This window comes from Acinetobacter sp. NIPH 542 (genome assembly GCF_000369825.1).
Lineage (GTDB): Bacteria > Pseudomonadota > Gammaproteobacteria > Pseudomonadales > Moraxellaceae > Acinetobacter > Acinetobacter oleivorans.
Map to the genome: position 1 here is coordinate 1,317,632 of NZ_KB850206.1, position 110,923 is coordinate 1,428,554.

The 110,923-nt window shown below is 38.5% G+C and carries 92 protein-coding genes and 1 pseudogene (1 of these 93 only partly in view); 38 read left to right on the forward strand and 55 right to left on the reverse strand.

Annotated elements, in window-relative coordinates:
- From F886_RS11685 to mgrA, 6 genes are all read left to right on the forward strand, one after another.
- Positions 1-436, forward strand: partial view of a Crp/Fnr family transcriptional regulator gene (locus F886_RS11685; RefSeq protein WP_005305338.1) — the 3' portion only. Its footprint begins 362 nt before the window's first position; only the last 436 of its 798 coding nucleotides appear in the window; its start codon lies off the left edge, out of view; the stop codon is at positions 434-436.
- 119 nt (positions 437-555) lie between these two features.
- Positions 556-1,464, forward strand: coding sequence for a TauD/TfdA dioxygenase family protein (locus tag F886_RS11690; RefSeq protein ID WP_005305341.1), 909 nt, complete (start codon positions 556-558; stop codon positions 1,462-1,464).
- A gap of 50 nt (positions 1,465-1,514) precedes the next feature.
- Complete coding sequence (locus tag F886_RS11695) at positions 1,515-2,582, forward strand: ABC transporter substrate-binding protein (protein WP_005305343.1); 1,068 nt, start codon at positions 1,515-1,517, stop codon at positions 2,580-2,582.
- Positions 2,583-2,710: 128 nt separating this feature from the next.
- The gene (locus tag F886_RS11700; RefSeq protein ID WP_081402255.1) at positions 2,711-4,906 is read left to right on the forward strand and encodes a TonB-dependent receptor; all 2,196 of its coding nucleotides are present in this window, start codon (positions 2,711-2,713) and stop codon (positions 4,904-4,906) included.
- Between the two features lie 61 nt (positions 4,907-4,967).
- Positions 4,968-6,296 carry an LLM class flavin-dependent oxidoreductase gene (locus F886_RS11705; RefSeq protein WP_005305348.1) on the forward strand — a complete coding sequence of 443 codons (1,329 nt, stop codon included), beginning with the start codon at positions 4,968-4,970 and terminating at the stop codon, positions 6,294-6,296.
- A gap of 11 nt (positions 6,297-6,307) precedes the next feature.
- Positions 6,308-7,306: an L-glyceraldehyde 3-phosphate reductase gene (gene mgrA, locus F886_RS11710; RefSeq protein ID WP_005305351.1), complete on the forward strand. Its 999-nt coding sequence runs from the start codon at positions 6,308-6,310 to the stop codon at positions 7,304-7,306.
- 66 nt (positions 7,307-7,372) lie between these two features.
- On the opposite strand, the gene F886_RS11715 is transcribed toward mgrA, so the two are convergent.
- From F886_RS11715 to F886_RS11725, 3 genes are all read right to left on the reverse strand, one after another.
- On the reverse strand, positions 7,373-9,853 hold the full coding sequence (locus F886_RS11715) for a TonB-dependent receptor (protein ID WP_081402168.1): 2,481 nt from the start codon (positions 9,851-9,853) through the stop codon (positions 7,373-7,375).
- A 212-nt stretch (positions 9,854-10,065) separates the two neighbouring features.
- Positions 10,066-11,730 (reverse strand): arylsulfatase, encoded by a 1,665-nt coding sequence (locus tag F886_RS11720; RefSeq protein WP_005305356.1) that lies wholly within the window; start codon positions 11,728-11,730, stop codon positions 10,066-10,068.
- Positions 11,731-11,847: 117 nt separating this feature from the next.
- A complete protein-coding gene (locus F886_RS11725) occupies positions 11,848-12,669 on the reverse strand; it encodes a Crp/Fnr family transcriptional regulator (protein WP_004701544.1) in 822 nt (273 codons plus the stop codon).
- A gap of 221 nt (positions 12,670-12,890) precedes the next feature.
- Here F886_RS11725 and F886_RS11730 point away from each other — a divergent pair, with 221 nt between their 5' ends.
- The 4 genes from F886_RS11730 to F886_RS11745 all read left to right on the forward strand — a co-directional run bounded on the left by F886_RS11730 (position 12,891) and on the right by F886_RS11745 (position 18,574).
- Positions 12,891-13,844: a TauD/TfdA dioxygenase family protein gene (locus F886_RS11730; protein ID WP_005305359.1), complete on the forward strand. Its 954-nt coding sequence runs from the start codon at positions 12,891-12,893 to the stop codon at positions 13,842-13,844.
- Positions 13,845-13,916: 72 nt separating this feature from the next.
- The gene (locus F886_RS11735) at positions 13,917-15,017 is read left to right on the forward strand and encodes an ABC transporter substrate-binding protein (RefSeq protein ID WP_005305362.1); all 1,101 of its coding nucleotides are present in this window, start codon (positions 13,917-13,919) and stop codon (positions 15,015-15,017) included.
- Between the two features lie 856 nt (positions 15,018-15,873).
- Positions 15,874-16,110, forward strand: coding sequence for a VF530 family protein (locus F886_RS11740; protein ID WP_004961824.1), 237 nt, complete (start codon positions 15,874-15,876; stop codon positions 16,108-16,110).
- Positions 16,111-16,312: 202 nt separating this feature from the next.
- The gene (locus F886_RS11745; RefSeq protein ID WP_005305368.1) at positions 16,313-18,574 is read left to right on the forward strand and encodes an ATP-binding cassette domain-containing protein; all 2,262 of its coding nucleotides are present in this window, start codon (positions 16,313-16,315) and stop codon (positions 18,572-18,574) included.
- A 109-nt stretch (positions 18,575-18,683) separates the two neighbouring features.
- On the opposite strand, the gene F886_RS11750 is transcribed toward F886_RS11745, so the two are convergent.
- The 4 genes from F886_RS11750 to F886_RS11765 form a co-directional block, all read right to left on the reverse strand.
- The gene (locus F886_RS11750; RefSeq protein WP_005305371.1) at positions 18,684-19,943 is read right to left on the reverse strand and encodes an OmpP1/FadL family transporter; all 1,260 of its coding nucleotides are present in this window, start codon (positions 19,941-19,943) and stop codon (positions 18,684-18,686) included.
- 97 nt (positions 19,944-20,040) lie between these two features.
- The gene (locus tag F886_RS11755; RefSeq protein WP_005305374.1) at positions 20,041-20,730 is read right to left on the reverse strand and encodes a hypothetical protein; all 690 of its coding nucleotides are present in this window, start codon (positions 20,728-20,730) and stop codon (positions 20,041-20,043) included.
- Positions 20,717-22,090: an NAD(P)/FAD-dependent oxidoreductase gene (locus F886_RS11760; RefSeq protein WP_005305377.1), complete on the reverse strand. Its 1,374-nt coding sequence runs from the start codon at positions 22,088-22,090 to the stop codon at positions 20,717-20,719. The genes F886_RS11755 and F886_RS11760 overlap by 14 nt, the downstream gene beginning before the upstream one ends.
- Before the next feature lie 380 nt (positions 22,091-22,470).
- Positions 22,471-23,076 carry a TetR/AcrR family transcriptional regulator gene (locus F886_RS11765; RefSeq protein ID WP_005040635.1) on the reverse strand — a complete coding sequence of 202 codons (606 nt, stop codon included), beginning with the start codon at positions 23,074-23,076 and terminating at the stop codon, positions 22,471-22,473.
- A gap of 429 nt (positions 23,077-23,505) precedes the next feature.
- Between F886_RS11765 and F886_RS11770 the strand changes: the two genes are divergently transcribed.
- Both F886_RS11770 and F886_RS11775 read left to right on the forward strand, forming a co-directional pair.
- Positions 23,506-25,038 (forward strand): flavin-containing monooxygenase, encoded by a 1,533-nt coding sequence (locus F886_RS11770; RefSeq protein ID WP_005305381.1) that lies wholly within the window; start codon positions 23,506-23,508, stop codon positions 25,036-25,038.
- 73 nt (positions 25,039-25,111) lie between these two features.
- On the forward strand, positions 25,112-26,026 hold the full coding sequence (locus F886_RS11775; RefSeq protein ID WP_005305384.1) for an alpha/beta hydrolase: 915 nt from the start codon (positions 25,112-25,114) through the stop codon (positions 26,024-26,026).
- A gap of 106 nt (positions 26,027-26,132) precedes the next feature.
- Here F886_RS11775 and F886_RS11780 read toward each other — a convergent pair whose 3' ends face one another.
- The 5 genes from F886_RS11780 to F886_RS11800 form a co-directional block, all read right to left on the reverse strand.
- The gene (locus F886_RS11780) at positions 26,133-27,437 is read right to left on the reverse strand and encodes an MFS transporter (RefSeq protein WP_005305386.1); all 1,305 of its coding nucleotides are present in this window, start codon (positions 27,435-27,437) and stop codon (positions 26,133-26,135) included.
- Positions 27,438-27,628: 191 nt separating this feature from the next.
- A complete protein-coding gene (locus F886_RS11785) occupies positions 27,629-28,183 on the reverse strand; it encodes a TetR/AcrR family transcriptional regulator (protein WP_005305390.1) in 555 nt (184 codons plus the stop codon).
- Positions 28,184-28,879: 696 nt separating this feature from the next.
- On the reverse strand, positions 28,880-30,280 hold the full coding sequence (gene adeC / locus F886_RS11790; RefSeq protein ID WP_005305392.1) for a multidrug efflux RND transporter AdeABC outer membrane channel subunit AdeC: 1,401 nt from the start codon (positions 30,278-30,280) through the stop codon (positions 28,880-28,882).
- Positions 30,281-30,358: 78 nt separating this feature from the next.
- Positions 30,359-33,469, reverse strand: a complete 3,111-nt coding sequence (gene adeB / locus F886_RS11795) for a multidrug efflux RND transporter permease subunit AdeB (protein WP_005305395.1) — start codon at positions 33,467-33,469, stop codon at positions 30,359-30,361.
- A complete protein-coding gene (locus F886_RS11800) occupies positions 33,466-34,656 on the reverse strand; it encodes an efflux RND transporter periplasmic adaptor subunit (RefSeq protein WP_005305397.1) in 1,191 nt (396 codons plus the stop codon). The genes adeB and F886_RS11800 overlap by 4 nt, the downstream gene beginning before the upstream one ends.
- Before the next feature lie 144 nt (positions 34,657-34,800).
- Here F886_RS11800 and adeR point away from each other — a divergent pair, with 144 nt between their 5' ends.
- On the forward strand, positions 34,801-35,544 hold the full coding sequence (gene adeR, locus F886_RS11805; RefSeq protein ID WP_005305401.1) for an efflux system response regulator transcription factor AdeR: 744 nt from the start codon (positions 34,801-34,803) through the stop codon (positions 35,542-35,544).
- Positions 35,545-35,575: 31 nt separating this feature from the next.
- A complete protein-coding gene (adeS, locus tag F886_RS11810; protein WP_005305404.1) occupies positions 35,576-36,646 on the forward strand; it encodes a two-component sensor histidine kinase AdeS in 1,071 nt (356 codons plus the stop codon).
- Positions 36,647-36,664: 18 nt separating this feature from the next.
- Here the strand turns inward: adeS and F886_RS11815 are convergent, their stop codons facing one another.
- Positions 36,665-37,072: a hypothetical protein gene (locus F886_RS11815; RefSeq protein ID WP_005305407.1), complete on the reverse strand. Its 408-nt coding sequence runs from the start codon at positions 37,070-37,072 to the stop codon at positions 36,665-36,667.
- Positions 37,073-37,289: 217 nt separating this feature from the next.
- Here F886_RS11815 and F886_RS11820 point away from each other — a divergent pair, with 217 nt between their 5' ends.
- The 4 genes from F886_RS11820 to F886_RS11835 all read left to right on the forward strand — a co-directional run bounded on the left by F886_RS11820 (position 37,290) and on the right by F886_RS11835 (position 40,223).
- Complete coding sequence (locus F886_RS11820) at positions 37,290-38,183, forward strand: LysR family transcriptional regulator (protein ID WP_005305411.1); 894 nt, start codon at positions 37,290-37,292, stop codon at positions 38,181-38,183.
- Positions 38,184-38,286: 103 nt separating this feature from the next.
- Positions 38,287-38,691, forward strand: coding sequence for a DoxX family protein (locus tag F886_RS11825; RefSeq protein ID WP_005305413.1), 405 nt, complete (start codon positions 38,287-38,289; stop codon positions 38,689-38,691).
- Between the two features lie 75 nt (positions 38,692-38,766).
- A complete protein-coding gene (locus F886_RS11830) occupies positions 38,767-39,366 on the forward strand; it encodes an alpha/beta hydrolase (protein WP_005305415.1) in 600 nt (199 codons plus the stop codon).
- Between the two features lie 92 nt (positions 39,367-39,458).
- A complete protein-coding gene (locus tag F886_RS11835; RefSeq protein ID WP_005305417.1) occupies positions 39,459-40,223 on the forward strand; it encodes an isochorismatase family protein in 765 nt (254 codons plus the stop codon).
- 64 nt (positions 40,224-40,287) lie between these two features.
- Here F886_RS11835 and F886_RS11840 read toward each other — a convergent pair whose 3' ends face one another.
- A complete protein-coding gene (locus F886_RS11840; RefSeq protein ID WP_005305419.1) occupies positions 40,288-42,060 on the reverse strand; it encodes an amidohydrolase in 1,773 nt (590 codons plus the stop codon).
- Between the two features lie 495 nt (positions 42,061-42,555).
- Between F886_RS11840 and adeT1 the strand changes: the two genes are divergently transcribed.
- Positions 42,556-43,551, forward strand: a complete 996-nt coding sequence (gene adeT1, locus F886_RS11845) for a putative multidrug efflux protein AdeT1 (RefSeq protein ID WP_005305422.1) — start codon at positions 42,556-42,558, stop codon at positions 43,549-43,551.
- Positions 43,552-43,594: 43 nt separating this feature from the next.
- On the opposite strand, the pseudogene F886_RS20245 reads toward adeT1, so the two are convergent.
- A pseudogene (locus F886_RS20245) lies at positions 43,595-43,690 on the reverse strand (hypothetical protein); the annotation flags it as partial.
- 130 nt (positions 43,691-43,820) lie between these two features.
- Between F886_RS20245 and F886_RS11850 the strand changes: the two are divergent.
- From F886_RS11850 to F886_RS11870, 5 genes are all read left to right on the forward strand, one after another.
- A complete protein-coding gene (locus tag F886_RS11850; RefSeq protein WP_005047075.1) occupies positions 43,821-44,456 on the forward strand; it encodes a 3'-5' exonuclease in 636 nt (211 codons plus the stop codon).
- Between the two features lie 78 nt (positions 44,457-44,534).
- Positions 44,535-45,227: a hypothetical protein gene (locus F886_RS11855; protein WP_005305425.1), complete on the forward strand. Its 693-nt coding sequence runs from the start codon at positions 44,535-44,537 to the stop codon at positions 45,225-45,227.
- A gap of 176 nt (positions 45,228-45,403) precedes the next feature.
- A complete protein-coding gene (locus F886_RS11860) occupies positions 45,404-46,246 on the forward strand; it encodes a PAAR domain-containing protein (RefSeq protein WP_034591132.1) in 843 nt (280 codons plus the stop codon).
- Positions 46,243-46,887 carry a tetratricopeptide repeat protein gene (locus tag F886_RS11865; protein ID WP_005305431.1) on the forward strand — a complete coding sequence of 215 codons (645 nt, stop codon included), beginning with the start codon at positions 46,243-46,245 and terminating at the stop codon, positions 46,885-46,887. The genes F886_RS11860 and F886_RS11865 overlap by 4 nt, the downstream gene beginning before the upstream one ends.
- A 153-nt stretch (positions 46,888-47,040) precedes the next feature.
- Positions 47,041-47,715 (forward strand): hypothetical protein, encoded by a 675-nt coding sequence (locus tag F886_RS11870; protein WP_005305433.1) that lies wholly within the window; start codon positions 47,041-47,043, stop codon positions 47,713-47,715.
- A 111-nt stretch (positions 47,716-47,826) separates the two neighbouring features.
- Here F886_RS11870 and F886_RS11875 read toward each other — a convergent pair whose 3' ends face one another.
- On the reverse strand, positions 47,827-48,345 hold the full coding sequence (locus F886_RS11875; RefSeq protein ID WP_005305436.1) for a GNAT family N-acetyltransferase: 519 nt from the start codon (positions 48,343-48,345) through the stop codon (positions 47,827-47,829).
- Between the two features lie 87 nt (positions 48,346-48,432).
- A complete protein-coding gene (locus F886_RS11880) occupies positions 48,433-48,993 on the reverse strand; it encodes a TetR/AcrR family transcriptional regulator (RefSeq protein WP_005305439.1) in 561 nt (186 codons plus the stop codon).
- A 98-nt stretch (positions 48,994-49,091) separates the two neighbouring features.
- Between F886_RS11880 and F886_RS11885 the strand changes: the two genes are divergently transcribed.
- Positions 49,092-49,622 carry a dihydrofolate reductase family protein gene (locus F886_RS11885; protein WP_005305442.1) on the forward strand — a complete coding sequence of 177 codons (531 nt, stop codon included), beginning with the start codon at positions 49,092-49,094 and terminating at the stop codon, positions 49,620-49,622.
- A gap of 111 nt (positions 49,623-49,733) precedes the next feature.
- On the opposite strand, the gene F886_RS11890 is transcribed toward F886_RS11885, so the two are convergent.
- The gene (locus tag F886_RS11890) at positions 49,734-50,282 is read right to left on the reverse strand and encodes a TetR/AcrR family transcriptional regulator (protein ID WP_005305444.1); all 549 of its coding nucleotides are present in this window, start codon (positions 50,280-50,282) and stop codon (positions 49,734-49,736) included.
- A gap of 1,347 nt (positions 50,283-51,629) precedes the next feature.
- On the opposite strand from F886_RS11890, the gene F886_RS11895 reads away from it, so the two are divergent.
- Entirely contained in the window at positions 51,630-52,106 is a 477-nt protein-coding gene (locus F886_RS11895) for a hypothetical protein (RefSeq protein WP_005305446.1), read from the forward strand.
- A 150-nt stretch (positions 52,107-52,256) separates the two neighbouring features.
- Positions 52,257-52,697, forward strand: a complete 441-nt coding sequence (locus F886_RS11900; RefSeq protein ID WP_005305449.1) for an HD domain-containing protein — start codon at positions 52,257-52,259, stop codon at positions 52,695-52,697.
- Between the two features lie 34 nt (positions 52,698-52,731).
- On the opposite strand, the gene F886_RS11905 is transcribed toward F886_RS11900, so the two are convergent.
- From F886_RS11905 to F886_RS11990, 17 genes are all read right to left on the reverse strand, one after another.
- Positions 52,732-53,376, reverse strand: a complete 645-nt coding sequence (locus F886_RS11905) for a hypothetical protein (RefSeq protein WP_005305451.1) — start codon at positions 53,374-53,376, stop codon at positions 52,732-52,734.
- An 11-nt stretch (positions 53,377-53,387) separates the two neighbouring features.
- Positions 53,388-54,359, reverse strand: coding sequence for a 5'/3'-nucleotidase SurE (surE, locus tag F886_RS11910; RefSeq protein ID WP_081402171.1), 972 nt, complete (start codon positions 54,357-54,359; stop codon positions 53,388-53,390).
- A 232-nt stretch (positions 54,360-54,591) separates the two neighbouring features.
- Complete coding sequence (locus tag F886_RS11915) at positions 54,592-55,755, reverse strand: hypothetical protein (protein WP_005305457.1); 1,164 nt, start codon at positions 55,753-55,755, stop codon at positions 54,592-54,594.
- The gene (locus F886_RS11920) at positions 55,748-57,076 is read right to left on the reverse strand and encodes a TolC family protein (protein WP_005305460.1); all 1,329 of its coding nucleotides are present in this window, start codon (positions 57,074-57,076) and stop codon (positions 55,748-55,750) included. The genes F886_RS11915 and F886_RS11920 overlap by 8 nt, the downstream gene beginning before the upstream one ends.
- Complete coding sequence (locus F886_RS11925; RefSeq protein WP_005305463.1) at positions 57,073-58,659, reverse strand: GH3 family acyl-acid amido synthetase; 1,587 nt, start codon at positions 58,657-58,659, stop codon at positions 57,073-57,075. Before F886_RS11925 ends, F886_RS11920 begins: the two co-directional genes overlap by 4 nt.
- Complete coding sequence (locus tag F886_RS11930; protein WP_171067778.1) at positions 58,656-59,444, reverse strand: hypothetical protein; 789 nt, start codon at positions 59,442-59,444, stop codon at positions 58,656-58,658. The genes F886_RS11925 and F886_RS11930 overlap by 4 nt, the downstream gene beginning before the upstream one ends.
- A gap of 188 nt (positions 59,445-59,632) precedes the next feature.
- Complete coding sequence (locus tag F886_RS11935) at positions 59,633-61,180, reverse strand: DHA2 family efflux MFS transporter permease subunit (protein ID WP_005305469.1); 1,548 nt, start codon at positions 61,178-61,180, stop codon at positions 59,633-59,635.
- A gap of 24 nt (positions 61,181-61,204) precedes the next feature.
- Positions 61,205-62,266: an HlyD family secretion protein gene (locus F886_RS11940; RefSeq protein ID WP_005305472.1), complete on the reverse strand. Its 1,062-nt coding sequence runs from the start codon at positions 62,264-62,266 to the stop codon at positions 61,205-61,207.
- A gap of 698 nt (positions 62,267-62,964) precedes the next feature.
- Positions 62,965-64,425 (reverse strand): indoleacetamide hydrolase, encoded by a 1,461-nt coding sequence (iaaH, locus tag F886_RS11945; protein ID WP_005305475.1) that lies wholly within the window; start codon positions 64,423-64,425, stop codon positions 62,965-62,967.
- A 91-nt stretch (positions 64,426-64,516) separates the two neighbouring features.
- Positions 64,517-65,236 carry a response regulator transcription factor gene (locus tag F886_RS11950; protein WP_005305480.1) on the reverse strand — a complete coding sequence of 240 codons (720 nt, stop codon included), beginning with the start codon at positions 65,234-65,236 and terminating at the stop codon, positions 64,517-64,519.
- A gap of 78 nt (positions 65,237-65,314) precedes the next feature.
- Positions 65,315-65,650 carry a hypothetical protein gene (locus F886_RS11955; protein ID WP_034591135.1) on the reverse strand — a complete coding sequence of 112 codons (336 nt, stop codon included), beginning with the start codon at positions 65,648-65,650 and terminating at the stop codon, positions 65,315-65,317.
- 122 nt (positions 65,651-65,772) lie between these two features.
- Entirely contained in the window at positions 65,773-66,234 is a 462-nt protein-coding gene (locus F886_RS11960; protein ID WP_005305486.1) for a hypothetical protein, read from the reverse strand.
- 663 nt (positions 66,235-66,897) lie between these two features.
- Entirely contained in the window at positions 66,898-68,292 is a 1,395-nt protein-coding gene (locus tag F886_RS11970; RefSeq protein WP_005305489.1) for a methylenetetrahydrofolate reductase C-terminal domain-containing protein, read from the reverse strand.
- Between the two features lie 72 nt (positions 68,293-68,364).
- Positions 68,365-69,132: an ADPR responsive transcriptional repressor NtrR gene (locus F886_RS11975; protein ID WP_005305492.1), complete on the reverse strand. Its 768-nt coding sequence runs from the start codon at positions 69,130-69,132 to the stop codon at positions 68,365-68,367.
- A gap of 60 nt (positions 69,133-69,192) precedes the next feature.
- Positions 69,193-70,686, reverse strand: a complete 1,494-nt coding sequence (locus F886_RS11980; RefSeq protein WP_005305497.1) for a nicotinate phosphoribosyltransferase — start codon at positions 70,684-70,686, stop codon at positions 69,193-69,195.
- 11 nt (positions 70,687-70,697) lie between these two features.
- Positions 70,698-71,582: a phosphoribosyltransferase family protein gene (locus F886_RS11985; protein WP_005305500.1), complete on the reverse strand. Its 885-nt coding sequence runs from the start codon at positions 71,580-71,582 to the stop codon at positions 70,698-70,700.
- 181 nt (positions 71,583-71,763) lie between these two features.
- Positions 71,764-72,573: a sulfite exporter TauE/SafE family protein gene (locus F886_RS11990; RefSeq protein ID WP_034591139.1), complete on the reverse strand. Its 810-nt coding sequence runs from the start codon at positions 72,571-72,573 to the stop codon at positions 71,764-71,766.
- A 98-nt stretch (positions 72,574-72,671) separates the two neighbouring features.
- On the opposite strand from F886_RS11990, the gene F886_RS11995 reads away from it, so the two are divergent.
- A complete protein-coding gene (locus F886_RS11995; RefSeq protein WP_005305506.1) occupies positions 72,672-73,460 on the forward strand; it encodes an AraC family transcriptional regulator in 789 nt (262 codons plus the stop codon).
- Here the strand turns inward: F886_RS11995 and F886_RS12000 are convergent.
- Genes F886_RS12000 through F886_RS12015 form a run of 4 tightly spaced genes read right to left on the reverse strand, consistent with a single transcriptional unit; the run spans position 73,455 to position 76,739 of the window.
- Positions 73,455-73,943, reverse strand: a complete 489-nt coding sequence (locus F886_RS12000; protein WP_005305509.1) for a GNAT family N-acetyltransferase — start codon at positions 73,941-73,943, stop codon at positions 73,455-73,457. The genes F886_RS11995 and F886_RS12000 overlap by 6 nt on opposite strands.
- Positions 73,944-73,945: 2 nt before the next feature.
- A complete protein-coding gene (locus tag F886_RS12005; RefSeq protein WP_000614440.1) occupies positions 73,946-74,710 on the reverse strand; it encodes an ABC transporter ATP-binding protein in 765 nt (254 codons plus the stop codon).
- Positions 74,707-75,717 carry a FecCD family ABC transporter permease gene (locus F886_RS12010; RefSeq protein WP_081402260.1) on the reverse strand — a complete coding sequence of 337 codons (1,011 nt, stop codon included), beginning with the start codon at positions 75,715-75,717 and terminating at the stop codon, positions 74,707-74,709. Before F886_RS12010 ends, F886_RS12005 begins: the two co-directional genes overlap by 4 nt.
- 2 nt (positions 75,718-75,719) lie before the next feature.
- Entirely contained in the window at positions 75,720-76,739 is a 1,020-nt protein-coding gene (locus tag F886_RS12015; protein WP_005305517.1) for an ABC transporter substrate-binding protein, read from the reverse strand.
- A gap of 644 nt (positions 76,740-77,383) precedes the next feature.
- On the opposite strand from F886_RS12015, the gene F886_RS12020 reads away from it, so the two are divergent.
- Both F886_RS12020 and F886_RS12025 read left to right on the forward strand, forming a co-directional pair.
- On the forward strand, positions 77,384-78,931 hold the full coding sequence (locus tag F886_RS12020; RefSeq protein WP_005305520.1) for a tyrosinase family protein: 1,548 nt from the start codon (positions 77,384-77,386) through the stop codon (positions 78,929-78,931).
- Between the two features lie 158 nt (positions 78,932-79,089).
- The gene (locus F886_RS12025; RefSeq protein WP_005305525.1) at positions 79,090-80,433 is read left to right on the forward strand and encodes a PepSY-associated TM helix domain-containing protein; all 1,344 of its coding nucleotides are present in this window, start codon (positions 79,090-79,092) and stop codon (positions 80,431-80,433) included.
- A 72-nt stretch (positions 80,434-80,505) separates the two neighbouring features.
- Here the strand turns inward: F886_RS12025 and F886_RS12030 are convergent, their stop codons facing one another.
- Positions 80,506-81,558, reverse strand: a complete 1,053-nt coding sequence (locus F886_RS12030; RefSeq protein WP_005305529.1) for an NAD(P)-dependent alcohol dehydrogenase — start codon at positions 81,556-81,558, stop codon at positions 80,506-80,508.
- A gap of 288 nt (positions 81,559-81,846) precedes the next feature.
- Between F886_RS12030 and F886_RS12035 the strand changes: the two genes are divergently transcribed.
- Entirely contained in the window at positions 81,847-82,737 is an 891-nt protein-coding gene (locus F886_RS12035) for an AraC family transcriptional regulator (protein ID WP_005305532.1), read from the forward strand.
- A gap of 137 nt (positions 82,738-82,874) precedes the next feature.
- On the opposite strand, the gene F886_RS12040 is transcribed toward F886_RS12035, so the two are convergent.
- The 4 genes from F886_RS12040 to F886_RS20250 all read right to left on the reverse strand — a co-directional run bounded on the left by F886_RS12040 (position 82,875) and on the right by F886_RS20250 (position 87,278).
- Positions 82,875-83,747, reverse strand: coding sequence for an NAD(P)-dependent oxidoreductase (locus F886_RS12040; RefSeq protein WP_005305535.1), 873 nt, complete (start codon positions 83,745-83,747; stop codon positions 82,875-82,877).
- Positions 83,747-85,123, reverse strand: a complete 1,377-nt coding sequence (locus tag F886_RS12045; protein ID WP_005305538.1) for an MFS transporter — start codon at positions 85,121-85,123, stop codon at positions 83,747-83,749. The genes F886_RS12040 and F886_RS12045 overlap by 1 nt, the downstream gene beginning before the upstream one ends.
- 33 nt (positions 85,124-85,156) lie before the next feature.
- A complete protein-coding gene (gene denD / locus F886_RS12050; protein WP_005305541.1) occupies positions 85,157-86,128 on the reverse strand; it encodes a D-erythronate dehydrogenase in 972 nt (323 codons plus the stop codon).
- 214 nt (positions 86,129-86,342) lie between these two features.
- Positions 86,343-87,278 carry a LysR family transcriptional regulator gene (locus F886_RS20250; protein ID WP_005305546.1) on the reverse strand — a complete coding sequence of 312 codons (936 nt, stop codon included), beginning with the start codon at positions 87,276-87,278 and terminating at the stop codon, positions 86,343-86,345.
- 111 nt (positions 87,279-87,389) lie between these two features.
- On the opposite strand from F886_RS20250, the gene F886_RS12060 reads away from it, so the two are divergent.
- From F886_RS12060 to F886_RS12070, 3 genes are all read left to right on the forward strand, one after another.
- Positions 87,390-88,565 (forward strand): fumarylacetoacetate hydrolase family protein, encoded by a 1,176-nt coding sequence (locus F886_RS12060; protein WP_005305549.1) that lies wholly within the window; start codon positions 87,390-87,392, stop codon positions 88,563-88,565.
- Positions 88,566-88,652: 87 nt separating this feature from the next.
- Positions 88,653-90,440: an IlvD/Edd family dehydratase gene (locus F886_RS12065; protein WP_005305552.1), complete on the forward strand. Its 1,788-nt coding sequence runs from the start codon at positions 88,653-88,655 to the stop codon at positions 90,438-90,440.
- Between the two features lie 15 nt (positions 90,441-90,455).
- The gene (locus F886_RS12070) at positions 90,456-92,033 is read left to right on the forward strand and encodes an aldehyde dehydrogenase (NADP(+)) (protein ID WP_005305555.1); all 1,578 of its coding nucleotides are present in this window, start codon (positions 90,456-90,458) and stop codon (positions 92,031-92,033) included.
- Positions 92,034-92,114: 81 nt separating this feature from the next.
- On the opposite strand, the gene F886_RS12075 is transcribed toward F886_RS12070, so the two are convergent.
- Entirely contained in the window at positions 92,115-92,735 is a 621-nt protein-coding gene (locus tag F886_RS12075) for a TetR/AcrR family transcriptional regulator (RefSeq protein ID WP_005305557.1), read from the reverse strand.
- A 166-nt stretch (positions 92,736-92,901) separates the two neighbouring features.
- On the opposite strand from F886_RS12075, the gene F886_RS12080 reads away from it, so the two are divergent.
- Together F886_RS12080 and F886_RS12085 are read left to right on the forward strand one after the other, a co-directional pair.
- The gene (locus F886_RS12080) at positions 92,902-94,479 is read left to right on the forward strand and encodes an MFS transporter (RefSeq protein ID WP_005305560.1); all 1,578 of its coding nucleotides are present in this window, start codon (positions 92,902-92,904) and stop codon (positions 94,477-94,479) included.
- On the forward strand, positions 94,476-95,561 hold the full coding sequence (locus tag F886_RS12085) for an HlyD family secretion protein (protein WP_005305563.1): 1,086 nt from the start codon (positions 94,476-94,478) through the stop codon (positions 95,559-95,561). The genes F886_RS12080 and F886_RS12085 overlap by 4 nt, the downstream gene beginning before the upstream one ends.
- 78 nt (positions 95,562-95,639) lie before the next feature.
- On the opposite strand, the gene F886_RS12090 is transcribed toward F886_RS12085, so the two are convergent.
- From F886_RS12090 to F886_RS12115, 6 genes are all read right to left on the reverse strand, one after another.
- A complete protein-coding gene (locus tag F886_RS12090; protein WP_005305566.1) occupies positions 95,640-96,896 on the reverse strand; it encodes an OprD family outer membrane porin in 1,257 nt (418 codons plus the stop codon).
- Between the two features lie 78 nt (positions 96,897-96,974).
- The gene (locus tag F886_RS12095; RefSeq protein ID WP_005305569.1) at positions 96,975-98,318 is read right to left on the reverse strand and encodes an MFS transporter; all 1,344 of its coding nucleotides are present in this window, start codon (positions 98,316-98,318) and stop codon (positions 96,975-96,977) included.
- Positions 98,319-98,429: 111 nt separating this feature from the next.
- Positions 98,430-99,131, reverse strand: coding sequence for a fumarylacetoacetate hydrolase family protein (locus tag F886_RS12100; RefSeq protein ID WP_005305571.1), 702 nt, complete (start codon positions 99,129-99,131; stop codon positions 98,430-98,432).
- 31 nt (positions 99,132-99,162) lie between these two features.
- Positions 99,163-99,801: a maleylacetoacetate isomerase gene (gene maiA, locus F886_RS12105; RefSeq protein WP_005305574.1), complete on the reverse strand. Its 639-nt coding sequence runs from the start codon at positions 99,799-99,801 to the stop codon at positions 99,163-99,165.
- Complete coding sequence (locus F886_RS12110; protein ID WP_005305577.1) at positions 99,798-101,018, reverse strand: 3-hydroxybenzoate 6-monooxygenase; 1,221 nt, start codon at positions 101,016-101,018, stop codon at positions 99,798-99,800. Before F886_RS12110 ends, maiA begins: the two co-directional genes overlap by 4 nt.
- A 27-nt stretch (positions 101,019-101,045) precedes the next feature.
- Positions 101,046-102,083, reverse strand: coding sequence for a cupin domain-containing protein (locus tag F886_RS12115; RefSeq protein ID WP_005305579.1), 1,038 nt, complete (start codon positions 102,081-102,083; stop codon positions 101,046-101,048).
- A gap of 154 nt (positions 102,084-102,237) precedes the next feature.
- On the opposite strand from F886_RS12115, the gene F886_RS12120 reads away from it, so the two are divergent.
- Positions 102,238-103,131, forward strand: a complete 894-nt coding sequence (locus F886_RS12120) for a LysR family transcriptional regulator (protein ID WP_005305581.1) — start codon at positions 102,238-102,240, stop codon at positions 103,129-103,131.
- 102 nt (positions 103,132-103,233) lie between these two features.
- On the opposite strand, the gene F886_RS12125 is transcribed toward F886_RS12120, so the two are convergent.
- From F886_RS12125 to F886_RS12135, 3 genes are all read right to left on the reverse strand, one after another.
- Positions 103,234-104,625: an amino acid permease gene (locus F886_RS12125; protein ID WP_005305585.1), complete on the reverse strand. Its 1,392-nt coding sequence runs from the start codon at positions 104,623-104,625 to the stop codon at positions 103,234-103,236.
- A gap of 108 nt (positions 104,626-104,733) precedes the next feature.
- Positions 104,734-106,287, reverse strand: coding sequence for a CoA-acylating methylmalonate-semialdehyde dehydrogenase (locus tag F886_RS12130; protein ID WP_005305588.1), 1,554 nt, complete (start codon positions 106,285-106,287; stop codon positions 104,734-104,736).
- 54 nt (positions 106,288-106,341) lie between these two features.
- A complete protein-coding gene (locus F886_RS12135; protein ID WP_085942783.1) occupies positions 106,342-107,724 on the reverse strand; it encodes an omega-aminotransferase AptA in 1,383 nt (460 codons plus the stop codon).
- Positions 107,725-107,820: 96 nt separating this feature from the next.
- Here F886_RS12135 and F886_RS12140 point away from each other — a divergent pair, with 96 nt between their 5' ends.
- Positions 107,821-108,738 carry a LysR family transcriptional regulator gene (locus F886_RS12140; protein WP_005305593.1) on the forward strand — a complete coding sequence of 306 codons (918 nt, stop codon included), beginning with the start codon at positions 107,821-107,823 and terminating at the stop codon, positions 108,736-108,738.
- A 49-nt stretch (positions 108,739-108,787) separates the two neighbouring features.
- Here the strand turns inward: F886_RS12140 and F886_RS20370 are convergent.
- Positions 108,788-110,923 (reverse strand): Ig-like domain-containing protein (locus tag F886_RS20370; protein WP_005305596.1); only part of this gene is annotated, 2,136 nt, incomplete at its 5' end.

Consider the following 110,923-nt stretch of genomic DNA (forward strand, 5'->3'; position numbering starts at 1 on the left):
TGTCTATCTTATTTCTGAATCTGCGCTAGAGCATGAATATGTTGCACACGAAGCAACTGTGATAGCGACCATTCCAGAACATATCTTTAAGCACACCATACAGCACAATTCACGCATGTTATATCAGGTTTTAAAACTGGTATGTCAGAGAACACGTCTTTTAGACAATGATATCTATCACACCTCTACACAACCTATAAAGGTACAAATTGCGCGACAGCTCATCTATTTAATCGAATTTTTTTCGACTCAAACTCAAAAAGGCATTGAGGTTTTATTGAAACTCTCACAAGAAAATTTAGCTGAACTTTTAAAAATATCGAGACAAAGTATCAGAAAGGAAATTCAGTGGTTTGTTGAAGAAGGCATTATAGAAACAAAATACAATCATATCTCTGTTAAAGACATCGACAAATTAAAAGCCTTACTGCACTAAAGAGGTTATGACGAATTATGAATAATTTTTCATAAATGCAGAAATGCTATGTAATTTTTGTTGCAGAATTTAAAGGGGGTAATTTCTAAACTCATATCATCAATGACGAGAACGATGATATGGCAGATTTATTAATAAAAAAACCACTGAGTGAGTTAATCGATGTAATTCCTTTAGCAGGTCGTATCGGTGCACAAATTAACGGTGTTGAATTATCTTCAAACCTTAACCCTGAGGTTTTGAATCAAATTAGGCAGTCTTTGCTTGAACATAAAGTTATTTTTTTCCGTAATCAGGAACATTTAACCGATCAAGAGCAAGAAAAGTTTGCCGAATTGCTTGGGCAGCCTATTTCACATCCTACTGTTCCAGTGGCAGAGGGTTCGACTTATATATTTGAGCTTGATTCCCGTCATGACGGTCGTGCAGACGTTTGGCATACCGATGTCACCTTTGTATCAAATTATCCAAAAATCAGCATTCTAAGAGCGGTAACTACGCCCAATCGAGGGGGCGATACCACATGGGCAAATACAGAAGCAGCCTATGATGAATTGCCAGAGCCGCTAAAGCTCCTTGCCAATCAGCTCCGTGCGATTCACACCAATGATTTTGATTATGGTGGTTTTCGCCCTTCTGCAAGTGATGAAGTCGTAAAACGCCATCAAAAAATCTTTGCTTCAACGGTCTATGAGGCGGAACACCCATTGGTCAGAGTACATCCTGAAACAGGTAAACGAACCTTAATTTTAGGCCAATTTTTTAAACGATTTGTGGGTCTGACTGCTAAAGAGTCCAACAAGCTATTTGAAATTTTTCAAGATCGTATTACCAAACCAGAAAACACGATTCGCTGGACGTGGAAGGACGGTGATGTCGCTATTTGGGACAACCGTGCCACTCAGCATTTAGCCGTCAATGATTATGGTAATTCCTTGCGTATCATGCGACGCGTTACGTTGGCAGGCGATGTTCCTGTTGATATCGATGGCAAAGCGAGTAAGCAAATTAAGCCATCTACGTCTTAAGCATCTAAGCAATAAAACGCTGATTTATCAATAAAAATGTGGAAGATATAATGAAACCATCAATTTTTAAAAAATTGATCTTGCTGAGCTTATTGGCTTTTGGACATGCCAGTTACGCTGAAAGCCTTAAAACAATCCGAATTGGTTCTCCCGATTTGACTGCTGGTCAGAAACACGCGGGTGGTGGAGTTGTTGATGTGCTTTACAACAAAAAATGGCTTGAGCAAGAACTTGCAAAAAACAATGTCAAAGTGGAATGGCATTTCTTTAAAGGTGCTGGGCCAGCCATTAATGAAGCATTGGCCAACAATCAACTGGATTTCGCCTTTTTAGGTGATTTACCTCCAATCATTGGTAAAGCCAATGGATTAGATACCCAATTACTTGTTCCAACGGCGCGCGGGATCACCAATTATTTGGCGGTAAGATCTGATCTTTCGATCAAAAATTTTGCTGATTTAAAAGGAAAACGCGTTGGTTTGTTAAGAGGGACAGCAGATGAATTGTCATTTGTGAGTGCATTGAGCAGCCAAGGTTTAAAGCTTAGCGATGTGCGAGTGGTCAATTTAGACTTTAACGCCGTCAACGCCGCTTTGGCTGCAAAAAAAATTGATGCGTCATGGGGACCTTCTCGATTTTTTGCGTTACGTGACAAACACATCGTTAACTTGCCTATCAGTAGTCGTCAGTTAAATGGGGCAGGATCTACTCAAGGTGTGTTTTTAGGTCGTCAATCTTTTATTCAACAACATCCAAATGAAACACAACAGGTTGTGACTCAGGTTGTAAAAGGACTGAACTGGCTCTCAAATGAGCAAAATCGAGTACCACAAGTCGCACTCTTTTTCACCCAATCTGGCTATCCGGCATCTATATATGCTCAGGAACTCAATGGTGTAAATCTGAAGTTTTTATATTCACCTTTATTTGATGGTTATTACACCCAACAATTGCAGCAAAAAATTACTTTGGCTACGCAACAAGGGTTGATACGCAAAAATATTGACGTCAAAAGCTGGATTAATCCGTCATTTGTAAATCAAGCACTTGAACAATCAAATTTAAAGACTTACTGGAAGCCAACTCAGCAGTACGAATATTTGAAATCAGTGAAATAAGCATCGTCTTTTAAAACTTAATTATGGGGTAAATAATGTCGATACATTCGAGAAATGTAGGGCGTGATCCGTTCACGTCAGCAACTAAACAAAAAATTTTAAATTTAAGTCTGCTTTCGCTGAGTATCATGTCAGTTTGGGGACAAGCTCATGCAGAAACAGTCTCAAATACCGCACGTTCTTCAGAGGATGTGGCTCAGTTAGAGACCGTAGTTGTGACAGCAACACGCCGTGAAGAATCACTCCAAAAAGTACCTGTTGCCGTTTCAGTCATTAGTGGAAAGGAACTCGATAAGCAACAGCGAAACTCACTTGAAACATTGGTAACACAAGTACCGAGTGTTAACTTTCGGGCAGGAGCTTCCAATAAAGATACTTCTTTATTTGTTCGCGGTATTGGAACTGTTACCACTTCACCGGGTGTCGAACCTTCAGTCTCAACTGTGATAGATGGCGTTGTTTACAGCCGACCGGGACAAGCAACTCTTGATTTGTTAGATGTAGATCGCATTGAAGTCCTACGTGGTCCCCAAGGAACACTTTTTGGTAAAAATGCATCGGCAGGTGTAGTCAATATTGTGACCAAAAAGCCGACCAGTGAAACCTCGGGTTATATTGATGCCTATGCCACTAATGATGGTGAACAACGAATTAAACTAGGAGCATCTGGTACATTAATTCCTGAAAAATTAACTGCCAATGTCTCGGCGCTATTAGGTAATTTTGATGGCAATGTAGACAACCTTACAACCAATCAAGATGTTAATGGCTATAAAAATTATGGTTTTAGAACCAAATTTGAATATACGCCTACCGATAGTTTAGTTTTAGGCTTTACTGCCGATTATCTACATAAAAAAGGGAGTGCCCCGACAGGTATTGTGGTTAAAAATACCGATGCCAACTATGCAGCAGCATTATCGCCTGTTGTGGCATCTCCAACCAATCGAAGTACAGTTGAAAATACTCAAGCCTCGACTGATGATACCAATCAGGGTATAGCGCTTACCGCAGACTGGACATTAACCAATCATCAATTATCATCTATTACGGCCTTTCGCCAATGGAAAAACACACAGATTGGTGACAGTGATCAGCTTGCTGCTCCGACACCAAATTTTGCCGGAATTGCCGATTTAGGTCATGTTAACAGTAAGCAATTTTCTCAAGAAATTAGAATTAAACCGCTCGATCATGGTTTTTTTGATTATGTCGCGGGTCTATATTTTTCAAAAAACAAAAACGATGAGACTTATCAACGTGAGTCAACTTGGTACAACAATGCCTCTAATGCCTACGTCGTAGATTTTGGTAAGGCAATCTATAACACAGACAGCACTAACTATGCTGCATTTGGCGAAGGTACCTTTCATTTCACAAATCGGTTGAGATGGATTGCTGGTTTACGTGTTACTCGAGATGAATTGTCTTATGATCACAGCCGAGTTTCAACTGTTCCAAGCAGTGTCGGTGTCCGAAATGCTATTCGTTCTTCATTTAGCAGTGATGGATCGACCAGTGAAACTGGAGTTTCAGGCCGTATTGGACCTCAATATGACTTTACACCGAATATATTGGGCTATTTTACCTATTCGAGAGGTTATAAAGGTCCTGCATATAACGTTTATTTTAATATGCAGCAAAATGATACGCCTGTCATTGATCCTGAAACGGCTAACTCTTACGAAGTTGGTCTCAAATCTCAATGGTTAAATAATCGTCTGCGTGTCAACGTGGCGTTATTTAATACTGATTATGATAACTATCAGGCAAATTTTAGAACCCTCGACCCAAATGGTTTCCCAATAACCCGCTTGGTGAATGCAGGAAGTGTCTCTACCTATGGGGCTGAAATTGATTCGGTATATAAGATCAATCCAAATTGGGCATTAAACTTTTCAGGTGCCTATACACATGCACGAATTGATGACTTCAAATGTCCGGCTGCCGATACTTCTTGCCCAAATGTAAATGGTAAACCATTGCCATTTTCTCCGGATTGGAAATTTAATACCCAGCTTGATCGCTATTTTACTCTGGCAAATAACAAACAAATTGAACTTTCAACCCAATATGCATGGCAAAGTAAAGTACAGTTCAGCCTCGACCAGAACCAAAACACCATTCAGGGTGCATATGGACTTTTGAACGCGAGCATTGCTTTAGCTGATACTGCTTCTGACTGGCGATTGGCATTGAATGTAAGAAATATAACGGATAAATCATATGCGACCTTACTGAGCACAAATGGTAGCCGTATTACTCGTCAAGTCCCTAGAGATGATGAACGCTATTTTGGCATTTCATTCCGTAAAAATTTCTAAAAAGTATGTCTAGTACGCCTCGTTTTTTTCGAGGTGTACACCCATTCATGGACTGATTAAAATGAGTAATCCTTCGTCTACAAGAAAGCTTCACCTTAATTTATTTTTAGACGGTTATGGCCATCATTTGGCCAGTTGGAGACATCCAGCGAGCCAATTAAACCAAAGCCCCTATGAGCGTTACTTAAGTGCAGCAAAAATAGCTGAAGAGGGGAAATTTGATGCCATTTTTTTTGCCGATAGTTTAGCTGTTGATCCAGCAACTGCGACATCAGGCAAAATTCGCGGTAGCGAGGTTGAACCCCTCACATTACTTTCGGCAATTGCGACACAAACCCGTCATATTGGACTCATTGGGACAGCCACGACAACCTATAATGAGCCATATCATCTCGCAAGAAAATTTGCCTCTTTAGACCAGATTTCTGCTGGACGTGCAGGCTGGAACCTCGTCACCACTGATTTTGCACTTGAAGCGAAAAATTTCAGTACAAAGGAACATGTCAAACATCAAGACCGCTATGCACGTGCTGAAGAATTTCACGATGTGGTAAAAGGACTTTGGAATAGTTGGGATGAAGATGCAGCTATTCATGATAAAGCCAGAGGTATTTTCTTTAATCCAGATAAGGTACACACGCTCAATCATTGCGGTGATATTTTTCAGGTAAAAGGTCCACTCAATATTAGCCCAAGCCCACAGTCTCACCCTGTGGTGGTTCAGGCAGGCAGTTCAGAACGAGGCAAAAATCTGGCAGCTCGTACGGCAGATGTCATTTTTACTGCGCAATCTAACTTAGCCGCTGCACAGCAATTTTATAGTGACGTAAAGCAACGTCTTGAAGACTTTGATCGTCAAGAGCATGAGTTGGTAGTGATGCCCGGTGTATATGTGCTTGTTGCACATTCGCATGAAGATGCTAAGAAGCAGCAACAGCTTTTAGATGAACTCGTTGATGATGACATTGGCCTTGGGCTTTTAGGCAGAATGTTGGGTAATTTTGATTTAAGCGGTGTTGATGTGAATCAGCCTTTAGCTTCGTTAGATTTATCCGAGACGCAAACGGGGCAGCAAAGTCGCCAGCAATTGATTCAGGCACTGGGGCAAGAGCAAGGTCTAACCATTAAACAGCTCTATCAACGTATTGCATCAGGACGTGGGCATTTTTGTTTGGTTGGAACGCCAGAATATATCGCCGACCAGCTTGAAGAATGGTTCGTTAGTGGTGCAGCAGATGGATTTAACATTATGCCTGCCGTTATATCAAACGGAATTAGAGACTTTGTCGATCTGGTGATTCCCATCCTTCAACAGCGCAATTTATTCCGCAAAGAATACGAAGGTCAAACATTAAGACAAAACCTCGGCCTCTTGGCTGCTGCCGATTAAAAGGACAAAGTATGTATCTCGCAAATTCAGAACGATACCAATCATTCCAATATCGAAAAATTAAAAATAGTGGTTTGGTATTACCACCATTGTCACTTGGTTGCTGGCATAACTTTGGCGATGACACTCCAATTCAGCAACAAAAATCGGTACTTTACACGGCGTTTGATCATGGAATTAATCATTTCGATCTTGCCAATAATTATGGAACACCTTTTGGAAGTGCAGAGAAAAATATTGGGCACTTTTTAAAAACTGACTTCAAGCCATATCGAGACGAACTCATTATTTCGACAAAGGCGGGTTGGGACATGTGGCCTGGACCTTATGGACAAGGTGGTAGCAGCCGAAAATACCTGATGGCTAGCCTTGATCAAAGCTTACAGCGACTAGGGCTTGATTATGTCGATATTTTTTATTCACACCGTTATGACTCAGAAACACCGCTTGAAGAAACAGCTAAGACACTTGCTGATATTGTGCAGCAAGGTAAAGCACTCTATGTTGGGATTTCTTCGGGATATACGCCTGAATTGACTTTACAGTTGATAGAATTGCTTCAGGCTTATCACGTTCCACTTACTTTGCATCAACCGATTTACAATTTTTTTGAACGTCAGATTGAGCAAGGTTTAACGGAGACTGCTAAACAAGAGGGTTTTGGTGTAATTACGTTCTCACCACTGGCCCAAGGTCTATTGGCTGGAAGATATCTGAATGGAGTACCTGAAGACTCACGTATCGGACGCGGTAGCCGCTATTTACAGTCAGAACATCTCGTTGCATTGAAGCTACAGCAAATACAGCAGTTAAATGAAATAGCAAAGCGTCGAGACCAAACATTAGCTCAATTGTCATTATCATGGGTTTTACGAGATGAACGGATTACATCAACAATCATTGGTGCTAGTCGACCAGAGCAGATCATCGAAAACTTAAAAGCATTGCAAAACACGGTGTTTAGTGCAGATGAGCTGACTCAGATTGACGCTATTCTAAATACGCCATAACTCTATACAAAATTTGCAGCATGGCTTTTAAGGAACCAATGCTGCAAATTTTTTGCATTTTATTTGTTAAAAGCTAAGTTTCACTGTTGCACCAATGGTACGAGGCTGACCTAAACTAGCGAGAACAATACCATTAGAAGAATTCCATGTATTGGTTACATAGGTTTCATTGGTGAGGTTTTTTACCCATAGCGCAACATCTAGTTCATTTTCACCAATGCGGTGTCGTGCACCTAGACTCGCATTCGTTAATCCATAGGCTTTAATAACACTGTATGGGTTATTATCTAAAGAGCCATATGACCAATCTCGCCAAGCATAACTTCCTGAAACATACGGTTGCCAGTTATTATGCTCAGCTAAGTCATAACGGAAATTGAAATTTGCAATCCACTTCGGTACGCCATATACACGCTCTCCAGACAAATCTTGTGTATTTACGCCTGTTGGAATGCTGATATTGGATGGAGCAGGGGCATTTTTATATTCTGTATAGGTGGTATCGTTAAGAGAACCATTAAAATTGAGTGTAAGACGACGAATAGGTTGATAGGTTGCATCGAGTTCAACCCCTCGGCTGCGCACTTTACCAGCATTTGCCAATACACTCACGACAGAATTACCCACTTGTTCATAGCTTGTGGTTTGATAGTCAGAGACATCAATCCAGAATATATTGCTATTGAGCTGTAAAGTATTATTAAGAAAATTCTGTTTTAACCCAATTTCATAGTTATCTGCTTTTTCAGGATCAACCTTTAACGAGTTAGCACCTGCTGCTGGTGCAGAACCAATGCTCAGGTTAAAGCCACCAGATTTCTCGCCGTGTGAATACGTTGCATAGGCCAGTGTGCTCGGATTTAAACGATAGCTGCCAGTCAGTAAGCCAGAGTAACTTAAACCATGTTGCTTCAGTTCACCCGAGTCATATGCGCCAAGCTGGGCATTTAGTAAATTACGCTCTGCCACACTTAAACCTGAAACTGGGGTACCGCCAATAGGGTCGGTTCTATAGATACTGGCAGATTTATCTTCATAGGTGACTCGTGCACCTGTGGTGATGTCTAACTTTGGTGTCGCATGCCATGTACTTTGACCAAACACGGCTGAGCTTTTTGTCTCAGTTGTTCCATATGAATACGAATCTCGATTATTCAAAATATTTGATTGACCATTTGCTATTAAGGTTCTTACGCTCGGTACGTTGTAAAGATAGAATGCGTCCGCCGTATCTCCATATAAAGAGAAAGTCGTATTGTCTAAATGCTGCTGAAAGTAATATAAGCCTGTCACCCAATCCACTTTTTGATTTCCAGCAGATGTTAGGCGTAGCTCTTGAGAATACTGTTTATCTCGAACCGAAACACCACCATTAATCAAGGCATTTGAACTAATAAAATCACTGTTGGTAGGGGTGAAGTTCCAAAAGCGGTATGCACTAATCGACGTAATTTTTTTACCGCTATCTAGCGACCAATTGGCTTCTGCCGATCCACCACCTTGCTCAACAGACATGTGTTGTGGGGCATCTGAATGAATCTGTTTGTCTTTCCAGTTGGTGTAAAGATTTTTGGCACCTGACTGTGTGGCATTTTCTAAGTAACGATTGTAGTTATTTCCATATACGGTACTGTTGAACGTTGGCCCAGCGTAGTACACCACCATCGCGCCTTGATCATCATCTTGTTTGTTGTAATCTGCAATTAAACGTAAATTAAAATTCTCTTGCGGCTTCCAGAGGATTTGACCGCGCACGCCTTCGCGGTCTGTATTGTTATAATCTTTATCATTATAGGTGTTATGAATAAAACCATCCTGAGTCGTTTTATAAAATGAGAGTCGGCCTGCTACATTTTCAGATAGAGCATCTGAAAACGTTCCTTTAGCCTGCAAATAATTGCGTGAGCCAAAAGAAATTTCAGCAGAATGGTCTGGGTCGAAGGTAGGCTGTTTTGAGCTAATGTTTAATAAGCCCGCCGTGGTATTTTTACCAAATAATGTCCCTTGTGGCCCGCGTAATAATTCGAGTTGAGCAATATCTAATAAATCAAATACAGCCATGCCGGGGCGACCTAAGTAAACATTGTCCAGATAGACCCCAACACTAGCTTCCAAACCATCACTGGCTGGGTTATTACCTAAACCCCGAACCGCTACACTCGATTGACGTGGGTTCAAGAAAGCAACATTAAGGCTGGGTAGGGCTTGTTGTAGATCTTCAAGTTTACTGAGTTTCTGTGTTTCCAGTGTTTTGGCACTTAAAATACTAATTGGTGTTGGAACATTTTGTGCTTTTTCTTCACGTCTTCGTGTAGTCACAATAACATCTGCAAGCTGAATAACATCATCTGCTTTACTGTTTGACTGTGAATTTGATGTACTGGCTTCCGTTACCGCTGTAGCGGAAGTGTCCTCGGCATAGACAATAGATGAATATCCTGCACACCCTATAAGTGAAATAAACAGACTTTGCGTGATTTTATTTAAAACTAATCTTTTTCTCTTGAAGTGAAAGGTGTGCTTTTGAACTGACATTAATGACTCCATTTGTGTTTTCTTTGTGATGATTTTAATTTTTATGTAATTGAACACTGTCATTATCAGTACAAACTTAAGTTTATATTTTGATGATCTTATCTTTATATTTAATAGTAATTTTTTAAACATAGGCCTTTTAGAATATTGTTCAGGCGGCAAATGTAAAAGCCAGCATTAAGTGCTGGCTTAGTTCAATCTAAATACTAATCTCTTCGTTATTTTTATGCTTCAAACGGTTCTAGCTGATCATTCTGTAATAATCTTCGTTGTTGCACATTTTCAATCACACCATTTTCTTTGACATAAGTTGCCCATTCTTTGAGTAATTCATCGAGCTTTTCTGGATATTGTTTTGCTAAATCCTGAGTTTCGCCTTTATCATCTTTAAGGTTATATAGCTGCCAGCGATTTGGACCATTTGGCGCAGGGATGAAGAGCGCTTTCCATTCTCCTTTGCGCAGAGCCTTTTGACCAAATAACTCCCAACCTGTGACATGATCTTCACTGTGAATGTGATCTTGTTGTACTTGCAAATATGGCAAGATAGAACGTCCACGGAGTGGTACCAATTGACGGCCTTTATACACCTGACCAGGATGCTGAATATTTAAATAATCCAGTAGGGTTGGTAGTAAATCCATGACCGTCAAAAACTCGTGACTAATCTGATTTTGGCGTTTAAACCCTGCGTAGTGAATGAAAGAAACTGTTCTAATTCCACCTTCGCTAGTATGTGCTTTATATAGGCGAGCAGGAGCGGTGGCTGCTTGTGCCCAATGTTCTCCGTACCAAACATATGAGTTTGCTCGTCCAATATTATCAATACTGTTGTCGTAATATTGCTCGATAATTTCATTAAGTTGACCGCCAAAGACGGGCAGAGCTTCAAGTTGAGCACCTTCTGCACCATTGTCTGATAGAAAAATAACAATGGTATTGTCTAATTCCCCTCGATCTTTGAGGTATTCCACCACACGTCCAATGTTTTGATCCATACGATCTACCATAGCCGCATAGACTTCCATAATTCTTGAAGACTTATCACGTTGCTCTTGAGTAAGATTTTCCCAGAATGGAGTTCTAGCGAGGACAGGGTGAATCGTTGTTTCCGCATCTACCAATTGAAGTTGCTTGAGTTTCTCAAGGCGCTGTTCACGCAATTTAACGGGGCCATCCACATATCGTCCTTTATATCGATCGATATCTTCCTGAGGTGCCTGAAGTGGCCAGTGAGGTGCAGAGAAAGGTAAGTATGCAAAAAAAGGACGTCCTTGGCGTGCTTCATCATCTTGTAAGAAGTCTAGAAGGCGAGTGGTAAAATAATCTGATGAATAAAACCCTTGAGGTAGTTCTTCCGAAAATTCATCATCTTCTGCATAGAGTCCTTTTGTTGACTTAAGTAAGCGTGGAATTTGGTCTTCTGGAATATCCGCTTCAAATAGATAATGATTGGCTGCACCCGGTAATAGTGCAAAAGAACGTTCAAACCCTTTTTTAATTGGAAAATATTCTGGTTTTAGACCTAAGTGCCATTTCCCAGACATAATGGTGTAGTAACCCGCATCTTTTAATAATTCTGGTAATGCGGCAACCTTGTTATTTAACACACCTTCGTAGCCTTCTTTACCTTCAAGTTCTGGGGTGAGGGCCTCTGCCATGGTTCCTAAACCAGCTAAATGATGGTCAGTACCTGAAAGTAACATCGCACGAGTAGGGGAGCAGGTTGATGCCGTATGAAAATTAGTAAGTCTTAATCCGTTTAATGCTAATTCATTCAAATGAGGTGTATTGATTTCTCCGCCAAAAGCACCTAAATCTGAAAAGCCTAAATCATCTGCCACAATCAATAAAATATTAGGTTGATTATTGATATTTACATCTGTCATGTTTTATCCAACAAAGCGACTAAAATGCTTAGTGTAAATATGACAAATTTTTATTCTGTTTCTATTCTGACAGTTATCTCCTAATAAAATCATATCATTATGACAAAAGCAGATATATCAAAGAAACTTAGTGGTACTGTTGAACTGATGAGTCTGTGCAATATCGCTTAGCTTTTCAAAGTCCAAAATAAAGATTTGGTTATATTTAACCTCAATGATGTTTTGGTTTGAAAGTGCTGCTAGTTCTTTATTAATACTTTGTCTTGAAGTCTGCAAAAGTTCTGCTAGATTTTCCTGACTCAATTTGAGATTCAGTAAAATTTTATCTTTGTCCTGATAGGAATGATAATCCACTAGAAAAACTAGTTTTTTAGCGAGACGAGTTTGCAATGTTTCAGTTGAATAAATGAAGTTTTGTTCACGATTTAGTTGTGTTCTTACACAGATTAATTTCAACACCATAAACAAAGCATCTGCGTTATTTCTGATGACATCCATAAACAATTGCCCAGGAAGATTGGCAATTACCGTTCTACCTTGTGCAATATGGTCGTGAAGTAGAGGTTGACCCGTTACAATCGGAACAATATTGATCAATGTACCTGAGGGCACAAAAATATCGGTGTGATATTTACCTTGCGATGTGCTCCAGCCAAGTTTAAGTGCACCTTCAAGCAAAATATTGATATCAGTGCACGGATCATTTTGATTGTATATCGTTTGATTATGATAATACTTTCTTATTTTTAAATGCTGAATAAGCGTAGATTTCTCTGTATTAGATAAAGATTGAATAACCTGATAGTTTTCTAAAATACGAATACTTTTATGAATAAATTCATTGGTTATAATTTGATGATCAGAAGATTGTCCGCCGTCAAAATCATTCTGATATTTTGAGATAGGATTCCTAAACTCGATAATTGATGATGCTTTCATGATAAATCAGAGATATAAACTAAGATTTTAAACAGCTTATCAGAGTTAAAATTTATTCAAATTTCAAAAAAATATAATTTCATATTTAATTTTCATATGTGCGTGTTATTAATTATTTAAATATCAAAATAATTTTTTACGTGATGGATTGTCTCTGAAATAACAGAATAAGCCGCCGTTTCTGATAAAAATTCAGTCATATATTATGACAGGAAATTAACATGACTACATTTATTCAGAAACCAGCACAACAACTACAAGTTAAAAAATTAACTGGTCGAATTGGAGCTGAAATATCAGGCATTCATTTAAGCTCTGAGCTTGATTTATCTACAGTTCAGTTTATACACGATGCGCTACTAGAGCATAAAGTACTCTTCTTTCGTGGCCAGCAACATTTGGGGGACACAGAACAAGAGAAATTTGCAGAATTGTTTGGTTCACCCGTTAAACACCCAACAGTACCTGCGGTGGATGGTACAGACTTTATTTTTGAACTTGACTCACAAAAAGGTGCACGAGCCAATTCTTGGCATACTGATGTAACTTTTGTGGATGCCTATCCTAAAATTAGTATCTTGAGAAGTTTAATCATCCCTGAAACAGGTGGCGATACAACTTGGGCAAATACGGAAACTGCTTATGAAGATCTTCCTGAGCTTTTACAGCAATTTGCTGAGCAGTTGGTAGCTGTACACTCTAATGAATATGATTATGGTGGACCAAAACAAAATGTCGAGCCAGAACAACTCGAAAGACTGAAGAAAATTTTTGTATCTACCAAGTATGAGACAGAGCATCCAGTAGTCGTATTACATCCAGAAACGGGCAAGAAAAGTCTCTTACTTGGGCATTTTTTCAAAAGACTTGTGGGATTCAGTCAAAGTGATTCACAGCTTTTATTTAATATTTTACAAGAAAAAGTAACACGACCAGAAAATACAGTGCGTTGGCAATGGCAGGAAGGAGATGTGGTGATTTGGGATAATCGCTCTACACAGCACTATGCAGTTAACGATTATGGCGATCAACATCGCGTTGTACGCCGAATTACGCTTGCAGGTGAAGTAACGACTGGTGTGCATGGCTTAAAAGGTAAAACCACATTGCCCAAAGATTTATTAGCAGAACAACTCGAAAAAGCCAAGCTTCACGCCGTTTTAAATGCCAACTAAAGACTATTTTAAACATGCAAAACGTCACTGTTGTTAAGCAGTGACGTTATATATGTTGTTGAGAAAAACGATATGGCCACACTATCAAAACGTAATCGATTTATCTGGATTATTCCTGCACTTATTTTTATTGCTTTGCTATTATTTATTTTTAAACCATCTTCATCAGCACCATCAAAAACAACAAATCAGACTGAAAACATTGTAAAAATTCGAATTGCTGTACCTGATCTAAGCAGTAGTGAAAGACACAGTAGCGGCACACCATTGGTTGATTATATATATTTAAATCAGTTACTTGAAAAAGAATTAGCAAAGAAAAACATTCAGGTTGAATGGCAATTTTTTAAAGGTGCAGGGCCTGTAATTAATGAAGCCTTAGCCAATAAGCAATTAGATTTTGCTTTTTTAGGTGACTTAGCAGCCATTATTGGCAAATCGAATCAAATCGATACCACGTTACTGGTAGCAACTGGACGGCACATAGATGCTTATTTGGGTGTTTTGCCAAATAAAGGATATACCAGTCTCGAACAGCTAAGAGGTAAACGAATAGCAATTTTTCAAGGAACTGCTATGCAATTATCGTTTGATCAATATATCGAGCGATATGGCTTTACTGAAAAAGATTTCCGCATTATTAATTTGGATCCTGCTGCGGCCAATGCAGCACTTGCAGCTAAGCAAATTGATGCCAGCTGGGGTTTAATGCCAATTCTAGCGCTTAAACAGCAGAAAATTGTAGAGGTTCCACTGAATACTGGGCAGAGACAAGATGGTGCTGGAACAATTCAATCAGGTTTGGTGGGTCGTAGTGAGTTTATTAAGCAACATCCTGAAATTGTCCAAACATTGGTCAATACAGTTTTACAATCAGCACATTGGGTTTCACAGCCTGAAAATCGCGATAATGCCATTCAACTTGTCACTAAAAATGCAGGCTTACCAACAGAACTCTATGCATTAAGTCTACAAGACAAAGCCTTAAAAACAGTTTTTTCACCACTTTTGGATGAATATTATCTAGGGCATCTACAAGAAGGTGTACAGACTGCATTAAAGGCCAAACTGATAAAACGCGATGTTGATGTAAAACAATGGCAAAATGCTGAGTTTGTAGAACGAGGGATTCAACAGTTGAATTACGTCAATTATTGGAATTCTTCAAAATAAAATTATGAAATTAATTTAGCTGTGCAAAAAGACCTTAACAAAGGTCTTTTTTATAAATTGCATAATACGCATCTAAAATAATTAATGATTCTTTGTAGAGGCAACAAGTATAGCTAAACGTACAGCAACAGAATCAAGGACTTAATAATGAATTATGCAATTGTTCGTATAATGTATATTATGTTAAATAGAAGATTTGGAAACCTACCATATATAAGGCTCTGGCTACTCTACGTTGATGCCACGCCGTTTATACTTCACTACACTGAATTATTAAAAGCTTCTTTAATTACATCTGTTGCCCAAGCAACTTACTAAGCCGTGGCACTCTTAACAACTTAAATTGGTTGAACCCTATTTCTAATCTTAGCCAGAATAATTCTCTAGGCAGCTTTGTATAAAATGTCATTACACTTTTTATTTACCCTAGTGAACTGCACACCACCTTTACGAGCTTTATTTTGTGGCTACTACTGGCTGCTATATAGATTTCTTTTTCGAAATCGCCTTTTAAACATTTATATCTCGAAAATGGCATTTGGAACTAAAACTAGAAAAATTCTTGGCCTGCCCAAGCTCTTGTTTAACATTTCAACAACAGCATATCCTATTGAAATTTAATTAAAAAATATCTAAAAAAGCTATACATGCTTTTAAAAAACTTATATAATTTATGTGTACAGCTATTCTTTAGATTTCTATCACCACAATACATACAGTATTTCAAATACTCACATCAATGCATCAAAAAATACTCAAGCAATCTCTCCCGCTCATTACGTTTAAATTCCAACCCTCTCATTTTCCAACTAGCTCAGGTTATAATAATGGACTCCCAAAATATTGTTGATCTATTATGAACGCCTCCAATGACCCTTTACACGGCAAAAAACTTGCTGACATTTTGGATGAATTATTGGATTACTACGGTGGATTTGAAGGCTTAAGTCGTAAAATTGAAATTAGATGTTTTTGTATAGATCCAAGTGTTAAATCATCATTACGATTCTTACGTACCACACCATGGGCACGTGAAAAAGTAGAAAACTTATATTTGTATGTCTTACGCCAAAAAGCCAAACAGAAATCGTAGCGATCAAAACTCTAGCTTCAGTATTTTAATTAGTGGTGGACTGCCACCACTCTTCTTTAGTAGGAAAATATGTATTCATAGCTTCCTAACAATTAAGCCCTATAAGTTGAATATTTAAACAATTCATTTAAGAAACATCTACACGCTTTTCATAAATTTTATTTTACTTTTACTATAAATCCCTAAGTTCAAGTGATCACACATGACTAAAAGAACAATAAATATTTATGGAGCCAGACAAAATAACCTTAAAAATATTTCATTAAAAATCCCAAAACATGAAATTGTTGTCTTTACTGGAGTCTCTGGCTCAGGTAAATCGTCTTTAGTTTTTGAAACCATTGGCGCAGAAGCACAAAGACAAATTAATGAAACTCAAGATAGTTTTGTCCGCAATCGTTTACAGCATTTTGGCGTGGCAGACGTTGATAAAATTGAGAATCTAAATGTACCTGTCATTATTAATCAAAAGCGTTTAACGGGTAACATCCGCTCAACCGTTTCAACAATTACAGATATTTACGCCAATCTTCGCTTACTATTTTCACGTATGGGTGAACCATTTGTTGGATATTCGAATGTTTTTTCTTTTAATCATCCCAATGGCATGTGTCCAAAATGCGAAGGTATTGGTTTAGAACAAACAATTGATATTTATAAAATATTAGATTTAGATAAATCTTTAAATGAAGAAGGCGCTATCAATTTTCCTACCTATCAACCTACTGCATGGCGTTGGACTCGATATGCAGATTCAGGTTATTTCGATTTAGATAAAAAATTAAAAGATTATAGTGAAAAAGAATGGGACTTGTTGTTGTATGCCCCTCAGCACAAGCCGTTGAATCCAACAAGTAAATGGAGAAAAACTGCACTTTACGAAGGATTGGTGACCAGATTTGAGCGTAACTTTCTAAAAGGAGAAACGCGGGAAAGAAATCGTTATGGGAATAAACTTGAGCAGATTATTACAACCAAAGAATGTTCTTTATGTAAAGGCCAACGGCTTAATCAAAAATCTTTATCTTGTAAGATTAACGGTAAAAATATTGCGGAATGTACAGCTCTATCTGTATCAATGCTTTTAGAGTTTATAGAGTCCATAAAAAGTGAGAAATTTGAAACCGTTTTACATGAACTCATTAATAAACTGAGTAACTTAAACTTAGTTGGTCTCAGTTATTTAAACCTTAATCGTGTGAGCAATACATTATCGGGCGGTGAATCACAACGAATCAAAATGGTTAAACATTTGGGTAATAGTCTAGTTGATCTGCTCTACATTTTTGATGAGCCAAGTATTGGGCTGCATCCAAAAGATTTAGATAATATTATTAAAATCATTCAAAAGATTAGAGATAAAGGAAATAGTGTTTTACTGGTTGAACATGACCCTGATCTTATTAGAACAGCGGACCATGTCATTGATATGGGTCCTCTTTCTGGTGTCAATGGTGGTCAAATCATTTACCAAGGAACTTTCGAAGAATTAAAGAACTCATCAGGTTTAACAGGCCAGTTTTTTAAAAGACCAAATACCTATAAAAAAACGCCCCGCATTCGTTGTGAATGGATTTCGATTAAAAATGCTCATTTATTCAATCTAAAAAATATTGATGTTGATATTCCCAAAAATTGTCTAAGCGTTATTACAGGTGTTGCGGGTTCTGGAAAAAGTACGTTAATCAGTAAAGTCTTACCACAACAATATCCTGAAACAAAAGTGATTGATCAATCTGCAATTACTGCAAGCATTCGGTCAAATTTACTGACCTATCTAGACCTTCTTGATCCGATTCGCCAACTATTTGCAAAAGCAAATAAAGTGAGTGCTAAGCTCTTTAGTTTTAACAGCGAAGGTGCTTGTCCTCAATGTAAAGGATCAGGTATCGAGAAAATTGAACTCGCATTTTTAGATGATGTTGAAATGACATGCGACCTTTGTCACGGCTCAGGATACGCCCCAGAGGTGTTAAAGTATCAATATAAAGATAAAAACATTGCTGAAATCTTGAAAATGACTGTTACTGAAGCCAGTCACTTTTTTGAAGAACGTAATTTACAGCAGCAATTTAATTCATTGGTAAGCTTAGGGTTAGACTATATTGCAATTGGCCAGCGCTTAAATACTTTCTCTGGTGGCGAGCGCCAAAGATTAAAACTCTCAAAAGAGCTCAATGAAACAGATAATATTTTTGTATTAGATGAGCCGAGTACAGGCTTACACCCTTCTGATACTGAAAAATTGATTAGTTTATTAAATAGCTTGGTTGAAAAAGGCAATACGATCATCGTTATTGAACATAATCTAGACATTATTAGCCAAGCAGATTGGATTATTGATATCGGTCCATTAGCTGGTGACAAAGGTGGTGAATTGGTGTTTTCTGGAACTGTTACTAGTTTGCTCTCAGCAGAAAAATCATTCACAGGTCACTATTTGAAAAAATATCTAGAGCTGTAAAGATTTGATCGACTAGCTTGGCACAACAATGAATCAGATTTTGCTTGAAGCAGAGCGGCATGTATCAAGGAATAAATGGAGTAATTAAAATCAACTACTCCATTTAAATTTAAAACCGATATCCAAATTTTAGACCATAGGCGATTGCATGATTGTCTTTAAAATCTGCCTGTTCTGCGAATGGTTTAATTCCTTCTATTGGCAAGTAATAAGTTCCATCTTCGGTTTTTGTATCACCTAACCAATAATACTTTATGCCACCAGCTATAAAGTAGTTTTTAGCGGGGTTAAATTGGACACCTAAACCAAGCGACCATGAACCTTTGATTGGTCCCATTGTTGACGCAGGATCACCCGTACCTGAATCCCAACTTACATCTGTTGAAGCAGCCCATTTTTCTGTAAATTGATGTGCGAGACCGACAGTCGCACTATATTGATCGTTCTGATAAGAATCGAGCTTAAAGCCTTGGGTATAAGCTCCACCAGTTGCCTCTTTCATAATAATTTCAGATAGAGCGCCATATTGCGGAGGGCGTGTTTCAAACTCTTTCCAATTCACCCATCTTAAATTCATATAAATAAGTGATTGTTCAGAAATGCCTGTCTGAAAATCAATATTTAATGATGCTGGAGTCTCTAATTTGGTTTTCTCATTTTCAACGAGTTTTAGTGGTTCACCATAAATATCTTCATCTACTTGAAATTTATATTTGATTTTAGACCGATAGGTTATCGCTGCTTTTAATGCAAGATCGGGTAATTGATAACTTCCTCCTAACAACCAGCCGACTTCGCCTTCTTGCTGAAACTTAGCATTATAGCCATTAAAAGCCTGAGTATAGGCATTGCCCCGAAGACCTAGGTTTGCTTTTACGGTTTGATAAACTGGTCCACCGTAAATCTGAAAATGCTCAACTGGTGAATAACCCACAATCATACTTAAATTTTGAGTATCGGCTTTTACGAATGTACCTTGATGGCTAACGTCATTATCAAAATAACTATTATTAGAACGTGCCGGATATTTAATGTCAGCACTAAAGGGCTGATCGTATAGCACACCAAAACTTAAACGATCTGTAAGTTGTAACTTTAGAGCAGCTGTATAGAACTGCGTACTTTCTGCAATATCGCCTGTATCACGACTTTGGTAATCTCGTACAAGATCGGCTCTATCGTTGACTATGCCAGAAACAGATGAATCGACTGCAAATAAATTCGCTTCTGCATAATTACCGTTTTCTAGAAATGGCAAGATAGATTGGCCTGATTGTTCCAAGGCTGAAGCGTGACTAATGTTACTCACAAATACGCCAAGCATTCCTATTAAAATCGGATTTGTCCTATTAGTTGGCATTCCATTCATACCTATATCCTTTTTCGTTGTTATTTCCCAAAATCCTTAGGATAGTTTTTTATTTTTAGAGCCATATTTCACAACATGGCTCTAAAATTCTTTACATCTATTTTCGTAATAAACCCAAACCGAAAAGACTTAGCCATACGACCTGCACTGGTAATAAAAACAGTTCAAGAAATAAGGCTACTTTAGGAAAGCCTGAGAAAAGAAGTGTAGCAAATCCAACATATCCCAACCCAACCAAAACCAATGGGAAACCTAATGCAGATTTGTTTTTTCTCAGAAGTAGTCCATTAACTATTGCCCAGAAACCGATTGTCGGTCCTTCCATTGGCCATAAGCCATTTTGTGAGCCTTGAGAAATGGTGGCCCACACAGTGCCCGCTGCCTGTTTAGCCATTTCATTTCCAGACATATATGTTTCAGCAAGTGGTCCTAATACAGAGGCCTGTAAAACAGCCCCTGCTATACCTAACATGGTTGAAATGACAAGGAATAAAATAGCGATATCGGACAACAACCCTCCCGAAGAGCGCAACTTTCTCCACAGATATACGCCCACAGCCAAAAAAGGAAGATAAAACCCAAAACAATCAGAAATCATTGAAGTTCTGAAAAGTGCTTGGTCTTTTGCCGACAAAGTTAATGCAAATTCAGGTTTAAATATTTGATGCAAATCAAAACCTGTAACCGCAAGAAAGCAAAGCAAGCAAGTGGCAGCCATTACCGTACCGATTAATGCAACCCACGCTGTAAATACGTGTCCATCATCATATTGTTTAATCGAGTCCAAGGCGTCTTCTCCTAGAAAGTGCTGATACTCGTTCGTATTCGAAATAAGTACGTAGCGCAGCGATGAGACCCGGAATTAATGGGAAACGTTTAAATTTGGCGTGTCCTTTTTCTCCATTGGCAACAAACCAATGCTCGGTAAGCTCCGTTTTACGTTGCAATGCAAGATCAGCTAAAATTCGGCCATAATTTTGTGACATCATTACGCCCGCACCACTGTATCCATAGGCATAAGAAATACGACCATTATGAAGTGTGCCCACTTGAGACCTTACGTCAAAAGGAATAGAACAAGCGCCACTCCAACGTTGAGCAATTTTTAATTTCTGAAATGCAGGAAATACCTTTTTATACATTCGCTCAGCGGCATCATAAAACTGCACTTTCTGAGCTTCGTCCATAGAGCGCCCTTCACCCACGTAGATATCACATAGGTTAAATTGCAATCTTCCATCTACAGTCGTTCTACAGGTTGGAGGACAATAAGTTGTTTTGTCATAAAACTGACCACGATGTTTCCAACCAAGCGCTTTCCAATCTTCATCAGTTAAAGGTTCAGTAATTAACTGATACACAAACATTGGAAGTTGTGCGCGTTTAAGCCCCAATTCTGGTTGTAGTAAATGGGTAAAACCATTTGTTCCCAATACAATATGTTTGGCTCTAACCTCACCTTCTGGGGTTTTGAGAATAAAGAACTTTTCCTTATCTTCTATATCCAGTACTGGTGTTTGCTCAAAAATTTGTGCGCCCGCAGCTTCAGCTATTCGCTTGAGTTCTCGAGAATGCTTTACAGGGTTGACTTGTCCAGAATGTGGCATGCGGCAACCACCAGAAAATGCATCACTATTTAGCGCTTGGCTGACTGTAGCTCGATCCATATACACACTGTCTTTTGAGCGAGGTTGATCGTGCCAGTATTGAGTAAATTGCTCTAATCTTTTTTCATGGCCGCGAAGTGTCGTAAATGTCACACCGGGCATTTCAAAATCGCTATCCATATTTTCGCGTTTGATGAGGTCCTGCACATAGTCCAGACCATTCCATGCGAAATTTTGAAGCTCAGTTAATCTTTCTTTTCCATAAAGTACTTTTGCAGTGGTAGGGTCAAGTACTGGAACTGGCACAACCCAACCAGAAGTACGGCCTGAGGCACCAAATGCCACACATTCGCCTTCAAGAACAGCCACTGATGCAGCAGAGTCGGCTTTTTTTATGTGATAAGCGGTAGATAATCCAGTAAACCCTCCTCCAATAATCACCACATCTACATCGATGCTACCTTTAAGAGGTGGTGAAGGAATGTATTCGCCTGAGTGGGCTAACCAGAATGACTTATTTGCATGTGGAATATTATTCATCTAATGCTCCTTCCTTTGATATTTGATATTGCTCAGTCCACGTACCCATACTTTCGCCTATTCATTTTTTTTCAAAAAAAAGGCTTATCGCAAACTCAAGACATAATTTCTTCCCTGAAAAAATGTTGAGTGCTTTATCGCAATGCGTACGAAATCGTAGAGCTGAATATATATTGCTCCAACAATTACACAGTGTCAATGACACCGTGTAATTAAAAATAAAAATTTAGCTTCTGATAAGAATGTTTAGAAAAAAGGAAAATGAGATTGAAAAAATAATTAAAAAAATTTTATTAAATATTAAACACATATATTTTTTAATTATAGAAATGAATGAACAATTCCTTTTGAACATTCATAAATTTATAGTTAATATTTTTTTAATTAGCACCATAAAGTGTCGATAACCAAATGTTTTGAAGTACCCTTATCGCTACCTTTGGATCAACTTCTGATGGACGTCCGAAAACTTCAGAAAGATATCTTTCTTCAAGCCAGATAAGTGCTTTTGCTGTTTCTTCTACATCTAAATTTTTCTTAATTCTACCAGCTTCTTGTTCTTCTTTAATATGTTGAGCAGCAGCGTTAATAAAGTCTTGCACTAAACTCCGATATGCATTGTCCACACGTTCATCGCCTCCTGCTGCTTCTCCGAAAGCTCGTAGTACACGCCCATGCTGCATGTAAACTTCTACCAAACCAACTAAAGTACGGCGCAAATCTTCTTGAGGACTATCACCTTGCAGCCACCTATCTGCAATAGTAAATAATTCTTTCCCAATATTTTCAACAAGGCGTAAGGCCAAGTCATGCTTATCTCGGAAATGTACATAAAATGCTGGACGTTTTAAGCCCGTTCGGCGCATGACCTCATCTACATTGAGTTCACGAAAAGGATGTTCACTTAAAAACTGTTCAGCAGCATTTAATATTTCATTTTCAGAAACTTTAGGGTCGTGTTTGGGTCTACGTCTTGTAGTTGTCATACTATCCAATTTCTCATTGACACGATGTCATTGTAGGTATTAATAAATTATTCGACAAGCATTAATGCACTATTGTGGAACAAATTCTTGGAAAAAAATAAATAAGAAGATTTTTATACTTAATAACACAATCAGAATTATATATTTTTAAAATCAAACTTTTCAAATATTTAAATAATTATTTAGAAATGCTCAATAACAAAATAAGTATAATTACACTGTGTCATTGACATTGTGTAATTATTGAATTAATAATATTGAACAGCCCCTTTTTATGACGGGGACTTCTTAAATGAAAACATACTGAGCTTAAGTAAGGCGTTTGTTCATCAGTTCCATGGATCAGGGAAAATGAAGATTAATAAATTCATCATCTTAGAAAATCTAACTGATGCTCAATTTACTGAAATTTGTAGAGAGGAATAAGATATGAATACATCAGAACAAGTTACTACTACTGATGTTTTAATCATTGGCGCAGGGATTGCTGGTATTAGCGCAGCGTACCATTTAAAGAAATATCGTCCTAATTCAAGCTTTTTAATTCTAGAAGGCCGAGAAAAAATCGGTGGCACTTGGAGCCTATTCCGCTACCCTGGCATCCGCTCCGATTCAGATATGCAGTCTTTTGCATTTGGTTTTAAGCCTTGGACCGAAAAAAGGACTTTCGGTAGCGCGCAAATGATCTGTGATTATTTGCAGGAAACCCTTACTGAAAATGGTATTGACCAACATATTCAATTTAACAGCTATGTAACGAGTGCAGAATTTTCATCAAGTGAAGGCATTTGGACTGATAAAGTCAAACAAAAAGACCAAAAAAATTTAGTCACCTTACGTTCACGCTTCCTGCTTATGGGCACAGGTTACTACGATTATAATAATGGTTATTCGCCTGAGTTTCAGGGAAGCGAAGACTTCAAAGGTCAAATCGTTCATCCTCAACACTGGCCAGAAAACCTCAACTATTCAGGCAAAAAAGTTGTCGTAATTGGCAGTGGAGCTACAGCGGTAACCTTAATCCCAGCTATGGCTAAAGATGTTGAACATATCACCATGCTTCAAAGATCACCTAGTTATGTGATTGCGATGCCAAGTGTCGACCCTATTGCACTGGCTTTAAATAAAGTTCTCTCGCCTCAACGTGCATATGAAATTATTCGCAAGAAAAATATTGCACTCAGCCGAGGAATGTATAAATTAAGTCGCCGTTTTCCAGATGTGATGCGCCGCCTACTGATTGCAGATGTAAAACGCAGACTGCCTAAAGGTTTTGATGTCGCAACTCATTTCTCGCCAAAATACAATCCATGGGATGAACGCTTATGTGTTGTACCAGATGGAGACATGTTTAAAGCAATTTCTTCGGGCAAAGCTTCTGTTGTGACAGATCATATTGACCGCTTTACTAAAGATGGAATCTTACTGAAGTCAGGTAAAACACTTGAAGCAGATATTATTATTACTGCAACGGGTTTAAACATGCTGGCATTCAGCAAGATTCAACTGACTGTCGATGGTAAGAAAATCGATTATCCAGATACCACCATTTATAAGTCTATGATGCTATCTGATATTCCAAATTTTGCCTTTGCATTTGGTTATACCAACATCGCATGGACCTTAAAAGTAGATCTAGTATGGCGATACTTCTGCCGTCTACTTGACTACATGGATGAGAATAAATACGGAACATTTACGCCAGTGATTGCTAATAAAGACATGAAGCGAGTTCCTTTTGTTGATTTGAGTCCGGGATATGTTCAACGTGGTTTAGCTCAGTTCCCTAAGGCAGGAACAGAAGGACCATGGGAATTTCAACATGATTATGAGTTTGATTTAGAAAGGCTCAACAAAGGTCCTGTTGTCGATAAAGCATTACATTTCACTGCTCTTTTACCTAAGAAAAAATTGGCAGTTGTTCCAGAGTCAAATTCAGATGAATTGAAGATCAAAGCTTAATACTACCCTCAAAATTAAGGTCTCTTATTTAAGTAAAACCTAAATAAGAGACTAAATATATTAGGTAAACATTATGGAAAATATTAAATTTACCAATAAAGGAATTACATGTTCGGCTTGGTATATCCCGACCACATCCGATAAGTACAAAAGCTCTCGAGGGCGCCCCTGCATTATTATGGGAAATGGCTTCGGAGGTACAAAAGATACAGGGTTATTACATTTTGCAGAGCCATTTAGCAAAGCAGGCTTTGATACATTTATATTCGATTATCGTAGTTTTGGAGAATCTGATGGTTTTCCAAGACAGAATGTGTCCTATAAAAATCAACGTGAAGACTATCATGCAGCAATCGCAGCTGTGCGAAGCTTACCCAATGTAGATCGAAACCGTATCGCACTTTGGGGCACGTCTTATTCTGGTGGACACGTAATGGTCGTTGCAGCTCAAGACCCAAAAATCTCAGCTGTAATATCTATGAATCCAGCTACAGATGGTTTAGCCGCCCTTACCCAGATCTTACGTTACGGCGGGCTTAAGCAGTTAACAGTTGCCGTGGCTCACGGTTTAAAAGACTTAGCCCGCTCACTGTTAGGCCAAGAAGCACATGTTATTCCAATTGTTGGGCAGCCTGGCACGGCAGCCATGATTAGTACACCAGGGGCAGAAACTTCTTATAAATCGATGGCTGGACCAACATGGCGTAACGAAGTATGTGCCCGTACAGCTTTAGAAGTTGCAAGAAATCGACCAATTAATTTCGCTCGTCAAATAAAGTGTCCTTTACTGGTACAAGTTGGTTCAAATGATCAAGTTGCTCCACCTGAAGCTGCACGCAAGTCCGCTAATTTAGCAAGTGGTAAAGTTGAATTAGCGGAATACCCAATCGATCATTTTGATTTTTACAGCGGAACATGGCAAACAAAACTATTAGATGAACAAATCAACTTTTTAGCAAATGTTTTAAGCCATCCAAAGGCGAAATAAAATTTTATAGTCATCAATAAACATATGAAAATAAGCTGATTAGGAATCTATCTAATCAGCTTATTTGAAGCCATTATCCCCATAACTTTTATGTATATAGTTAACCTTATGATCGGTACTTGGCCTGAATCATCAGCATGATAATAACGAACAACGAAGGTATTGCCGCAATCACAAATAAATGGGTAATGACCAGAAATTGAGAAAGATAACCACCAAATAACGGCCCAATGACCGAACCCAAACGGGCAATCCCAATACTCCAGCCCACCCCAGTGGTACGAAGTGAAACTGGGTAATAACTCGCAGACAGCGCATTAATAGCAGGTTGCCCACCAACAATCGCAAAGCCCGCAATAAAAATGATGACAAATAATAAAACAATATGGCTAACAGCATAGCCAATTAAAGCAACACTAATCACTGCAACTAAAAAAACAGGAATTAGTACTTTATAAAATCCAGTTTTATCGATTTTAAGACCCATCACAACACTACCGATCGTACCGCCTAATTGTAGAGTTGAGCCGATCATCAATGCCTGATTTAATGACAGCCCTGACTCTTTAGACAAAGTCGGTAGCCAGTTCGCCAGAAAATAGAGACTGATCATATTTAAAATACTGATGATCCAGATGGAATAGGTAAAAAACGCACGCTTATTTTTAAATAACTCAAGCGGTGACTTCTTAACCTGAACTTCAGTAGTATTAATGATTTTCATCTCTGAATTAAATGTTAATGCAGGATAAAACTTCTTTAACCAAAACAAAATCTTGGGCGTATTTTTACTATTTTCACTTAAAAAATATAAAGACTCTGGTAACTTAAAGAACGTGATAAAGAAAATAATTAAAGGAACAATACCGCCAAAATAGAAAATCGCCTGCCATCCTCCCCAAGGAACTAACAAGGCTGATATGCCTCCTCCCAACATTGCCCCGACCGTATAACCGCAAGAAATGACCATCATGGTGAAAATACGAGATTGATATGGAACAATTTCGGAGCTATAAGCCATGACATTTGGCATGATACCTCCTAAAAAAATTCCTGTAACAAAGCGGATTGCAGTCAATTGCTCAATGTTGCCGACATGTGGTGTTACCAGCATCAATATGGAGAACATAAAGGTTGAGATCAGTAATATGGAACGGCGGCCAAAACGATCCGAAAGTGAACTTAATAAAAATGATCCAACAAACAAACCAAATAAGCTGGCGCTAAACACAACGCCTAGCATGGTTTTATGAACGCCCCATTCTTCTATAATCATTGGGGCTGCGTAAGCCATGGACTGAATGTCATACCCATCCATAATCATTAGCAATAAACAGGTGAACAAAATAAATTTCTGATAACGTCCAACTTTCTGCTGATTGATCAGATCACTTAATGCAACTTCTTTCATGGTCATCCTTTCTCCATGTTGCGCTTTCAATTATTTTCATTTTAATTACGTTATTCATAATTAATTTATGAATAACGTAAAACAAAATAACAATATTCGCCCCCAAAAGTCAAAACATTAACTTTTTCGGCTGATCAGAAAGCGCTCATGATTTACTCATCACACCATATTTTTAAATTATTCTTTTATATTCAAATGCTTGTTTTAAAAAACTGCTCTAGGATGACATCTATCTCTTCCAAACTATTGGAACTTAGAAATTGCATCATCAAGCCATCGATTAGGTTTAACACCATTTGGGCATCGGGTTTATATGCACAAGTTTCTAGACTAAAAATCAGATCAAAAATCTCATGAAGTAGCCATTTTCGATATTCAATCGCCATGCGGTAACCCTGCGAATAAACGAGTTTAATTTCAAATATGGCTTTGAGTAATAAGTGGTACAGGTTATTAGAACAGACATGTAAGCGCACAATTTCTTTGAGTTTATCGCTTGAAGTGTAGTAACGGTTTGAGTAAATAATTGACAGTACTTCTTCTTTAAGGAGTCTCTTTTGAAAGGCAATACACATTTCAATCAGGCGTTCTTTTGAGGCAAAATAATTATAAAAAGTGGTTTTGGTTATTTCAGATTCTTTCACAATCAGGTCTATTCCCGCTGTGTGAAAACCATGGCTGGTAAATAAGCGTATCGCCGTGCGAATAACCTGTAATTTTTTGGAAGAGATTTCTAAATTTGACATAGTTTTACCGTTATAAATTCTTGTTGTTTCTAAAAGAGATACTTTTCTGGGAGAAAAAAGGCATAGCAAAGCCGTAAGACTGTGCTTGGCACATCTCAAGTTTTATTGTTGATGCAAATTTTTTGAGTCGTAATGACTTAAAGCCTGAAAACCTTTTGGTGATCAAGCTGCTTTAAATTTTTAAGTTGTGTCGTTATAGCTTTTGGCAAGGACTGCCAAGAAATAATGAATGTGCAAAGCCAACTCCTTCTATAGGGAGTTCTGCCAGACATTTTAAATTATGGTGGCAGAACGGAAGAGGGTTCGCAGACTAGTAATAACTCAAACTAGCACACCCGTAGGTGTCCCTCTCCCGTCCTACCGCTACGGGAGGGAACGAGTAGTTCACCACACAAGGCTGTTCCTCAGAAGGAATGGCTCTGATGCGGGAGTTATTATGCGGTCTGCGACGACCGACTGGCAATGTGGCCAGCAGGCAAATGGTAATCTTCAAAAATTAAGGTGTCAATGTGAAATTGGCTATAAATTATTTAATTAATTATTGTTTTTCATTTAATTACATAATTAAGGAAAGTCTTAAGTAAAATTGAATAATCATTTTGTTTTTTAAGTTTTCTAGTTGAAGATACTCTTTTTTCATTTGCGCTGATTTAAGAGATTGGAACAAGCTTCAACTAGAAATATGAATTACAATTATTATGATTCTTTAGATAATCCCCCTCCTAAAACTTTATAAATTTCAATTTGGTTATTTAATTTGACCTGTTCAAGTGTCAGTAAGCCTTGCTGTGCTGCATACGCAGAGCGTTGTGCATCTAAAACCGTAAAATAACTATCAACTCCAGCTTTATAACGTGCCATTGAAAGTTTATATGTTGCAGATGTGGCAGATACTAAACGGCGCTGGGCATCTAGACGTTCTTCAATATGTGCATGGGTAGCAAGCGCATCATTCACTTCTTTAAAGGCTGTTTGAATAGACTTTTCATATTCTGATAAAGCAACTTTTTGGTCTATTTCAGCAATTTTAATACCCGCCTTTCTTGTTCCCCAATCAAAAATTGGTAGATCAATGCTTGGACCAATTGACCATGCAAAATTACCCGACTTAAATAAATCTTTAAGTTCAGTCGACGCATAACCTGTAGAACCAGTAAGGCTTATGGTTGGGAACATTCGAGCCTTCGCAGCACCAATGTTTGCACCTGCCGCTCGCAACCCATATTCAGCCGCTTTAATATCTGGACGATGATTTAACAAATCACTTGGTAAACCCGCTGCAAAATTCTTCTCAAGGGTAATATTTTTAATTGAATCGCTTGGAAGTAAGTTTTCAGGAATAGGAGAACCTGCTAACAAATCTAGTAGATTTTTTGCCTGTAGAATTTGAGTCTTATAAGTTGCGACATCATTTCTAGCAGTCTCTACAGAAATTTGTGCTTGTTTTAGTGGCACTTCACTGTCAATACCAACATCAAAGCGCTTCTTGTTTAGGTTATAAGCATCGACTTGCGCTTTTAAAGTCTGCTCAGCAAGATTTAAATTGGCTTGTGCAAAAGCATAATTTAACCAGACCTGCGTGATGTTACTGATTAGACCAATTTGTACAGCTTCTTTCGCGCTTTGAGTTGCAAGATAGTTATTTAATGCTGCATCCTTTAAATTTTGAACACGACCCCAAAAGTCTAGCTCATAGGCAGTCATTCCTAAGCCCACTTGAAATGTAGAAACTGGGTTATTGGGGTTAATAGATGGGCTAACCTGCCGCACTGCATTTCCAGTTACCCCAATAGTCGGGAGCTGGCTATTTTTTGTGATTTGATAGTGTTGCTGTACACGCTCAATATTAAGCGTAGCAGTCCGTAAATCCCGATTATTGTTTAGCCCTATTTCAATGACCTGTAATAATTTAGGATCAGAAATAAACTCTTTATAACTTTTCTCCGCAATGGTGGTTCCTGAGGAATTCTGAGCAAAATTTTGAGGAATATGAGAAATCGCTGTCGGCTGTGGTGCTTGCATATTTACACATGCGACGAGTGCAACAGAAAGTGCAGAAACAACGAGTCCACGAGATACGATTGCCACTTTCGACATAGTATTCTCCAAATAATAAAATGAGTTGAGCATAGGACGCATCAGAGGAAATGGAGTATTTCCCCTGACGCATTTAACTTAAGATGAGATTTTTTTCTTAGATGAAAATAGCTTTTCTACGACGCCCAAAATGAAGATGAAGAACACGGGAACAAAGAAAATAGCCAGAATCGTTGCCGAGATCATGCCCCCAAATACACCAGTACCTAAAGCATGTTGAGTCTCAGAACTTGCACCTGTTGCAATGACTAGAGGAATTACACCGCATGTAAAAGCAAGAGAAGTCATCAAGATTGGTCGTAAACGAAGTTTGGCTGCTGCAACTGTGGCTTCAATCAAACTCATGCCTTCTTCTTTTAGCATCTTCGCAAACTCAACAATCAAGATGGCGTTCTTTGCGGATAGACCAATAATCGTAATGAGTCCAATTTTGAAGAACACGTCATTCATTAGGCCTCTCGACATAATGGCAATGATTGCACCGAAAATACCAAGTGGTACAACCAACATCACAGACAGTGGAATCGCCCAGCTTTCATAAAGTGCAGCCAATACGAGGAAAACAACGAGCATTGATAAACCAAGTAAAAAGGCCATTTGAGATTCAGACTGCTTTTCTTGTAAAGAGATACCAGTCCATTCGTAGCCAATGCCTTTAGGCAACTTAGCAATCAACTGTTCCATTTCACGCATCGCCTCACCCGAAGATGTATCGAAGTTAGGAATGCCGGCAATACTTAAAGATGGTCGTCCGTTATAACGATTATATTGTTGCGGTGCTTTGTTCCATTGAGGCGTTACCACTTCAGACAAAGAAACCAATTGCCCACTCGAACCCATCACTTTCAAGTTCAAGATATCTTTGAGTTGCATACGTGATTTAGCTTCAACTTGTACAATCACTTGTTGCATACGCCCCTGATTCGGGAAATCATTGATATACATTGAACCCATTGAGGTTGAAATGATGTCTGAAACGTCCGAGAATTTAACACCAAGGGTATTAAGTTTTTCACGGTCAATTTTTAAAGAAATATTGTCACCTTGTGGTAAACCTTCATTCCAAACCATATAGAACTTTTTGTTCTTGGCAGCCATCTGCATAAGTTGGTCTTGGGCAGCCAATAAAGCAGGCATGCCTAAGTTTGCACGATCTTGTAAACGTAAACTAAAGCCTGAGAATGTACCCAATTCATCAATAGCAGGTGGAAGTACTGCCATTGTTTCACCTTCCGAACTGTTCGCCATTGATGCATTGACTGCATTTGTCATTTCAGTTGCCGAAGAAGTACGCTCTTTGAAATCTTTTAAAGTCGTGAAAGCAACACCTACGTTTTGTCCTGCACCACTAAAACCCCATCCCATAATCGTCGTATTACTTTTGACATCGGGTTTGTCTTTAAGCGAATTTTCAAATTCATTCACTACATTTCGAGTACGTTCTGCCGTTGCATCTGATGGTAATTGGAAAGACGTCATAAACCAGCCTTGATCTTCCTCTGGCATAAATGCTGTTGGCCAATACTTCATTCCTGCAAAAGTAATGCCTGTAATCACCACAAAGATCATCATCACTGGAACCGTATGTTTGATGATTTTAAGTAGCATCAACTCATACTTTTTCGTCACTTTGTCAAAGCTACGGTCAAACCATGCAAAGAAGCCTTTCTTCTGATGATGACCATCAATTGGTTTTAAAATGGTTGCACAAAGTGCAGGTGTTAAAATGAGCGCCAATAAAGCCGAGAATAAAATAGACACGGACATGGTCAGCGTAAATTGTTTATAAATGATCCCGACCGAACCACTCGCAAAAGCCATTGGCAAAAACACAGCAGACAATACTAAGGTAATACCAATAATAGGACTGGTAATCTCTTTCATTGCCTTAGATGTTGCTTCTTTAGGATTTAATCCTTCAGTCGCCATAATCCTTTCGACGTTTTCAACGACGACAATCGCATCGTCGACAATAATACCGATGGCGAGCACCATACCGAACATGGTGAGTACGTTAATCGAAAAGCCGGCAAGCAGCATCACGGTAAAAGTACCGAGCAAAGCAATAGGTGCAACAATGGCTGGAATGAGCGTATAGCGTACATTGTGTAAGAACAAATACATCACAATGAAAACCAGAACCATCGCTTCAAGTAATGTATGAATTACCTTTTCAATTGAAATTTTAACAAACGGCGCGGTGTCGTAAGGAATACTAAACTGCATGCCTTCTGGTAAGTTCAACTTTAATTCTTCAATTTTTGCTCTAACACCTTCTGCTGTTTTTACTGCGTTAGCACCCGGGCTTAACTGGATTGCGGCAGCGGTAGCCGGTTTACCATTTTCTAAAATAGCAAAGTTGTAGGCTTGTGATCCGATTTCAACATTTGCGACATCTGACAGACGAATTACACTTCCGTTAGTTTTGCTTTTTAAGCTGATATTCCTAAATTGCTCTACGCTTGATAGCTGACCTTGCGCTGACAATGGAATCGTAATCAGTTGACCTTTATTTGCAGGTAAATCGCCTAGGCGCCCCGGTGCAATTTCAACATTATTTTCACGAATTGCATTGTTTACATCGCTAATTGATAAACCATAAGAAACCAATTTATTTGGATCGACCCAAATGCGTAGGGCTTTCTCTGCACCGAAAGATTGGACTTTACCAACGCCTTCAACACGCTTTAGTTCTTCTACGACATTTCGAACCAGATAATCACTTAAATCTACTTCTGAATATTGGCCATTAGGAGAGTTAATACCCACCAGCATCAAGAAGCCTGAAGATGATGCTTCAACCTGTAAACCTTGCTGCCGCACAATCTGTGGTAAGCGTGCTTCAACAGCCTTAATTTTATTCTGGACATCGACCTGAGCCATTTCGACATCTGTACCCGGTTTAAAGGTTGCAGAAATTTCTGCTGTGCCCGAAGTATCGGTTGTCGCACTATAGTAAAGTAGATTTTTTACACCCGATAATTCTCGCTCAATTAAAGTGACAACACTATCGTTAATGGTCTTTGCTGTTGCTCCCGGATAAGTCGCACTAATGTTTACTTGAGGAGGCGCTACACTAGGGAAACGAGCAATCGGCAATTTTGGAATACTAAGTAACCCAAACAATATGATAAATATCGCGATCACCCATGCAAAAACAGGACGTCGAATAAAAAATTGAGACATCATGGTTGAGCTCCTTGATTTGTAGACAGTTTTGTTTCTACATTTGAAGCACTATTTTCTGATGCAGGCTTTTTCCAAGTGGTCATTGCAAGTTTTTGATTTGGCTGGATACGCTCCATACCTTCAACAACGACTTTGTCACCGACTTTCAAGCCTTTGTTGGCGATATAGTACTGTTCATATTGCTGTCCAATTTCAATAGGACGAATCTCAGCCGAGCCTTTTGCATTGATCACATAGACCTGAGGCTCACCATTGATATTGCGCTGAATCGCTTGGGCTGGAACTAACAAGGCTTGTGGAATAGAAGCTCGGTCAATATTGACTCGCACATACATACCCGGAAGTAGTTTTCTCTCGGTATTATTTACTTCAATACGGAAAGTCACATCACCTGTTTCAGGGTCAACATTAATATCTTCAAACAACATTTTTGCTGTGACGTTATATTCCTGTCCGTGGCTATTAGAAATACGAACCGTTTTTTCACTGTTTGCAGATAACTCACCAGTTTTTAAAGCCGCTTGTAGACGCTCGTATTCACTAATTGATTGTTTTACATCGACGTAGACTCTATCAATCTGTTGGATTGTGGCCATGGTATTCGCATCACCTTGACCAACCAATGCGCCTTCAGTGACAAAAGATTGCCCAATACGACCAGAAATCGGCGCTCGAACAGTTGCATATTGCAGATTCAAATTTTGTCTGGTGAGCAATGCTTTCATTTGCGCAACATCAGCGAGAGCCTGACGATATTGAGCTTGAGCATTACTCACTTCTTGCTTACTAATTGCATTACTTGGTAAGAGCTGCTCATAGCGATCTAATTGAACTTTCAGTCTCGCAACCTCTGCCTCAGCTTTGTTAAGTGAAGCTCTATTGCTATTTACATCTGCTTCAAAGGTTTCAGAATTAATTTTATATAAAGCTTGGCCTGCTCTAACTTCACTACCTTGTTTAAATAAAACTCTTTCAATAATTCCTCCGACTTGCGGTCGAATTTCAGCAGTACGGAATGCTTGTACGCGTGCAGGAAGATTTTCACTAAAATTAACTGATTGCGATTGAATGCTTAATACACTTACTTTCGCTGGTGCTGGCTCAGCTTGAGCCGTTTCTTGTGAACCACACCCCTGTAATATCAGCCCAATAGATAAAAATAAAGGAAGTAAAAGATGCTTTTGCATACTGTCCAAACCAAGTGAGTTTTCGATGCTGACATTATTTTTGATGAGTGTGTAGCAATCGTCACTAAAGTGTGGAGTAAGTGTGGAGAAGTACCAATAATTTAGCGTATGATGAGTTGAAGCATTTTATATAGCCAAATTTCTATGTTTGATCGTTCTTTTTCTTTTGATTGTCACGATAAAGTTATCCTCGTTGTAGAAGATGATTACGACATTGGCGACATTATTGAAAATTATTTAAAACGTGAAGGAATGGTTGTTATTCGTGCTATGAATGGAAAGCAAGCCATTGAATTGCACTCTAGCCAACCCATTGATTTGATTTTACTTGATATTAAATTACCCGAGCTCAACGGCTGGGAAGTGTTAAATAAAATACGTCAAAAAGCTCAGACGCCCGTGATTATGCTAACGGCACTAGATCAAGATATTGATAAGGTCATGGCATTACGAGTTGGTGCAGATGACTTTGTTGTTAAACCATTTAACCCAAATGAAGTCATCGCTAGAGTTCAGGCAGTCTTAAGACGGACTCAGCTAACAAACAAGCCATTTAACAAAAATAAGATCTACAAAGATATTGAAATTGATACAGATACGCATAGTGTTTATCTTCATGCTCAAAACAAGAAAATATTGCTTAATCTTACCCTGACTGAATATAAAATCATTTCCTTCATGATTGACCAGCCCCACAAGGTATTTACTCGTGGTGAACTCATGAATCATTGCATGAACGATAGTGATGCACTAGAACGAACTGTAGATAGCCATGTGAGTAAGCTTAGAAAAAAACTAGAAGAACAAGGAATACTTCAAATGTTAGTTAATGTGCGTGGCGTAGGATATCGACTCGATAATCCACTAGCTGTCAAAGATGATGTCTAAATAATATAAAAATATGGCTAGGAAATATTTTATGAAAAGTAAGTTAGGAATCAGTAAGCAGCTTTTTATTGCTTTCAGTATTGTTAATTTAAGCGTTACCCTGTTTTCTATGTTGCTGGGATACCTTATTTATAACTATGCCATTGAAAAAGGTTGGCTCACTTTAGACTCTCTACAAGAGGATTGGACTAATTTTCATTTTATAGATTGGATTTGGTTATCTACTGTCATCTTGTGTGGCTGTCTTATTTCACTCGTGATCGGCATGCATCTCGCAAAACGTTTTATTCTACCCATTAATTTCTTAGCCGAAGCAGCCAAAAAAATTAGTCAGGGCGATCTCTCTGCTAGAGCTTACGACAACAGAATTCACTCGGCTGAAATGTCTGAGCTTTTACATAATTTTAATGATATGGCTCAAAAACTAGAAGTTTCTGTGGAAAATGCACAGGTTTGGAATGCTGCCATCGCTCATGAGTTAAGAACTCCAATCACCATTTTACAAGGCCGCCTGCAAGGCATAATTGACGGCGTTTTTAAGCCTGATGAAATTCTATTTAAAAGTCTTTTAAATCAAGTTGAAGGTTTATCTCATTTAGTTGAAGACTTACGAACGATAAGTTTAGTTGAGAATCAACAGTTAAGATTAAATTATGAGTTATTAGATTTTAAGTCTGTGATTGAAAAAGTTCTCAAGGCCTTTGAAGACCGCCTAGAACAAGCAAACTTAAAGCCAGAACTTGATTTAACCACTACACCTGTATTTTGTGACCGTCGCCGTATTGAGCAAGTTTTAATTGCGTTAATTGATAATGCTATTCGTTATTCAAATGCAGGAAAACTTAAGATCTCTTCAGAAGTGGTCTCAGAAAACTGGATATTAAAAATTGAAGATGAAGGCCCCGGCATCGCAACTGAGTTCCAAGATGATCTATTTAAACCCTTTTTTAGATTAGAAGAGTCAAGAAATAAAGAGTTTGGTGGCACAGGCTTAGGATTAGCTGTTGTACATGCAATCGTGATTGCGCTTAAAGGTTCTATTCACTATAGCAATCATGGCTCAAAAAGCACTTTCACCATAAAAATTTTGATGGATAAGTAAAAACGCTGAGTTATAAAATTATTCTTCACTTTCTTTTACTCTTCTACGAATTTCTTCACGCCATTTTGTGGCATTTTCTTGTTGCTTATTCAATAAAACACCCAGCATAAAGGCTGTAGCTGCGGCTCCAATTAAGGCAATGCCAGTTTCATAAATAATATCTATAACAAACTCTAATACGCCTTCAGATAGGAAATCTAAGGTGCCAGAAAACTTAAGAAATTTAGCTATGGCAACCACGATAACACCCAATAAAGCACCAGCCCACAAGAATATTTTATGAATGTTTAGAGGAGCTGTGACTTGATCGATCTGATCGGGATATTTTCGATAGTACTCAATTTCATCCTCCGTCACTTCAGAGTTGGACTTAAATAACAATTTAATAAAGAGCTTATCTTGGTCGAGTTTTGAGTTTTTCTTCATAGATGTTATGTATGATAAATCTTCTAAGGTTTCATGTTACTCATTTTTTCTTTACTGAGTAAAAGTTTTTAAACGTTCTCTATATTTAAAATAATTTATAGCGTTACTCTCACGTTTTAATTTTACCTAGTTAACTTATCCAAATTTTTTATGCTAAAACTACGATTACGAATTTAAGTAAAAATAAATCTATATGAATAGACTTGAATGTAATCGCATGTTTATTTCGATCATTGAGCAAGGAAGTTTTGTTAAAGCTGCCGAAAATTTAAATACAAGCGTCGCACAAGCATCCAAGCTCATTTCAAAACTAGAGAACGAATTAGGCGTACAGCTGCTAAAAAGATCGACACGCTCATTGAAGCCCACAGAACTCGGATTAGCTTATTACCACCGAATTAAGCAACTTATGGCAGAGTTTGATGAAATTGAAATTAGTATTAAAAATCAATCTCGCGCCCCAGTAGGTAAACTAAAAATAAGTGCGCCTAACTCTTTCGGAACAGTACAATTAAGCAAAACACTGGTTAACTTTGCCCAGAAATATAGTCAAATTGAATTAGATGTGAGCTTTACTGACCGTACGGTGAATGTCATTGAAGAAGGGTTTGATATCGCCATTCGAATTGGAGAGCTTAAAGATAATAATTTAATTGCGACTCCATTATCTCAAATTAGATTTGTATTGGTCGCATCTCCCCTATACTTAGAAAAATTTGGCTATCCTCAAAGCCTTCAAGACCTAGAATCTCATTCCTGTATCATAGATACAAACTTTAAAGATCCGTATGAATGGGCTTTTTTTGAAAAATCACCTTCGAATGTATTACATACAATCAATGTAAATGGTCGGATTCATTTTGCGAATACAGAAGCCTGTTTAGCTGCAACCATAGCAGGACTTGGCATCGCCAGATTACCCATGTTTATTTTAAAAGATGCACTTATCGACAAAAAGATTATTCCTATTTTAGAAGACTATGAATTACCGCGAAGAGGTCTCTATGCGGTTTACCCACCAGCAAAACACCTAGCCAACAAGGTGAGAACCCTAATTGATTATTTAAAAGAGCAATATGCGTACCCTGCCGAATGGGAAATTTACGAGTAATTATTTCCAAAATAGAAATAAATATTCAATTTCAGCCTACTTAATCACTTAAAAAATCAACAGTAGTATGTATTCATCAAGTTAATTCTCATCGAGATAGAAAATGAATACATCAAACACCGCTCCTTATGCGGCATTACTACTCCGTATAACCTTAGCGCTTTATTTCTTTGCCCATGCTGGTCTTAAACTATTTGTGTTTACACCAGCAGGCACAGCACAATTTTTTCAATCTGTTGGAGTTCCGGGATGGATGGCATATGTGACTATTCTCTGGGAGATTTTAGGAGCAATATTATTATTCGTTGGTTTTAAACCTCGAATTGTTGCCATTGCACTGATTCCTGTCTTATTGGGTGCAATATTTACTGTACATGGTGCAGCTGGTTTCTTTTTTACAAACCCGAATGGTGGCTGGGAATTCCCATTTATGTGGATTATTTCTTTAGTTGCTCTCGCACTCATTGGTGATGGACCGTTTTCTTTAAGTAAATCTTTTAAAAACTAAGCTCGTTAATAGATGAGATGCCATTGCATGAATGGCATCTAAACACCAAATATTCAGCTCATTCAGGATATTAAAATGAAAGATCTATTTATAATTTTATTACACGGCGTAGGTAGTAATGGTGAAGACTTAGAAGCAGTTGGAGAATTTTTTAAGACCAATCATTCTAATTTAAATTTTGTCGCACCCAATGCTCCTTTTAGCTTTATGAACAGTAAAGAGGCCTATCAGTGGTTTAGTATCGCTGGGGTTAATGAGGAGAATCGCTTTAGTCGGATTAAAGAAGCCAGAGCTCATTTTGATCAAAAAATTCAAGAGATCATTACCCAAAACCAATTAGAAAACCACCTAGATAAAGTCGTTTTTTTAGGATTTTCTCAAGGTTCAATAATGGCTTTAGATGCAGTCGTTTCAGGGCGTTGGCCTATTGCTGGGCTGATTAGCATCGCTGGAAGATTGGCAAGCCCAATCAATAATGAAATTAATAAAAACACGAAAGTTTTATTAATTCATGGTGAGTCAGACGCCGTTATTTCTCCCACTGAAAGCCAAAGTACATATCAACAAATGCGTGCAGCAAACTTAAATGTTGAGTTGAATATTTTACCCGCTACGGGACATACCATTTCACATTCAGCGCTTCAGTTAAGTCTTGATTTTTTAAACACTATTTAATCCATTTGGCCTAAACATCCAAATCAGAACTTAGATTGTCTTAAATCTAAGTTCCGTACTTTCTCGTCTCAAATTATTCTTCGGAGTTAAAAATGACTACATCAATCCGTGCAGAAGATATTATCAGCCCCATTACTGATACTATAAAAGCGAATAAAAACTCACCAAAAGAAGCAAAAAATCTAGGTTTATTTGCTTACGATAAACCAACCCCAGAGAATACAGTTTTATTACTTATTGATCATCAAGTTGGTTTAATGGCGAGTGTTCGTGATACGTCGAGTCTCGCTGAATTAAAAAGTAATGTTCTTGGTTTAGCACGTACGGCCAAAGCTCTTAATATTCCAACACTCATTACATCATCAAACGCACAATGGCAAAACGGCGATACTCTCCCAGAAATTAAATCATTGTTCCCTGATAATTCAATTTATCGACGTACAGGGATCATTAATGCATACGAAGATCCGACTTTTCGTAAAGCACTTATTAATTTGCTAGAAGCAACAGGTCGAACCCATATTATTATTGCAGGCGTAACCATTGGTACTTGCTGTACTTTCCCGACACTATCGCTATTAAATGATGGATATAAAGTCTACCCAGTCATTGATGCATGTGGCGCATGGAATCAATATGAAGTTCAGGCCGCTACATTACGCATGGCAAATGCAGGTGCAGAACCAGTAACGACCTTTAGTCTAGCTTGTGAATTACAGGCTGACTGGAAAAAGCCATCAGCAGATCAAATGCTTGAGCCTTTCAAAGAGAACTTATCGGAATATGGGTTTGTACTACAAAACTTTTGGGATAATGTCGGCACCCCAGCAGTTGAAGATCCTTTCAAAATCAAATAACTGATTTTGCTTAAGCTTTGTATCTTTGATTTTCATTCAATCTAAAGATACAAAGCTTTCTAGTTTATTGTTGATAAACTTTCTTTCCATTAAAAATGGTCCACACCACTTTTGTTTCAGCCAACTGTTCAGGCGAAACGTTAAAAATATCTCTATCTACTAAAATCATATCGGCCTTTTTGCCCGGCTCGAGCGTACCAATGCTTTTATCTAAATAAAGCGCTTTCGCTGAATTAATCGTATAGGCCTTAAAGACTGTATCTCGATCAATGGCTTCTGCTGGGTTTAAAACTTCGCCTTCACTTCCTTTTCGTGTAATTGCAGTCGCCATGGCGACAAAAGGATTGGCTGTTGAAACTGGTGCATCACTTGCACCTGCAATGGTCGCGCCGTTAATTAACAACGAATGTGCAGGATACATGCCCTTATAAGAAGTTGCATCGATATAAGGTTTTACCAGTTCTTTGTTAAAACTGTCCTCATAGGCCCATGCCAATTGCATCGAAGCAATCACATTGTTTTGTTTAAAGCGCTTATAGTCGTTAGGGTCAACGAGTTGTAGATGGGTAATGCTATGAGGGACGTTGCTCTGACGCTTTGAGCGAGCATACTCAAAGGCATTTAAAGATTCCTGTACAGCTCTATCCCCAACAGCGTGAATATGAACAATCATATTTCGTTTATCTGCTTCATCAACAACTAACTTAAAAGTATTTGGGTCAAATAACAAAGTCCCTTGCTTGTTACTATTAGAGTACCGACCAAGTAATGCAGCCGATTGCGCTGGAATCTCTAATACGCCATCAGCGAATACTTTCACACCGACTAAATTAAAGTTATCTATGTTTTTATATTTGCTATTGATTGACTCAATGATGTTAAAAACTTGAGGTGTACTTTTTGAGTTAATGACATGTAAACCAGAAACTCGTGCTGTTAACTCTCCTTTTTGAGATAATTCTTTATACATTGGAATCATCCCTAGGGTTTCCTCTGTATTTTTAATATTGGTAATTCCTTTATTTGGACTGGCGTTTGCAGCGATATCCATCCATGCCGTGAGACCCAAACTGTTATAGTATTTGACTGCTTCTTTCGAGCCTTTATAAAGCAGATCATGTGATACAGATGGAATTTTATCACTCACCATATCCCAGCCAGAGTCAATCACAAATCCAGTGGGTTCAAAGTTTTCATTATGTGCAACATTTTGCTGGTCATTTAGGCTTAATTGCTGAATGAAGTTTGCATCTATACCAGCTTTCTTTAGGAGTGCTTGGTTTGCCCAAGCTGTATGATGGTCACTACCGACTAAAGCAATAGGACGATCTTTCCATTCATTATTATTAAATACATTTGAGAGTTGGTCGGCCAATTCCCAATATTCTGATGACAAACCATTTAAAAATAGAACATCTCCAGCAACCCCCGTACCATCGAGACTAGCTTGTTTAAGTTTTGCTTCAACTTTAGAAATATCTATGGTGGTATCACCGCTATCCATTGTGGCTAATATCGCCTCCACACCAGAAGCCAAGGCATGAATATGGCTATCAATTAAGCCTGGCATTAAGACTTTATTATCAAGATCGATAACTTGTGTATTGTTATCTGCAATTTTTTTGATTTCTTCGTTGCTACCAACTTTTAGGATGGTTCCGTCATGGGCAATTGCGATAGCTTGTTGAAGGGAGTCTTTATCTTTGGCAGTATAAATTTTTCCATTAATATAAATACTTGCAGCAGTATTATTGTCATCACTATCATTGTTTGCACATCCCAAGTTTATAAAGAGTAAACCTAGGCTAAGTGCTAAAAATCCTTTTTTAAATCTCATTGTTAACTCCAAAAAATCATTTAAATTCTAATAATCGTTTTCTAATCTTCTTGTTGATCTTTTTGCATCAAGTCTTTGAGTACTGAGGTCTATCCATTGACTACAGTTTTGTTGCTCTTGATACACTTAGACAGGTCTCTACGATGCCTTGCACTATTCGCAAAAATCTCTATTTCACTATGAGTTAGGCTCGTTAGCCTTGAGTCCATAATTGCATTTTTTGTTTTTAAGATTTCCATAAATTAATCTCCATTGTGGAATGGATAAACTAATTTTTAAGTTTATTTAAGGATATAAAAAGAATAGAGAAAATACCGATTTATGAGATTTTTGTCCGCAAATCGGACAATAAATATTCTAACAAATCATTAAATGACATTCTGAACCAAATCCATCTTTTGACCTTTTCTCTTTAAATTCTTATTGAAATGTCATATCTAATCTAACCTAGATTTATAAAATAATTTTTATAATTTAAATAATGGATAATTAAATATGGATCGTTTTAAAACTATTTTACTTATTGCAAGCACATGTTTAACAACAACTCTTTATGCCAAACAACAAGTCGTGTGTGTGTTTGACCCCATTGGTAAATCGGGAGATGCTTTCGCTTTAGCCAAAGACTATGCACTTGAAGCCAAAAATTGGGGAGCAGATCTATCTTTAAAAGCCTATGTTGATGAACGCGTTGCGGCTGAAGATTTAAAAGTTGGAAAATGTGATGGCGCTATTATTAGTGGCTTACGTGGCCGTCAGTTTAATAAATACACAGGATCTTTAGATGCTGTTGGCGCATTAACAAATATGAAAACGGCAATTAATGCCTATAAGCTGTTGTCATCACCCATGGCCGCAAAAAATATGGTTGTAGGTCCTTACGAAATTGCAGGTTTAGGGACAATTGGCCCTGCATATTTGTTTGTTAATGATAGAAGTATCAATACTCTCGCTAAAGCTGCCGGTAAAAAAATTGGGGTGTTTAAATATGATGAAGCCCAACCCAAGCTTGTTCAACATGTCGGTGGTCAGGCTGTATCTGTAGACGTCACCAATGCCGGTGCGAAGTTTAATAACCATGAAATTGATATTGTGCCCGCTCCTATTGTGGCATTTAAACCTTTTGAACTACACAAAGGTTTAGGTGAGAAAGGAGCAATCATTCGTTTTCCTTTAACTCAAATTTCAGCAAACTTCATTATTCGTAAAGACCAGTTTCCAGCAGGTTTTGGGCAAAAGTCTCGAACTTGGGTAGCCAGCCAATTAAATAGAACGTTTGGCATTATTGCTAAATATGAAAGTGATATTCCTTCAAAATACTGGATGGATATTCCTAAAAATGAACAAGTAAACTATATGAAGATGATGCGCGAGGCACGTATACAGCTAACCAAGGCTGGTATTTACGACCCTAAAATGATGAATTTTTTAAAGAAAGTAAGATGTAAAGAAAACCCAAGTAATTTTGAATGTGCGTTAAATGATGAATAAATACTCAAAACATATACACATCTTATTTTAAGAGACTCTAGCCTCAGTTATTCATTTCCTCTCGGGCTTGTTGTGGCGTTTTACCCGACCACTCTTTATAAGCCCGTGTAAATGGGCTGTGCTCGGCATAACCTAACAGCTAAACATATTACTTACTAATATCATTTCAATATTAAGATAAGTTAACTTAGTGCTATCTTTGACTTAAAGCTATTATGATGAAAAGTGTTGTGCTTTTAATACCTAATTTCTAATAGAGAAAGCGTTTTATGAATGTTTCGCCAATCATTGTACTTGATTTCGAGACTACAGGAGTCAGCCCTGAGGCTGGTGATCGTATTACAGAAGTCGCGGCTTTACGTATTGTAGAAGGTGAAATCACAGAACGTTTTGTTTCATTAATAAACTGTGGTGTAAATATTCCATACTACATCACAAAGTTGACTGGTATTACTCAAGATATGGTTAATCATGCTCCTTTAGTGGAAGAAGTCATTCCTTCTCTATTGGACTTTATTGGAACAGATCCTTTACTTGCTCACAATGCAGGATTTGATGAGAAATTCCTAAAAGCAGAAAGTATTCGACAGGAGTTAAATCCATCACACAATGGACTCATTTGTTCTTTGAAACTTGCTCGCCGTATTTTACCTCATCAACCCAGTTATCGACTTGGGGCAATGGCAGACTTATTCAATATTAAGTTTAATGGCACAGCTCATCGTGCAGAAGCAGATGCTGAAGTTACGGCTCAATTATTCAACTATCTTTGTACGAATATTTGTCACACATATGGCTTCAATAGTATTGATCAAGATTTATTGTTAGCCATTAATAAACTTACTATATCTAGAGTACCGAAATACCTAAAAAATATAGCTGCCCAATCCTTACTTCTTAAATAGCAATCCATAGGCGACATTTCCTGCTAATTTACAGGTGTCCTCATGATAAATTTAAGATCTTATTTTTCGACGTAAATCATGAATAGAAAATTAATCAGTGCTATTGTTCTCATTTCTGTGTTTGGAGTTGCTGCTTGTGGTAAAGCTTCAAATGAACAGATGGATACTTCGAAAAACAGTTCTAAAAACGTAAAAACTGAACTATCAGCAAGTGATAAAGCGATTTTAGATAGATATGACTCTATCACAAATGAAGCTGTGACCTCAGGTGAAGATGAAAAGATAAAGCAAACTTTAGAGCCTTTAATTCCTGAAATAAAGAAAGTTACTGCTAAGAAACAAAGAGAAATGGCATTAATGAATATTTATATGTTGTCAGGAATGTACAAAGAAGCTTATGAGCTAAATGAGCAACAGATCAAAGATAAACCCTTGCCTCAACGGATAATGTTTAGATGTACATTGCTTGAAAAATTAAATGAGGCCAAAGTAAAAACTCAACAGTGTCACGAAGCTTCAGCGCAACTCATACAAACCGAATTGATTAAATCATCTAGCAAAAATGATCCCCAGTACAAAGACGCCGAATTTGTATATTTAACTGAAATGTATAAAGCTGATCACACTGACTATAAAGCTAAAATACAGAAATTTATTGATGAGACTAAAGATGTCGCATCGAAAGATAGATATAAGTCTTTGTATGATGCATATATTGAGTCATTTTATGGTACTGATTCACCAAATTATGTACCAGAATCATTAAAGTAAAACTTAAATGAAAAGCCCGAAATATTCAGGGCTTTTTAAAGTGCTTTAAACAGATCGAGATATTTACATTATTATTGATCGTATGAACTGTGCATCCTGATAAATAAAACTATACAGCACTGTCTACCCCTCTTTGCTATCATTCCGCCACTTCAAGAAAATCAGAAGGAAAAGTTTTGGCAACCCCATATATAACTATAGGCTGCCCCACTACTGGAGGCGGCCAAGTAATCTCAGGGAACAGTATGTTCCTAATTGACGGTATTGCCGTTGCTTGTGTCGGTGATAAAGCTACATGCCCAACACATAAAGTCGTTGCAACAATTGTGTCTGGCGATCCATGTATGCAGATTTTTGGCAAAGCTGCTGCTCGAGTTAATGACTCACTTTCTTGTGGCTGTAAACTTTTACCCCAACAAAATTTAGTTGTTCAAGATAATGGCGGAGGCGCTCCATCTTCTGCAGCTAAATCCTCACCAGCTCCAATGTCTCAAAAGCAACCTACAACTGATAGCTTTGTGAAAGATGAGTACGAAAATTACTACATTGAGAATAAGAAGACTGAGATTGTCGAATTTAAAAATCTTCTATTGCCGTATGACCAAGATAAAGCAAGTGTATTTGGTATTATGATGCAAGCGATGTCAGGCGCATGTTCTTTTGAAGTCTCATATAAAATTGAAAAAAGAAAGTTATTTGTAAGTGCAACATTAATTCCTCCTTCGTTAAAAAATGATGCAAAACTCTTTACGAGTGGAACTTTGCGCCTATTTAAAAAGGATCAACAAATTGGCGGCCCAATTATGCTTAAAGTTGGCCCAGGGTTTTGGAATACAGAAAATGATAGACAACCTGTTGGAAGTTGCGAAATCACACTTCCTGAACCAGACTTACAACCCATAAAGGTTAAGTTAGAAATGGGCTTTGAAGGACAGTTTGATAACGGGAAAGTTGTTCCAAATCCACCCTATAAAACCTATACATTCACAATAACCTCAGCATCAAGACGTAAAGCATGAAGAACATTTTATTACTTTCCATTATTTGTACTGCGGCATTTACTAGCGCTTGTAGTAACGCTACCGACTCAGCAAAAGATGTGAAAAAAGAGCCACAAGAGAAAGTGATCAAGAAGGTTTCTGCTGAAGATCAGAAAATCATTGATAAGTATGAAAGTTATTTCAAATACTACCGTGAGGGTAACTTTGAAGAGTTTCAAAATAAGATGAGGGAAGTATTGCCTGAAGTCAGTAAAATCTCGGATAAAAACAAACGCGAATTTATGCAGATGAACATCTACATGACCTTGCAAGATTATGATGAAGCTCTTGCATTAAATGCTAAACAAATTAAAGAACGCCCTGAAAATCCTGCTCTATATATATCTAAGTGCCAGATTATTACGATGCAGCAAGAAGATAAGCATTTGATTACGCAATGCTTTGATGATGCAGCATACATTTTAAAAGCACAGTTAGATAAGCCAGAAAATAAGACAGATCCTGATTATAAGCAAGGTGAATTTACCTATTTACTAGCCAAGTACAAAGGCGGACACCCAGAGTACAAAGAGAAAATGCAAAAGTACATTGATGGAACTCAAGATGAAAAACTAAAGACTTCGTTTAAAACTATTTACGAAGTTGAAGTAGGTAATTAATTAAAAAGCCCTGATTCCTCGGGGCTTTTTTCTAAAGTGCTCTAACGCAGATAGATACATTCACATTGCTATTGATCGTATGAGCTGTGCATCCTGATATAGGAATGTGCGGCAATACTAAAAATTCCGTGGCTCGTCAGGTATAAAAAAATTATGAATAAACTATTAACGATCCTATTATTAAGTGCCGCGGTTGCTGCGTGTAATAATCCTAATAGTGCAACCAAAATCACCCAAGTGCAGAGTGAACAATCTAATAACCAAAATGAAGCATTAAAGCCACTTGTGGCAGAGTTCAATGAAATTATGAACTCTCTTCAGACAGAAGCTGACATTACATCCACACAAGCAAAGTTGGAAAAACTTTTAAAGAAATTTCCAAATAACAATGTTTCAAGCATACAAGTGCAAAAGTTGAAATTAAAAGTACTACTGCAACTAGGTTATTTAAATGAAGCCAATATTTTGGCAACAAAAATTCTCGCTTTAGATAGCACGGCAAGCATTCAAGAAACTCTGTGTCTAATTCAAAGAAAATTGCAAAAGCCAGAAAACCAAATTAATAGCTGTTATGAAAAAGCGGCTAAGCTATATCAGGCACAATACGAAAAATTAAGTAATGATAATCCACAAAAGCAATATGCTCTCTGGTCAAGTTATGCTGCCATGTACCAAGCTGGTCATACTGAATATAAGCAAAAGTTGAAAGCTATTGTTAATGCTCAAACCACTGAAGATGAGAAACATACTTTCAATACTATGTATGAAAACGTAGTGGACCCAGCTGTTATTAAAGAAATTCTTGAATCTATGCCATATAAGAAATAACCTGATTGAAGATTATTTCTTATATGGATATGTATTGAATAGCCCTAATGATTTAGGGCCTTTTTATAGTGCTTTAACGTAAATAGAAACATCTGGAAGTTATTTCTAGTTTCAAACAAGCTTCTTATAATAAATAGCTGTACCGTCGAAGTTCCCATTTGAACTTAATGCGAAACTTGGGATTACGCCCACTCGAACAAATCCAATTTTGCTATATAACAGCTCGGACACATCGCCCTCACGTGTATCTAAGACAAGTAAACGTAGACCCTTTTCTCTTGAAAAATTTTCTAGTTCTTTCAGTAGTAACGTTGCTATTCCTTGTTTTCTTGCTGACGTTAGAACCATGAGTTTTTCAACTTCGGCTCTATGAACTCCGTTCTTTTTACTTACTAAGGATAATTGAACACTACCAACAACCTTTCCTTGTTGAATGGCAATCCATAGACGGCTATTACCTTGTGCTAATTTATGGTTGACCTCACGCCAATAATTTAAGACCTCGTTCTTTTCTACAGGAACTAAGAAACCTATTGAAGCTCCACTATTGATAGAATCTTCTAACAATAGTGATAAGCCTTCTTCATAATCAGCAATTTCATTTATTTCTAAAATTTCAATATCTTTCATATTTTTTCTCAAATATTTCAACTTAACCTTTTAGTAAATGCATATGCGGCGCAAAAATTATCAGCTTCACCACCAGAGCATATGTTTTTAGATCTTGACTAGAATACGTTGAATTAGCGATAGCGGTCCTCTGATATCTTCTATCAATAAATGCTCTTTTGATTGGTTACATTTCATGGCCAAAGCAAATCCATGTAAATAATCAACCAGTAAATTTAAACTCTGCGTCTCGATTTGATCACCTAAATTTAGATCAGAAATAATTTTTAGATATCGACTTCGAAAAACTGTGGCAGGACCTGTCGATGTCATTCCTAATAACGTTTCTAACAAACCTGGATATTGTTTCAATAAGATTAGATAACTAAAACAAAGTTGCTCAAGCTCACCTTCCCAACCTCCTCTATTTGATGGACTATATACTTCATTGACTAAAGATATAGTTACAGCTTCAAGTAAGTCCTCTTTATTTTTAAAATAATAATACATAGCCATCGCATCTACCTGAAGAGCTAAAGCCAATTGCCTAATACTTGGTGTTTTACCGTCCTCTAACATAAGAGCTTTGGCAGTAGTTATGATCACATCTTTATCTAAACTATCTTTACCTCTGATTGGACGACCTCTTTTTTTATCCTTGACATCCATTCTAAATCCTCACTAAAATAAATAAATTCTACATTGTAGAATTTATTTTATTGGTTTTCACCTAGTTTGCCAATAGACAATAGAACAAGGAAAAATTCATGAGTAATATCGTATACATAGCAACAAGCTTAGATGGCTATATCGCAGACAAAAACCATCAACTTGATTGGTTGCATGAGGCAGCACCATCAGGTCAATCAGATTTTGGTTTTTCAGAGTTTTTGCAAAGAATTGATGCAATTATTATGGGGAGAAATACATTAGAGACCATTTTAAGTTTTGGTTGTGAGTGGCCTTATCAAAAACCTGTCTTTATTTTAAGTAATACCCTAACAGATGTTCCTTCTACTCTACAGGGCAAAGTTTTTCTTGAAAAAGGTAAGCTGCAAGATATAGTTGGCCGCTTAAATAAAAATGGATATAACAATCTCTATATTGATGGTGGCATCACAATTCAAAGCTTTCTGAAAGAGGACATGATCGATGAAATGATCATTTCGACAATACCGACTTTACTTGGCGGTGGCATACATTTGTTCAGTGATTTAAAAAATCCTTTAAAGTTTAAATATTTAAAAAGTGAAATTTATCTTGATACAATTGTTAAAAATTATTATGTACGTGAGTAAATAGCTAAAACAACTAATTATTGATCTGGGATACGGCGCCACAAACACGACTCAGCTACAGTTCTAAAGATAAAGTTAATACGCTGGCTGCCAAGTAATATGTGAGCGAAATCACCCCATTCCCCTTAAAAACACCTCAACCACTCTCCCATCAACTTCACCCAAACTTAAACGCTGAATGACGGCGCCTTCGATTAAATATAAAAATAGTTTGGCGTCGGTAAAGGAATTATCGGCGTTAAGTGCTCTAAGCAGGCTATATATTTCGTTGGTGAGCCATGTTCTATATCGCACGGCGGTTTGATAGGCTTTTGGATGAGTCAGTTTTGTTTCAAAAGTGGCTTTAAATAATAAGTAATACAGCCCGTCTAGGTCTGCATGTAAAAGATAAAGCTTTTTGAGTTTATCGGCTGCGTTTGTGTCACGTTCGTATTCGACTGTTGAAATCACTTTTTCTTTTAAACGCTCTTTTTGCACAATCAGGCAGATTTCAATCAACCGTTCTTTTGAGTGAAAGTAGTTATAAAAAGTCGCTTTGGTAACTTCACACTCTTTCACAAGTCTGTCGATGCCGACCAGATGAAATCCGTTGTAGTGAAATAACTCAATTGATTTATTTACGACTTGTAATGCACGTGTTGGGAGAACTAAATGTGGCATAGTTTTACCGTTATAAAAAATTATTGTTGTATATAAATGAGATATAAAAAGGCATAGCAAAGCCGTAAAGACTGTGCACAGCACATCTCAAGTTTTAATTGTCTAAGTTTTAAGTAATAACGAGCTAAAGCCTGAAAAAGCCTTACGGCGATCAAGCTGCTTTAATGGTTTTAAGCTGTGTCGTTATAGCTTTTGGCAAAGGCTGCCAAGAAATGATGAATGTACAAAGCCAACTCCTTATATATGGAGTTCTGCCAAGACATTAGAATTATGGTGGCAGAACGAAAGGGGTTCGCAGACTGGCTTCAAGACCCAGCACACCCGAAGGTGTCCCCCTCCGTTCCGCCATAGAGGGGGCACGAGGGTATACACACTAAAAGAATAATCTTTTAATGCTCTTGAAGAACGGTCTGCGACAACCGACTGGCAATGTAGGCCAGCCCGCAAATGGTAATCTTCAATATTTGAGGTGTCAATGTGAAATTGGCTAGAAATTATTTAAATAGTTATTATTTTTCATTTAATTAGATAATTAAGGAAATTCTTAAGTAATATTTACCATCCACTTTTATATCATTAAGTTAAAGTTCAAAATCATTAAAACTAAACGTCTAGTTTGGCTTAAATTTTGAGCATCTATTTTCTTTTATGAGTTTATAAAAGCAAGTAAAAGATAATCTGCACTATTTAAAGGATCTACAATCACCTTTTATATATTAATAACGTAATTAATAAAATTTTAAAATTAATGGATTTTATTTTCATAGCACTAATATTTATAAATATTTCTATCCAAATAATTATTATATATAAAATATCTATTATTTTTAATGATTAATATTTATTGTAAAACCACCCAATTAAAACCTATAAAAATTTTAAATTAAAATATTAATACAACTTAATAATAACACCACAAATTTAATCAAGCTAAAATATAATATTCCATATCAACAATTTCAATTATTTACAGTGAAAATCAAACAATAAAGTTATTTTCATTTAGTGCTTTAATTATCAATATTGGTCATATTTTAATTAAAAATTATCTTTCTTTTTAAAAAATAAAACCATTTCCACATCTAAAAGCAACATAGTGAAAAAATCCAAATAAAATATAATTTGTATCAAAAACGATTTAATTTTGAATAAATATAATATTAACAACCCATCTCAAATGATATTTTAATAAAGATGAAATATAAATCTAAGGCATATAAATAAATCATACTTTAAACGCTTTATAACCAATGGTATTTAAAATACCAGACAAGCATCCAGCGCGATTACTTTTATAAACAATAAAATAAAGCGACTGGATAAAACATAATTTAAGAGGATTTAATCATGTCAACTTCATCCAACACTGTTGTTATTACCGATGATACTGGGCTATTAACCAATATCACATATATTGATAATTCTGTTGTATATACAGATGGCGAAACCTGTGATCCGCCACCCTCCATTACTAAAAAAGGGAATGTCTGGACTATCACTTTAGACTGTGACCGTAGCGGCTCTTCGCAGGTTGCTGATAGTTATGTTGAACTATTACAAAAAGGTAGTCACATGTTTGCTGATAGTCAGAGTAGTGGCGACACCCCTAGCAAGCTTAACTTCTACTTTGGCGTTAATTTACAAACTTCGTCGGCTTCCATTCCCGTATATCTCGCTCAAGGTCACTATGTTGGACATAACAATTGGTGGTTTGGTAGCTTAGCCGTAACCAATATTGGTGGAAATAAACCTGTTCTATTAATCAATGGTACGAACGTCGCTTTAACTGGCGGTAATAGCTCATTCAATTTATCAAATATTTAAAACTTATGAATTTATTTAAAAATGAGCAGTCTCATTTCGAGGCTGCTTTTTATATATGCCTAATTTAAGTATTCAGTATAAAATTATGACTTAAGCGACCAATCTCACAAATTAGGCCGTGTCATATACTTAAAGCGATAAGAGCAAAAAATGACTCAAAATCCAGTTGAACTAGCCGAGAAATTGTCAAAAGAATCGCATCAAGGTCAAAAGTATGGTCCTCATGATTACTTTGATTACCATATTAAAGGTGTGGTCAATTCATTAATTGAGCACCGATTTTCACAAGTCTATATTATTACAGCCCTTCTACACGATAGCGTTGAAGACACACCTCTTACCCTAGACAAAATCGAAAGTTTATTTGGAAAAGAAGTCCGTGATGCCGTTGATGCATTAACTAAACGGGAAACTGAAACACGCGAAGAATATTTAATTCGTTGTAGTTCGAATCCGATCGCTCGAGTTGTGAAACTTCATGACGCAGCCTTTAATGCGCATAACTCACATAAGGACAATAATCACTCACGTGTAGATTATTACCTTCAAACCCTGTTAATTGTTTCAACGGCGCAAGATAGGTTGGAATGAAAAGACAACGAAATGAATCCGTTGCCTTTTAGTTTTAAGATTGTGCAAATGCCCAAATGTTTTTTGATGCAACTGTGTCAGATACGAGTCTAAAACTCATAGGTTCTAAATCTTCATCTACCACAACATAGCCTTTCGAGTTATTTTTTAGCGCATCACACTTGTTATCGGTCAGTTGATAGTTTGCGGTATTCGCTAATGCATTTTCAGTAATAACACCTGTAAACACACAATTTGGGTCTTTTGAGACAATTTTGCCTTGTGCATTCACCTCGGCATTTACCGTTGTTCCATCTGAAAAAGATAAATCATAATTGCCGACCAATTGATTCAGCGTAATTTTCTGATCATCAATTTTTTCATAATGTGCTAATTCAACTGTCAGCGCTTGGTTAGACTGGTTGCTCTGCCAAGCTTTGGTTTTTGTGTCGTAGCTCATCACAACCTTGGCACGGTTTTCGTCATCATCTAAAACCAATAACTTAGAACCATCTGCGCCAGAATAGTATTTACCCGCCATTGGTAACTCTTCATTAGTTTCAGTACTAATAATATAAGTACCGACGTCTAAGCTCGGAGCTAAGGCAGGTTTTTCAGTCGAGACTTGGTCATCATGATCATTGTCATTACAAGCCGCCAAGCCAAGCCCAAGGAGTAAAACCAACAAACAACGTTTCATGGTCTTCTCCCTTACTTGTTAAATAGGCTTTTTAAACGAATTTTGAGCCATTCTTGAGCTGCAGGTCGCTGATCGTAAGCCACTTGCATTGCAGTCACAGCAATTTTGCTTTGCATTACGGCGCTTTCATCCGACATTTGAGCGGCTGTTGGAGCCGATGGTGCCGCGTCTATTCCTAGGCCAAATTGGTTATTGCCTTTATTGTCTTTAGTCACTTGGAATTTCAGTTTATATAGGTCATAAGTTCCAATTTTTGAAAAAGCAAACGGTGTGCTGGTTGTTAAATTTTTAGGGAAATTAACATTTAGCGTGATGCCTTTTGGCAACAATTGGCCTTTGCCTGCCTTAGCTTGTAATTCTTTTAATAACACTACGGTTTGTTTTGCCACAATCGCAGAGTTAGGGTTGTTTAACGTTTTATCATCTACCGTGTTTGTATCGGCACTTAAGGCAATAGATGGAATGCCACGTCCTGCCGAAAACTGTACATTGCCAATCGTGCCAGAGTGTACAACGACTTTTCCGACATTTTGTCCTTCATTCGGGCCAGATAAAACTAAGTCTGGTGCTTTACCCCAGCGTTTTGGTGCAACCACATCCAGTCCATAAACGGTTGCCATCACTGGTGTGCCATGCGTGTAATTCCAGTCGCCATTGGTATAACCCGCTTTGGTAAAGGTTCCAGCAGCAGGTGCGCCAATGGGTGCAGCGCCATTATGACAACCGTTTTCAGCCGCAATTTGCTTATCGTTATCCGCAGTAATCGTCGTTGAGCTGTACATCACAATTGCACCACCGCGACCACTTTGTGGTGAACAAGGTACAGACACAAGCACGTTATGACCATTTGCTTTTAATTCATCATAAAGCGCTTTGACATTGCTGGTTAGACCGTCATCATTAACCAATAAAATATTGAGTGCAAAAGCTGGAGTTGTACACAAAGATAGAATAAAACCGCCCAATAAACTTTTTTTCATCACTTAACTACCATGTTCCTAAATTTCGTTTTGTATAGTAGTTGCGCTATATGTACGTTTAGTGACTAAGCATCAATAAAAATTAAAATACTTTTCCATTAAAAATTAAATAATTATATTATAAATTATTGCTAAGTTTTCTTTTATAAACTGATCTTCAACTTACTCGCTCATATTCAAAATGACAAAACCCACATTCGTGGGCTTCATTCAAAGTATCACTTCAAGCTTTAAATTAAATACGTCCAACCTCTAAATATGGAATCAAGTTTTTATCAAAATGGGGTCTTGGGTCACCTTCATAACTAATAAAACCATGCATTCCTGTTAAACGTTCACCTTTATAAAACTGGTTTAACTGATAGCGCGGGTCTTTGTGTGAAAGCGTAAAGCTCACCACACCAACGCCCTGCTGTTTTGACTTGTTATAGGCATCTTCTAGCATTTTATGATGCAAAGCCAAATCTTCTGGATGGCACATAAGCGTATGTAGCACATGGTACTTGATAGAGTCGCCAAGTTTAGGCAAACGCATACCTTTGGTAATTGGAGTCAGCAAGTTATAAACGGGTCTAAAAATTCCAATGACTGAGCTGTAATGCAAAATTTTAGTTTGCTTAATACTGTGCTGATCCCACAAACCAAATATGCCCACCAGTTTTTCACCCTTAAAATAAAGTGAAAAGTCTGAGAGTTTTATTCCTGAAAAGTACTGATGTCCTTGGGCCAGTTCTTCAAAGTTATAGGCAGGTATAAAGTTATAAAACTCTGCCATGTCGGCAATAAACTGATTCATCGCTTGCACATGCTGAGCTTCAGCAACACATGTACGAATCTCTTGAATGTCACTCTGCCGAGAAGTCTGCTTTAGAAAAGCCGTGACTTTTCTTTTGGCGCCAGTACTCGTCAGACTGAGTGTTTCTATAAGCCCTTCATCATAATAATCGGGCATTCCCGTTTTACCCGTTTGGATGGCAGCGCGTGCGGCATGGTTATCATCAAAAATAATCATTTGGCTATAGTTCGGTTCATGCATGGTCTGTTTTACATGCTTTGCCAAAACCTTCACCAGTGATTTACCACGGTAGTTGTGATCTACCCGCAAATCACCCGCATAGCGTAAGTTTTGAACGTTCCGATCGACATAACATGGGCGGTAACCGTTACTATAACAAGCGACATTTTTTTGGCTCTCGGTATCTTCAATCACAACATGCAGTTTATGACGATAGACAATATCGGAAGCTTGAAAATAACTGGGTTCACGCTGAAAGCTAATTTGTATGCCTTTGGTGGTCATGGGTACGGCGATTAAATCTCGTAAAGCCTGATCATCTGCCAAAGTTGCTTCACGAGTAATCAGGGTATTGTCAGCAAGTGGTGTATTTATTTTATTCATTATTCACCTGTTGTGCGGTCTGTACGGGAACTAAGTTATTTAAACGCCCCATTTGGTCGAGTAACTGATAGACAAACACCACTTCGTCTTGGTCATTCACGGTTTTCTGAGTTTCTGCATCGAGTAACTTTTGCTCAGTATTGAGCAAATCAAATGTGGTTTTGGTGCCGACATCAAACTCTTTACGTGTGTAGACAAAGGCGATAGACGCTGCTTCTATGGCATTTGCCAGCGCTTCTTTATTTTGTCGAATGGTTTGAAGCTGCGCATAGGTCGTACGTGTACGCTTATTTAAATCTAGTTCAAGACTTCGCGTTTTTTGGTTAGCCAAATCGATATCGGCCTGTGCTTTTTTAACGTTGGCACGATTTAAGCCATCGTCATAGAGCGGTACATTAAGCTGCACCCCAACCATGTAGTTATTACTTTCCGAACCAATATAGCTTGCTTCATCTTGCTTTCCGGCTCGGCTGGTGAGCATGACCGTTGGCCAGAGTTCCCGTTTGGTTAGAGCATATTGTTTCTCGGCAGCCTGCTTTTCGTATTTGCTGCGCATTAAAGCTGGATGGTTCTTGGTTTGCGCCAAAATTTCATCTAGGTTAGCCGGAATAACTGGCAGTTGTTTAATGGCGACAAGGTTTTCAGGCGTTACACCCGTTACTTGGTAAAACTGAGCTTCACTTACGGTTAAGTTAGATTGGGCCTGTGTAATATCGGCTTGGCCTTGAGCAACTTGCGCCAAAACCTGAGCCAAGTCCGCACGGGTAATCATTCCCACGTCAAAACGGCGCTTTGACTCATATAAAGACCGTTGCAGATTTGCCATGGTCTTTTGTCTGAGTTCTAAAATGGCTTTCTTTTTTAGTACATCGGTATAGACCATTACGGTATTTAAAATGGTTTCAGATCGTTGATCTGACAAACCTTGGTTTTGTGCAGAAAGCTGACTTTCGGCAATATCTATTCCTAAACGGTGTCGACCAGACGTGTAAATCGGATAATCTGCCTGCAATTGCAAACTTCGTCCTTTACGGTTTCCTTCGGTTGGAAACAGAACGTGTGAAGGTGTATCTATTCTTTCATAGTCCAGTTGCCCGACTAAATTGACTTTAAGTCCATCACGCTGTTTAGCTTGCTCAAGCATAGCGGTGGACTGGTTCACGCTTAAACGACTGACTTCAAGCTGACTTTCATGTCTTAAACTGGCAGACAAAGCCTCATCTAAAGTCATGGCATGTGTGTTCGACACAACCAACACGCCTAGATACAAGGCGTGTCGAAGTGTTAAAAACCGAGTATTAAATGGCTTCATCCCTTTCATAGTTGTTCCAAACTATTGAGGGTGACTTTTTTGAGTGGCTCAGGTTTGATATTGCCTTCGATAATGCCATCAAACATGACCAGTTTCTTGTACGCATTCCACCCATTATTGGCTTGGCGAATCTGAGGCTGGTCGAGCTGCCCTAAGTTTCGAGCAAGTTCGTAATGGAAATTTTGACGCAAAATACTGTCGATATATTCATTGTTAATGCTGTGATGAATTTCACCTTCAAAAAGCACGCAATAAAATGGTTTAACCTGTTGCTGCGTATCAATCGCGAGTAAAGAAATCGCTTTCGATTCGGTTTCATTTAACTGCGACAATAACTGATGAGCTGTTTCAGGCGCGAGTTTTTCACCGACCAGATCTACCCCAAAACGACGACCTTGGAACTCAAAACACGGAATTTGCTCTATAAAGCCTGTTACCCGTAAGCAATCATCCAGACAATAACGAAGTAAGCCATTACCTGAGGTAATCAGCGGGCTCACCACGTCACCTTGTTTAAGTTGCCATGAAGGAATGATTTGACCTTGTTTATCGCCTTCTAAATATTCAAATTCGTAGAAGTGACTTTGATAGGCCAATGGGTATTGGTCATTATAGGGAATGGTCACTACACCTTCCGTCGCCCATAAACCTTTTCCTTCAAACTGAACACTGGGTAACTTCTCTTGTAATTTTTCAGCCCAAGCTTTTGAACCTGCGGTATCCCAACTCGACACTAAACTTAACTTTGGCCAGAGCTTTTTAAAGTCGATCTGTTCGCCGTTTGAACTTGCAATTAAGGCTTGAGCACTTTCAGGACTATGCGGTGCAGTGACTTCTTTTAATGAAGCCTGACGGTTACCCCATGAACCACTTTGTAAAACTTCAATCACATCTTGTTGTAGCAACTCTAAACGTTCGAGCAATTGCAGCGCAAAAGTTGGACTCCACACCGAAATCATAGCTAAGTTACGGTTTGCGACCAAATAGCAAATGGTGGCAAACAGTGCATCATCGGCATTGGCTGCAAATGCGACGTTACTTGGAACTGCTTGAGTAAACTTAGACAAAATTCGCTTACCGACACCGAGTAGCGCACTATCATCATTTAGGTTTTTGTCTTTTAAGACTTCACGCTGGCTTTCAGGCAACCATGACACCGACCAGTAATGTGTACCCGAACTAAGCTGTGGACATTTGCGATATAAACTCGCCATCCACGGCGCAATCGCATGGTCAAGTTCATCTAAAAACAGCTTGGTATATGGAATAAACTTGATTTGTTCACTCGAACCACTGGTCGGCTGAAAACGAACCAGTTTACTGCTAGACAATGACAGCTTTTGATCACGGTAACGTTGTATGTCTTCTCGCCATGCGCCATAACGTGTCGCAGGAAATGCTTTTACAAACTGCTCATAGTTTTGAACTTTTTTATCTTTCGCAAACGTCGAGGTCTGCAAAATCGAATGCAAGATTTGGTGTTGTGTCGCTTCTAAAGCGTTAAACTGTTTTTGGAAATTACGGTCAGATGCATCACACCATTTTTTTAAAATCAGGTGCGAACCCAAAGTTAGCCATTCATTAGATTTCATTGGATGGCCTCTCTACGTTTTGTTTTATGAGTTACGCATGCTTCAAACTTTCCTTTACTGGTCGGTTTAGTCATCAGCTTTACGGGGAAACGGGCTATGTCTTTCCAGCCAAGACGACCAATACATGGCAGTTCTGTGCCTGCTTTCCATGTCGGATTCAACTGCTCAAAGAAATGAATATTTGGGTTCTTTTCTCTCATTTCGGCAGTAATTGGTGCGACCTCACCTTTTAATGGCTGATAGTCATCTCCAAAATTTAAGAGCCCCGCATCTTTGTCATAATATTCGCCAAAGAATTTTTCACAGTAATGCTCGACGACTTCCGAGAGATGCTGGTTTTCATCTTTAATGTTTGGGTAGTACACATAATAGTTATTGGCGAGTAATAAGTAGGTCTTATAGCCTTTAGAAATGAGTAGCCAATAGAGTTCGTTAAATGGATATTTGATTCGAAGCTTGATCATGAGTTTGAGCATGGTACTTTGCAGACTACGCGTGCCCCAAAACTTCTTCAAAATGACCGTATCACCACTAAATAACACGGTGTAGTCTTTACCATTTAAGTAAAAGTGCTGCACAACAACGGTTGAGAACCCCACAATCTCATCTGTTTCCGAGTCAAAAATTAAGATCGCACCACTTTTATTTTTAAAATCATCTACGAAAATAGAAAATCTCGTATTTTCATAATACTGTTCGTAAATGGAATACATCACTTTTAATCGCTCTGTATCGATTTGCTCTTTTTCAAAATATTGACCATAAGTCGTGTTTTTCAGGTTCAATTTTGAAATCAATTTATACGTTGTATTAATCATAATCCTTTAACCTTCCACCTCTAATTTGCGAGTTTTACGATCTCATCTACCGATATAAGAAAACTCATAAAAATGTTCTTTTTCTATCAAGGGATACGTTTTGATATGCCCTATTGTTTTTCATTCTTTGAAAGCTGCCCTTTATTTCTAAATCGCTACATATTCATTTTCTTCCCCCGATCCATAAAGATGGTTAAAAAGGCGGTCACAAACATGATGATTGCGAGCATGCGTAATAAATCATTAAAACTAGATGTAAGCGCTTGAAAATGAATGTCACGATAGATCACGCTGAGCGCAATTTGCTGTGCATTTGAGCCGACTTCCTGATATTGCGCCGTGAGCTGATCAAGTCTTTCTGTAAAGATCCAGTTCTGCGGGGTCATCGACTGATTAATCTGGGTAACATGCAGCGCAGTCAGCCAATCTAATGATGAGTTAATCAGCGCTAGTCCAACCGCTCCACCAATATTGCGCATCAGGTTATAAATACCGCTGGCATCGGCCACTTTACTGAGTGGCAAAGTGCTCATGGCTAAATGTGAAACCACAATCAGGCAGATCATGAGACCAATACCACGGTAAATTTGCGGCCAAAACATAAAGTCGTAATCGCTATGAATGCTGAGGTGCGAATTGAGCCAAACACCAAAGCCAGCCAAAATCATTCCGACAAATACGGTTTTTCGGGTATCAAAATTTGGAATCAGCCACGCAAGGAACGGCGCAAAGCAGAACATGACAATGCCTGTCACCATCATGACGTGACCAATTTGGCTACTGTTCATTTCACGGACTTGCCCAAGAAACACAGGAATCATGTAACCCAAGCCATAGAGCGCCATGCCAATCACAAAAGTCGTGATGGCACTTAAGGTAAAGTTTTTGTTTTTAAATACGGATAAATCGAGCAAAGGTTTAGGCTGAGTAAAACTTCTAGAGAAGAAAATCATGCCGCCCACAACGCAGATCATAAAAGCAATCCGAACCCCTGTATCTGCCAGCCAGTCATGCCTTGCGCCTTCGTCAAGAAAATATTCAAGGCCACCCAAAAACATCGCCATACCAACGAGGCTGAACCAGTCCATACTTTTGATGAGTGAATAGTTCGCACGGTCGATATTTGGACCCGAGTAAATGACCGTAGCAATGATAATGCCCGGAATAATATTAATCAGGAACATCCAGTGCCATGAGAAGTTATTGGTGAGCCAGCCGCCAATGGTTGGGCCAATGGCTGGACCTAAAGTACTGATCATTCCAAACATGACTAACGGCAATGAGCGTTTTGCTTCAGGGAAAAGTAAGTACAATGCGGTCATGGAGGTCGGAATCATGCCGCCGCCCATAAAACCTTGAATACCACGAAAAACCAATAAACTTTCTAAGTTCCATGCCAAGGCACAAAGTAACGAACTGATCGTAAAACCAATTGCACAGATGGTGTAATACACTCGTGTTGAAAGCACCCGCGACACAATACTCGACATTGGAATTGCAATAATCTCGGCAATTAAATAAACCGTTTGCACCCAAGTGACTTCGTAACGACTTGCACTCATTCCAGCTTGAACTTCGTTTAAAGAACTCGCCACAATCTGAATATCAAGAATCGCCATAAAGTTGCCAAAAATCATGGCAGCAAAAATTGCCCATGCCGTCTTTGCGGGAAACATCCACTCAGGCTCAAGGTGCTTATTCATTTTTTATTACCTAAAATTTTATTATTAAGTTCTTAGGTCAACGGTGGCACTGACCGACATTCCAGGTTTTATCAAATCAATATGTGGGCTTGAATCTATGGCAATACGTACAGGAATACGCTGAACAACTTTGTTAAAGTTTCCTGTGGCATTGTCTGGTGGCATGAGTGAGAAAGTTGCGCCTGATGCTGGTGAAAAACTCTCAATTTTTCCGCTATAGGTCAGGCTTGGATAGGCATCAAGTTTGAGTTCAACTTTCTGACCAATATGCATTTTTTCAATTTGAGTTTCTTTGAAATTGGCTTGTACATACAAACTGTTTTCAGGAATGATGGCCATTAAGCGAGTTTGCGGAGAAACACGTGAGCCTTTCTGGATTGCAAGACTACCGATTTTGCCGTCTACAGGACTCACCACTTTTGAGGAAGCCAAATCGACCTGATACAGGTTTAAATTTGCATGAGCACTTTGAATATCTGCTAAAAGCTGTGCTCGACTGGCCTGTAAACTGCCTAACTGAGCTTCTGCTGCATTTACGGCGGCTTGTGCTTTACTGAGCTGTGCTTGAGCGGTTAAATATTGAGACTGAACACCCTCAAAGTTTTGTCGGGTAATCACGCCATCTTTTAATAAGTCTTGATAACGCTCGAACTCTTTTCTCAAACGAGTTAAGTCTGCTTGCGCTGCCACTACACCACTATTTGCTTCGGTAATTGACGACTTAGCAGACTTTTCATTTTGTTGTTGTACACCAAGCGCAGCTTCTTTTAAGCTGACGACAGAACTCGCCTGATCATAACGAGCTTGGTAATCGCGGTGGTCTAATACCGCCAAAGTTTCCCCTTTCTTTACAAACTGATTATCGTTAATTAATAACTCAATCACTTCGCCTGAAATCTTTGGCATGACCCAAGTCACATCGGCTTGCACATAAGCATTATCAGTAGATTGATAAAATCGGTATACAAAAAAATAATATATAATGCCTGCGACTAAAAATAACAGCAGGACACTAAAAACACCCCAAGTTATTTTCTTTCGACTTTGGAAATTAGTGTCAGTTTCTAGCTGAGCTACGTTATCCATATTCATTCCGTTTATTTGTAATATTCGATTTTTTATTTACACCAATAAACTATTAGCGTCTTTTTTACGTAACTTTTCACTTGGTTTATTCAATGAATCGTGACAGCGTAAAATTTGGTGCAAATTATGGTTCTTAAATCGATTAAATATCATTGACCCTTTTGACATATATTTTTTCTATTTACGCCAATACACGGCATGCTATAAAAAATATGTTTAAAAATTATGTAATTTTATATTTTCTAAAAAATTTAATTATAAAAACTTCCTTTAAAAATTAATTTAAACAAATAAAATCAGTAACTTGCAAATATAATTATTTATATAAAAGTGATTAATTGGTAGAAAAATTTATTTCATTAATATTAAAAATTAGCGTTTACTTTGTATAACTTATGTTGATTTAATTAAAGCAATATGTAATTTAAAGAAATTCTTCGAGAATTTTTATAATATTGATAGAAGCATAAAATATAAATATGCAGATTTATCAACCATAGTAAAGCACAGCTTATTAAATATGTATTTTCAATGTATTTATAATTAACCCCCATCAAGTGGAATACCACAAAAAATTTTAGACCAAATCCAACTTATTTTTAAGAAGCCGAGCATCATTCAAAAACAAAATTAATCTAAAAAAGAGTTACTTTTAACTCTTTTTTATTTAGAAAATAGAGAATTATCGGTTTATTTTTTTACTTATTTAAAACCTTAAATATTTCTTCTAAAGTCATCCCAATCGCAAGTATTTCACTATCTTGGTGAGGTAAACCATCAATTTCTAATCCAGCGGGTAGTTTCGATTTCGCTCCCTTTCCAATGGGTAAACTCAGCCCTGGTAATCCGATATTACTGCCGGGGTCCGTATTTCGAATTAGTGTCTGAAAATTTTCAATTGAGCTGACTTGTTCATTTGCCAGCGGTGCAACAATCGGTGATGTTGGCAGTAATAAAGCATGTAAGTTATGCGCTTTAAATGTGTTTTGGTAGAGTTCAAGCAATTGAGGACGAGCTTCACTGATGGCCTTTTCATAGAAAGGTAAAACAGGAACAAGTTGCCCCGTCTGATCTTGAATTAATTGAGGAAGGATATTCTGTTTAAAAATTGCCTGAACATCTGGGCTTGAGATCTGATCAACTATAGTCTCAATGGTCAAATTTACATCATGATGTTTTAAATATTGAATAAAGTCATATTTGCCTTCATAGATGACTACAGGAAAAGAAATAGCGTGATTGAGTTGTTCTAAATTCGGCATATCGACATTAATAATTTCAACTCCTGCTTCTTTTAAAAGACCAAGTGCAATATGCGCCTGCTCACGCACATCTTCATCTAAATGATTCCAAAAATATGGATTGATGCCGAGCCTAATTTGATGAGACTGTAATGGTTCTTTCTTTGGCTCTTGAGTAATAAGCTGATCAATTAAAATAATGTCAGATACTGTGTGTGCAATCGGGCCAGCGGTATCTCGAGTATGTGAAATTGGGGTAATACTGTCTTGTGAGTATCTTCCTACCGTTGGACGAAAGCCGACACAACCATTTAATGCACTTGGCAAACGAATCGAAGCACCCGTATCTGTACCAATCGCAATTGGAACCATGCCCGCTGCAACAGCCACAGCACTACCAGAAGAAGACCCACCAGCAATGTGCAATGGGTTTACAGCATTTCGTGTACCGACAACACCTTCAATGTGCATGGCAGTATTATAGCCTGTGACTCCAAAGGCCAATTCATGCATATTGGTTTTACCAACAATGATCGCGCCGTGATCAATAAGTTTTTGAATAATCGGTGCGGAGCTTTTAGGCTTAAAATCAGCTAAAGCTGGTGTGCCTGCACTATTTGAGAAACCAGCAACATGAATATTATCTTTAACTGCAATTAAAATGCCCATCAAAGCTGGATATGGTTTTCCACTAAGTAGATATTCATCCCAATATTGAGCTTGTTGAATTGCTGAAGCTTTATCTGTGCTAATAAAAGCATTTAAAGACTGTTGTTTTTCAATAGTGTCGAAGTAATGATGCACAAGTTCTTCACAAGATACTTTTCTTTCATGAATCAGTTGAGTGATGACATCTACTGAAGCATTTGCTAAACCCTGTAACTCAGTCCAATTATTCTTTTCAACTGCATTTGACATGATGACTTAAAATCCATTTAAGTTGTGATCTTAAGAACTTAGTACAAATTGCTCATTCATTCGTATCCTCAAAATTGAGGATTGCTTTATTTTAATGTTGAATGATTAAGGCCATTTCAGTGCGATTATTGCAGCCTATTTTTCTCATAGAGTTGTTCAGATGGGTTCTTAATGTGGTAAAACCAATACCAAGTAAATGTGCCACCTCTTTATCACTTAAACCCTTAGATACCAAATGAACCACTTCTTGTTCACGTGGAGTCAGACCATATTGTGTTGATAAATCTAGTGGTAAGGCTTGGGTAAAATAAGGTTCAAGCAGATTTAATATTCTTTTTTCACGCTCGCCAAACATGTCAGCGTCTTGTGCACGCCAAATGCGTAAATCACCAATATCCATACCATTTCGGACAAAATAAATATTTATACCGTGATACAAACCATACGTTTTTAAAAACTCATTGTAATAGCCTGTTTTTTTCAGGTCTTTCAGAGGCATGACCTCGTTTACAAATGTCGGTTTCTGGAGTTTATGAAGCTGTGCAGTAATGGGGTCATCAAATTGCCAAATACACTCATAGTCCTCCATCGCTTTTGGGTCGATTTTCCATATCACACCTTCTCTCGATAAATTATGTGTTGAATCCCAAATATAAGACGCGGCAAAATCAGCCCGTAACAAGATGGCAATATCTGCAATGATATTTTCACGTAAATTATATTGTCCTTTTCCTGAGCCAAGTTTCCATAATATTTCAGAAAACAATGTAAACTCAGAGGGGCTGAAATCCCTTTCTAACAGTGCGGTCATCTTCTACCTATTTAACGAAATCCATCGAATTTTAAGAAGATCGGTTAAGTGCTGATAATCCAGGACCGAATGAGCGCTTTAATAACCTGAGCAAGCTAAATAGTGTTTAGCAGTGAATTCATTCACCTGATCTTTTTTAATTGATGGAACAGTATAAGTTGGCTGAGCATAAGCATCTCTTACTATATCTTTTATTACGTCTCTATCCTTTTTTTCTTTAAATGCTTTATCAACAATTCCCAGTGCTTCAAGAATTGGTGCTCCATTTTGTCTTGTTGTCATGAAAAGCTGAGCCAATTGGGCAATCTGGATGCATTTTTTCTCATGCTCTTCTTCAGTTATTCTTGGAACTGTTCCAGCAAATACGGATTTTGTCATTCCCATTATTAATAGAAATATAATTACTTTATTCATTTAATTACCCATCATTATTAATGGGTAAAATTTACCAGTTCAGAAGGTTAAAAACCACCTTTAAAGTAGTAATTTTTATTAATAAAGACTATTAGTTAACTGATTTAAAAGCATGAAATGTACTATTTGCATTTTTCATTATTCAACAAAATAAGCTTTTCTTTTTTCCCAATTTTATTTATATAAAATATTTCATATTGATGATTATTCACTTTCATATATTTTGGATAAAATACTCCATCGCACCAAATCTGAATACCTTCATCAGTTTTAATAAAATCGATCACTTCATTTTCATCTTCAATTGGTGGTTTCACAAGTACCTTAAGCGTAATTGATGTATAAAATGGACTTGTTGATCCTTCTATAATTTCAATATAATCATTGGCTTTATAAGGAAAAGTACTTTTTGCTCCTTCATTTCCAATTTTAAAAAATTCAATCGCTTGGTCAAGATCTATATATTTAAAGTCTTGTCCAATAATCCCAAGTTTTATAAGTCCGCCATCTGCATCAAAATTATTATTTGCTAACGTACTGTGGCTAATAGCTAATAATAGTAAAGTAATTAAAAATCTAAGCACTTAAACACCCTCTTATTTAAGAGTAATTTAACAAGTGATTAATTATGATTCAATATCAAACTGCTATCTCTAGCGGTTCTGTTTTACTCGAAGTCGCTAGAAGAATTATCAACATCTAATCTAGCACTTATTATTAAATAATACTCGAAATGAATACTTCTCAAGAAAAGCACCTTAGTGTGCTTCTCATATTGCTTGGATTAATTTCCATCCAACACTATCAGTCTGAATCAAAATAATATGCTGATGCATTATTTTCCCTAACTTTTTCCCAAGTTACAGCAAGAGAGTTTGTTCCCAACAATAAAAGCGCTAATGAAGAATGTAAATAAAAAATAAAAATGAAACCCACTCATTGAGTGGGCTTTTTATTACTAACCATTTTGCCTGAGGTGGTTTTGGAACTCTTGGTCGTGTATTTTGTCGTAATTAACCGGGTCGTAAACGCATCCAGTTAAAACAACAATTACAGCAAGTACAGCAACCAACTTTTTCATTGAGACAACTTTCCTTTTAACGCAAAAGATTTGCTTTAAGTATACTCCTCGGTAATCATCTTGATTGAACATAATTAAGCCAAACAATTGTTATTTTTAAATTATTGCCGTGCTTTAGTATATGAATTGGTTTTTAACAAAATCATATCAAGGGGTAATACAAAACTTAAGCCTCAGTCGCTAAATACCAATTTTTCCAAGAACTGGTTCCTCTCGTTTCAATTGCTACTGTGGGAATGAGTTTTTCTTTTAATATTTCAGTTTGTTCAAGAGCTTTAGCAAGTCTTGCTTTGACTGAATGAATGCATTCACGGTCACCAAATTCACAGCGGTCTAAAGTTGTACCGCCACAAGGCCCGTTGGCTAAACCTTTTGGACACGTTTCAGGGCAAATATATAAAGTGTCACCTAAACGACACTGACCACAGTTTTCACAGCCCACTAAGCTATGTTTACTGAGCACTTCTGTTTTAAGTAGGAGTTTGGCGACCAAAGTATTTTCCCAAAATGACGCTTTAAAAATAAAACGTCCAAATCCTTTGGCAATTTTTGATTCAAACATTGCTTCATGCAGAACATGTAACTGACGATATTTAATCATTTGTTTGGAAGTAGGCTGACGCGAAAACCGAGAAATTTCAGGTGAAAACTCTTTGCCTGTCGTGACTTGCCAAAGTGAATTCCAAAGCTCTTCTAAAGCTTTAAGCTCCAAATGTCTGTATTGCTCAATGTAGCTTTCAAGCAGCATTTGCTCTTCTGGCTTATGGCAGGCAGATAAGTGAATTCCTGCAAACCCTAAATGTTTACATATCAAAATCTGTAAAGCACAGCGCAAATAAACTCGGTCTGTATGCCCTGCCTGTTTTTCATCTGCCAAAACTTTTAACATGTGTGGGGTAATTACAATACCAGCAACTTTATGTTTGACCATAAAATTGGCACGACCTAAAGTCAGTGGCATGACACAAGCCAGTATTTGCTGCGAGTAATTGTTCTTAGTTAAAAATGATTTGGCTTGTTTTAAGGCTTCGATGTCATAGCCCAATTGGGTAATGATAAAGTCAGCACCTGCTTTAATCTTCTTATGCAGTTTTAAATACTGTGCGTCACGCTCAGCTTCAACATATTTAAATGGGTTAAAAGCAACCCCAATACGAAACCCGCCATGTTGCTTGGCAGCCATTATGGCGTTTACCGACTCTAGGTATCGGCTACGAGGTTGTCCATCTCGACCATTATGATGTTCTTTGAGTTTATCGCCTGTAAGCAATAACAAGTTTTGAATATTGGCTGCTTGAGCTTGTTGTAAAAAGCGCTCAAAGTCTTGTATATCTCGGGCCTTACCTGAAAAGTGTAAGACTTTATCGATTGAGTTAGGGTAACTTTCGCTGGCTTCAAGTGGCGCGATATCATGATCTGAATGTACGCGATCTGCCAATGTCATTGCAGCTGGATATCCTGCAAACTCATGTTTCACAGGATAAATTTCATGTAGTGAAGTGAGATATTCCACCAACACAAAAAACTGATTTTGTTGGAAGCAGGGAGAAACGTGTGACATAGGCAAAGTGCTGATCAAAACATGACATCAATCATAAGCGCGGCATTATAAATCAAAGCGCATCAAGATGCGCTAGTCAGAAAGCTCATTGTTTGGCTTATCTTCACCCTCTTTGTTTCTAGGTAATTCGAGTGAGCGAGGAAATATAAAATCGAAAGAATCGAGTGCATAGCGATAAAGCTGAGCTGGTCGTTTGCCTACAATTTTACTTTGGTTAGTTTCTTCAACTGCACCCGCTTCTATCATACGGCGCCTAAAAGCTTTTTTATCTAAAGATTGCCCAAGAATAATTTCATAAATGGTTTGTAGCTCAGTTAGCGTAAATAATTCCGGCATAAGACTCGCTGGCAATGCAGTATAGCGAGTTTTATTGGTTAAACGCTCTAATGCCAAGTTAAGCAACTCATTATGATCAAATGCCAATGTGAAATCTTGTACTTTTGTCACGGGCACCCATTCGCTGTATTCAGCCAAAATTTGATGTTGATAGGCATTAAAATCAATTAAGGCAAAATACAAAATGGTCACTGCCCAGCCACGCGGGTCACGTTTGGCATTACCGACAGAGGCAACTTGTTCCAAGTAAGGTGAAGCAATTCCTGTTTTTTCGACCAGCTTACGATAAGCCGTGGCCATTAAGTCTTGATCATGAGTTAAATCGGCAAAACCACCTGGTAAAGCCCATTGGTCTTTGGCTGGAAAGTTGGGGCGCTTAATGAGTAATACCTGCAACTGACCATTAAAAACCGAGAAAATAGCCATATCGACCGTGAGTAAAGGTGCGTCATAATCTCGGCGATCATAACTGGCAAGGAATTCTTGTTCAGTTTGAATAGTCACGTTCAGCCTCTCAATAAAAATGATGAGCCGATACTCATGCAACGGCTCATCTAAACTCAGTTATGCGATGGATAAACGCTCACGAATTTGATCCAAAGTATATTCATATTGAAGTTTACCATTTTCAAAGACGGTTTTTAGTGCTCCGCCTTGTTCTTGTTCGGCTGTTTGCTCATCAAACAAGGTAAAGCCATTTTCACCTTCTTCGATGCGTAAAAGACCTTTCGCAGATTTTTTCACACCTGAGTCAGTAATTGGGTCTTTAAACAACTCTCGGCCTACACCATTCACTTGCCCCCAAGTTGCTTTCACAGCAAACCCAAAGGTATCGCGAGTTAAGTAGTTATAGGTAAAGCTGCCTATACCAAACACCAAGTTGTTTGAAGCAAAACCTTTGGCTTCTAGCCCTTCCAAAATACGCTGTGCACGGTCTAAAGTAATAGAGTCACCGTAAATTAAACCGACACGCTCATTCAGTACTTTATAGCCTTGGTCTGTGGTTGTACCGCCAAACACTTCCCATAAACATTCAACCGCACCTTTGTAGGCTGGGCTGCCAATTTCTGCGTCTGGGTCACCACAAATAATTTTCACTGGGTCACCAGAGTCTGGACGGAAAACCAATTTAGCCAAGCCTAAAGCATTAGGTTGTCTTGCCAAAATTTCAGGTTTTAAAGCCACTGTAAATTCGGTAATCACTCGCCAAAAGTCCCAAGTGTCAGATACAACACTGACAACACCAGACGGATAAAGCTCACAGATTAAACGCTTAAAGGTTTCTAGCTCGCTGTTTTCTGTACCCATACACATCACACTGTGTTCGGTCGCTGGTACAGATACACCAATCACACCTGTGGCATTGTAATATTCTTCTGCGTAGTCAATTGAAGCAACCGAGTCTGTTCCAATAAAACTGGTTAAATGACCCACACCCGATTGCGCCGCATCATAAATTCCACTCATACCACGGCTACTAAAATCGTGTCCTTGCACAGGCACAAAATCAAGTGGTGCACCAGTTTTTACGGCATATTGAGTTAATAAGCGTTTGTACTCGTAGGCAATTGTGGCCGTAGTACAACTTTTCCAAAGCTCAGCACTTAAAATCGTTTCAATATAGTTCGTTAACCAAAAGAAACGCGGGTCGGTATTAATTACGGTGAGCACAGGTACACGCATATTGACGCGGCTGCCTTCTGGCAAGGCTTTAATGCGTAATGGTAAATATCCCAAGTCGTGTAACGCTTCAATGTGATCAACTGGTACTGCGCCTTCACCTAGTGAACTATCCATACGGCGTTTATAAGCAGCCACGACTTTATCTTTAGGTTGCTTGAAAAAGCCTTCATTCCACGTATCAATTAAAAAGTGTTTAATAAAACCTTGAAGCCCAAAGAACACAACTTTATCGTCAAAGTCAGCCAACATTTTAGCAAGTCGAGATGAACGCGGCGTAAAGTTTGCGTATACGTACTCTGTACCTGCTGGATACTGACGTCTGTGATCAGCTTTATAAAAATCGATAGCGTTTAATGGATTAAGTTTAATAGTCATCTTTGTTCTCTTTATTTTGCTGCAAAAGCAATTACTGAAATTTTATCTGATGGTTGTTGTGGAAAGCTGTCCGAGGTAAATAGCTGGTCAAGCAGCTCATCAAAAACCTCTATTCCTTTACTAAAAATACCGTGGGTTACATATAGAACGACCTTGTGACAATTAAGGCGACGAAGTTCTTTGGCAATACCAATAAAGGTTGCACCTCCATCACAAATGTCATCGGTAATGACCGCTGTTAGACCTGATAAATCAGTCGCATGTACATGTGTACCTAAAATTTTGCCAGTCACTGGGTCACGTTTTTTATCACACTGAACAATAGTGATTGGTTGTTTACGCTCGCCATTAAAAGCATCTGCAACCATTTGTGTGCGTGCTTTTGCGCCTTTGTCTGGGCAAATCAGTACTGTTTTTTCATCTTTTAACAGTGTGCTTAGAGCTTCACTCTTTGCGATGATGTCGACAGAACTAACATTTACAACTTCGCTAAAAGAAGTATTTGCAGCGAGTAATGCTGTGGTTACTTCACTATGGCAGTCCCAAACAGTGATTTTGCCTTGTTTGCCCGCTTTTTTGTCGGCATTGATGTTGAGTAACTTCGTCATCACATCGAGTGAGAATGCTTGGCCTACTGCACAAATACGGTCCTGACGTGCGTATGGAAAATATGGAATTTCTAGGTCAACGGTTAAACCCTGATTTAGCAATATATTTTCAAGTAACAAATAGTCCATCACATCGTGACTTGAGGTCATTTTGGCGCGGACCAATACCTTACCAGATAGTGAAACCAACGTTGTCTCATCAATTTGAACATGACGCTCTCCACCAGAAAACTGCGTGAATTTCACTGGAATTTCATTTCTTGCCGCATCTAAAAGCTGGATAGCCATATCATCCTCTTTTTGTCTGATGACCTTCGATGAATATATAGTGGCACAAAGCCACTATATATTACAAGTCTAATTTTTAAAATTTTTCCAAAGCCATTTAAGACATAAAATTTGCAGTTTTAGAGCATTTTGAGATTCGATTTTTAAGAGAGATTATTCTTCAAGCAATTGAAATAAAAAATTAATTTACAAAAAGCATGACGAGTAAAACTATTATTAAAAGTAATGGATACAACTTTGCACGCCATAAATCAGGTAGTTTTGAAATAAATTTTTCTGAAAAATATAGCCCAATCCATGTTCCAGCAACCAAGAATAAAGCAGCTTCTAACCAGATTAGACCGATAAATCCACTAGGTGCCCATTCAGATTGCCAAAGTGACAATACACAATAAGTCAGCGTTGCAGTTAAAGACAAAGGCAGTGTGAGAATGTTTGCAATAGCCGCAGCTTCGTTCATAGAACTACCCCGCCGTCGTAATAAAGGAACCGTCATTACACTGCCACCCACACCTAAAAGTGCTGCAACCCAACCAATAATTCCCCCTTTAATGAGTTCGCTTTTTTCACTATAGTTTTGCTGTTGCCTTGATGTCACCATAAACCCTGGTCTGTAATAACAATCAATAATGGTTATGAACACATAACTCATAAATATCCAGCGAAGCCAATTTCCATTAAACAATGAGGCCATTACCGCACCGACTATTCCGCCAAATGCGATACCACGCCATAAAAAGCGGATTTTTTGCCAATCTATATGTCCAGACTGATAGTGTCGAAAGGTTGCAAAACTTGCCGAACACAGCATCACAAAAGCTGATGTAGCTACGGCGATTTGCATGGCATGTATGCCGACATTACTTTCATTACTCCACTTTTGAATAATGATTGCATAAAGCAAAGGCACAGCAACAAATCCGCCGCCAAAGCCAAATAACCAAGTGGTTATGCCTGACAGTAGTCCAAATAAAAATAGCTCATATAGCATCATCATCTTCCTCACGTTTATAGAGGCATGATATAAAATAGCTTTATGGCAAACTAACGTAGAAAAGCCATATTTTTATTAATTTCAGACAAAAATATATGCGTAATATTCCAATTAACGAGGTAGACCATCTACCGCAAGCGGTTCTAACGTTAGGATCAGACTATCCTGCTGATACTTTGTTAGACACGCATAGCCATCGCCGTGCTCAGTTCTTATATGCACCCGAAGGCCTCATGAAAGTTGAAACTGAAGATGGGCAATGGCTCGTGTTACCGTACAGCGGTGTATGGATACCTGCAGGCAAACCACATCGGGTATGGCTATCTAAAGTCAGTACTTATAGTTTGTATATAGAAGTGAATAGTGTACCAAGACAAGCAAACTATTGCGAGGTTATACAAGTCTCGCCTTTGCTACATCAGCTACTCATTCAGGCAAATCAGCTACCTGTTGACTACCAACATGCAGGCTGTGACGGCGCTCTTATCGATTTATTGTTATATGAGTTAGCAGCTGCACCAGCCCTGCCTCTGTTTATTCCTCTGCCTCACAACACATTACTATCTAAACAGTGTGCTGAGTTTATGCAGCATCCCGATATTCATAGCAGTCCTAAAGATTGGGCACATGACCACAATAAAAGTGAACGGACTTTTCACCGCTGGTTTAAGGCAGAAACTGGCATGTCCTTTCAGGCTTGGCGTAATCGAGTCTGCATCATCTATGCTTTAAATGCGTTAAAAGCAGATATCTCGATTACTGAAATTGCCTTTAGTTTGGGCTATGAACACTCAGCAGCTTTTACCGCAATGTTCAGTAAAATTATGGGTTATCCACCTACCCATTTTCAAAAAAGATTTCATGCACATGATAAAGCACTATAAAGATTTACTCATGTGAATGGTGTCATACGTATCAATCCATTCTCGTTTAATAACGTCAAAGCCTTGAAGCCGCCAAAACTCTTCAGCCGCAGGTAAAAATGGATGAGTGTGCAAATACAAAGTGGTAATTTCATTCTTCTGTGCATGGCTAAACAACATGTCACATAGCTGAGTTGCGATACCATTACGGCGGTATTCAGGCAATACAAACAACTTAACCACTTCCACTGTATTAGATGGCAAATTTAAATCAAAACGATGGTCATACGCCCGATATGCAATAGTGCCAATAATACGGTTTTTATCTTTTACCGTAATAAAGCAACCCAATGGGTCATGGACATAATATTGCCCAAAATTTTTTAAATCTTTGGGGACTTGCCCATGATAGATTTCTGGAAATAATAAATGTCTTGTATAAAGTGCAAACTCTACCGCAGATGCATAGTCTGATTTGTCTGCTAGATGATAGTGAAAAGTCATATTTATAGCCAAGAATGATCAGGGATAACAATGGTTTTGTCTTGAATCATGGCTTCATGAAACTCAACATCATAGACACTTTTTAAAAACTTCGGATCGGTGATTCGTGTTTTTGACTCAGGTTTAACGACTTCGTGTTGGCGCATGAAAAACAAATGATCAGCAAATAAAAAAGCCAAGTTGGGATCATGCATAATCGCAATCACCGTAAAATTTTGCCGCGACAACTGACGCAATTTTTTCATTAAATAAGACTGGTAATAAACATCGAGATGATTGGTTGGTTCATCAAGCAAAATGACTTTCGGTGCTTGTACTAAAATGCGGGCAATCATAACTAATTGCCGTTCACCTCCCGATAGCTCGGTATAAGGACGGTCACGCAAATGCTCGATGTCTAAATCAAGCAAAGCTTGGTCTACACGTTCCCAGTCTGATTTTGAAGGTCTATATCTGCTAAAAGCGGCACGTCCCGTAATCACCACATCTTTAACCAAAAATGGAAATACGGTTTTATGAAACTGCGGTAAAAAACCGAGTAAGGCTGCCCGATCTTTCCCTTTAAAGTCCGATAGTGGTTTTCCAGAGTAACGAATCAAGCCATCTTTTACGGGTTCTAAACCAGCCATCAATTTAAAAAGTGTCGATTTTCCACAGCCATTACGCCCTAAAATGACTGAAAACTGATTTTCAGGAAACTCCAGATGAATATTTTTGAGAACCTGTTTGTGCCCATAGGCATAATTTAACTGATCAATTTGAATCATGCCCAATGAGTCCTCTGTGTTTTCATTAATAATAAGAAAAATGGTGCGCCAAGTAACATGGTAAAAATACCAATCGGTATTTCAAACGTTAGTAAAACCCGAGAAAAGTTATCAATCAACAGGAGAAAACTACCGCCCAAAATCATATTGGCAGGAATACTGTAGCGATGATCTGGCCCAACCAACATTCTCACAATATGTGGCATAAACAGCCCATATAAACTAATAATGCCAGCCGCTGCTACAGAAGTTGACGTACATACAGTCACCAGCGCAATTAAAAGAAGCTGTTCCCACCTTGGGTTAACACCAACCGCCTGTGCTTCTTCGGCACCGAGTGCCATTAGGTTTAGGCGCCAACGCATCGCAAATAGCCCAGCAAGGCCAATACAGATTGGTAGCACGGCGTATTGAACCTTTTGCCAAGACGCTTGATGTAAGTTGCCCATGGTCCACTGCACAATGGCTTGTAATTTAAATGGATCACTTAAGTATTGAATGACTGTAAGTCCTGCCAAAAACAGCCCCGAAACAATCATGCCCGATAAAATTACCATGACTAAAGATGTCTGGCTTTCATGTTTTTGATGGGCAAATAAATACGTTAAACCAACAGCGCACACGCCAAAAATAAAGGCGGATAGGTTTGGTGAAAGCCAACTTAAAGAAAGTGCTAAAGCTGCACCGAACGCCGCACCAGATGAAATACCGAGTACATACGAGTCAACTAAAGGATTACGAAACAATGCCTGTAAACCATTTCCCGCAGTTGCTAACGCAGCACCCACCATAAAGGTCAGTAGAATTCTGGGTAATCTGACATTTACGAGAATGTTTTGCATCAGTCTAAATTGCTCAGCATCAAAATATGGTGTACCAAACACCGCTTGCACACCCCACCGCAAATAATCCCATGCACTCAATGTCTGCGTTGGCCCTATGAGCAACGAGATAAAAATCATCACGAACGGTAACGGGTAAAACCAATAATATTTCAGCTTTTGCATATTCATTGCACCAACGCTTTGGCAAGCTGCTCACCATACAACTTAGTTAAAATACGCTGTTGTAAAGCACTTACTGGTAAATCGGACTGTTCAGGATAAATACTGTGATTCAAATAAATCGCCGTAATAATGATTTTGATGGTATGGGGGTTATATATAAATGCAGGACTCAAATTAAATACCTTTCGGTTGTGTACGGCGATTAAACCCTGTAATTCTTTTCGTTCATAAATCAGTTGGGGGTTGGTATTCCAAAGCACAATATTGTCAGGGTTCCATTCAATTAAAGTCTCGGGATTTACATTGGGTTGATTCGTATTGGTCTGAACAATGTTGTACGCACCCGCCAGTTCAATAAAGTCATTGGTAATCGACTGACGTCCCGAGGTAGAAAAAATACGTCCTCCTGACCATGCATAGTAAATCGATTGCTTATTTGGCTGACGTGCCGTTTTGGCTACGACCTCCGCCACAATTTCATCAGAGAAATTTAAAATTTCTTGAGCTCGCTTTTGGGCACCGCTCAGAATAGCAATTTCAGAAAGTTCTTCTTTTACTTGCTGATAAGTACTGGACTCCATGACATATACAGCAATGCCGAACTGCCGTAACAGTTCAATTGTTTGAGTCTGCCCGCTCCCCAAAATCACCAAATCGGGTTTTAACAACACAAGACTTTCAATATTAGTTGCATTTGCCCCTTGTGAAGGCGTCGCAAGCTGTTTATTGGCAATACGCTTATCTATTTTTGAATAGGCATTAAATAATAAAGGCTGGATGTATACTTCGGCTGGTATACCAATCACTTTGTGACCTTGCCCTAGCATATATAAGCCATCTAAACCCGACTCAAATAAAGAAACAATTCTTTGTGCTGGTTTGGCTACACAGACTTTTGTATTTGTACTATCAAAAACGCATATCGAATGGACTGCTAAGTTTTCTTTAGTTTTTCTACTTTGTTCAGATGAAGAACATCCACATAGAATGAGTAAAGTGAGTATTGAAACCCATAACTTCATTACAGCATCCAATGCACAAATACAGTGCAAAATAAAAAGACGTGTCTATTTGGTGCATTTTTCATATGAAAAAGACACCATAAGAGAGCAAGACGGTCTGAATCATCATTTATAAGTTATTAAATCAAATGTTGTACTAAAGATAAGAGTAATTAAGCAATAAAAATGCCAAAATTACAAAATAAACTTAATAATCATGCAATTGTAATTTGTATTTTAAAACTCAAAATATAGATAACCCTATACAAAACCTTTAGAGCATGCATGCTAACCATTCAAATAAAATAATATTTAATTTTAATCAAAAATTTTCACATCTAACATTTTATTTAATAATGAGACTTTAAACACATAAATTTTAAAAAAAACAAAACATATTAAGTAAAAATATAATTATTTTTATTTTAAAAATCTTTTAATTATTAATAAAAACACATTAAAAACAATATACCAAATAATTAAGTTTTTCTAAAAAATTACAGATTTTAAAGTTAAATTTTTTCATTATTAATATCAAACATAAACCTTTAATAAAAACTTCTTTATATGCTAGATTAGATTAAGAATTACCCAACCTAAGGGTAAATTCATACATTACAAATAATCAAATATAAGAATATTAAACATGACAAGGATTTAAAATCATGAAGAGAAATTATTATATTTTAGGAACTCTATTGTGTGGTATGAGCTTAACGACTCATGCTGACTCACTACGAATGAGTGCCACGGAGTTTGCAAAAGATCCAGCCAAAGTAAGCGCATTACAAAAGGGTCTGGAAAAAATGCGAGCAAATAATAATGCCGATCCATTATCACCGGAGTTTCGTACAAGCTTTAATTACTGGGCCAATACGCATGGCTATTTTGGTACAGGCACACATGCAACAGACAAAGATTATTATGTTAATCAATACCGTATGCCACAGTGTTTAGAGGTATATAGTAAAGCAGTATGTGACAGTTATTATAAGCATATTCAAAATTCACCAGTCCCAAATGATGGCTTTACCGATGAAGTTTGGGGTACATGCCAACATGGCAATCTAAATTTCTTACCTTGGCACCGTATGATGCTTTATTTTTATGAGCGAACAGTACGTAAATATGTTGGGCAAGATTACTCTCTTCCTTATTGGGATTATTACCAAGAAAAAGCTGCTAATGGTAAAGGCTTAGCACTGCCTCAATTGGTTCGTGGTAAACAAGCAGGTACTTTATATGATCAGTACCGTACACCGGGTTTAAATGCAAATATCATCGCCATAGATCCAGATAATGCCAGCGCTGCTCAAGCATTTAAATGGGATAACTTCACAGACTTCTCTAACCAATTACAGTCTCAACCCCATGGTGTCATGCACTGTGCAGTCGGTAAAAACTGTGTACTACCAGATATGGGATTTGTACCTATTGCAGGCTTAGACCCCGTATTTTATATGCACCATGCAAATATCGATCGCTTATGGCAATGCTGGTTAAATAAAAAAGCAAATGGACAACCAATTACGCTTGAATGGGCTAAGAAAAATTTAGGTATGCCAGATAGTTGGTATGACACCCGATATACTTTTGCAGATGAAAACGGCAATAAAGTCACCATGACCATTGCTGATGTATTCACCCCCGGTAAAATCCCAGTGCGATATACCAATGAAAATGCTTGTAAAGTTGAAGCTACGGTCATGAGCAGTAAAGGTGCTGAAAAAGCAAACCTATTTAAAATGAATCATAAACCAGTCAGCAGTAATAAAAGCATTAAACTTATGGGTGTAACTCAAAAAGTAGCTTTAGCCCCTCAAACTGCAAGTTTCCTAGAGAACTCAAGTCAACTTACTCAAACAAAGCTCTCATCAGGACAAACCTATTTAATATTAGATAATGTCCAAATGATTGGTAATCCAAATCTAACCTATAAGATTTATCTATCTCCAAAAAATAAACCTGACCAAAAAATTTATGTTGCCACAATTAACTACTTCGGTGTGTTAGATCATGACCACGGCGGGCACCCAGGCCATATTGGTCAATTGGTCTATCAAGTCAGTGATCAAGTTAAGCAATTAGGCATGGCTGCTGAAGACTTAGAAGTTCAGTTTGTTGCTACTGATTTAACGCTTGATCAAGTGAAAGAAAAAGTAAGCTCTCAAGGCTTGAGTATTTCTCAAGTTCGCTTAGAAACTTCAAAATAATAATTAAGGGAGAGGCCTGATTTTTTCAGGCCTTTCTTTAGACCAAACAATATGCCTAAGAGCTACTCAAATAATTTAATAATGGCTACCGCTCAATTAACATTAAAATAAATAACTCGTTATAATCCAGCCCAAAATCTGATAGACATTATCTTCCGATGCTGACCCAATCATCTTTCTGGCGTAGTCTTTACCGTTTAATTCATATTTATGCTGGTATTTTTATTGCGCCATTTATCTTGTTCGCAGCAATCACTGGTTTACTCTATGCCATTACGCCTCAAATAGAGCAAGCGATTTATAAAGATGTTCTATATGTTGAGCCACTGAAGCAGCCACCACATATGCTGAGCCAGCAAATTGAAGCCGCAAAGCAAGTAATGCCTAAGTCTGCACAGGTGATTGAAGTTAGACCAGCCCCAAGTGCTGACCAAACAACTCGTGTAATTTTCTCAGATCCTATACATGATTTTACGAGTGAAGCCGTTTTTATTGATCCTTTTACACTTCAAGCCAAAGGCCATCTAGCGGTTTATGGTACCAGTGGGGTTCTGCCATTTCGGACTACACTCGACCAACTACATAGCAATTTATTACTAGGAAAATGGGGTCGCTTTTATAGTGAACTGGCAGCAAGCTGGTTAGCCATTTTGACTTTAACTGGGCTATATAATTGGTGGAAACGTCGTCAAAATCTTAAAATTAGACAAACAGCAAAAAATAACTTACTGAAATGGCATAGCACGTTGGGTTTAGCGTTATTCCCTCTTTTATTAATCATCGCCATTACGGGTCTTACATGGTCCGAGTGGGCCGGAGATAATATTCGAGTTGCTCGTCAATGGCTTAACTGGCAAACCCCAACATTGGCAACTTCGCTTCAAGAAGATAATTTACCTACAGTAATGCACCATGAGCATCACGAAATGCCACATAGTGAAAACCTGAATTTAAATATTATTTCAAGTGAATACGATAGCGCTCTTTCAATAGCCAGAGCACATGGCATTGATGCAGCACAAATACAAATCAAGCCACCAACCAGTGGAAATCAAGCTTGGACGATAGCCGAGATCCAGCGTAAATGGCCAACTCAAGCAGACAGTATCGCAATTGATATGGAACAACATAAAGTCATCGATCAACTTGCTTTTAAAGACTATTCACTGGTGGCAAAGCTCACTCGTTGGGGAGTTGATGCGCATATTGGTGTTTTATTTGGCTGGATAAATCAATTAGTACTGGCACTTTATGCTTTCGCACTGTGCATTATGATTATTTATGCATATAGGGCTGCATTTAAAAACTCGAATTTAAAACTCATGACAACTCACTTTGTTGGGCAAAGCTTATTAGTTTGGAACCGTGCAACTGGCCCACAGAAAATAGGGTTAATATTGGTGGGTCTCGTGTTAGGGCTAAGCTTACCTGTTTTTGGTTTCAGTATTTTATTTACGCTATTTATCTTTGCTATGCGTAAATACATTCCTTCTAAATCATAACACTCACATTGGTATTAAACTTTTGAGCTGTGCACACTACGCATAGTATGCACAGCCGAAGTGATTACTAAATTAATCTTCAGAGAGTGTTTTCATATCAATCACAAAACGATACTTCACGTCGCTCTTTAGCATACGTTCAAAAGCTTCATTAATGTTTTGCATGTCAATCATCTCTACTTCAGACACAATATTATGCTCACCACAAAAATCAAGTAGCTCTTGTGTTTCCTTAATTCCGCCAATGACCGACCCTGCAATTGATTTTCTTCCTAAAATCATAGGTACTGAATTTGCGCTAATTTCACCTAAATATCCAACTAACACAATTGTTCCATTTAAAGCTAGTGTTGGAATATAAGGCTTCAAGTCATGGTTATAAGGCACCGTATCAATAATCAAATCAAATTGATTTAACACTGATTCCATTTGAGCTTCATCTGTTGATAACACAACATGATGCGCTCCGAGTTGTTTTGCATCCTGTTCTTTATTTGCTGAGCGGGTGAATAATGTCACTTCAGCACCTAGAGCATTGGCAAGTTTAATCGCCATGTGCCCTAAACCACCTAAACCAACTACAGCAACTTTACTACCCTTTCCAACATTCCAGTGACGTAGCGGCGACCAAGTCGTAATACCAGCACACAGTAGTGGTGGTACAGCTTGGGCATCCAGATTTTCAGGTACTTTTAATACAAAATCTTGGCTACACGTAATGCTTTGTGAATATCCACCATAAGTTGGTCGTTGATCATGGCGATCTACGCCGCCATAAGTTTGTATGTTACCTTCCTCACAATATTGCTCTAGCCCTGAATGACAAGCAGAACAAGTACGGCATGAATCGACCATACAACCAATGCCGACTAAATCACCGACCTTATATTTTGTGACTTTAGGACCAATTGAGGTGACACGCCCGACAATTTCATGGCCTGGAACGATCGGATAAGCACTAAATCCCCAATCATTTTTAGCTTGATGTAGATCGGAATGGCAAACACCACAATATTCAATTTGAATGACAACATCATCTTCACGTGGGGTTCTACGTTCAAACTTAAACGGAACTAAAGGAGTTTCTGATGACAGCGCGGCATAACCTAAAACTTCAATTGTCATATTTTTTCTCTCATGTTTAATGTTTAAATAAAGACGATTTCTTTGCTGGACATTCATTGATGGCTATAGATTTTGAAAATCTATAAATAGGTTTTGGAACATTTTGGTTCACTAAGTTCCAACTCATAGACTTTGTGCCATGTTGATCAGTATAAAAATGAAAATCGTAAGCTGTTGTTCTATTCCTCTCACAGATTTGCCTAATCCTCCGAATTGTTGCACTTCTCACTATTTTTCTTATTTGAAATGCCTACAATAAAAATACAGAGGGTAATCGGTGGAATCTGAATGGCGAATAAGTCTTCTCTAGACAGTAATCAAGAATTAGCTCAACTTGTCGATCAATGGACCCGAGAAAAAGGTACATTCGAAACAGCTATTACGGGGCTGACTTTATATCGTGCAGAAACATTGACTCAACCAAGTAGCAGCATGATGGATGCAAGTCTATGTATGATTGCTCAAGGTAAAAAACAGGTGATTCTTAGCGAAGAAACCTATTCGTACGACTCTAACCATTTCCTTTTTACTGCAATTGACCTGCCTGTAATTGCCCAAGTTCTTGAAGCTTCAGTTGAACGACCTTATCTTTCAATAGTTTTACGTCTAGACCCGTATGTACTCGCCCAAATCATGCTTGAAGCGCATATTCCTTTTAAAGATGTAAATACTGAGAAAAAAGGAATGGCTGTTGGAGTAGTCAATTCAGAGCTAAATGATGCTTTTATACGGTTAATAAAACTACTGGATACACCACAAGACATCCCCATCTTGTCCCCCCTTATTATTAAGGAAATTTTTTATCGTTTATTGATGAGTCCACAAGGTGATCGACTTAAACGCATTGTGGCGGCCGGAACTACCGGCCATCGAATTGTGAAAGCGATTGAATGGCTGAAAACAAATTTTGCAAAATCCTTTAGCGTTGAAGAACTGGCAAGCACAATGGGTATGAGTGCTTCTAGTTTTCATCAACATTTTAGGGATATCACTTCAATGAGTCCCTTACAGTATCAAAAGAGAATGAAGTTAACCGAGGCACGGCGTTTATTAATGACCGAAGAATATGATATTTCAACGACCAGTATTCAAGTCGGATATGAAAGTTTGTCGCAATTTTCCCGTGAATATAAACGTTTTTTTGGAGTTTCTCCGTCAGTAGATATTAAGAATATATAAAAGTAATAACCGTGGACCATTAAAAAATTAAGACCAGAAAAAAGCAGTATTTGATTATGTCTATTCATCAAATACCGCTAAATTTAATCATTTAAATAGAAATATAAAAAATACTCTATCAACTTTGAGCAAAGCAATTACCCCTGATTCATTCGCTCAAGCTCACGAATTAAACCAGAATGATCTAACTCACCGTCTCCAGCAGCAAGCATATTTTCAAATAATTGGCTGACTTGTTGAGCAATTGGCAAATTTAACTCTAGTGATTTGGCATAGCTAACGGCTGTATGAATATCTTTATGCTGGTTTCGAGCAGTGCCACCTGGTTTAAAATCTCGATTTAGCATACGTTCACCATGCTGCTGTAAAATTGGAGAATCGGCAAAGCCTCCTGTGAGTGCCTGTTTTAGTTTAATAGGATCAGCGCCTGCTTTACTGGCCAGTAATAAGCCCTCGCTTACAGTTGCAATGGTAGTTGCTACAATCATTTGATTCACAAGTTTTGCGAGCATTCCACAGCCAACACCACCAACTAAAATTGGGCGCCCCATTGCACGTAAAATAGTTTCAGCCTGTGAAAATGTTTTAGCTTCACCGCCTACCATAATAGCAAGACTTGCATTTTGGGCGCCTTTTTCTCCACCAGAAACAGGAGCATCTAAATATTTAAACCCTCTTTCTCTGCATTTTTCACTTTGTGCTTGTGCAACTTCCACAGGTATTGAACTCATGACAATGACCGTACTTTCAGGTTTTAGCTGTGAAGTCGCGCCGTGTTCTTTAAACAGGATTTCATCACAGGTTTTTCCATCGCTGAGCATACAAATCAAAAAATCTACATCTTTTCCGACTTGTTCAAGGTCAGAGCAAACTTGGGCACCAGCTTCTTTTAAACTATCTGCTTTAGATAAAGTTCTATTCCAAACCTTAATGTGATGGCCTGCTTTTAGTAAATGCATAGCCATCGGTAGTCCCATAATACCTGTACCCACAAACCCGATGGTCGCCATTATTTTATCTCCGCAGCAGTTCGAACTTTAAGTTGCTGCTGTTCTACTTTTAAACAATTCGATTTTAACTTTGCTAATAACAACAAGCCCAAACCACCCATCGCTACAAAGCCTGCAATGGCAAGGAATGCGACTGTATAAGTGCCTGTGGTCGTATATAAATATCCAGTTAAATATGGGCCAGTAAAACCACTTAAATTACCCACCGAGTTAATTAATCCAATTCCAGCAGCGGCTCCCACCCCCGTTAGAGTTTGCCCAGGAATAGTCCAGAAAATGTTAATTGCGCTAAATACACCAATCGCGAGCAGAATAAAGCCCACAATAATTGCCCAAGGTTGATTTACAATTAGTGCAATCGCAATTGCAAAAGCCGCCATAAGTGCAGCACAAGCACCGTGTTTATACCGCTCTTGTTTACGGTCAGAACGGCGGCTCCATAAAACCATACCAACAGCTGCAAATGCATATGGAATTGCTGTAAGTAAACCATTTTGAATAAGGCTAATTTGCATACCAAATGTATTACGGAATGACTCTAAAACACTTGGTAAGAAGAAAAACATTGCATTTGAACCAGAGGTGATTCCAAAGTAAACAATTGCCATAATCCACACTAAAGGATTTTTAAACACTTGTTTGATCATTTCTCCTTTTGTTAAAGCAGCTTCACTCGACTGCTCTTTTTCTCTTTCTTCGCGCTCTAGTGTAGACATTAACCATTGGCGCTGCTCAGCCGTTAACCATTCTGCTTCTTTTGGGTTATTGGTTAAATATTTTAGACAGATTAATCCCAAAATAATGGATGGAATACCTTCTAGGATATACATCAAACGCCAACCTTCATAACCAATGGTATTGCCCCATTGCATAAGACCGACTGAAATTGGTGCTCCAATAATTTGAGCAATTGGTAATCCAAGATAGAACGTGGCAAAAACACGAGCGCGATATTTTGCAGGAAACCACAAGGTTAAATAAAAGATCACACCCGGAAAGAAGCCCGCTTCAGCAATTCCAAGTAAAAACCGTAAAACAATAAACTGCGTACCGCTATGAATAAAACCCATGAGTCCAGCAATAATTCCCCAAGTAATCATGATTCGAGCAATCCAAATTCGTGCTCCAAAACGATGAAGCAAGATATTACTTGGTACTTCGGCAATAAAATAACCTAGAAAAAAAACTCCCGCACCTAGACCAAAAATGGTTTGAGTAATTCCAAGTGCATCATTCATGTGTAGCGCAGCAAAACCAATATTGGTTCTGTCTAGAAATGCCATAATGAATAGAATAATGAGAAACGGGATAATTCGATTCGAAATACGTTTGATTGTCTGCTCTTCGAGAGCACTTACATTTTTGATATCTTCCATAATAACTCTCACATCAATTGGCGATCACTGCCATTAATTTTGGGTATCTTCTATATGTGCCTGAATCACGCTTTCAAAATTTTCGTCTGCTTGGAAACCTAAAGATTCAGCATATTCAGCTTTCACCTGAACAGGCCAACTTTGAACAATACGTTGAATGGTTTTGTCTTCTTGCCATTGCACTAAATCAGTTGCTTTTTTGCCTGCGACTTTTTCAAGTGCCTCAAGCATTTGTTTAACGGTGACTGTTAATCCCGGTAGAGGAATAATTCGGTTATCTTGAAGTACATCTGAAGAAATTGATGCAGCTTTAATCATTGATTCAACACAACGTCGTGGTGAAGTAACAAAAACAGGTGTATCTGACTGGACTGGGCAAACAGCCGTTTCACCTTTTAACGGTTCGCGGATGATTGAACTAAAAAATGTTGATGCAGCTTTATTAGGTTTACCTGGACGAACCACAATAGTCGGTAATCTTAAAATACGGCCATCAATAAAGCCTTTTCTTGAGTAATCCGAGACCAGCAATTCTCCTACTGCTTTTTGCATGCCGTAAGAAGACTTTGGTGTAACCACTGTCTCATCTGTCACAACTTCTGGTAATTGGCCACCAAATACAGCACAGCCGCTAGCAAAAATAACCCGAGGCGTGGTTTGTTTCTTTCTTAATTCTTCTAATAAATTTAAGAGTCCATACAAATTAACATCCATACCTAAATCAAAATCGGCCTCTGCTGCTGAGCTCACCACAGCAGCCAAATGCCAAACGACATCAATATTTTCTGTAATATGGGCAACTGTAGTTTTATCGGTAATATCACCGACAATCACTTCAATTCTGGGGTCTTGCGGCACATCATCGCCAACAAATGCATCAAACAGAATAATTTTATCGATGGGTTCAGGTTTATTGTCATCTAAAGTCAAACTGCCAGATTTTAAGATCTCTTTAGCAATTTGTTTTCCAATAAAACCTGTTCCACCAGTGATTAGCACATTCATACAGAGGTCCTTTCCTAGTTTTTATTCACTTAAAAACTTTTGTAATTGTCGTGAATTAAACGATAAGGACTCCTTTCAATAATTTCCAATGAATAATTTCTAAATATTGATAACTTTTTAATATCAGTTTTATCTTTATAAAATTACTAAACAAAGTAGGTTTTTCTTTTAATTTTAAAGCCTCAAATCTCATCATGGTTTGAGGCTCGGTCGTTTATTTACGTTTCGCATTTTTAAGCAAGATATTAATAAATGCCGATGCAATATCAGAAACTGGTTCATTTTTACGCGTCAAAATACCATAATCCTGTGCATCTAAAATTAGATCTGTTTCTAAAATCTGTAATTGCCCTTCTTTTACCTGATCAATCACCATCGCTTCGGGCAACATCCCCACCATAGGTGCCCCTTTTAATATCTGTAAGAAGGTCTGCATCGACATGGTATTAACCGTATTTAAAGGAATTTTGACTTTTGCTCGGGCAAATGCGCCTTCCATACGTTGTCGAATTGGCGTGCCTTTAGGATAGAGTACCCATGGCCAATTTAATAATTCTTCTAATGTACAAAACTTTTTCTTGGCACATGGATGAGCATTATTAACAACAATACAAAACGGCTCCGGACCTAAAGGTTGGAAATCAAAAAACTGGCTTTGCGTCACATCTGTAAAACGGCCAATAGCTAAATCTAAAGTGTGTTCACTTAGCATTTCCATTAAATGGTCGCTGGTCTGTTCAACAACATCAATAGAAAGTAACGGCCATTGTTTTTTAATCTCAATAATTGAATTTGGTATCACCACCGCGGTTGCTGCAAAGATACCACCTACTTTTAAAAACCCGTGACCGCCTAACCGTAAAATTTCAATATCTTCGACAAAATGCTTTGCATCGTTTAATACACGCTGAGCATATCGAATTACATGTTCGCCTAAAGCCGTTACTGGCATATTTCGAGGTAGTCGTTCAAAAACAGGAAAACCCAGTAAACCTTCTATTTCCTTTAGCATTTTACTCACCGCGGGCTGACTTAGGTTCATCTGCTCGGCTGCCAAATGCATGTTATTGGTCCTCGCCAAAGTTTCTAACAACACCAGATGTTTGAATTTCAACCAATTATTTAAACTTGCGTAAGTTAAATCCGCCATTTTCAAAAATCCTTTTTGATAACTTTTCGTTATTAATAATTAAATTATTACGATTGGTGTTTATTAAATAAGAAACATATCATGATTTCAAATAAAAGAAGGATGCTTTAAATGAACTTTACGTTAAATTCCCAGAACTCATTGCCGGAAGACGCTACCCAAGGATGTTTAATTGGTCGTGCATGGATTCCAAATCAAATTTCTGGTCCATCTCCGATTCTTTTAAAAGGCGATCAGGTTTTTGATATTTCTGAAAAGTTCCACACTATTTCTCAGTTACTTGAAAGTTCGGATCCTTTAAAAGCTTTAGTTGAAATTGAAGGAAAATTAGTTGGGTCAATTGATGAGTTATTTGCTAACACAGTCGCTGAGCCAGATACAAACAAGGCATATTTTTTAGCTCCTATTGATTTACAAGTGATTAAAGCAGCTGGTGTGACCTTTGCAGCAAGCATGTTAGAGCGTGTGATTGAAGAACAAGCGGGCGGCGATGCACAAAAAGCTCAATCAATCCGTGAAGTTGTACAAGGCGTAATTGGTGATAATTTAAAAACAATTGAACCTGGTTCTGAAAAAGCACTTCAACTTAAAGAATATCTAATTGAACAAAAAATGTGGTCTCAATATCTTGAGGTAGGTATTGGTACCGACGCTGAAATTTTTACCAAAGCACCTGTTTTAGCAGCTGTGGGAACAGGCCAAAATATTGGTATTCACCCAAAGTCTGAGTGGAATAATCCAGAACCGGAAGTCGTATTAGTTGCAAATAGCCAAGGTAAAATTTTAGGCGCTACTTTAGGTAATGACGTTAATTTACGGGACTTTGAAGGTCGTAGTGCCCTACTGTTGAGTAAAGCAAAAGATAACAACGCATCTTGTGCAATTGGACCGTTTATTCGTCTTTTTGATCATACTTTTACTTTAAATGATATCCGCGCTTGTGATGTTGAACTGCAAATTCAAGGTACAGATAACTTTGTGCTCAATGGCATTAGCTCTATGTCTCAAATTAGCCGTGACCCGGAAGATTTAATTCAACAAACCCTTAATGAAAATCATCAATATCCAGACGGTTTTGTTTTGTTCTTGGGTACTTTATTTGCACCTACCCAAGACCGTGAACAAGCTGGTGCAGGCTTTACCCATAAAGTGGGAGATGTCGTTCGTATCCATACACCAAAGCTCGGCACTTTATACAATACGGTGATGACCAGTGATAAAGCGATGCCGTGGAATTTTGGCATAAATGCTTTGATGCACAATTTAAAACAACGTGAATTACTATAAATTTCACGTATTATCGACCAGTTCAATCGTAATATTCATCACTTGAAAAATTAAATTGCTGAGCGAGATCAGTAGAAGGATCTAAAAATGAATGATCAAGATAAACGGATTTTTTTACGCAGCCAAGAATGGTTTGATGATCCTACACATGCTGACATGACAGCACTCTATGTTGAGCGTTACATGAATTATGGCCTGACCCGTGCCGAGCTACAATCAGGCCGGCCTATTATTGGTATCGCACAAACTGGTAGTGATTTGACCCCGTGTAACCGTCACCACAAAGAGCTTGCTGAACGTGTGAAAGCAGGTATTCGAGATGCGGGCGGTATTCCTATGGAATTTCCCGTTCACCCAATTGCTGAACAGTCTCGACGCCCTACAGCTGCACTCGATAGAAATCTAGCTTACTTAGGTTTAGTTGAAATATTACATGGCTATCCACTTGATGGTGTGGTACTAACCACAGGTTGTGACAAAACTACCCCTGCCTGTTTAATGGCGGCGGCAACAACAGATTTACCAGCCATTGTTTTATCTGGTGGGCCAATGCTAGATGGTCATTTTAAAGGTGAGTTAATTGGTTCCGGCACGGTGCTTTGGCATGCAAGAAACTTACTTGCCACTGGTGAAATTGACTATGAAGGGTTCATGGAAATGACCACTTCTGCTTCACCTTCAGTCGGGCATTGCAACACCATGGGCACAGCACTTTCCATGAATGCATTAGCAGAAGCTTTAGGTATGTCTTTACCGACATGTGCAAGCATTCCAGCGCCTTATCGCGAACGTGGGCAAATGGCCTATATGACTGGCAAAAGAATATGTGAAATGGTTTTGGAAGATTTACGACCATCTAAAATCATGAATAAACAATCATTTGAAAACGCCATTGCTGTAGCCTCAGCATTAGGTGCATCAAGTAACTGCCCTCCTCATTTAATTGCAATTGCTCGTCATATGGGGATTGAGCTGAGTTTAGAAGACTGGCAACGTGTTGGAGAAAATATTCCGCTCATTGTGAACTGCATGCCTGCGGGTAAATATTTGGGTGAAGGTTTTCACCGTGCTGGCGGTGTTCCTGCTGTTTTACATGAATTACAAAAAGCAGGTGTTTTACATGAAGACTGTGCATCAGTCAGCGGCAAAACAGTAGGAGAAATTGCTAAAAATGCAAAAACTTCAAATGCAGATGTCATTTTTCCTTATGAACAACCATTGAAACATGGCGCAGGTTTTATCGTGCTGAGTGGTAATTTCTTTGACAGCGCCATTATGAAAATGTCTGTTGTGGGTGAAGCATTTAAGAAAACCTATTTATCTGACCCAAGTAGTGAAAATAGCTTCGAAGCCCGTGCAATCGTTTTTGAAGGTCCCGAAGACTACCATGCCCGAATTAATGATCCTGATTTAAACATTGATGAGCATTGTATTTTAGTCATTCGAGGTGCTGGTACAGTTGGTTATCCGGGCAGTGCGGAAGTGGTAAACATGGCTCCTCCAGCGGAATTAATTAAAAAGGGAATTGACTCTTTGCCTTGTCTAGGTGATGGCCGTCAAAGCGGAACATCTGCTAGCCCTTCTATATTAAATATGTCACCTGAAGCCGCGGTAGGCGGCGGCATTGCTTTATTAAAAACTAATGACCGTTTACGTATTGATCTAAATAAACGTTCCGTAAATGTCCTCATTTCAGACGAAGAGTTAGACAAACGCCGCGAGGAATGGAAACCAACTGTATCTACATCTCAAACGCCTTGGCAAGAAATGTATCGCAACATGGTTGGCCAATTATCAACGGGTGGCTGTTTAGAGCCTGCAACGTTATACATGCGTGTGGTCAATCAAAATAACCTTCCACGGCATTCTCATTAATTTCAGGATTTTATTATGACCATTATCGGACACAATTTTATTGGCGGTTCACGTAGTGCACAAAGTTCCACTTTACTAAAAAGTGTCAATGCAACGACTGGCGAAACTTTGCCTTATGAATTTCACCATGCAACCGAGCAAGAGGTCAATCAGGCCTGTGAAGTAGCCAGTCAAGCGTTTAAGACTTACCGCCATACTTCACCTGAACAGCGTGCTACCTTTTTAGAAAATATTGCCGATGAGCTCGATGCTTTGGGTACAGATTTTCTAGAAATCGTCTCACAGGAAACGGCTTTGCCACTTGCACGCTTACAAGGTGAACGTGGCCGTACCAGTGGACAAATGCGCCTGTTTGCCAAAGTGTTACGCCGTGGTGATTTTTTAGGTGCCCGTATTGATACCGCTTTACCTGAGCGTCAGCCTTTACCTCGCCCAGATTTGCGCCAGATTAAAATCGGTGTTGGTCCTGTGGCAGTCTTTGGGGCAAGTAACTTTCCTTTAGCATTCTCAACTGCAGGTGGTGACACAGCTTCGGCACTGGCAGCAGGTTGCTCTGTAGTTGTGAAAGCCCATAGTGGACATATGGCCACAGCAGACTTCGTAGCTCAGGCTATTGAGCGTGCCGTAGAAAAATCAAATATGCCTAAAGGCGTATTTAACATGATCTATGGTAATGGCGTAGGTGAACCTTTAGTGAAACATCCTTTAATACAAGCTGTAGGTTTTACGGGATCACTTCGTGGTGGTCGCGCTTTATGTGATATGGCGGCAGCCCGTCCACAACCGATTCCGGTGTTTGCTGAAATGAGCAGCATTAACCCGATGCTGATGTTGCCAGAAGCCTTAAAAAACCGTTGTGAAAAGATTGCACAGGATTTGGCAGATTCAGTTGTTTTAGGCTGTGGTCAGTTCTGTACCAATCCGGGTTTAATCTTGGGAATTAAATCAGCCGAGTTTACTCAGCTTATTAGCAACCTAACCGAAATTATGGGTGGCAAACCTGCACAAACTATGCTGAATGCCGGAACCTTAAAAAGCTATACCGCTGGTCTTGAGCACCTAACCCAGCATCAAGGCATTAAACATTTGGCAGGTCAAACCCACCAAGGCAATCAGGCACAGCCACAATTGTTTAAAGCGGATGTTGAGTTGTTACTGGCAGGCGACCAACTTCTGCAAGAAGAAATCTTTGGGCCAACCACAGTCATCATTGAAGTGGCAGATAAAGCCCAACTCATTCGGGCATTACAAAGCATGAATGGTCAGCTGACTGCGACTTTAATTGCTGATGAAGCAGACTTAACTGAATTTGCAGATGTGGTTCCGGTGTTAGAAGAGAAAGCTGGACGATTCCTCATAAATGGCTACCCAACCGGTGTTGAAGTTTGTGATGCCATGGTACACGGCGGACCATACCCCGCCACCTCTGATGCAAGAGGAACTTCTGTTGGAACCTTGGCAATTGACCGTTACTTAAGACCTGTGTGTTACCAAAACTATCCGCAGAGTTTATTGCCGGAAGCTTTAAAAGACAGCAATCCATTGCAGATTTTAAGGTTGGTGAATAGTGAGATGACTAAAGAAGCGATCTAATCAATTAAAAAAAGAGACTACTCGCTGGTCTCTTTTTAACTTCTACATCCAGAGCTTATAGATAGAATAAAACTCCCTAAATTAATTTGGTTTGTAATTGATATTTTTCATAAATAAATCAACAGCATATTCAACCCAAGTACTAATTTCACTATCAGAAATTGTATAGTTGGGATGTGTCAGACATTTTAGATGGGCATCACTTCGTAATAATGCCAAGAATATATTTGCTGCTATATCAGCAGAAGAATTTAACTCAATCTCATTATTCTTTTGAGATTTTTCAAGATAACCCGCAATAATATTTGCAAGCCGTTGTGGGCCAACTTGAAAGAATTTTTCAGATAACTCAGGAAATCTAACGGCTTCTGCAATACAAACTCTAAAAAATGCCAATCCTGAATGCGACAATATGAAACACAGATAGGTTTTCCCCATCTCGGTTAAAGCTGAGCGTAAATTTTCAGCTTTTGTCTCGACTAAAATAATTTGCTCTTGCATGTTTCTGCATTGACGTTCAATCACCGCCGCAAACATCGCTTCTTTATTTTTATAACAACCATACATCGTCGCTTTTGAAACACCCGCTTCCTTTTGAATCATGTCTGTCGTTGTTCCACTAAAACCGTGAATCAAAAAAAACTTGGTTGCCGCATCCAGAATTTTTTGATCTTTTTCATTAGCTTTAGTTGAAACTGACATATTGACCTTATAAAAATTTTAGCGATTTCGTAGTAAGTGTAACTCATCGAAAAGTTCAAAATCGAGAATTGACGGAAATTTAATTAGAGAGTAGAGTACCGATCGGTACAGTACAGTAAATATCTGCTCCATGCAATGAATGGATGTTTAAGATTTAAGGTAAAAAATGAATACAAAGCCACTCATCGGTTTAGCAGGTGCAATATTTGCTGCAATGACTGTTGAATTTAATAACCGCATCACCAGCATTACCTTAGTCGACATTCGAGGTGCGATGGGAATTAGTGTTGACTCTGGTTATTGGGTCAATAGTATTTATGCGAGTGCCATGATTATTGGCATGATTCTGTCTACCAGTTGGGCAGTCATTTTTTCTATGCGCAGAGTTCTGCTTTTTGCTATAGGACTTTGCCTCTTTTCTAGCGTTTTAATTCCATTCAGTCCAAATATCGAAATCTTTTATTTATTGCGTGGCTTACAAGGGCTCGCTAATGGTCTAACCATTCCTTTACTCATGGCTTGCGCACTTAGATTTTTAGGACCTGATATTCGGCTATGGGGTCTCGCCTGCTATGCATTAACTGCGACGTTCTTTCCTAACCTAAGTGCCGCACTCTCTGCTTTTTATTTAGATGTGGTTGGCTGGAAGATGATATTTTTCCAAACCATTCCTTTTTGTGCGCTAAGTGCTGCACTGGTGTACTTTGGGATTCCCCAAGATCCATTGAATTATTCAAGAATAAAAACTTACGATTGGATGGGTGCCATTTTAGCGATTATTAGCTTAGCCAGCCTGAGCACCATGTTGTTGCATGGCAACCATTTAGACTGGTTCCATTCTCAATTAATTTGTGTATTAGCCTTAATTAGTGCAATTACTTTACCTTGGTTTTTCATACATGAATGGCGTTATCCGTCACCACTCATTAAACCGCAAATGCTCGAAATCCGAAATTTTGCCTACGCCGTTATTGCCCTGTTTTGTTTTGTCATTATTGGTATGTCTACCAGCACATTACCACTCAATTACTTAAGTGCTGTGCATGGCTATAAACCCACTCAGACCATGTGGATTGGCTTACAAATTGCGGCATTGCAATTTATCTATATTCCTATTGTTGTGAAGCTTTTAAATCAAGCTTGGGTGGATAGCCGATATGTACACGGGTTTGGTTTACTTCTGGTCATCGCGGGTTGCCTAGGTGCAAGTCAACTTGATACCACATGGAATCAAGATCAGTTTTATTTTTGGCATGCAATCTCATGTTTGGGGCAAACCTGTGTCGTGCTCTCTCTCTTAATGATGGGAACAAACAGCGTTCACCCAACCATGGCAATTTATGCATCACCAATGATTAATACTCCGCGTGCTATTAGCGGTGTACTGGGTGTATGTATTTTGGATTGGATCAATCGAGTGCGTGGTGAATACCATTCAACACGGCTGATTGAAAATACTGCCCAACATGTTTTCCAAAATATTCAAGGCCCTGTCATTAATCCGCTTACTCCCCCTGTGCTTAACGCAAATGGTACAGACCATGTTTCAGGTGGTTTATCTGCCCTAAATTCTGCGATTCAAGCGCAACAATCTGTTTTAGTTATTAGCGATCAATATCTCATCTTAGCTGGCCTTACCGCTATTTTGTTCATCGTGATGTTGATTTTGCCAGTTCGAACTTATCCGCCACGTATTGCTCTCATTAAGTTAATGAATAGTCATAACTCAGGAAAATCTTTATGAGTACTCTCGAAGCCCAAGATACCATCCACACCGAACCACCTAAGTTAACAAAGGTGCAATATCTCAAAAAGCATTGGGTTATGGTTATTGCGTTCATTATTGTCTTAGCATCTATTTTGTGGGTTTTAAAACTTATATTTTTACCATCTTCGATTATTGAAACAGACGATGCGCGTGTGGATGTAGAGTACTCAACCATTGCCCCTAAAGTATCTGGCAATATTGAAGAAATTTATATTAAAGATCATCAGACCGTAAAAAAAGGCCAACTTTTAGCAAGGATTGATGCACGTGATTATCAAGCTGCTTTAGCTGAAGCTGAATCGAATTATGCAAAAGCACAAGCTGACGTGAGTGAAGCGATGCTCGCAGTTGATAGACAACCCACTGTTATTCGAGAAACCGAAGCACAGCTGAGAAAAGTAGAAGCTGGGATTAAACTCACAAAAGATAATACGGCGCGTTATGAGCAACTACAGGCACTTGGGGCAGAGTCTAGATTAATTACACAACAATCTAAGACTACTTTGACGGAACAATATGCTGACTTAGACAGCAGTAAAGAAAAAGTGATTGATGCACAGTATCAGCTCAACCAATACAAGATTCAGGTACAAGCCAAACAAGCTGCTCTTAAACAAGCACAAGCGGCACTTGATAAAGCAAAACTGAATTTGAGCTATACAGAAGTTCGTGCACCTATTGATGGCATGATTGGTCAAAAGTCAGCTAACGTAGGTAACTTTGTGAGCGCTGGTAATCCACTCATGGTGGTTGTGCCTTTAGACCAAGTCTATGTAGAAGCAAACTTCCGTGAAATTGAGCTAAAACAAATTAAGATCGGACAACCTGTTAATGTCTATGTAGATGCTTATAACGTTGAGCTAAAAGGCGTTGTAGATAGTTTCTCTCCATCTACTGGCGCATTTTTCTCTCCGATCTCTGCGACCAATGCGACTGGTAACTTTACCAAGATTGTTCAGCGTCTACCTTTACGAATCAAGCTTGTTGAAAATCAAAAAGACGTTAAATTATTACGTCCTGGTTTATCTGTTTTAGTCTCTATTGATACGAATAAATAGATAGTCTAGATTTCAAAATATGAGAGACAAAGAGACCATTTACGGTCTCTTTTTTAATGATGAACTTTAAAAACGTCTTTAAAACTTTTTGGTGTAGTTTACAAACAAGCGATCTTCGCCAAAATCATTGCCATGTTTTACGTTGTAATCAATCCGAATATATTGCAGGGCCACGCCTTTTAAGAACGGCTGTTGAAACGCATAATTTAAAATCACATTCGACTCGGTTTCATGGTTTTTCTCACCGTTGGCTGCTTTAAAATCATGTCCGTAAACATATTTCACCATTGCATTTAGGCCTGGTACATAGTCTTTAAAGTCATAGCCGTACATGACATGGTAAGACTTTTCATCTTCTTTAAAGAAGCCAGTGGCGTTCCAGTTAATGAAATAGGTCTCTGGTAAGAAACCATCTGGTAATGGATAAGCCGACTCACCGATAATTTGTTGGTACCCCAAACCAAAGGTATGATTTTTTACTTTAAGCGTTTCTAGTACTCCAATATTTTGCGCATCAATATCAAAAGTATTGCCGTCATCTTTTGCATTGAAGTATTTAAACTTAGAAGTAAGCGCAAAATTAGGTTGTTTCCAATTATGCTCAAGCCCTACATAGTGTTTATTGTAGAGATCCTCTAAATTACCAAAGTAATATTCACCCTTGAGTGATGGCGTGAATTGATAGCGCAGGTCTATGTAATTTAAGCCATCAGATTCTTTAGTAACCCCATTTGCTGTGAACGAAAACTTTTTAAAGTCTTCTTCATTTCGTGGAGAGACTTTTTCAACCCGACCAATTTCAGCGTAGAGCTGATCTGAAAGTTGAGACTTTAAGTTGGTTCCCCAATAAGAGGCCAGTAATTGTCGGCTCGCATCAACCGCCGTTACGGGTAGGTCTAACCAGAGTTCACCGACACTTAAAAGTGTTTTGTCATAGCCTAGTTTTAAAGTTGCACCATATTTTAAAAAGTCTGATGCTTGAGATTGTGTTTCCTTATTAAAAGGCAAAACTGTGTCTGCAACGTGTTTGTCTGCACTTAAGCGAACGGCGTATTGAACAGAAGCATCTGCACCAATGGTGATTGGTTTGTCTGCAATTTGCAGTGGTGTGTCATGCATTTTCGATTTATAAAATAATGATGCTGCCTGAGACCAACTGCCCGTATCTTTGAGGGCATCATTATCAAAATTACGGTTGATGTAGGCGTTTTTTAAAGTGAATTTCCATTCATCTTCGCTTTGTTGAGCGGTATCTGCTGCCCACAGCATTGAATGACCACTACAGATAACTAAAAGAGTAGAAAACTTTAAATATGGTGTTTTTAAATATTTCATGAAACAAATCATCCTTTAACTATTGTCTGCGCCATCCTTTGGCACAGACATATATTTGTTCAGTGGAATCGCGTTAACTCAATTCGAAGCGACTAAAACTTGAGACCGATTTTTCTTTAAACGTTTAATGAGTAACAACGAAACCGCGGCACAAAATGCAGGTATCGCTAAAATACTTAAAATTTCAAAACTGGAGAGATTTAATGACATTAACCAGCCGCCCATAATTGATCCTACAATCGACCCTGAGCGCCCTACTGCATTGGCCCAACTTACCCCTGTTGCACGGCAATGTGTTGGATAAAAACTAGATGCAAAAGCATTGGCTCCTACTTGCGAACCACTAATTCCAGCACCTACCCCAAACATGGCAAACATCAATAAAGCCGTATTTGCCTGTTCAATTCCGAACCCTAAACAAATCAGGAAAAAACCACCAAAAACATAAGCTGTACTTAAAATTTTGGTTGCATCCATCTTATCCATTAGTAGGCCTAAGACAATCGCACCAATGGTTCCACCTATTTGGAAAATTGAAGTCAGCCATGATGCATTGGATAAATTGAAGCCTTCATTGGTCAATAAAGTAGGCATCCAACTTGAAATCATATAAATAATGAGAAGGCTCATAAAAAAGGTAAACCAAATCAAAAAGGTGCCTAAAGCAAAGCCTTTATTAAACAAATCTTTCAAGCTTGATTTTTCGACTTCATTGACTGTTGGAACCAACGTAGGAGTGCTATTTAAATGCGGTGCGATACGGTGAATAATCTTTTCAATTTTCTCGGTGCCTTTCTTTTTAAGCACTAAAAATCGAATAGACTCAGGTAATAAAAAATATAAGAAAGGTACAGTCGCTAAAGGCAATACGCCCCCAATGAGCAAAATACCGTGCCAACCAATATGAGGAAGTAGTTGAGCCGAAAAAATACCACCAAGAGCAGAACCCACTGTAAAGCCACAAAACATCATGGTCACTAAATTAGAGCGACGAGATGTAGGCGCATATTCAGAGGTTAAAGTAATTGCATTGGGTAAAGCCCCACCTAAACCCAAACCAGTGAGAAATCTCCAAATAATTAGGGTTTGTAAATCTGCTGAAAAAGAGGCAAAAACACTGGCAATTCCAAACATAATCACCGAACCAATCAAAATCGGTTTACGGCCTAATTTATCGGATAACGGTCCGAAAATGAGTGCACCTGCCATCAATCCAAATAAGCCAGCGCCAAATAAAGGTGCCAAATCAGTTGCTTGCAACCCCCATTCTGCCTTTAAAGCAGGTGCAATAAACCCAACTGCTGCGGTATCGAAACCATCAATCGCAACAATCAAAAAACACAACCACATGATTAATTTTTGCAAAGACGATAGCGGTATTTCATCAATGAAACTTTGTACGTCTATAGAATTTTGAGACATGAGAGCTCCTTTCGCCAATACATTGGCGTATATGCAATCCTTAGCAAAGGTGCCCAACTGTATTTTTTATTTAGGTTGAGCACCTATTTCAATAAATCAGATCAATTTGATTTATTTCACATTCACCGTAATTCCAGTCAGTCCAGTAATGTCTGCACACATAACATCACCTTTCACTACAGCACCCACACCTTCTGGAGTTCCTGTAAAAATCAAATCACCTGCTTTTAATTCAAATAGAGTAGACAAATTGGCAATCGTTTCAGCCACAGACCAAATTAGGTGACTGACATCGCTGTGCTGTTCGGTTTTACCATTTACCGTTAAATGAATATCGGCACTATTGATTTCACCTGTTTGAGTAATCGGATGAATTGGGCCAACTGGTGCAGAAAAATCAAAAGCCTTACCGATTTCCCATGGGCGACCTTTTTCACGCATTGCCATCTGTAAGTCACGGCGTGTCATATCTAAACCGACGGCATAGCCGTAGATATAGTTCACTGCATCCTCAACCGATACATTTTTGGCATCTTTACCAATTGCAACAACCAACTCAATTTCATAATGAAAATTTGAAGTTTCAGATGGATATGGAATATCAACCGCATCTGTATTTACCGGAACAATCGACTCAAGATCATTTGGCTTACAAAAGAAAAATGGTGGTTCACGGTCTGGATCAAAACCCATTTCACGTGCATGAGCAGCATAGTTACGTCCGACACAATACACACGGCGTACTGGAAATTTATGCTCTGAGCCGTGAATAAATAGACCAGCAGTGGTCATTGGTTCAAAAATAAATGACATGTTAAATTCCTTCTATTAAGTTAATCACGACTCAAAATGCGTCAGCCTGCTGTTCAGGTGCTGCTTTTTGAAATGCTTCTAAGGTCATGCAATGTTGATAAATTTCATTAATGTTTGGATAAGCCGATAAATCGACTTTAAAACGCTCGGCAGAAACGACTTGTGGAACTAAATAAGCATCTGCAATGGTCGGTTGCTTGCCATAGCAGAACTTTTCGCGATTCTGGTCTTGTTCCAAAATATGCTCCAAAGCCGTAAACCCATCCTGAATCCACTTAGCACACCATGCATTGATTTGTGCCTCATCCAGCCCTAAGTTCTGGCGTAAATATTCAAGAACACGTTTGTTGTTTAAGGGGTGAATGTCACACCCAACTAAAGCAGCAATGGCGCGGACTTTTTCACGACCCAATGCATCTGTAGGCAATAAAGCTGGTTCGGGATATTGTTCTTCTAGCCATTCGATAATGGCTGGACTTTGCAACAAGTTTCCTGATTCAGTTTCAAGTACTGGTACAAACCCTTGCGGATTTAAGGCTTTAAAAGCAGCTTGATGGTGTTCATTTTTAGCGAGCGAGATATAAGTTGCTTCGTAAGCCAAACCCTTTAGGTTCAACACAATGCGAGTTCGATGCGATGTACCGCTACGGAAAAAGCTATAGAGTTTCATGCTACATTTCCTTGATAATTTTTCACTGCATCAAGGCAGTTATTGACATTCCAGCCATATAACCATTCCATTGCATCATAAAAACGTTCAGTAGGACGTCCACGCCACAAATCGTTTCGAACCAAGCGTTGTACACCTTTGGCATGGTAAATTTTGCCCATTTCACGTGAAGACAAAACAATACGTGCTGTACGTGCCACACGTGCTTTTTGGTAAATATCAAAAGCTTTTAAAATGTCATGGTCAGTAACACGTAACGCTTCACCTAAAGTTACGGCGTCTTCCATCGCCATACATGCACCTTGCGCCATATATTGCGTGGTTGGATGTGCTGCATCGCCAAGTAATGTCACACGGCCAAAAGTCCATGTTTCAATAGGTTCACGGTCTGCGGTTGCCCAGCGGCGCCAACTTTTAGGTAACTCAATCAATTGACGAGCTTTCGGGCAAATTCCTTGAAAATAAGACAGCACTTCTTCTTTAGAGCCGTCGGTTACACCCCACTGTTCTTGCTCACGACTATGGAACGTCACCACAACGTTATATTCCTTTCCGCCGCGTAGTGGATAATGCACAAGGTGACAATTTGGTCCGACCCAAATACTGGCTGCATTCCATTTCAAGTCTTCAGGAAACTCGCTTTCAGGTACTACAGCACGGTAAACCACATGACCTGTAACCAATGCTGGGTCACCTACATAGGTGTCCCGCACAACAGATTTAACCCCATCAGCACCGATAAGTGCCTGACCATGATATTGCGTACCGTTTTGATCGGTAATCGTTACGCCAACATCATCTTGCTCAACTTTTTGAATATGACAATTAGTGATAATTTCCAAGTTGCCGTATTGTTTTGCACCTTCGACCAATGAACCATGAATATCGGCACGGTGAATCACCGCATATGGGTTACCAAAACGTTCACGGAATTTTTCATCAGTTGGAATTTTGCCAACCTGATATTCATCAATCGCATCATGCATGACCATATAGTCGGTATAGACCGCTTTACTGCGAGCAATTTCACCAATTCCTAGCGCATCAAAAGCATGAAATGCGTTTGGCCCTAGTTGAATTCCTGCACCGATCTCACCAATTTCAGGGGCTTGTTCAAAAACCTGTACCTTAAAGCCTTGTTTTGCCAAAGCGAGTGCAGCTGCAAATCCGCCAATGCCGCCACCAGCAATTAATATCGGTTGTTGAGTATTTGACATGATTTATATCCTTATAAAATATTCTATTTACTGGCGCTCACGCACAGAGTACAAACCCAGTTTCCGTTGTAAGGGTGCTTCATCTGCGATAAACAAATAACATGGTTGATCTGAGGTATTGATTAAATCAATATAAGAAAAACATGGCGCACATGCCGTATCAGCTTTATTTAAATTGAAATCTTTCTGATCAATTTTGACTTGGAGCTGACCGTCAATCACATGAAAAATTTGGGCAGTAGAGCGCGGTTGGAGCTGTAAAGTTTCATTTGGTCTGAGCATTAAAGCGGAGTAACCAATAATATTTTGGCAGTCATCACCAGTTTCAGGGTTGATGTAAGTCACCTGAATTGGAGCTTGATGGTTTTTATCATCAGCAAGTGCATGCAAAACTTTTTTGGTTTCTTTCCAAGAGTAGCGCATGATCGGATACGAGGCATTTTCACGGGTAAAATGTGCTGTTGGTACAATGCCCGTTCCATAATGATGAGCATTTCCGGCACTGGTCACTTTTTGGATTTCACCTGGTTGCACATAAGAAGCTTCCATGTAATAAACCAAAGGTAAATCCAGTACATCTAACCAGATGACAGGCTCATCGCCATCATGTCCATGTTCATGCCAAAGCCCTGATGGCGTAAGGATTAAATCTCCATGCTCCATCATGCATTTTTGACCTTCAACCGTCGTATAAGCCCCTTCACCTTCAACAATCAGGCGCACTGCATTTGGGGTATGTCGATGTGATGGTGCCCACTCTTTTGGCAATAAAAGCTGCATGCCAAGATACATGACCGAACTGGCTTTCATATTTTCCAGACCATGTCCGGGATTTGCTAAAACCAATACACGGCGTTCAGCTTTTTCAATTGGTGTTAACTCACCTGCTTCGAGCAATAAAGGTTTAATATTCTGAAAATACCAAGCGGTTGCTATGGTTTGCGGCATCGGTTTATGCGGAGGTAATACATTGCGTAAACTTGGCCATAAAGGGACTAAATTTGATTCTTCAAGTTGACCAAGATAACGTTTTGGTAAGTCATCTAACGTTGCTAACTGTTCCATTTCAGATCCTCTATTTAAGGCCAATTTGTACAAGAATGCTTTGTACTTTTAAGACCTATTCTTCCTTGATCATCAATGTAACAATCGAAAATTGTTGAATCCATGCACAAAAAACAATAGTCTGTATTGATAAAATCAATACAAGGAAATTAAAGTGTTTGATCTTGATACTCGGCTTTTACAAATTTTCTTTGAAATTTATAAACATAGTAGTGTGTCTAAAGCTGCCGAACAGCTTGAAATTGGCCAACCGACTTTAAGTATTGCGTTAAATAAATTACGTGAGCATTTTCAGGACCCACTTTTTGTCCGTATTGAAAATAAGATGCAACCTACTGAGTTATCTAAACAAATATATCCGCTGGTTGTAGAAATTCTGAACCGACTAAAACTGGTTCAAAACTACAATATTGAATTCGATCCACTGACTTCAAATTATCAATTTAAAATCAGCATGACTGATATTAGCCATCTGGTTTTATTACCTAAACTGATCAATTATTTACGTGCCCATGCGCCTAACATTCGCTTGGAAATTGTCCCCATTGATGCCAATACACCAATCATGATGTCAAATGGCGATATTGATTTAGCCATTGGTTTTTTACCTCAGCTCGAAGCAGGTTTTTATCAGCAAACACTTTTCCAGCAACGTTATATTTGTATTGCCAGTAAAGAACACCCGAGGCTTACAGGCACAACGCTTTCAGACCAAGAGTTTCGCCAAGAGCTACATGTCGATATTTTTGCAACGGGTGGGCACTACGTGCTGGAGCATGAGCTACAAAAATTGGGAGTAAACCGAAATATTCTGGTTCGTTTGCCAAGCTATTTAGGGGTAGGCTTGGTTGTTCAAGACACCGACGCAATTGCGACTATTCCTCATTATTTAAGTCAAGTGCTTTTAGTCAGAGGTGGTTTAAAAGTTTTAGAACCGCCTTATCATTTTCCGACTTATAGCGTAAAGCAGCATTGGCATGCACGAGTTCACCAAACACCAAGCAACCAATGGTTGAGAAGAGTATGTTTTGAACTTTTCTCTGAATAGAGAATTTAAACAGGCACTATTAAAAATCTAATAAAAACAAAAAGACTTTGCATAGATGAATAAAATTTCACTACACAAAGTCTTTATAAACTCTTTTTTTAATTAATCTAAATTCATGGCAACCGATCTGGTTGCTTTACGCTTTCGCGTGACAAACAACCCGCAAATGACCACCAATAAAGTGACGCCTAAAGATAAAGTAGTTTCATAACTATAGGTAGGTGATAAGAACATATAACCTAAAACCGTCATAATCACTAAAATCACAAACCACGTTAACCAAGGGAACAGCCACATTTTAAAAGATATAGCTGCGCCCTCTTTTTCCAATTTATGTCTTAACCGTAGTTGAGAAAATGCGATTACTAGGTAGACCAGTAAAGCAATTGAGCCTGTGGTGGATAGCAAGAATCCAAAGACTTGGCCTGGAAACATATAATTCACGGCACAGCAAATCACGCCAACCAAAGTCGATAAAAATACGGCTGAAGTCGGCACACCTGCTCTATTAATTTTTGTCACAACACTCGGTGCTTCGTGGCGTGTACCTAAAGCAAATAACATTCGAGATGAGGTATAAACTGCAGCATTCATACAGCTTGCAACCGCAATAAAAACGACGGCGTCCATAATCAGTTTAGTCTCAGGTACATTCAGACTCATTAATACAAACTGAAAGGTTCCGAACTTCTGTAAGTCTGGCGAACGCCAATCGACCAAAGCAACTGCAAGAAAAATCGAAACAACAAAGAATAAAATAATTCGATAAAGTACTAAATTCGTTGCACGTTTAATTTTTTCTTCTGGATTTTTAGATTCTGCCGCTGCAATAGAAAGAATTTCTATTCCAAAAAATGAAAATGCTGAGATTAAAATTGCTGATAAAACACCGCCCATTCCGTGTGGCATAAAACCACCATTTGAAAATAGGTTGCCAACCCCACTGACATTTGTTGCTAAAGGCCACATCCCAAAGACAGCCATTGCTCCAATGATAATAAATACTACAATCGCAATGACTTTAATAAGTGCAAACCAAAACTCAAATTCACCAAAGCTTTTGGTACTAAAAAAGTTAGCTAGACTAAGTAAAATAATAAAGGCAAACGCATAAACAGCACTGGAAATTTGTGGAAACCAAGCATGTAAAATTTCAGCTCCAGCAATGGCTTCAATTGGAATCACCAGTACCCAAAACCACCAATATAGCCATCCAATGGTAAACCCTGCCCAAGGACCAATTGCTTTACGGGCATATGTAGAAAATGAACCTGTATCGGGTTGTGCGACCGCCATTTCACCCAGCATGCGCATAACCAGAAAAACTAAAATACTTGTAATTATATAAGCGAGTACGGCAGCAGGCCCTGCTTTAGCAATTGCCGCAGAAGAGCCTACAAATAAACCTGCACCAATAACGCCACCAATACTAATCATGGTGACATGTCGATTAGAAAGTCCTTCACTTAATTTTATTGTTTTATCATTGTTCATATTCGATTCCTTCAAATTGACAAACTGATTTTAAAACCGTCTTAAAAATGTACTTCTCCAACTTGTACGAAACAAAAAAGGGAAAATCAGAGTTTTCCCTTTTATTGATTAATTTAATGTAGGCATAGCAAATTGTTTGGCTTCACGGACCTGCGTTGAAGGCCAACGTTGGGTAATGGTTTTACGGCGTGTATAAAAACGCACACCATCTGGGCCATATGCATATAAATCACCAAACAATGAACGCTTCCAACCACCAAAGCTATGATATGCAACTGGTACAGGTAATGGCACATTGACCCCAACCATACCAACTTGAATATTGCTGGTAAAATAACGTGCAGCCTCACCGTCACGAGTGTAAATACACGTTCCATTACCATATTCATGGTCATTAATGAGTTGCATTGCATCTTGCATGGTTTGTACACGAATGACTTGTAAAACAGGGCCAAATATTTCTTGCTGATAACTTGTCATGTCTGGCGAAACTTGGTCAATTAAAGTCGGCCCAACAAAAAAACCATTTTCATAACCAGCCGGTTTTGCATCACGACCATCTACAACAATTTTAGCACCTTGTTGCTCTGCACTTTGAATAAAAGCTTGTACTTTGTCTTTATGTGCTTGCGTAATGAGCGGTCCGAAGTCATTACGCTCATCTGCATAGTGCCCAAACTTCAATTGCTTCATTTCTTGTTTTAATTTTTCGATCACAACGTCGGCAACTTCATCGCCAATAGCAACTGCGACTGATAACGCCATACAACGTTCGCCAGATGAGCCAAATGCTGCACCTAACAAAGAAGTCACGACATTATCAATATCGGCATCAGGCATAATAATCGCATGATTTTTTGCTCCGCCTAAAGCTTGGCAGCGCTTACCACTCGCCGTTGCCGTACGGTATATGTACTCTGCAATAGGCGTTGAACCAACAAAGCTAACCGCTTGAATTTTAGGATGATGTAGCAACGTATCAACCGCCTCTTTATCGCCATTTACAACGCTAAAAACACCATCAGGTAAGCCTGCTTGTTTTAAAAGCTCCGCTAGAAATAAAGCAGCCGAAGGCGCTTTTTCCGAAGGTTTTAAAATAAAACAGTTACCGCAAACTATCGCCATCGGGAACATCCACAACGGAACCATTGCAGGAAAGTTAAAAGGCGTAATACCTGCAACCACACCTAGCGGCTGGAACTCACTCCACGAATCAATATCTGGACCCACATTTTTTGAATATTCGCCTTTTAAAAACTCAGGCGCACCACATGCATACTCAACATTTTCAATGCCACGTTGTAATTCACCTTTAGCATCATGGCAAATTTTTCCGTGTTCTTCACCAATGAGTTGGCAAAGCTTGTCAGCATTTTCTTCGAGTAATTGCTTAAATTTAAACATCACACGCGCACGTTTAATCACTGGTGTATCACGCCATGCTGGAAAAGCCTGCTCTGCAATTTGAACCACTTGGTTGACCAACTCGGCATCTGCAAGTGCAACTTCTTTTGTACTCTCACCTGTCGCTGGGTTATAAACAGGTTGTTTCTTGGTAGTTTTAGTGACAAGTCCACCATCAATAAAATGCCCTACCACTTTAACGGTTTGCTGACTTGAATCTGTTTCTGTGTTGCTATCAAAATTCTCTAAAGTGTTCATCTTTATTCCTTGTGTCTATTCATCTTGTCCAATTAAGTTTTAAATCGATCAGTGTTATTTCACTTGATAAATTGCCTCACCGACGGCATTCATGAGTCGTTGTAACTCAGCTTCAGTGCTATTAAACATTGGACCAAACTGAAGCGTATCTCCGCCAAAACGGACATAGAAACCCGCTTTCCAAAGTTGCATACCAATTTCAAAACCACGAATCGTGGCATCGCCATCACGCGGAGCTAATTGCACAGCACCAATCAGCCCGCAGTTGCGTATATCAATAATATTTGGAGCGCCTTTTAATTCATGTAAAAGTTTTTCGAAGCTTGGAGCCAAATCAGCCGATTGATGAATTAAATTTTTGTTTTCTAAAACATCAAGCGTCGCTAAAGCCGCAGCACAGGCAACAGGATGCGCCGAATAGGTATAGCCATGGGTAAACTCAACCGCATGTTCTGGTAAATTTTGCTGCATAAAGGCATCATAAATTTCATGGCTTGCCACCACGCCACCCAACGGAATAGCGCCGTTGGTAATTTGTTTGGCAAAATTTAAAATATCTGGCGTAACGTCAAAATATTCTGAAGCAGTCCAAGTTCCCATTCGCCCAAAACCAGTAATGACTTCGTCAAAAATCAATAAGATGTCATGCTGATCACAGATCTCTCTTAAACGTTGTAAATAGCCTCTTGGCGGTACAATACATCCTGCCGAACCTGACACTGGCTCTACAATAACGGCAGCAATATTCGAAGCATCATGTAGCTCAATTAACTTAAGCATTTCATTGGCAAGCTCTACCCCACCTGTTTCAGCACAGCCTTTTGTAAAACTTAAATCGGGCTGCAAAGTATGCGGTAAATGGTCTACATCCATAAGCTGACCAAACATTTTTCGGTTACCACCGATACCACCCAGACTTGTCCCCGCAACATTTACACCATGGTATCCACGTGCGCGCCCAATCAGCTTGGTTTTGCTTGGTTTGCCTTTAATTCGCCAATAGGCACGCGCCATTTTAATTGCGGTGTCGGCAGATTCTGAACCTGAGTCGGTAAAGAACACATGCTGCAATTTTTCAGGCATATGTTGAATAATTCGTTCAGCCAATTGAAACGACAATGGATGACCAAACTGAAATGCTGGTGAGTAATCCAGCTTTGACAACTGAGTACTTACAGCCTGCTGAATTTCAGGAAGCGTATGCCCAGCTCCACACGTCCACAGACCTGATAATGAGTCGTAGACTTCACGGCCAGTGCTATCGATTAAATAAGACCCTTTAGCACCGACAATCATGCGCGGATCTTTATGGAAATTACGATTTGCGGAAAATGGCATCCAATGCGCTTGATAATTTAAGCTCATCTGAGCATTTGATTGAACGGTTTCCGATGCTGCATCGTCATCAGTTAATTTGTCGATATCAAACATAATCACTCTTCTTGTTTTGAGGCTATTTTTTGAGTGTACAGAGCGATATAGTTTTGATAAATTCAAATTATCTTGAGTTTAGATTTAAAAAAACAAAACTAAATGAAACCTAAAAAATTAAATCAAGTCACTGATTTTGATATTAAATTACTTAAAATATTTAAAACGGTTTGTGACTGTCACAGCTTTACGTCTGCCGAAAGTATTCTTGGCATTAGCCGCTCTGCGATTAGTTTGCATATGAGCGATTTAGAAAATCGTTTAGGCATTCGGCTATGCCAACGTGGCCGCGCCGGGTTTGCATTAACTGATGAAGGACGGGAAATTTTAGAATATATAGAAGTGCTCACCGCTTCTATCGAGGACTTTCGCTCCAAAGTCAATCAAATGCACAACCGTCTAAAAGGCGAGTTTAATATAGGTATTATTAATAACCTCGTGACCATGCCAAGTGGCTACATTACCAATACGCTGGCACAACTTGCTGAAGAACATTCTGAAGTGATCATTAACATTAGCATGAGCACCCTTTCAGATATTGAGTGCCGTGTGCTAGACAACCGTTTACATGCGGGAGCAATTCCCCTTGTGACTCCGCTGTCTGGCCTAGACTATTTTGATTTATATAGCGAAAGTTCATTTTTATATTGCGGTAAAAACCATCCTTTGTTTGGCAAATGTAGCAAGATGGATTTAGATGAATTAAAAAAATGGCAAGCTGTACTTCCTAATTATGCAATTACACCTGAAGCGGCAAAGTTACACCAGCTTTTAGACTGTAAAGCGACAGCAAGTGACCGTGAAGGAATTGCATTTCTGATTTTAACGGGGAAATTCTTAGGTTTTTTACCCGACCACTATGCAAAAAAATGGGTTGAAGATGGTTTTATGCAAGCTATTTCAAAAGAAAAAATGCATTATAGCACCCCCATTTGTTTAATTACTCACAAGGGCAAAAACCACAATATTATTTTAAAAACCTTTATGGAGATGCTTGAGAAGCGGGTTATTGGGGGTTAAAAAAAAGAGACCATTAACTGGTCTCTTTTTTAGTCTATTATTAAACAACTTAATGAATAAAGGTATTTGAAGCGATTAAGTTCTCTAAGGTATCATGTTTACCAGTAAGCAAAATTAATTCTTGCGAATGATACGTAGATTGACTAGCCCCATCTCTATCAACTGAAATAATTAGCCCCGCCTCAGTATCTTTTACAGAAATATAATCTTGAAGATTTCCATTTTCATTAATAAGCAATTGAGACAAATCAATTTTATCATTCTCTATGAGATTAAAATCAGTCCACTCACTCTTAGCATTTCCGCCTAAATTATCTGTATTATCAAGAATATTAAAAATTAACGTGTCTGTGCCTGAATTTAAAGTATATGAATAAGTTTGATCTGCTGTAATTGCCTCAATTACATCATTACCAGTTGTACCCAGTACAGTTTTGACAATATGTTGCTCAATTTGTGCCTTATCCCAGACTGTTCCATCATCAAATACAATGGACGATAATTGTCCTTCACCAAAATGTATTGTGGCAGTTGAATCATTGAACGTAATAACTCTATCCGCGCTAGCCTGTTTTAAAATAATTTCATCAGCTGAAACTGATTTTAAATAAAGTGTATTTTGTTCATTTGTATTATCTAAGATATGAACATAACTTAACGACCCTAATAATGCTTTATCTACAATATAGGTATCATTCCCTGCTTCGCCAATTAATCCTGTATATACATTCGGGGAATTACCACCATAAATCAATGTATCGTTCCCAGATCCACCGTATAAACTATCAGAACCCCCATTAGAAATTAACGTATCATCTCCATTGCCACCATAAAGATAATCATTTCCTGTAGATCCTTTAATAATTTGAGTAAATGTAGGGTCTGTTGGCTTGTAAGTTCCTGATACAGTATTAATTATAGTGGTTAGTGGTTGAGAACTATTCCCAGCTTGATCTATAGCAGTTACCCTATATTCTACATTTAACCAATCGAATTTTTCCTCAACATTTACCTGAACCCAAGCATCATCAATTTTTTGTTCAACAATATAACTATCACTTGGCGCATTAAAAATAATTTTATCTGTACTAACATCGTAATTAAACAAATTAGCCAAAATAGGTGCTGTAGTATCAGGTGCATTTATATTAATTGAACTTTCATTACCTTTAGCATCCTCAGCAATTACTTTTAATAGTTCACCATCTTCATAAACCGTATTCAAAATTACATTGTAATACCCAGATGCATCAGCTATTGCCGAACCGATTACATCACCTGCAGCATTTTTAACAATTATTGTGGCATTTGCTTCAGTTGTACCTTGTACTGATTGCCCTTCAGCCCATCCACCTTGAATAGTTGGTTGATGCAAAATTGGTGGCGTACTATCTGATGCAATAACCTCTTTCGCTTCAGTTTTATTATCCGATTGATCTGCTGCCGTTACGCTTAAGCTTTCGCCATTTAAGTAAGCTTTATCAAGAGTAATAGAATAATTTCCTGCCTCATCTGCATTAGCTGTGCCTACAACTTTTGTTTCGTAATGGTCTACTTCTAAAATAGTTTTTGGCACTTCTTGCGTTACATTTACATTTATAACAGGGACCATTGAACTAGAATAATTTACTGTCAAAGTATAGGTTCCAGATGCTAATACTGAACCTTGTGCTAGATCAATACTGTAATTTCCGTTTCCAGCTTGAGAGATACTACCAGTTAGACTTGTATTTAAACTCGCACCAGAAAGAGTTGAGCTATAACTACCAGAAAGTGAATTAGTCGAAGAGCTCAAATTTAAAGAAACATGTGTATTTGTACCTGTAACTTCGAAAGAATATGTTTTCGATAAATAATTTGACTGTACTGTCTCATTCAAAACAGATTGGGTTTCTAAAACAGTTACTTCTTTATAAACAGCAGTTACTTGTTCTACTGTCACTCTTGCACCTACTTCAGTCTTACCTGCAACCACTTTACCTGCAGCATCTATAATTGCAGTTAGACTTGAAGGTGCAGTGGTATCTGGTGCAACAAGGGTTTTCGGCGCTGTAGCATTACCCGCTTTGTCCGCAGCCGTTGCACTTAAACTTTCACCATTTAGATAAGCTTTATCTAGAGTAACTGAATATTTTCCTGTAGCGTCTGCGGTAGCTGTACCGACTACAGTTCCTGCAATATTCTT

Coding starts and splice junctions, on each gene's coding strand:
- F886_RS11690 (WP_005305341.1), top strand. CDS start 556: ATGGCAGATTTATTAATAAAAAAACCACTGAGTGAGTTAATCGATGTA.
- F886_RS11695 (WP_005305343.1), top strand. CDS start 1,515: ATGAAACCATCAATTTTTAAAAAATTGATCTTGCTGAGCTTATTGGCT.
- F886_RS11700 (WP_081402255.1), top strand. CDS start 2,711: ATGTCAGTTTGGGGACAAGCTCATGCAGAAACAGTCTCAAATACCGCA.
- F886_RS11705 (WP_005305348.1), top strand. CDS start 4,968: ATGAGTAATCCTTCGTCTACAAGAAAGCTTCACCTTAATTTATTTTTA.
- mgrA (WP_005305351.1), top strand. CDS start 6,308: ATGTATCTCGCAAATTCAGAACGATACCAATCATTCCAATATCGAAAA.
- F886_RS11715 (WP_081402168.1), bottom strand. CDS start 9,853: ATGGAGTCATTAATGTCAGTTCAAAAGCACACCTTTCACTTCAAGAGA.
- F886_RS11720 (WP_005305356.1), bottom strand. CDS start 11,730: ATGACAGATGTAAATATCAATAATCAACCTAATATTTTATTGATTGTG.
- F886_RS11725 (WP_004701544.1), bottom strand. CDS start 12,669: ATGAAAGCATCATCAATTATCGAGTTTAGGAATCCTATCTCAAAATAT.
- F886_RS11730 (WP_005305359.1), top strand. CDS start 12,891: ATGACTACATTTATTCAGAAACCAGCACAACAACTACAAGTTAAAAAA.
- F886_RS11735 (WP_005305362.1), top strand. CDS start 13,917: ATGGCCACACTATCAAAACGTAATCGATTTATCTGGATTATTCCTGCA.
- F886_RS11740 (WP_004961824.1), top strand. CDS start 15,874: ATGAACGCCTCCAATGACCCTTTACACGGCAAAAAACTTGCTGACATT.
- F886_RS11745 (WP_005305368.1), top strand. CDS start 16,313: ATGACTAAAAGAACAATAAATATTTATGGAGCCAGACAAAATAACCTT.
- F886_RS11750 (WP_005305371.1), bottom strand. CDS start 19,943: ATGAATGGAATGCCAACTAATAGGACAAATCCGATTTTAATAGGAATG.
- F886_RS11760 (WP_005305377.1), bottom strand. CDS start 22,090: ATGAATAATATTCCACATGCAAATAAGTCATTCTGGTTAGCCCACTCA.
- F886_RS11765 (WP_005040635.1), bottom strand. CDS start 23,076: ATGACAACTACAAGACGTAGACCCAAACACGACCCTAAAGTTTCTGAA.
- F886_RS11770 (WP_005305381.1), top strand. CDS start 23,506: ATGAATACATCAGAACAAGTTACTACTACTGATGTTTTAATCATTGGC.
- F886_RS11775 (WP_005305384.1), top strand. CDS start 25,112: ATGGAAAATATTAAATTTACCAATAAAGGAATTACATGTTCGGCTTGG.
- F886_RS11780 (WP_005305386.1), bottom strand. CDS start 27,437: ATGAAAGAAGTTGCATTAAGTGATCTGATCAATCAGCAGAAAGTTGGA.
- F886_RS11785 (WP_005305390.1), bottom strand. CDS start 28,183: ATGTCAAATTTAGAAATCTCTTCCAAAAAATTACAGGTTATTCGCACG.
- adeC (WP_005305392.1), bottom strand. CDS start 30,280: ATGTCGAAAGTGGCAATCGTATCTCGTGGACTCGTTGTTTCTGCACTT.
- adeB (WP_005305395.1), bottom strand. CDS start 33,469: ATGATGTCTCAATTTTTTATTCGACGTCCTGTTTTTGCATGGGTGATC.
- F886_RS11800 (WP_005305397.1), bottom strand. CDS start 34,656: ATGCAAAAGCATCTTTTACTTCCTTTATTTTTATCTATTGGGCTGATA.
- adeR (WP_005305401.1), top strand. CDS start 34,801: ATGTTTGATCGTTCTTTTTCTTTTGATTGTCACGATAAAGTTATCCTC.
- adeS (WP_005305404.1), top strand. CDS start 35,576: ATGAAAAGTAAGTTAGGAATCAGTAAGCAGCTTTTTATTGCTTTCAGT.
- F886_RS11815 (WP_005305407.1), bottom strand. CDS start 37,072: ATGAAGAAAAACTCAAAACTCGACCAAGATAAGCTCTTTATTAAATTG.
- F886_RS11820 (WP_005305411.1), top strand. CDS start 37,290: ATGTTTATTTCGATCATTGAGCAAGGAAGTTTTGTTAAAGCTGCCGAA.
- F886_RS11825 (WP_005305413.1), top strand. CDS start 38,287: ATGAATACATCAAACACCGCTCCTTATGCGGCATTACTACTCCGTATA.
- F886_RS11830 (WP_005305415.1), top strand. CDS start 38,767: ATGAAAGATCTATTTATAATTTTATTACACGGCGTAGGTAGTAATGGT.
- F886_RS11835 (WP_005305417.1), top strand. CDS start 39,459: ATGACTACATCAATCCGTGCAGAAGATATTATCAGCCCCATTACTGAT.
- F886_RS11840 (WP_005305419.1), bottom strand. CDS start 42,060: ATGAGATTTAAAAAAGGATTTTTAGCACTTAGCCTAGGTTTACTCTTT.
- adeT1 (WP_005305422.1), top strand. CDS start 42,556: ATGGATCGTTTTAAAACTATTTTACTTATTGCAAGCACATGTTTAACA.
- F886_RS11850 (WP_005047075.1), top strand. CDS start 43,821: ATGAATGTTTCGCCAATCATTGTACTTGATTTCGAGACTACAGGAGTC.
- F886_RS11855 (WP_005305425.1), top strand. CDS start 44,535: ATGAATAGAAAATTAATCAGTGCTATTGTTCTCATTTCTGTGTTTGGA.
- F886_RS11865 (WP_005305431.1), top strand. CDS start 46,243: ATGAAGAACATTTTATTACTTTCCATTATTTGTACTGCGGCATTTACT.
- F886_RS11870 (WP_005305433.1), top strand. CDS start 47,041: ATGAATAAACTATTAACGATCCTATTATTAAGTGCCGCGGTTGCTGCG.
- F886_RS11875 (WP_005305436.1), bottom strand. CDS start 48,345: ATGAAAGATATTGAAATTTTAGAAATAAATGAAATTGCTGATTATGAA.
- F886_RS11880 (WP_005305439.1), bottom strand. CDS start 48,993: ATGGATGTCAAGGATAAAAAAAGAGGTCGTCCAATCAGAGGTAAAGAT.
- F886_RS11885 (WP_005305442.1), top strand. CDS start 49,092: ATGAGTAATATCGTATACATAGCAACAAGCTTAGATGGCTATATCGCA.
- F886_RS11890 (WP_005305444.1), bottom strand. CDS start 50,282: ATGCCACATTTAGTTCTCCCAACACGTGCATTACAAGTCGTAAATAAA.
- F886_RS11895 (WP_005305446.1), top strand. CDS start 51,630: ATGTCAACTTCATCCAACACTGTTGTTATTACCGATGATACTGGGCTA.
- F886_RS11900 (WP_005305449.1), top strand. CDS start 52,257: ATGACTCAAAATCCAGTTGAACTAGCCGAGAAATTGTCAAAAGAATCG.
- F886_RS11905 (WP_005305451.1), bottom strand. CDS start 53,376: ATGAAACGTTGTTTGTTGGTTTTACTCCTTGGGCTTGGCTTGGCGGCT.
- F886_RS11915 (WP_005305457.1), bottom strand. CDS start 55,755: ATGAATAAAATAAATACACCACTTGCTGACAATACCCTGATTACTCGT.
- F886_RS11920 (WP_005305460.1), bottom strand. CDS start 57,076: ATGAAAGGGATGAAGCCATTTAATACTCGGTTTTTAACACTTCGACAC.
- F886_RS11925 (WP_005305463.1), bottom strand. CDS start 58,659: ATGAAATCTAATGAATGGCTAACTTTGGGTTCGCACCTGATTTTAAAA.
- F886_RS11935 (WP_005305469.1), bottom strand. CDS start 61,180: ATGAATAAGCACCTTGAGCCTGAGTGGATGTTTCCCGCAAAGACGGCA.
- F886_RS11940 (WP_005305472.1), bottom strand. CDS start 62,266: ATGGATAACGTAGCTCAGCTAGAAACTGACACTAATTTCCAAAGTCGA.
- iaaH (WP_005305475.1), bottom strand. CDS start 64,425: ATGTCAAATGCAGTTGAAAAGAATAATTGGACTGAGTTACAGGGTTTA.
- F886_RS11950 (WP_005305480.1), bottom strand. CDS start 65,236: ATGACCGCACTGTTAGAAAGGGATTTCAGCCCCTCTGAGTTTACATTG.
- F886_RS11955 (WP_034591135.1), bottom strand. CDS start 65,650: ATGAATAAAGTAATTATATTTCTATTAATAATGGGAATGACAAAATCC.
- F886_RS11970 (WP_005305489.1), bottom strand. CDS start 68,292: ATGTCACACGTTTCTCCCTGCTTCCAACAAAATCAGTTTTTTGTGTTG.
- F886_RS11980 (WP_005305497.1), bottom strand. CDS start 70,686: ATGACTATTAAACTTAATCCATTAAACGCTATCGATTTTTATAAAGCT.
- F886_RS11985 (WP_005305500.1), bottom strand. CDS start 71,582: ATGGCTATCCAGCTTTTAGATGCGGCAAGAAATGAAATTCCAGTGAAA.
- F886_RS11990 (WP_034591139.1), bottom strand. CDS start 72,573: ATGCTATATGAGCTATTTTTATTTGGACTACTGTCAGGCATAACCACT.
- F886_RS11995 (WP_005305506.1), top strand. CDS start 72,672: ATGCGTAATATTCCAATTAACGAGGTAGACCATCTACCGCAAGCGGTT.
- F886_RS12000 (WP_005305509.1), bottom strand. CDS start 73,943: ATGACTTTTCACTATCATCTAGCAGACAAATCAGACTATGCATCTGCG.
- F886_RS12005 (WP_000614440.1), bottom strand. CDS start 74,710: ATGATTCAAATTGATCAGTTAAATTATGCCTATGGGCACAAACAGGTT.
- F886_RS12010 (WP_081402260.1), bottom strand. CDS start 75,717: ATGCAAAAGCTGAAATATTATTGGTTTTACCCGTTACCGTTCGTGATG.
- F886_RS12015 (WP_005305517.1), bottom strand. CDS start 76,739: ATGAAGTTATGGGTTTCAATACTCACTTTACTCATTCTATGTGGATGT.
- F886_RS12020 (WP_005305520.1), top strand. CDS start 77,384: ATGAAGAGAAATTATTATATTTTAGGAACTCTATTGTGTGGTATGAGC.
- F886_RS12025 (WP_005305525.1), top strand. CDS start 79,090: ATGCTGACCCAATCATCTTTCTGGCGTAGTCTTTACCGTTTAATTCAT.
- F886_RS12030 (WP_005305529.1), bottom strand. CDS start 81,558: ATGACAATTGAAGTTTTAGGTTATGCCGCGCTGTCATCAGAAACTCCT.
- F886_RS12035 (WP_005305532.1), top strand. CDS start 81,847: ATGGCGAATAAGTCTTCTCTAGACAGTAATCAAGAATTAGCTCAACTT.
- F886_RS12040 (WP_005305535.1), bottom strand. CDS start 83,747: ATGGCGACCATCGGGTTTGTGGGTACAGGTATTATGGGACTACCGATG.
- F886_RS12045 (WP_005305538.1), bottom strand. CDS start 85,123: ATGGAAGATATCAAAAATGTAAGTGCTCTCGAAGAGCAGACAATCAAA.
- denD (WP_005305541.1), bottom strand. CDS start 86,128: ATGAATGTGCTAATCACTGGTGGAACAGGTTTTATTGGAAAACAAATT.
- F886_RS20250 (WP_005305546.1), bottom strand. CDS start 87,278: ATGGCGGATTTAACTTACGCAAGTTTAAATAATTGGTTGAAATTCAAA.
- F886_RS12060 (WP_005305549.1), top strand. CDS start 87,390: ATGAACTTTACGTTAAATTCCCAGAACTCATTGCCGGAAGACGCTACC.
- F886_RS12065 (WP_005305552.1), top strand. CDS start 88,653: ATGAATGATCAAGATAAACGGATTTTTTTACGCAGCCAAGAATGGTTT.
- F886_RS12070 (WP_005305555.1), top strand. CDS start 90,456: ATGACCATTATCGGACACAATTTTATTGGCGGTTCACGTAGTGCACAA.
- F886_RS12075 (WP_005305557.1), bottom strand. CDS start 92,735: ATGTCAGTTTCAACTAAAGCTAATGAAAAAGATCAAAAAATTCTGGAT.
- F886_RS12080 (WP_005305560.1), top strand. CDS start 92,902: ATGAATACAAAGCCACTCATCGGTTTAGCAGGTGCAATATTTGCTGCA.
- F886_RS12085 (WP_005305563.1), top strand. CDS start 94,476: ATGAGTACTCTCGAAGCCCAAGATACCATCCACACCGAACCACCTAAG.
- F886_RS12090 (WP_005305566.1), bottom strand. CDS start 96,896: ATGAAATATTTAAAAACACCATATTTAAAGTTTTCTACTCTTTTAGTT.
- F886_RS12095 (WP_005305569.1), bottom strand. CDS start 98,318: ATGTCTCAAAATTCTATAGACGTACAAAGTTTCATTGATGAAATACCG.
- F886_RS12100 (WP_005305571.1), bottom strand. CDS start 99,131: ATGTCATTTATTTTTGAACCAATGACCACTGCTGGTCTATTTATTCAC.
- maiA (WP_005305574.1), bottom strand. CDS start 99,801: ATGAAACTCTATAGCTTTTTCCGTAGCGGTACATCGCATCGAACTCGC.
- F886_RS12110 (WP_005305577.1), bottom strand. CDS start 101,018: ATGTCAAATACTCAACAACCGATATTAATTGCTGGTGGCGGCATTGGC.
- F886_RS12115 (WP_005305579.1), bottom strand. CDS start 102,083: ATGGAACAGTTAGCAACGTTAGATGACTTACCAAAACGTTATCTTGGT.
- F886_RS12125 (WP_005305585.1), bottom strand. CDS start 104,625: ATGAACAATGATAAAACAATAAAATTAAGTGAAGGACTTTCTAATCGA.
- F886_RS12130 (WP_005305588.1), bottom strand. CDS start 106,287: ATGAACACTTTAGAGAATTTTGATAGCAACACAGAAACAGATTCAAGT.
- F886_RS12140 (WP_005305593.1), top strand. CDS start 107,821: ATGAAACCTAAAAAATTAAATCAAGTCACTGATTTTGATATTAAATTA.